We start from the raw sequence: 115,343 nt of genomic DNA, 5'->3' as shown, positions 1-115,343 counted from the left end.
TTTCTTAAGCTAATTACAGTTTTACAACGTTCTCAGCTTGTGGTCCGCGGTTGCCTTGAACAACGTTGAACTCAACGCGTTGGCCTTCGTCCAAAGTTTTGAAGCCGTCGCCTTGGATTGCGCTGAAGTGTACGAATACATCGTTACCGCCTTCAACTTCGATGAAACCGAAACCTTTTTCTGCGTTAAACCATTTAACTGTACCTGTTTGCATGGAAAATACCTCCAAATAATTATTAACATGTTGATTTATTTCTTTGGAAAGAAAAAAAATTCACACATTGCACAAGGTTCCATCACACAAATGTTAACCCTGTACAATATGTGAATTCAGGTACTTTGTCGATTGATTTGATCTTAACATATCGGTTTTGAAAACGCAAACTAATCCCTTAGGGAAAATTAGGTTTTTTTAAAAAAATACGGAATGCACCCTTTTTTACCGTTCCATCCAATCTGCTACAAATATCTGAAACGCCTGCAGCTTCTCCATTGGCAGTAAATGGCCAGCCCCGTCGAGTACGGCAAATGCTGCTTGCATGGACGCTTGAAGCAGCACTTCCAGCTGCGCCTGGAAGCCGCATATCGCGTCTTGCCGGCCAGTCAGAAACTAGTCCAGCGCCGTGCACAATTTTCCAAAGTTATACAACAAAAATCACTTCCACTCAATTGACAATCGCATAGTTTCCGTTTACGCTATGGATGAATTGAATACCCCTTTTCGTATAACCTTAATGATCGGATTAAGGGTCTCTACTTAGAAACCGTAAATTTCTAGCTACGAAAAATGTGCATTTCAGGCATATTTTTTATAGCTAGTTTTTTTATGCCTGGAGAACCATATACCAAATAAGGAAGAAGTAAAGGAGGTTTCACGCGATGGCGAACTTGTTGATCCGACATGCTGAAATCATCACGATGAACGGAAACGGTGATATCCTCACGGGTGACATTTACATTGAAAACGACCGGATTGCCGCGATTGGCCCCGATTTGAATCCCCCACAAGTGGATAAAGTGATTGATGCCCGCAACCGGACGATCATCCCGGGCTTCGTCCAAACCCACATTCATTTGTGTCAGACCTTGTTCCGCGGAAAAGGTGACGATCTAGAGCTGATGGACTGGCTGAGAACACGGATCTGGCCGCTGGAGGCTTCGCATGACGAAGAGTCCATCTACTATTCAGCCATGCTCGGCATCGGCGAATTGATTCAAAGCGGAACGACGACGATTGTCGATATGGAGACGGTGCATCATACGGACTTCGCCTTCCAGGCGATCGCGGAAAGCGGCATTCGCGCCTTATCCGGCAAGGTGATGATGGATAAAGGGAATGAGGTCCCTTTTGAACTGCAAGAAAAAACGTCGGAGTCGCTGCAGATGAGCGTCGATTTGCTGGAGAAATGGAACGGGCATGATGGCGGCCGCATTCAGTATGCGTTCTCTCCACGCTTTGTCGTCTCTTGTACCGAGGAGCTGCTGCGCGAAGTTCAAGCCCTGTCGGCAACGTACAATGTGAAGGTGCATACGCACGCTTCCGAGAACCGCGGGGAAATTGAGATCGTACAAGCGGAAACAGGCATGCGCAACATTGTTTACCTCGACCATCTCGGCCTTGCGAATGATCGCCTCATTCTCGCGCATTGCATCTGGCTGGATGAGGAGGAGAAGCGCATCATCCACGACCGCGGCGTCCACGTGAGCCATTGCCCGGGCTCCAATATGAAGCTGGCATCGGGCATTGCCGAGACGCCGGAGATGATCAAGATGGACATCTCGGTTAGCTTGGGCGCAGACGGTGCGCCGTGCAACAACAATCTCGATATGTTCAATGAGATGCGTTTGGCTGCGCTGATGCAAAAGCCCGTTCATGGCCCAACAGCCATGGACGCGGGAACGGTGTTCCGCATGGCGACAATCGGCGGCGCCAAAGCCGTGGGCATGGAGAAAGAGATCGGCAGTCTGGAAGTCGGCAAAAAAGCCGACCTGGCCATCCTCGATCTGAACAACTTCCACGTCTACCCGTCTTTCGATGTTGATCCGATTTCACGTATCGTCTACTCCGCGACGCGGGCGGACGTCGAAACCACAATTATCAACGGGAAAATTGTGATGGAGAACCGGATTATGCGCACGGTCGATAAAGATATTGTGCTGCCGGAAGCGAACCGCTCCATCCAGCGGCTGTTAAAACGCGCAAACTTGCGTTGAAATAAAAGCTTAGTCCTCCATGGCGATATGGGGACTAAGCTTTTTTGCCGCTTTACGCGCAGCGCTGGGGCTGTAGTCCAAGAAAACACAGCTATTGAGGGCGGCGGAGGATACACAGGCTCTGGATCGTGGCTGAGCGGCAGCAAACACAGGCATGCCAGTTGGTATGGGCTGCAGGTGGAGTCGCCCTTAGCTGGCCTAATACGGCGCTTAGAGATGCGTAACCGCTGGCTTATGCAGCAGCGGCTGGTTGTATCAGCGTCACGCCCAGCCGGGACACGCGAGTGCTACCGGAGCTCATCGCGAGCACCAAAAGAGTGAGTTAAGTCTACGCAAAGCGGGCTAACGTCCATGCCAAATCGCGATGCTCCCCATATAATGTATTACTTTCTGTGAAAGGAGCGAAGGAAAATGTCAGGGCTCCAGTATACAAATACAGCAATTGTTCTGGTGCTTTTTATCCTGCTAGTCATTGTACTTCGCGCTATTTCCCCCTTTTGACCTGATAATGGGCACTAAGGAGATACTCTATGGAAGGGGTGAAGACCATGTCAGGAGTAGTAGGAGTTAACAATACTGCAGCTGTTCTCGTCCTCTTTATTCTTCTTGTTATCATCACTATGACTTTTGCTTGGTAATCGGAGCTCATCATAACGAAAGAGGGTGTACCACAAGCCAAAATATTGGCTGTGGGACACCTTCATTTTTTTGTGGCGGGGCATTTGTCGCCTCAACTCGAGCCACAAGTTGCTCTAGTTGGATTATGCCCACTTACAGCGGTCATCTCGGCAGCTTAGGCGTCTCTAGTCCGAAATTACCCACTTACAGACACATTTTCTCCTCGCCACTACCTTTCACCCCGCTCTAATTGGGTAAAATCGAACTGCAGCGCGCTCACTACAAGTCAGCCACTCTCCAATTGGGCAAAAGCGGTCTGCGGCACCTTATACGCATGCGCCCATTCAACACTCCCGCAGCGACCCTGCCCCATGAGAAACGTTTGTCGTAAGAGGAACCCTTGCTTACTCGGAAGGCGTATGCCCCGCCAACTGGAGCAGCGCCCCTTTGTCATCCACCCGCAGCGCCGCAGCGATCGCCAAAACAACATCAGCCGTCGGCTGGATTCTTCCGTTCTCAATGCCATTCAAGATGGAGTAGCTCACTCCCGCCTTCTCCCCCAGCTTACGAAGCGTGAGATCTTGCTGCTGCCGAAGCTCTTTCAATATATGTCTGAATTCCACGGACGGCACTCCCTTCCGACGATTAGTATCATCTCTATCATAGCTTGCCAAGTGTGGATGGACAACCAACCAACCACCATAACGAAAGAGACCCCTCACCGAAGCGAAGGGCCTCACTAGCTCGTCCTATAAACGACGCGCCGTAATATACCGATTTTTCCAGTAACCGGAATTCATTTCATTGATGACAACACCGGAACTGGTTGTATTGCTAATAAACTTGCCATTCCCTACATAAATCCCTACGTGGTCAATACGTCCAGGAGTGCCCACGCTAAACATAACCAGGTCCCCTTTTCTCAGGTTCGACTTGCTGACGTAATTGCCCACTTTCGCTTGCGCTTTGGAACCCCATGGAATGGAAATACCGTTTTTCTGAAAAACAAGCTGTGTAAAAGCAGAGCAGTCCAGCCTCAGCCGGCTCACATCTCTGACACCATAGGCATATTTCACCTTGCCTATATAGGATTTAGCGGTGCTGATGATTTTGTCAGCTTTGCTCGTGCTTATGCTTGTGGCGCTATAAGTTGCAGTCGCATCGGCGGTTATCGTGCTGGCTTGTGCAGATGGCGCATACAGCAGCAAGCTCCCGGATGTCAATAAGGACAAACTCAGGCTTATCCCCACTAACGATTTGCCAAGGCGGCTCTTCTTCATAACATGCATGATTAGTTCCTCCTTATGGATCGTGTTGTTAGGCAGTACGCCTGTTATTACCATAGCACAATCATGACAACCTAATATTTCCCAACAAATCCATAAATCCAAGCCCTGCAAGGGTTTGAAAGCGTTTCTTAAAATTTGCTGAGAATTGGATGAGAACCAAATCCTTGACAAAATACGCAAAAAAAGCCCCGGACACCTATGTCCATGGGCTCACTCCATATCTCATTTATTGAACTTTATCCGTCTTTCCCGTCAAGTTCTCTTGCCTGTACTCCGACGGTGTTGTGCCGTACTTCTTCCGGAACACTTGCGTGAAATGGCGCATGTCCTGGTAGCCGATCCGTTCCGCGATTTCCGCAAGCTTCAGCTTCGGGTTCATGAGCAGTTGTTTGGCTTGCTCCAGCCGCAGGTGGATGACATACTCCTTAAAACCGAAGCCGGTCTTCTGCTTGAACAGCTGGCTGAAATAGACCGGATTCAGATAGACGATCGCGGCTACTTTCTCCAAAGACAGGTCCGCATGGTAATGTGTGCGAATGTACTGCTGCGCAACTTCGACAGTACGGTCGCTGCCGTTGGCGTAATGCTCGTAAACTTGCGTAGACGACGCCTGACGCATCCGCTGCACTTCCGACGGCACGTTGTTAAAGTGCTCGATCAACTCGGTGTGCATAATCTGAAAGGGCACCTTGAGGTACTTGATCAGATGGCTGCGCAGCTCATCCACGAGGGCCGGCAAGCCGGAACCACCTTCTGCCAGCGTGACTAGACCGAGCAAGCTTTTGCTGTCGTACACGGTGACAAAACCACGGCCGCATTGCTCAATTAACTCAAGGAGCACATTTTCGATAATAAAGTTCTCAATACGAACAGCTTTATCGCTCTCCATTTTGACCATAATCAAATAAAATTGAGGATACTGCTCGATAAAAGACTGCATGTCAAAGCGTCCCGTATCAAGCCCTAGCGCCCAGCGCTGGAAGACCGCCTCCTGCAAATATTTGCGGTTCAGCTTCAACAGTTGAGTCTCTTCCGTCTGCTCCGTCTCGCGGGCAACTTCCTCGCCAAGCTTCTCAATCATCTCTGTCAGCATGTCTTTGCCGATCGGCTTCAACAGATAGTCCTTCGCCCCCAACCGCACCGCTTCTTGCGCATAGGAAAATTCCGAATAAGCGGAGATAACCACCCATTTCACCTGGGGATGGCGGTTGCGGGATATATGCATCAGCTCAAGCCCTGTCATACTTGGCATGAGGATATCTGTCAAGACAATATGAATATGGTGGTCGCGCAGCTGCGTCAGCGCTTGCTCGGCATTCGCCGCCAGATGCACTTGATGCTGGGGAAACCGATTCAGCAGCGTTCGCCGAATCCCCTCCCGGATCACGGTTTCATCGTCTACGATAAGAATCTCCATGAACTAGCCTCCTTTTCGCGGGAGCGGCAGCGTGATGGTAACCGTCGTTCCTATATTTTGTTTACTCTCAATGTTTAATCCGTAACCGTCCCCGTACATTAGCACCAGACGACGATGAACATTCGTCAGCCCGATCCCGCGGCGCCCCTTCTTCTTCCATATTTCTTCCGATTCACGGGCGTTGAGCGATTGACGCATCGCTTCAGCCGCTTCCAGACTCATGCCAACGCCGTTATCTTCGATAACCACATGCAACTCCTGATCATCTGCTACCGTATACAGCCGCAGCAATCCGGGGCGGTCGAGCGGCTCCAGCCCGTATTTGACAGCATTCTCGATAATCGGCTGAATGGTCATCTTGGGCAGTACGGCGTCCAGCCACTCCGGGCTGACCGTGATTTCCGCTTGCACCCTGCCGACCAAGCGGCTCTCGATAATCGTCATATAATGACGCATTTGGTCAAGCTCCTGCCGCAGTGTCGTCTTGGACGCTTCTTCCCAGTCGCTGCTATACCTAAACATATGCGATAAAGCAAGAATTACGCGGCCCAAGCGGTCATTCTCCCGCTCATCCAGCATCCAGTAAATCATATCCAGCGTGTTATAGAGAAAATGCGGGTTAACTTGCGACTGCAGCGCTTGCAGCTCAGCATTTTTCTCACTGATGGAGGCCATTGTAATCCGCTCAATCAACTCATCCATGCGATGCACCATGCGGTTGAACGAGGATACGAGCGAGTTGATCTCCTCAAACGACTTGACCGTTACGGAACCGGTGAAATTCCCCATCTCGACTTGCTTCATCTCGCGGATCAACAGCTTCAGCGGCGATGACATGCTGCGGGAGATCAGGCTGGCCAATACCGTGGACAAAATAATCAGGACAACGATGACAATGTACAAGTACTCCCTGGCCTTCACAATCTCGGCATTAATATCCCCTTTGGGCGTTAAACCAAGCACCGTCCAGTCCGACATCTTGGCCTTCGCTGCGACGACCAACTGATCGGTCCGATTGTCTACAATAATCTGATCCGCTTCCGGTCGCGGCAGCCCGCTGAAAGCAGGCGGTTTGGCTTGATCATGTGCCGTAGAAGCGATAACGTTGTCCTGGCGGTCTACGATGTACACGCGGCTGTTTGGGCTAATGGTAACATTCGAGAGCGCATTTAGGATCGGCTGCGGATCCGTTTCAATCAGCATGACGCCCAGCTCGCGGTGATCTGTGAGATCGTAGAGCTTGCGGCCGAATACGAATAAGGGCTCCTCATTGAACCGATTGATCACTGACGTTGGGAACAAGCCGAGCCAGACCATCTCCCCCGAGGAATCGAGCAGCTTCTGGTACCATTCGGACGAGGAATAATTCGCATCGATAACCCCGGCAAACCGCCGCTCAAAGTTATAATTTTTGCCGCCGGTCGTGATGACGTGAATGCCGACAATATCGTCGCGGGAGTAATAGATGGCTCCCAAAATATTGGTAATCATCCGCTCGTTGATAACATTCACCGCGGGATCTTTATTCGCATCGCGGTCTTCAATCAGCCGGAGCAGCTCATAGTTGCTGTTCAAAGCTTTGGTGACACTATCATAGCCTTGCAGCAGCAAATTAAACAGGCCTACGGTTTGGGAAATATTTTTCTCCGCTAAATCACTGATCTTGCTATGAATGATCTGCGTCGTCTTCTGGTAATACAGGAAGCTAACAATCAGCAAAAGGACCAGCATACTGGAGAGGAACAGCAAGAAAAGCCGGTTATGAATAGAATGAAAGCTCCTCTTCAAGTGCGTCGATCCCCTTTCATGAACGTGTTTTTTCCTATCTTACCATAGGAACAAAAAAGAGAGAGAGGTGAAATTAACCTTTCACCGCTCCCGCTACCATACCTTTTGTAATTTTATCCGCCAGCAAGAAATAGATCAGAATGACCGGCAGTGCCCCCAGGACGAGGAATGCGCCGATAGCGCCATAGTTGACCGAATACTGGCTGACGAAGCTGTTCACGCCGAATGGAAGTGTTTTTAACCGCTCCGACGAGATGAACGTCGCCGCCATAATGTATTCGTTCCAGATGTTAATAAATGTAAGGATACATACTGTCATCATCGGCGGAATGGAGATCGGAAGAATGATGCTCCGGAAGATCCGCATAATGCTCGCTCCATCCATGACGGCTGATTCTTCAATCTCGTTCGGAATCGATTTCATAAAGCCGCTTAAGATAAAGACGGCAATAGGCGTCTGAAAAGCGATGTACGGCAAAATGATCGACAAATGCGTATTCAGGATGCTCAAGTTTTTGAAAATGATCATTAACGGCAGCAGCGTCGCCTGCATCGGAATCATCATCCCGATCAGGAAAATAACCATGACCGCCGACCCGTATTTCCAGCGGAACCGACTGATCGCGAACGCCGCCAGTGAGCTTAGCAAGAGAACGCCTATCATCGTCACCGTTGTTACGAACAAGCTATTTTTTAAATACTGGAAATAGTGTCCAGCTTGGATCGCATCTGTAAAATTCTTCCACTGAGGGGAAGCCGGCAGCGCGAAAAACCTGCCTGACAAAATCTCTTCGTTATTTTTCAAGGAATAAATGAGCAGCCAGAGGAGTGGGTACACCTGCGTGACTACCAGAACGGACAACAGGATCAGCACGAGCGCTTTGACAACGGAGAACCTTTTGCGGCTTTTCGCTGCAGTTGCAGGCCTCACCGAGGCTACACCTAGCGTAGAACTCATCGTCACACTCCCCCTTTACGTAAATTTCTTCTCTAGTCGGTTGAAGATCAAATTAATGATGACTGTGGCAATCAGGCACAGCACAACCAGGAACGCGGCAATCGCACTGCCGTAGCCGTATTTCATGGATAGGAACGACATATTGTACATGTGTGTGGAGATCACGTCCGTCGCATGCGCGGGGCCGCCGGCTGTCATGACCATAATCATGTCAAAGGCCTGCAAGGAGCCGATAAAAGCAAGGACAATCGATATTTTAAAGATCGGAATATTCATAGGGAAGGTAATATGCCAGTCCGCTTTCAGCCCTTCTGCACCGTCAATACGCGCCGCTTCATAGATATCGGAAGGGATGTTCTGAATGCCTGTGAACTGGATCAAAGTGTGATAGCCCAGGTACTGCCACAGGGCAACAAAATAAAGGGCGTACATCGCAATCTTCGGATCTGTAAGCCATGATTTCGTCCAGCTGTGCAAATTCAGCATATCGAGCACTTGGTTGAGCATGCCCCCCATAGCCGCTGGGTTATAGATGGTTTTCCACAATTGGCCTACAATAACAACGGATAAGATAACAGGAAGGAAATAGGTCGATACGAGAAAGTTAGGTCGTTTAATAAAACGGTTCAGCAAAATAGCTATGAATAAAGCAATCGGAATTTCCGCCATGGAAAACACGGCAAACATTAACGTTCTCTTCACAGATGGCCAAAAAACCGGGTCATCGAACAGCAGTGTTTTAAAATTTTGCAAGCCGATGAACTTAGATTCCCCAATTCCGTTCCAATCCAGCAAACCGCTGTAGAGCGAAACGAGAATCGGGATAAACACGAGACCCACGTAGAGCAGCAAACACGGCAGCACAAAAGCGGCTATCGTCCATTTGGAGACTCTTAATACATTCACGCCCTCTCGCCCCCTCTATCAGAATGTGCCAATCGGAATTTACCCTCCACTCCGCTGTGAGAGCAGAAGATAAATTCCGATTCGGCCGTTATTTCAGCTTATTTCTTGTTGTTCGTGTCATAGGCAGTTTGGTGCTCTTTAGCAACTTCCGCCGCATCTTTCTTCTGTACGAACAAGTTTTGGATGCTAGTCAAGTGGCCTTGTGCTGTACCTGGGTTCATCGTGTTATCGAACGCCAAGTCGCCGCCCTTAACGGATTTGAACAGATCCAGAACTTGCATAGCCATGTCGGAGTAACCGGCAGCTTTGAAGTCGCCGTCTACTTTTTGTGCGATACCTACAGCGCCTTTAACCGCGAATGCTTCTTTCGGGAAGTTCAGCATGAAGTAGTTCAAGAAATCTTTGGTTTCTTTCAAGTGCTTGCTGTTAGCAGAGATCGCAAATGCGGATCCTGGAGCCAGCATGAACTCATCCGGGTTACCTTTGCCTTTGACCGTTGGAAACTTGAATACGCCTACTTTACCGTTTACAGAGGAAGTTTCGATTCCGCCTGTTGCCCAGCTGCCCATGAAGTACATAGCCGCTTTGCCGGTTTTGAACAAGTTCTCGCCTGCGTTGTAATCGAAGGATGTTGCGCCGTCTTGGAATGCGCCTGCTTGAATCAGATCTTGGAAGCTGCTTACAGCGTCAGTGAAAGCTGGATCTGCGAACGTTTTCTTACCGCTGACAACATCGTTCAGGAAGCCTGGGCCGTTGTTCGTACGCAGCAGGACGTTCATGAATAAGAAGGAACCTGTCCATGTATCTTTTTCACCGATTGCCATTGGTTGAATGCCTTTGGATTTCAGCGTTTTCACAGCTGCAACCATATCTTCAAACGTTTTTGGCACTTCCACGCCAGCTTGACTGAATAAATCTTTGTTGTAGTAAACAACTGCGATGTTGTTGCCGTCAGGCAGCGCGTAAATGTTGTTGTTGAATGTATACCAGTCCAGGATTCCGCTTTGGAATGTATCCTTCAGACCGTTTTGTTGCACCATGTCGTTCAGCGGAGCGAACAGGCCGGCATCAACGAATGGCTTCATTTGTGCGGATGGATTCACGATAGTGATATCCGGTACTTCTTTGGAAGCTGCTTGTGTTTTCAGCTTTAATTTTTGCTGATCCGTATTCAGGGAATCCAACTCAATTTTGATGTTTGGATTTTTAGTTTGGTAGTCGTTGACGATTTTCTTCATCATTCCGTTTTTCGGGTCTGTTGGATCCGGATATATGTTTTGGAACGTGATGGTGATGTTCTCTGCCTTCTTCACGTCTGTTGTTGCTGCGGCTGTTGCTGCTGCAGTTGCTTGGGACTTGTTACCGCTGTCTGCTGTGTTGCTTCCTGCGCTGCCGCAAGCTGTCAAACTGATTGCCAGCGTACCTGCCATCGCCATTTTCAAAGCATTAGACTTAACTGCCATGAATGAATCCCCCTCGTTTATGTGATGTGTTTATTATCGCTCGAAAATGGGAGCACTTACAATGTGCGAACTTAAGGGAAAAGGTTTGCTTTTTATAGATTGTATTCTTAAATTTACAACCATACAGGTGCCGCTTAGCTCCGGATCTCCGCCTTACGCTCTCTATAATTTGAGCCTCAACCTATGATTATAGTCCTTCATGACCACCCTCAGGAAGCACAAAAAGGCCCCCAAAGCCTCTTGCATGGCTTCGGGCGGCCTCGTCTCTAATAGGCCTTAGGCACTTCTACGCGGTGGGTAATACCGTTCTCGGTGAAGTAAATATGTGTGTCAAAGCCCTGGTCATCCATAAAATACGACACATATCTCGGCTCGCCATGCTTAACCGGGACGAGCAGCGTCGCGATCCGGTGACTGCGCGCCGGCTTGGTCGTCGCCTTCAAGTGCCAGTGCGGCGGCAAGCCCTCGATCTCGGACTGGTCAATGTCCGCGAAGCTCTGGTGCTGCGTGAGCGCCAGCTCGCCGGAAGAGCAATAGACAAACCGGCCGTCCATATCGGCCTTGCGCCCTTGAACCTTGAACGTCTGGCCGTTCAGCTTCATCTCATACAGCGTCTGGAACAGCCAATCGATCGTACCCGCTTGCGACAGATCTACGTGATCGACAACGACCACGTAGGTGCCGAAAAAATACAGCTCACGCACATAGCGCTCCAAATAAGGCACGTATTCCTTATACGCGGCGGTTGCATTGGCGCGGGAATAACCGTAGCCTTTGCGCTGCTCGGCAGCTTCTATGAAGCCGGATGCCGCCATATTCAGCACTTTGTTCTTCTCTGCGTATTGGCCCAGCCCGTCGATGAGGATGTTGTTCGTCGAGCGGGTCTGTCTGCGCCAGTTCATATGCATCGTGCTGCCAAAAGCGACATAATACCCGCTCTCGATGGCCAGCGGCTCTCCGTAGGCGTGCAGCAGGAAGCCGTTCTGGTCGCCGTGGCTGTGGCTGATGGAGCCGTATTTGCTGCTCTTGGTCAGCAGCATAATGTGGCGCTCAGGATCCGCCATATTGGAGTGGAACGCAACCCAGCCGATGTCGCGAAACCATTTGACCGGTTCAATGCGGTCATTCGAAGGCACGATCGCTTCCACCTGCGGATAATCGTGGCGGTACACCATCTCATCAAAGCGGAAATCCCACCAACCATAGTTGTAAAATTTCATTTCCGAATCTGTATCCGTTTCGCGGACCCGTTCAAAGTACCATTGATACAGGCCGTTCCCCGTGACGCCGGCGAATTGGCGAATGTTAAAGCCGGTTTTCAAGCTAACCGGATCGCCCAGCGTAGATTGATCGCCGAAGCTGGCGCGCAGCGTATCCGGGCTGAACGCATACAACGGGAAATCCCCGGTCTTAGCGAAAAACGGGCGCTGATAAAAGTTGATTCCGGTGTATTTGAGCAGCAGATTCATTGCTTCGGTCACAAAGGCCATGCCGGTCGTCCAGTACATCGGGCCTTCCGCCCAGCCGCCGTCCGCGCCGCCCCAAGGGGAGTAGAGGGCCGAATAGTATTCCAGCGTGTAATCGAGCCACTCGCGGGCTTCGGGCTCTTCGCCGAGCATCGCCATGCAGCAAGGCACCAGGACGCTGGATAAGGAGCGGACCGCGTGACTGTCGAACGGCACATGATGAATCTTCGAATGTTCGATAACATGCTGGGCGACCTGGCGGGTGCGTGCCAGCAGCACGCGGCGCACTTCAGCGCGCTCCTCTTCAGTCAGCAAGCTGTATAACCAATCGTAGCCCCAAGCAATGGCGCCGGCTGTCCGGAAGGAGGCTTCGTCGTTGTAGTCACGGCTGGTCGGGCCTTCGACATCCCAGCAACACACATGCAGCAGCCATGTCCGCGCCCGCTCCAGCAGCGCTTGGTCTTCAAGAAGCACGCCGGCGACAGCCAGATGGCGAACCGCATAGAGCGCCTCTTGCGTATCCATATACATTTGGCGCCACAGACTCGCCACACGCTTATGGTTCGGGTATGGCTGCGGCTCAGGGATCAGCTCGCGATCGATCCAAGGCTGCACAGACTTCGCGTAGAAGACGTCCCAGCCGCAGTATGCGGGGTCACATGCCAGCTCACGACGGAACGCGTCTAACTCGCTCTCCTGCAGCCAAAGCCGCGGATGCGCCGAAGTCGCGCTTGCATAACGATGAGCCCGGCTCGGCAGCGGAGTCTCCGGCAAGCCTTCCGCCACTTCAAAGCGGCGCACGGTGCTCCATGCCGTTTGCCCGCCTTCTTCGGTGAGCAGCGCGTAACGCCAATAGTACGTTCCCGGCGCCAGCGCCTCATCAGGCGTATACAAGTTATAGGGAATCGGCCCAATCGTTCGTGTCACTGCTTCGTCAAACGCCCCGGAGCTTGAGATTTGCAGCACGTAGCTATCATTCTCCAGCTGTGCGGGAATCCAAGTAAAACGCGGCGGATTTTCCAATAGTACACTTTGCTCATGCGGTTCGTATTGCACAGTCAATACGCCGCTTTGCGGCTCATATAGCGGTAATAACGCGGTCATATCCATTCTCCTCCCCCACCCTTACCTTTATATAAAAAGCAGTCCTTGCTCTTGTGAAAGTTGAATACGCGCACTGCCTGCAGGCAGGCCTGGCACTGAGATGCCGATTTCATTCCCGCCAAGCCAATTCAGATGTGCCGGACCTCCTGCACGATAGATATGGATGAAATCCGCTTTCCTTCCGCTGCGCCGATGCAGCAGCGCCGTAAGCGGCTCGCTTGGATCGATGGAATCGCCGGGCGTCTGCACAGCGAGCAGTTCGTCGCCAGGTAGAACCAGCGCCGTGTGGAACACTTCATCCTTGCCTAACGAATAAGACAGATGTGCCGATCCGTCAGATGAGGGCAAGGAGCCGATAACCGGCAGCTCCCGCTCCAGAATGAGCAACGGAGGCATAGGCCCAAGCTCAGTCCGCAGCTCTGCCCGAGGTTCAACCGCCGGATGCATCCACCATTCGATGCACGCTTCCCGTCCTTCTTCGAGCTCGACATGGAACCAGTCCAGCAGCCACTCTCCATTCAGCAACAGGTGACGATCGAACGTGCAGCCTTCATAAGCTTCCGTCGACTGCAGCCAAACGTACACTTGCGAGTCTGTCTCCTCGTAGTGGACACAACGCCCTGCGTGCGGCGCTTGCGAACGGCCGCTGAGCGAGACGGTGTTGTGGCTGGCCGTTTCGGCGAACCAAGTCTTGCGCAGGGTGGAGCCATACGGCACCATGCCCTGGTCGGGCGTAAGCGTCAGCTCCGGATGCATCAGCGTCAGATGCAGCTTGTCATAGTGGCCGTGGGAACCGCCGTGCTCGCCGAAATCAGCGAGGAACGAGAGCGGGTTCCCCGGCACGCGGCCGACGACGAAGCCGGTGTCGGCGAATAAGCGGGCGCCGCGCGGCATCAGCGCGGCTGGCGTTGGATCGGCGGCTGTGCCACCGGCGCCGTACAGCAGTGCTTCCAGCTGGTGCGCGCCGCCCAGCTGGCGATACGCCTCGCGCGCCACCGGCGCGAGGCCGGCAATGCCGTAGATCGCCAGCCCTTGCTCGGCGATCTCAGCGATCTCGCGGGCGTACGGCTCGCGCGCCAGCGGCCCGTCATGGAGCGCTGGCAGCGCACCGCGCTCGTCGGCGAGTTCGGCCAGCGCAGTGAGCATGCCGCGGATGGATTGGCCTGCGGTGCCTTCGCAGGCATAGAGGTCGATGCCGAAGCGCTGAGCCATCTCGGCAGCGATCAAATACGCGCGAAGCACGAAGACGTGGTAATATGTGCTTCCTTCGAACTCCATCTGATCGGGCTTTACACCGATCGATAGATGATGCTTGAAGCCGCCTTCGCCTTCAATCAGCGTCTCCAGCGCCGCCCGTTCTCCCCGTGCGGCATAGACACAAGATAGGCTTGCATTGAGCCAAGCCGTGTAATTGTTTTCTGCATTTTTCCGTTCATGAATGAGGATATGTCTGTACTCCTCCATGCTGCCGGCAAGCAGCTTCAAGAAGACGTCAACCGCTTTTTGCTCCTCGCTATTGAACGTAACGCCAGCATCCCGCAATAACAAATACGCACGAATCAATGTCGTCGACCAAATCGCTTCCGTCAAGGCTTGATGGAACGCTCTTCCCTTCAGCATCCAGCTTTGTGCCTCCGGATGCACAGGGTACTGGGGAAATTGCGCTGCGTATTCTACAATTAATCGTTTGCCCAGCTGGGCATAAGTCTCGTCTTTAACGGCTGCATAGACGGCAGCATTCTGCAGAGCTATGCGAGCCAGGGATTGATGTTTAAACACCAACCACGCTCCGTGGTAAGCCTCACCTTCAATTCGGCAGCCGTGCGGACAGTGAAACTCAGAGGCGTCGACCTCCAGATGATCGAACATCAGTTCGGTGTGGTGGTGCGGACATACGTACTGGTGCCACCAACCACCAGGCTGTTGCGGAATCGACAAGCTGCCTGCATCCCGCAGCTTGTCGATCTCCTGTTTCAAATGCTCTACAGCGTCATTCGCCCAAGCGAACCGCGCCCGTTTTTCCCCGATCGCCGGCATCGTACTCATCGCATCATCATCCCGCCGTTAATCTCAATCGTCTCCCCTGTGAGATAAGCGGCCAAATCAGATACCAAGTAAAGCACAGCGCCAGCTACATCATCCGGCGTACCCTCACGCTGCAAAGGAATGCCGCTAATTGTTGCTGTTCTTGCCGCATCGCTGGTGAAAGTCGCGTGGAACATCGTGTTGCCGATGAAGCCCGGCGATACGTTGTTCACCGTAATACCGCTCGCAGCCACTTCTTTGGCCAGGCCTTTGGAGTATGTAAGCACCGCCGCTTTGCTCGCAGCATAGATGCTCGAACCCGGACCGCCGCCATTGTGCGCGGCTACAGATGTCATATTCACGATTCGGCCGGAGCCCTTGGCTTTCATGCCGTTCAGCACTCTTTTACACATGAACACCGTGCTCTTCAGATTGACATTCATAATGCGCTCGTACATGTCTTCCGTCATGTCCGCATTAGGCACACGCTGCACGAGGTGTCCCGCGTTGTTGACAAGAATATCGATGGTGCCGCCAAGCGCCGCTTCGACTTCGTTTACCAATCGATCGATTTGTTCCACATTCGTAACGTCGGCTTGAACCAGCACGGCTTCACCGCCTGCCGCTTGAATGGCAGCTACGACTTCCTGGCCTTGCGCCACATTATTTAAGCAGTTCACGCCAACCTTGGCTCCATTGCTTGCCAGCGCTAGTGCGATTGCGCGTCCAATGCCTGCATTGGATCCTGTTACAAGTGCGATTTTGCCTGTTAAATCGATGTTCATGGTAATTCCTCCCCAAATTTGAATGGATACAGCATGAATTGATATTTAAGAACCCGTTATAAACGGGAAAATCAGCCTTAGTAAAATCCCCCGTCAAGTGCCTTGCTGTTCTCTGCCCCGCAGCTTCGGCTTAACCGTCTGCGGCATCGTCATCGTCATACGCGTGCCCTGCCCAGGCTTGCTGTCGATGGACAAGCCGTAAGCTTCACCGAAGACCATCTGGATGCGGCGGTGGACATTCATGAGGCCGATGCCGCCACGCCTTGCCCCCTTCATCTCATCCTTCTCGGCCAGCCGGTTTTGCTCCAGCTTCATGCGCAGCTCCTCCAGCTTCGCCGGCTTCATCCCTACACCGTTGTCCTCAATAAAAACTTGGAACAACCCGTTTTCTTTGCGAGCATCGATGCGGATGTAGTGATGCGGTTCAACGCCATCCGGGAAGGCATGTTGGAAAATATTCTCGATTAACGGCTGCAAGGTCAGCCGGACCATATTTTCAAGCAGCAGGCTCGGCGGCACTGCAACATCAATCTCAAAATCGCTTCCGGTCCGATGCTGCAAAATGATCATGTAGTTCCGTACATGGTTCAATTCGTTGGCCACCGTGATCTCTTCGAGGTTTGTTTGCACCGAATAGCGCAGCATGAACGCCATGGCCTCGACGATTTCATTAATTTCGCGCGAGTCCTGCACGATCGCGTAGCAGTTGATCGTCTCTAGTGTGTTATATAGAAAATGCGGGTTAATTTGCAGCTGCAGGGTCTGGAACTCAGCTCGCTGGCGCTCCAGCTCGGACTGGCCAAGCTCCAACGCATTTTTTTGCTGCTCCAGCTCCACCTGATAGACTCTCTCGATCATATCGGACAGACGCGTCACCATGAGGTTATAACTGTGAATCAACCCTCCGATCTCGTCGGTCCGGTTGTTCTCATCATCGATATACTGCCAATTCCCCTTCTCCGTCTCCCGCATGCTGTCTTTGAGCCCGCGAATCGGTGCGACAATCGACCGGCCGAAGCGGAACGCAAGGTACAAAGCAATCGCCAATGTGACAATACCTACAATTAACGTTGTGGTGCGGATCGTGTTGGCCGGGCGGCGCAGCTCCTCCACCGGCATGGAAGCGACAAGGTTCCAGTCGGAATAGCTCGACTTCCGCGAGACAAACATACGTTCCTCATTTTCGAATTTGTGAATAAACGTGTGATTGCCGCTTCCCAGAACAAGCGCCGAAAGCTCATCCCCGGCCTGCCGGTTGCTCATCGAAGACGGATATATATATTTGCCGGTATCATCGACGATAAAGAAGAAGCCTTCTTTGCCCAAACTGACGCGATCCCACGCTTTCGCCAGCTCTGCCAGCTTGATTTCGATCGCGACGATGCCCCGATTGGCATCACCGTAAGAAGGACCTCTTACTTTACGTGCCATCGTAACGACCGATCCCTGGTCAACCTTGCTGATGCTCATATTGAACAAGGCAATACGCCCGTTGCCCGGCGTCATTTTCATCAAATAATCAAACGTATTCTTATCCAACACAGGCTCAAAATTGAAAAAGTTCTGGTTCTCATAAATGACCGAGCGGCCGTGCTGACCGACGACATAGATCATGTTCAACTGCTTATATAAGGTGACCACCGATTGAACGGAAGCCTCGGCAAATTTCTTGATGGTGGTCGAGTAGTTGTAGTACTCGTACGCATCGTCAGGTTTGATCTCCATGAATGCCCGCACGTCAGAGTTGGAAGAGAAGGCATTGCTCAGCAGCTCATAGGACTGCAGGTACAGATCGGTCTGATAGTTAGCGCTATCAATCATTTGTTCCATATACTGCCTTACCTGACTGTCGAGTGCTTGAGACGACTGTACGTAGGAGAATGTCCCAATGGAGACGAGCGAGAGCACAATCACAATCAGGAAATACATATAGATTTGCTTGGATAACGTCTTTCTTCTCATGAACGGATGCCCATTTGCTGCCGGTATTCGGAAGGCAAGCAGCCCGCATATTTCTTAAAGGTTTTCGTAAAATGCGGATGATCCGCATACCCCACTTCACCGGAAATGTCAGTGATACGCCACTGCGGCTGCTCCAGCAGCTTCTTCGCCTTCTCCATCCGGCGGCGCGTGCGGTACTGAACGAACGTTTCTTGGGTTGATTGCTTGAAAAGTTGACTGAAATACGACGGGTTGAGCCCGATATGCTCAGCAACCTCTTCCAAAGATACTTCTTCGGCCAAATGCTGCTCGATATACTGCTTAGATTCCTCAACCGGGTCTTTGACCCTGCCTTTGCGCTTGGCTTTCAGTTCTTCCAGGCGGCGGCGCACCGCGGATGCGAATTGCTCCCAGGCCATCTCCTCGCTCGCAGCGCTGGCCAGAGCCAGCTCACCCTGCAGCAGGTAGATGTCGCGGATATTTAACCGGTGCTGAAGAAGCGTATGGATCTCTTCTAAAACATCGCATACCCGGTTCAGCTTCAGCTTGTAATCGCTTAACTCATGCCGAATCTCTCCTAGCAAACGATCCAGCTCCGTCTCCTGCAGCATCCACACAGCCTGCTCCATCCGGTTAGCCCACTGCTCCAGCTTGGTGACGGCCACGAACGTTTCCGAGCTGACTTTGCTTTTATGGCGAACCAGCTTCTCCAAAATGCTTTGAAATCCTTTGATATTAACCGGTTTCAATAAATACTCTTTTACGCCGTAGGATAAACATTTTTGTGCATACTCAAAATCGTTATATCCCGATACGACGACAATTTGAATATCGGCATCCAGCTCAGCCACTTGCCGGCATAGTTCCAAGCCGTCCATCTTCGGCATCCGAATATCCGTGAACAAAAAATCCGGCCGCTCCTCTTGAATTCGCTGCAGGGCCGCTGCGCCATTCTCGGCTGTTCGCAAGCTTTCGATCGGAAGCTCCGATTGTTCCACGAGTTTTTGCAAACCTTTGCGAATCATCGGCTCGTCGTCGACTATGAGTATGCGGTACATGCGGAAATGCCCCTTCCTTCGTTAGGCTGAGAAAAGCCTGCTCCCCACGGCTCAAGAGCACGTGAGGAGACGGTGAGGGCTCTTCGCCCCGGCTTATCTTTTTATTTGCGCGGCATGGAAATCGTTACGCTCGGATCTTTACTGTTGAACTTATCCGTAGCTTCCTTAATCACGTCGTTTCCGCCTTTGGATTTCCACTCCTCCAGCACTTTCGGCCAGTCGGAGATGGGCTCCTTGCCATAAACCATCTTCACCATGTGCTGCAAAATCACTGGAGGTGCCTGGTCGGAAAGCGGCGAAATGTCCGGATTTTTCATCAACGATTCCAAGCGCGGCTCGAAGGTAATGCCGTCACGACCCTCGTTCTTCAACGTGGTGTCGTACACGTTCATCAGCTTCTTGCCATCTTCGGTCAAGCTCAATGTACCTTTATTATAAGTTGTGTCTTGAACGAGCCACAAGAAGGATTGGCGGTAGCGCTCTTCATCCACGCCTGCCGGATCTGTCGGGCTCTTATAGTCGATTTTGCCGTCAACGGTTTTGTACGTATCGCCTTCAATGCCGAAAGTGAAGAACTTCTCTGCTTCATCGGACATCATCCAGTCGAAGAACTTGATGATTTGTGCGGCATTTTTCACATTCTTGTTAATGAAGTATCCGCGTGTGACAGGACCGTACAAGTAATGTCCGCCTTTGCCGTCCGGTCCTATCGGGGACCCGATAATTTCGATATCGCCGCTAGGTACGGTTGCTTTCAACTGAGACTCCCATTGCAGCAATTCGTTGGCATTCATCGACCACATGCCCGCTTTGCCTGCGAGGATCGTGTTTTTGAATACAGTCGCATTGATCGTTGCAAACTCTTTGTTAATCAAACCTTCGTCGAACATCGTTTTGTACGTTTGCAGCGCTTTCGTCATATTCTCCGTATCGAAGAACTTAGGCACGATTTGGTTGCCTTGCTGTTCGAACATGGAGAGGTATGGATACACGTCATAGGCGCCAAAGAAGGAATCCGCATACTTGAAGTTCTCGCGGCCCATGTACGGGTTCTCAACACCCATTTCCTTGAACTTGCGGAGTACAGCCAGAAACTCATCGACCGTTTTTGGTACGCCCAAGCCTGCTTTATCCAGCAAATCTTTACGTATAAAAATCGCACGGCGCGAAGGGTTGGAGAGGAACTCCGGAATCGCGTAAATCTTGCCTTGGTAGGACACATTATCCCAAGCATCCTTCGGAATCTTTTTCAACAAATTCGGTCCATATTGTTTCAACAGATCGTCCAGCGGCATGAATACGCCCGCTTTCACAGAGCCGGCCATCTCTTTGCCGTTGACGCCGCCGCTGCCTTGTACGACATCCGGGATGTCGTTGGTCGCGAACATTTGGATCATCTTCTGCTCGTATTCCTTATGCGGTACCAACACAATGTTCATATCGGTGTTTGTTAGCTCTTCAAGCTTTTTTACCCATTTATCTTCGTTGATGTTCGGTGATTTTTCGACGTGACCGAACGCCAGTGTACGCAAGGAAATGGAGAACTTTGTTTTCTCAGCAGGCTTAGCCGCTGCAGATGATGCTGGACTTGCAGCACTTGACGCGCCTTGTTGCTCAGCTGGCTTCGCCGAGCAGGCGGCGAGTACGCTTGCCATTAAAACGGTTGCCATCGTTGCAGGAATCCACTTTTTCATTTTACCCCTCTTTTCGTTACACGAGTACGTATTTTAGTAGCGCTTACATGTCCCATTGTAAGAGCGGTTTCATAATGAGACTATAGAATGATTTTAGTTTGATTTGTCATTTCTTTAGTTTTTCTGTAATTTTTCTAGTTTTTTGTCATTTCCCGGTGTTTTATGACTTCACAGACCCGACCATCATCCCTTTAACGAAATGACGCTGCAGGAATGGATAAATCAGCACGATCGGGAGCGTCGCGATAATAATGGTCGCCATCTTAATACCTTCGGGATCCATATGGGCAAGCCCGCTGAACTGGGTCGCGGAGGGATCGATACTGATATCTTCCGACACGATTAATTGGCGCAGCTTTACCTGCAGCGGCCAATAGGCCGGATTGTTGATGTAGTACAACGCGTTCATGTAAGTGTTCCAGTGGCCGACTGCATAGAAAATCCCAAGGGAAGCCATCACCGGCTTGGACAAAGGAAGTACGATGCTCCAAATCATACGCAGCTCGGAGCAGCCGTCCATGCGCCCGGAATCGATCAGTTCATTAGGCAGCTGCATGAAGAAGGAGCGCATCACGAAGAAGTTAAAGGCACTGATTGCGCCTGGGATAAGGAGCGCCCACAGGGAGTTCACGAGATGCAAATTTTTCATCAAAATAAAGTTCGGAATAAGCGGCGCACTAAAGACCATCGTGATGAGCACCATAACTACAATTACTTTGCGTCCCGCGTATTCTGGCCGAGATACTGGATAAGCCAAGGAAGCTGTCGCCACCAGGTTAATTAGTGTACCTACAATTGTAATGTATACGGTAACTCCGAAGGAACGCCAAATTGCAGCATCGCTAAACACATACTGATAGTTGATCGTCGTAAATTCTACAGGCAGGAAAAAGACTCTGCCGTTCACGATCGCTTCCGAAGAGCTGAACGATTGCGCCAGCACGTTTAAGAACGGCAGGAACATCGCGAGTGCCAAAAGCGTGAGAAAGATGATATTGAATATGTTGAAAGTTTGCCAACTGGCTGTCGGCTTGCGGTTCATATCGCGTGCACCTCCGTCTAATACAAGCTTTCGCCGGTTGTTTTCTTACTTAATACGTTACCAATCACAATGAGGACAAGCCCTACTAGAGATTTGAAAAGTCCGATAGCTGTTGTATAGCTATATTGTTGGCCAAGCAGGCCCGAGGTGTAAATATACGTATCTAGAATTTCGCCGTGCTCCTTGTTGAGCGGGTTCAAGAACACGTATACACGTTCAAAGCCGAAGTCCAGGAATTTCCCGATATGCAAAAGGAACAAAATCATAATCGTCGGCAGCAATGCCGGTAATGTAATGGATAGTGTCTGCCGCCAGCGGCTCGCGCCGTCGACTTCGGAAGCTTCATATAAGTCGGGGTTAATCCCCGCGAGCGCTGCCAAATAAATGATTGTGCCGTAACCCGAATCCCGCCAAATGCCGGAGGAAATGAGTACGGTGCGAATCCAGGACTCCTCGCCTAAGAAGTAGATCGGCTCAAAGCCCAGCCATGCGATGAAATGGTTAACCGCCCCTGTGGAGGGAGACAAGATGCCGAGCGCAATCCCGCTGACAATAACCCACGACAAGAAGTGGGGCATGTACACGACCGTCTGCAGCACACGCTTGTATAAGACGATACGCAGTTCGTTCAAGAGCAGTGCCAGAAGGATTGGCGCCGGAAATGCCAACACCAGATCGTACAACCCGATTAAGAGCGTATTATTCAAAATTTTGAGAAAGTCATAATGCGCGAACATCCGCTGGAAGTTCTCCATGCCGATCCATTTGCTTCCCGTGAAGCCGTCAAAAATGTTATAGTCCTGAAAAGCAATCACCGAGCCAAGCAGCGGCACGTATTTGAATACGATAAAATATAAAATCCCCGGCAGTGAGATCAAATAGAGCGCTTTATATTTCCAAAGCGTTCGCAGAAAGCTTCTGCCTCTGCTGACCTGTACGCGTTGATGAGCTTGATTCACTGTTTGTGCGTTGACCGCCATCCTCATAGGCCCCCTTCACTTCTTCCTTCTTTGATGTTATACCTCCATCCTACCTTGATTAGCCGCTTACAGCTATGGATTCACTTTTCACCTTCTTGTGTTTTTTTTAGATTTTTGCCGCAGGTACCCATAAAAGAAAGCCCCTACTTTGGCGGACTTCCCGCCTAAGTAAGGGCTTCAAGATTCATTTACCGGTGCTCGCGAATAAAATCAATCGCCTTTGCGATATCTTCTTCCGGCTTTTCTCCCACTTCACGTTCAATCGTTAAATAGCCGGTGTACCCAATGTCCTTCAACGCTTGGAAATAGCGGGCAAAATCGACATGACCCTCACCCAGCGCAAGCTCGCGGTACGTCGGTCCGTTAGTCGCCGCTTCCGCAATTCGCTCATGGCTCATCGGCTCGTAGCCTAGCGCGCCGTATACCTCGCGCGGGTCCACCTGACGCAAGCGGATGCCGTCCTTCACGTGCGTATGCACGATATAATCCTTCAAGGTGTGAACACCTTGAACCGGATCATCGCCTGTCACCATGACCATGTTGGCAGGGTCGAAATTGACGGAAACCCCGTCCGTGCTGAGTGAGTCGAGGAACTGCTTCAGATGTGCAGCCGTTTCCGGTCCAGTTTCTACGGCGAAGTAGGCGCCCATCTGCTTCGCGTACACGCCGAGCTCTTCGCAGGCGCGCTGCATCTCGGCGTAGATTGGGTCTTGCACGTCGTTCGGGACGACACCGATATGGGTTGTCACAACGTTCGTGCCAAGCTCGACCGCCAAATCGAGGATGCGCTTCGATTTCTCGATCTTGAACGCATTCTCCTGCTTATCTTGGAAGCCATGGCCGCCGAGATCGCCGCATAAAGCGGAGATTTGCAGCCCGAGCGAATCGATGTACGCTTTGAGCTCTTTACGTGCAGCTGGCGATAGATTCGCCGGGTCCATTTCCCCTTTCACGGCATAGATCTGTACACCGTCCGCGCCCATCTCTTTGGCTTTTTTTAGCCCGTCCCGCAAGTTCAGCCTTAACGAATCTACCATAATTCCGATTGGATTAATAATCGTTGTCAAGAACAACGCCTCCTAATGGCATGATATATGTTGGGTTTAAGAAGGATTAAACTTCGTTCCATATTCTGCGGATATTGGCGAGTCCGATTTTGGTCCCGTTCTTGCACTCTTCCATCCCTTCAAACTCCAGGGACAGATAGCCATCATAACCCGATTGCTTGACTGTGCGCAGCACTTCCCGGATGTCAACGTCGCCATGGCCGACAATCGCTCCGCGCAAGTAGCTGCCGCTTGTCGAGCGGAACCAGCCCTCGCCTGGATTCAGATAGCTGGGCCGGCGGTAAAAATCTTTGATATGCACCATGGACGCATAGGGCAAATTGTTTTTCACCGCGGCGACTGGATCCTCATCAGCACAAAGGAAGTTGCCGATATCCAGCGTAGTGCGGAAGTTGGACCGGTTCACTGCGTGAATCAGCGCCTGTACCCGGTCGCTAGCTTGGACAAAGAACCCGTGGTTCTCGACACTCGTCACAATGTCGTACTGGGCGGCATAATCGGCAATCTCCCTGCATGCCGCTGCCATGCGTTCCAGCTCGCGGTTAAAATGGCCGATCGAGTTATCTTGGCTGCGCGCCACATCATGCCGCATCCGCTTCACACCGAGTCTTGCCGCGGTGTCGACTTCCTTTTTAACCCGGGCAATCTCCTGCGCATAGGCTTCTTCCGAATCCGTCAAGAAATTGGCCCCGATCGCATAATTGGAAATGTCCAGCTCGCGCGACTGTGCTTTCTCCCGAATGCTGTCTGCCAGCTCCGGCTGGCTTTCCAGCGGAAAACCGAGCGGCACGATCTCCACGTGCTCGACGCCTTGATCCGCGACCCAATCGATGACACCAAGAATATCCATCTCCCCAGACTGCAATGCCCGGTACAAACTATATGTACTAACGCCTAGCTTCATTCTGCTCACCCTCGCTTTCGGCTGCTCTCGTTACAGCTTTATTTCCGTTCCCTTGGCTGCGGACTCATAAATGCCGCACAGCATCTTCATCATCTCAAGCCCGTCGGCCACTGGACTAATCGGTTGGTTGTCTGAACGAACGCAGGAAAGGAAGTGTTGAATTTCGTTATAAAATGCTTCATGAACATTCAGCGACTTGGCGTCCGTCTGTGGCGTCATATTTAAAATTGTATCATGTTTCTCTGTCACAAAGCTCACTTCCGGCTCCAGTTCGACGCCGCCCTTATCCCCGTACAGCTTGACGGAGATCTCGTCCTTCTTGGCATGGAGCGTAAAGCTGACATCGACGAACAGCGAAGCGCCATTGTCAAAACGGATCAACGCGTTGGCCATATCCTCTACACCGTTCACGGTTGGATCATAGTCAGCTGCTTTATAAAAAGATAAATTGCGGACATTGGCGCGGTTGCCTAATTTCTTGTAGGTGTTGGCGCTGATGGATACAGGCTTCGGCCGCCCCATCATGTACCAGCACAAGTCGATGACGTGTACGCCGATGTCAATGACAGGCCCCCCGCCGGAACGGTCCGGATCGGCGAACCAGCCGCCGGGATTTCCGAGCCTGCGAATGCAAGATGCTTTGGCATAGTACACTTCGCCCAGCTCTTCTTGATCGATGAAGCGTTTGACCAATTGAGCATTGCTGTCGTAGCGGCGGACAAAGCCTACCATTAGCTTTTTGCCCGTTTCACGCACGGCTGCTTGGACTTGAAGCGCTTCCTCGACTGTGCGGCACAATGGCTTCTCCACCAGCACATGTTTGCCCGCGCGCAAGGCAGCGATGCTGATCTCGGCATGTGAGTTGTTCCACGTGCAGATACTGACGGCTTCGATGTCCGGATTCGCCAGCAGCTCCTTATAATCCGTATATACATGCGGAATTCCGTATTTTGCGGCCTTTTCTTCAGCCCGCCCCCCGTTCATATCGCAGGCGGCATACAGCTCCGCTTCTTCCGATCGATGATACGACTGCAAATGTAAATCCGAAATCGAGCCTAACCCGATAACGCCAATTTTGGTTTTCGTTACGCTCATACGTGGCTACGCCTCCCAGGAATGTTTGCTTATTTGCATATTCGCAATATACAATCAGAATAACATGACCAATACCGGGGGTTGAATGCCTGTCATGACCACCTACATGGACTATACGATCAGTTCCAAACCGATTCGTATTATCGACCGTTCTACCGATAGCAGCAAGCTGAACGTGAAATCCCTCTCCATCGTCTCTGTCGGTCATCTGCCCAACCGCACGTTGTACCGGCGTAACGCCCGTTTTAAGCATCATGCGATTGTTTATATTGCCGGCGGCACGGGCACGTATCGTGTTCAAGGTGCGGAGAAGCAGCAGGTGCGCAAAGGAAGTCTGTTTCTCTTCTTTCCGGGCGCTGCTTTCGATTATGGGCCGGCTCCCGACGAGACTTGGGATGAGTTCTACTTCACCCTGGAAGGCTCGCGTATTCAAGAGTGGCTCGACACTTGGTTGACCGCGCCGGAACTCGTCCGACAGGTTGGAACCGACGATGCGCAGCAAAGCAAAATCGACCGGATTTTTGCGCTGATGGAAAGCGGTGAGCCCGGCAATCTGGATCGTGCCGCATTGCTGCTGGAGTCTCTGCTGTACGAGTTCTTCCTGAGCAGCGAGCCGCGGTTGAAGGCGCCTTCCCCCGATCCGCTGGCCAAGCTGTTGGATGATATTTCGGCCTCCATCAACCAGCCGTTCGAAGCCGCTGAGTTTTGCGAGCGACACCATATTTCGCTATCTACGCTGCGCCGTATGATCCATCGCGCCACAGGCTATTCGCTCCATGAATACATCCATCGTCTCAAAGTGTCAGAAGCCAAGAACATGCTGCTCAACACGCATCAAACCGTGAAAGAGACGGCGGCCTCGCTTGGTTTTAAAGACGTCTTCTACTTCTCTCGTTTGTTCAAAAAATATGTCGGCGTCTCGCCTCAGCATTATCGGTCTAATATTTAAGCGAAAAAAATGGCGGTAGCAAGGTTACTCTCCTCGCACCGCCATTGCTTCTTTCATTCAAAATGCTCTTTATACCAAGCAGCCGCCGCGCCCACTTCCGTATGCGTCAGCTGATGGCCGGCACGCTCCCAATGGACAGCGACCGCTGCGCCAGCAGCGCTTAGCAGCTGTTCCAGCTCCTCGGTCTCCTGCGGCGAACAGATCGGATCATTCTGTCCGGCGCCGATGAAGATCGGCACGCCCGACAGATCCGGCAATTGCACGCCGCGCCGCGGCACCATCGGATGGTGCAGGATTGCCCCCCTCAGCGCTCCAGGGTGATGGAACAGCAGGCTGCCGGCAATATTGGCGCCGTTCGAGTACCCGACAGCGACCAGGTTATCCCGCTGGAATCCGTGCTCTACAGCCGCTTGATCGAGGAAGTCATGCAGCTCCTGCGTGCGGAAGATTAAATCTTCCTCATCGAAGACGCCTTCCGCCAGCCGGCGGAAAAACCGCGGCATGCCATTCTCCAGCACATTGCCCCTTACGCTCAATACCGAAGAAGCAGGCGCAATCGCCCTAGCAAGCGGCAGCAGATCGTTCTCTGTCCCCCCTGTACCGTGAAAAAGAACGAGTACCGGTGCACTTAGATCCGAGCCTTTCTGAAAAATATGTCTCATTGTTCGTCCCCCTCCAATACCCGCACTTGAATCGGCGGCAAATTCGCTTCTATTTGCTGACGGTGCTCTTCATACCACGATGGCAGCATCAGTTTCTCTCCCAGCGCACCCGGTTGCTCATCCCGTGCAAAGCCTGGAGGATCTGTAGCAATCTCAAACAGAATACCGCCCTCTTCACGGAAGTAGATCGCGTTAAAATACTGGCGATCGACGATCGGTGTTGGATGATAGCCGCTTTGCTCGACATGGCTTCTCCACAGTGCATGTTCCGCGTCGTCTTTGGCCCGCCATGCGATATGATGCACGGTGCCTGCACCTCCCGCGCCATATGCCATAGGCGTCACATTCACGTCGATCACGTTGCCGATATCGGCTGTCGATCTATAACGGGCATAAGCGCCTTCTTGCCCGATGCGAGCCAGACCCATGACATGTTCCAGCAAATGGGCAGTTTTGGTAGGTGCAGTGCTGTACAGAACAGCCCCGCCGAAGCCTTTGATCGCTTTATCCACCGGCACACCGCCAAACGCCCATGTGCTTAGTTTGCCTTCTTCGCGCTCGACAATTTCAAGCTGAAGACCGTCGCGGTCCTCGAATTGAAGGTACGTTTCGCCAAATCGCTCCACTTTCGTAAATGGCACGGCAAATTTGGTTAGGCGTTCTTCCCAGAAGCTACGGCTGCCTACAGGAACGACGTAAGAAGTAATCCCGACCTGACCGCCGCCAATGCGCCCTTTGCGGGAATTGGCCCATGGGAAGAACGTAATGATGGTGCCCGGGCTGCCCATTTCATCACCAAAATATAAGTGGTACACTTCCGGCGCATCGAAGTTAATTGTTTTTTTCACCAAACGAAGACCGAGCACGCCTGCATAAAAATCTACGTTCGCCTGAGCATCTCTTACGAATGCGGTAATATGATGAATTCCTGCTGTTTGTTGAGTCATTTTGACCATCTCCCTTGGGCATATTTGCCTAATTTTTTGAGCAGTTGACTGGCAACCGCCATCTCTTCCTTCGTTAAGCCCGCAACCGATTCGCAAATCACATTGGCATGCTGCGGAAAAACTTCTTCTATAAACGTCTTGCCCTTATCTGTAATCTCTGCATAGATGAGTCTTCTATCTTCGGATGAAACCCGACGCTTCACGAACTCCCGCTTTTCCAGCTTATCGACAACATAGGTAATATTGCCGCTGCTCATAAGCACCTTGCCGCCAATTTGCTGAATAGGCTGAGCACCCTTGTGGTAAAGTAATTCGAGAACACCGAATTCGGTCCGGTTCAATCCGTGCCGCCGAATATCGCGGTCGGCATGGGCGTTGACCCATTGGCTTGCCCGGGATAGGGCAATGTATAAATCTAGCGCGGCCTCATTGGAATTTCCCTTGGGATCATTCATTGGCATCGCCTCGCTTTCTAAAAATCTTAAATTTGAATATCTTAAATTTAAGATAATACATCGGAGACGATATGTCAAGTGGGTCTCCTTATAAATTCAACGCCTAATTTTCCGGCGGGTTATACCGGTACTTCTCCAGCTCGATTCGCCCCTCGCTGTCAACTTCTACACCTTCGCTGCTAAGATAGAGCATTTGCTTAAAACGGGACTCCTCTTCCTGAATCGCGATTTCCCCCTTCGCGTTCACGACGCGATGCCAAGGCAGCTTATGCATGCCGCTTAATGTATGAAGAATCCGCACGACCTGTCTGGCGCCGCGTGGGCTGCCGGCTAGAGCTGCAATCTGTCCATAAGTCATGACATAGCCTTCAGGTATAGATTGAATGATCTCCACGACCTGCTTCGTATAAGGAAGCATCCAATTTCCTCTCCTCTTACTGGGGATTTCTTTCTACCATCATAAGCGTCATTTTCAGCAAATTCAACGTCTGCTCGGGCTGACCCCATTATGATGGAGCAGGAAGCGCTGTAGTCCGATCTAGCCGAATTGCAGAGGTGAATCTCTTACTGAAAGCGGCTCTAGTCCGAATTAGCCGACTTAGAGGCGGGTTTTGCTGGAGGACAGAGTCTAAATGCGCCAAATAATTGGGTTAATTCGGACTAGAGCTACGTAATGAGCAAGTTTTGATGAAATAGTTGGGCGGAATCGGGCTGCAGCGATTGGGGATCTGGATTGAGTATATGGATTGGTATCTGGGAATTTGGTGGGCCAGTTCCTTTATATATAAAAAAGGCACCCTTCTGGGCGCCTCTCCTAGCCTGCCTTGCCTCTTATTTACCAGCAGCCGCTTCAAGCTCCGCTGTAACTTCATAGGCGGAAGATACATACGTAACCGCCTTCGGCTGTGTGATGACCGTCGCGTTGATCGCGTCCGGTGCCGGATCCAGTAGCTTATACGTAACTACGGACCGGCCACCGTCTTCAAAACGGATCCCCGTAATGATAATGTCATATCCGGACGTAGGCTTGGATTCACGGGTTAGCGTCACTTTGTTGACGTCGTCGTTCACTTTGTCAACTTGCACCGTTACAGTCTCAGCCGGCGCCGGCTTCACCATATGTGCATCGAGCACCTTCGTTGCATTGTGCACCCATGTCGCAGCCTCGCCACGCGTCAGCGCCGCCTTCGGATTCAGCTTGCCGTCCTGATCCAGCTGCGTGATTTTGTACAAGAGCAGGCGCTGCAGTGCGCCTTGGTACTCAGGCGTGATTTGATCCGCATCTTTGATGATCACAAACATTTTGACCAGTGGAAAATTCCCGTTCTTCTCCAAAGCGCGAACCAACAGATCCCCGAACTGTTCTCTTGTGATCACGGCATTCGGATTGACATCTTTGGGGATGTCCAGCCCGTTATAATGGGCAATAATGAACGCGTCCGCATACCAGGCATCGTTCGGAACATTCGTATACGAATCGGAAGCCAGCGGCTGTTTGAAGAACCGCAGGTTATCGATGTTCAACTTCATCGCTTTTACGATCATTTGCACGCTTTGGGCATAGGTGATTGTACCTTGCGGGACAAAATGATCCTGATCCACCCCGCTCACAATACCGCGGGCTTGCAGCGCTGCGACGGCTTCCGCCTGTGACCCGTCTACATCGCTAAAAGCAAAGGCCGTTTGCCACGTCAGGCTGCCCAGCAAAACAGATACCAAAGTAAGACTAGCTATTTTTTTCATAGTATTCTATCTCCATTCCTCAACTTTTTTTCCAGTCACTCTAGAGTACCCTTTAAACGTCTGGAATCTGGAGAAAGTTGCACCATCTGGCTTAGACTATAAAAAAACAGCAAAATTACCTCAAGGCATGCGTGCTGCGGAACAACTCTACATCCTGGACGGAAGATACGCGACCTACGCCTCCGATCGCTAGAGTCGCAAGCGCCCCGCAAGCATTGGCAAACTGCAGCAGCTCCGCATCGCGCATCCCCGCCATATAGCCATAGATTATGCCGGCGTTAAAAGAATCTCCTGCACCGGTTGTATCAATAGGCACAATATCGAACGCGTTGACGGCAAGGAGTTCCTTGCTTGGTCCAGACGACCATACGGCGCCTCTTGCTCCTCTTTTTACAGCCACGCCGAGGCGGTTGTCAGGGAGCAAGCCCCAAACCTGTTCCAGCGAGTCGACGTTATAGATGTGCAGCAGCTCGTCCTCGCTCGGGATGAATAAATCCGTGTCAGCGATCAGCGCATGAATCTGCTCGCGGTGCCACTGATTGCGGACATCCCAGCCCGTATCGAAGGACGTCGTCGCGCCATGCTGGCGCACAGCCTGAAAGACGCCGGACCAATGCTCTCGCATACCGTCCTGCAAATAGAACGAGCCGAAGTGCACGTGCCGGGCTTGGGCGAGCAGTTCTGCCGGGAGATGCTCCGGGGCCACCGCATTGATGCTCCCCATATAGGTGAGCAGGCCCCGGTCCTTCGGTGTGGAGAGAGACAGCGTAACGCCTGTCTGCAAGTTCGGATTGCGCGTAATGTAGTCGGTTTGCACTCCTTTGCTGCGTAATTGCTCCAGGCAGTAATCGCCGAACTGATCGGCGCCAACAACGCTGACCATCTGCACCTCGCAGCCTAACCCGGCAAGCGCGCAGGCGGTTATTGCGGAGGAGGAGCCTAAAGCTAAAGCAAAGGAATCAACCAGCTTTTCACGGTTCCACTCCGGCATGACATCAGTACCTGAAACGATCAAATCAACATTCAATTCTCCAATTACGACAATCATCTCTCCCAGCCCCCATTGTAAAAAAAGAATAACAGCTTCATGCAATTGCCGCGTGCGTGCCCGGCGCTTTACATGCGTTCCCGGTATGCCGTCGGTGTAACGCCAAACGTATCTTTGAACCGTTTAGTGAAATAAGCCGGATTGTTGTACCCTACGCCCAGCGCGATCGCCTCGATCGTCTCGTCCGTCGACAAAATCTTCGCAGCTGCGGCGTTCATGCGCTCCTTGGTGACGAAGTCGACAAAATTTTCACCAGCTGTCTGCTTGAATATTTTGCTTAAATACCGCGGACTGAGAAATACGACACTAGCCGCCACATCTAAGGACAGGTCATCAGACAAGTGACTGGCCACGTAGGCTTTAACCGTTTTCACAATTTCCGCGCTCTTGCTCGTATTCGTTGTCAACTCCATAAAACTGAACGTGGTTTCGACAACATTCATACTCCAGCGCTCGAATTCCTCGATGTTGCGGATGTTCTCGAATTCGGTGAAAAGCTGCTTCGACAAAATGTCGCGCGTGCTCAGATTCATATCTTTGACGAAGCGATAGTAGACGTAGACGAGCTCGCGCAGCATCTTATGGCTGTAATTCGCTGAAAAAGATCCGTTCTTCAAAGCGTTCATAAAGGCGAGAAGCCCTTCTTTAATTGCATCAGGCCGCTTCCCTTTGAGCGCACGCGTGAACTCTTCCAGCAGCTGCTCGTCCATTTCTGTCGTGCTGGTCTCCCTGCGCATAAGCGCTTCCATAAAGAGCACCGATTGGGAGGGATGGAAGTAGGTATACTTCAGCAGCGCACCGGATTGCTTGTAGCCGTGTTCAAGCTGCAGCGGGTCGCGCTCCCACGTTCCGATCAATGCGACCATCGTCACATAGAAGTCGGCGGCCAGCTTGGCAGCCAGCTCCTGAAAGAGGCGAGCCACAGCTTCGTAATCCGGTTGGTTAGCGCAGATCAAAACTTCGATGCGATACAGGGACGGAGATTCGCTAGCCAGCCCGAACATCGGCGAAGCCTTATGGCTGTCGATCTCATTAATAATGGAGTAAATGATGAGCTGCCTGTTTTTTAAGCTGATATGCCGCATTAACTCATAGTCCAGCTCCAGGGTGACAAAAGTGTAGTACTGGTCGGCCGGCAGCTTCATCTGCAGCAGCTCGAACCGTTCCTCCAGTTCCTGATAGCTGCTCATGTTCCCCTGGAACAGGTCGAGAATCAGCTTGCTCTTGATCACCGGAAGATTGGATTCCAGTGTCGTCTCCAAGCTGGCGACCTTCACTGACAAGTTATTGATCAAAGCGTTGATTTGCTCGTACTCGTTATTATCCGCAGCAAGAACGCTGGCATCATGCGGAGCGTCGCCGAACAGCCTTTTCGCTTTATCAACAATCGATTTGAGCGGATTGTACATGCGGGCGGTCAGCACACTCGAGATGGCATAGCCAATGAGTAAAGCAATAATTCCGATAAGAATAAGCATATTGCGCATATAACTGTTTTTCGCATAAAATTTTTCCACGGAAGTGACGCGAACGATTTTCCATCCAGTAGACTCTAAGGTATGAAACGAGACGATTGAATTCGTGCCGCCGATGTCAACAATAATGTGCCCGTCCGTCCCCGGGTAATTCCGGATCTGCTCGACAAACGACAGGTTCGCCGGTAGCTCCCGCCCGCTCCTGGATACGATTTCATGAGGCGTCAAAATAAATAGCTGGCTGGTATCCTGATTGACCGACTGCTTCAAAATGTTGGAGAGCGATAATTCATTGATTTGAATCGCAATGTAGCCTTTCGGGCCCGAAGTCGACTTCTCCGGGTAAGGTCCGATGTAGGTGATCGCATTAATTTGGCGGCCCTTGGGATCTAATGCTTTGGTGACAAACCATCGGGACTGATCTGTCACATGTCCGACTTCATTCACCCAAGAATCTTCAATATCATTCTGTACATGATGCAGGGCAAGTTCAGAAGACATAATGGCGTTGCTTTTCAAAAAATAAAAATCGACGGAATCGACGACGTTGTACTGGTTCTCCACGACTTCCTTCAAATACTGATGAGCGTCGTAGACATCCTGCATCCGATCCTCCAGATCGGTCTCGCCGAAAAATGACATCATATCAACCGTCTTGTAATGCGGCACGACCAGTTTTTGATAGAGCTTCTGAACTGTCGTAAACACACTGTGCTCGGACATGGTTTCTACGTAAGCCAGCAGCTCCTTATCATTTCGTTCTACTTCTTCATTTAAAGTTCTGGCAATAATGACATACGATGTAATGCCTACGAAAACAATGGTCACGAGCAGCAGTAAGCTGTAAGTAAACATCAGTTTGTAGAAAACGGTGTTAAATCGTTTTGGCCATTTCATCCGCTCAACCCCATCTACCAAATAGCTATTTCCAATAATTCCATGTAGCACAAAATGGATAGCCCGCGCAGCATCGCACGAACCTATCCATTAAGTATACTTTGGACTATGTTAATTTCAACCCTTCCATAAGGATCAAAAGCGCCAGCGCTTGGCCGTAAGTCATAGGACTTATCGGAATATCCTTATAGAATTGCGCGTCCCCGCCTACAGGTGTACCGTAGGAAACTTGCTGCACCACGCCATCCTCGTCGATCCGGCGGAGCGTCGCTTCCAGCGCCTTCAATCCGACCTCTTTATACTGCGTGTCGAGGTAACCTTTGCGGACTCCTTTGAGAATGCCGTAGCCGAAGGCCGATGTGCACGAGGTCTCTACATAAGAAGCAGGATCATCCAGCACCGTGTGCCACATGCCGTCAGCCGTCTGCAACTTCGCCAACGCTGCGACTTGAGCCCTCATGGTGTCGAGCAAGAATTGCTTCAGGCCGTCTTCCAGCGGCGCCATGTCGATAAAGTCAACGATGCCGCATGTATACCAGCCATTGCCGCGTCCCCAATGAACGGCACCGTAATTGTGCATTTCATTGAAGTCCCACCCATGGAAGAACAAACCGTTGTTTTTATCATATAAGTACTTGATATGAATGAGATACTGCCGTTTGGCTTCCTCGACATACTCTGGACGGTTGAAGTATACCCCTGCTTTGGTCAAGAACAGGACGGTCATAAACAAAGTGTCGATCAAAATCTGGCCGTCGTTCGGATCGCCTGTAATCATGTGCTGGAAGGCGCCGTCTCCGGTACGCAGCATCCCATCCATCACCCAGCGGCTCCACTCGTCGCACACGCGAATGTAATCCTCTTTGCCAGTCAACTCGCAAAGTGACATTAACGTAATCAGCGGCGAACAGGTGTTCACATTCTTTTCCGGCAGCCCCTCGCGGATTCTGGCGTCATACCAATCGATAAGGAATTGGAGTGCCTTCTCATCCTTTGTTTCCTCATAATATTGATAAAAGCCATACAAGCCCACTCCTTGCGGCCATTCCCAAAGATGAATATCAATCAGGCCGATCGGATATTTCTCCTGCATACTGCTGTTTTTCATCGATCTCATAGCATCTGATACGCCGTGAATGGCAGCTAAAATCGTCTCTCGGTTCATGCTTCCGTCTCCCCCTTATAGAACGCTTCGTTCAATACGACCTTCGACACCGGCAAAATCCTCCGACTGCTCCACACCATTCACCGACAGCAGCCCGTCCCAAGCCATATGCAAGGTTCCATACTTGCTGTCTTCAACCGTGACTTCGCTTGGTGAAACCTGCAGCCCCATACGGCTGACTTCGTCCATAAATTGTCCGAAGGAGCCGCTTTCCTTTTGACTGGATACACGCAAAATCCACACATTGTCATAGCCAGGCGATACGAGCTCCCGGCCTAGATTCGGGCCGAACGTTTGCAGTTCAAGTCCGTTTTGTGCATACACGGCGGCATAAGCGCCCTCTTTTTCGACAAAATACCAGTTGCCAGCTTGCATGCTGCGATCGAACGCCATCGTCGGGAAGTAGGCGTGCGTGTAGTCCACGTTATGATTGCGGTCATTTTGATATATAAGGACGCAAAGCCCTTTGTGCTGAGCCACCTTTGGCAAGCAGCCGTTGCCCGCCCAGAAGCTGGGGCGGCCCGAACCGAAGCAGTTGCGCTCGCCCGGATGATTCACCCATAGCTGCGCCTCCGGCGTAAAAAATACTTCCGCCACATGCTCCTGATACCCTCTATAGCCGGGACGGAAATTATAAATAGACGTCAGCGAGTAATCGGCAGTCTTATAGCCATGAAGCTTGGCGTAACCGTCTTTTCCTTGCTCGTACTTGAATGTCAGCGCCTGGCCGGCTTCCGGCTGCAAATAATCCGCATATGCCGCAGGCGGCTCGTAGTCCGTCAGGCACAAAATGACATTGCTGATGGCATAACTGTTTATATTGCCAACGCCGTATCCGATCCAGCACATGGACGTTGTGCCCGCTGTGTAGTGGCCTTTGAGTTCTTTTTCGTAAGAGCGGCCGAACGTGCTGGCGACATACCCGTTCCGCGCGTTTAGCGTAATGTAGTAATAAAGCAAATCCATCGCCTTTTTCGCTTGCGCGCGTAAGAACTCGGACTCCACCAAATCATAAATGTGCAGCAATCCGACTGCATCAATCGGAATATAAGCGCTGGAATTCCACTCTGCCAGCCCTTCGGCGAAGAAGCGCTCGAACCATTGCGCCAGCCGCTGCTCCCCCTTGGCTCTATGCACGGCGCCGGTCTCCCCGATGTTCGTGAACACTTCATCCGGGAACAGCTGCGCGCCAAGCAGCTCGCAAGTGTGGAAGAGCAGCGAATGGTTCTCGCTGAAGAACCACATGACATCGTCGCCGGGCTCATCAATCCAATAGCGGAAATTCAGCACGCAGCTCTTGATTTCTTCCCATAGGGCCGGATCCAGCAGATCCGTATGGCGGTATTCTTTCCACAGCTTGAACAGGCCGACCAGGTAGAAATCCGAGCAGTCTTTGCGCTCGTTAATGAAGGCGATGCCGTCCCGAATTAGCTGGGTGGCAGCCGCCACGTCATACCCGGACTGAATCCGTGCAAGTGCCGTGTGAATATTCGGCTTACCCTGCTGTGCGATGCAGTGCAGAGCTTGCTGCTTGCGCTCCTGAATCGTATCCGCTTGAACTTCGGCGAATTTCCCTGGATATATCTGCAAAGCTGCCATTTTATTGATCTGCACGCTGCCAATCTTCGTCTCGAAGCGCATCGCAGAGAAGTCCATCACATAGTCGTCGACATGGCCAAAGTTTAACTCCGCCGCTCCCTGCTCCAGCACGGAAGTGCGGCGTTTCAGATTGCCGTCGAATTCACTGCCGTACACCATTGCGAAGGCGAGCTGCTGGTGCAGCGGATTAGCGAGTGTCAGCTTCACGTCGCCGGAGGTGACGACGTCCTGCGGAAAGCTCGCCCCGAGCAGAGCCTGCTCAACAGCTTGGACGTCTTGCGCGGAGGTCTCTTCGTCGAGCGGAACCGCAACGCGGATCTGCTGCTCGCCGATATATTCCATGCTGAAGTAATACTGGGTATCCCGCTCCGCGAGATCCTCCAAACAAACCATCAGCTCGTTATGACCCGCTTGCAGGTCGATCCAAACTTCCGTTTCCTGCTCCATATTGCGGGTAAACGGCGCGAAATCCAGTGCCAAGCTGCCGTTCACCCACAGCGTCAAGCCGCCGCAGGTCTTGATGTTCAGCTTTGCGCGGTGTGCCGACGGTGCGATGACGCCAGTGACGCCATACGTGCACAGATACGTCGGCACAAACCAAAAGCCGGACCACTCCACGCGCGGATTGCCCCAAGGGAAGTACACGTTCCACGGCTTCGCTTGCTCCAACAGCGTGAGTGAAACGCCCGGCAGCGCGCTGTCTGTAGCGATCCGCTCAGGCACGCGGCTTCTGCGCTCTGTCACAAACTCCTTGCGGCATGGATTCTCGTGAATGGAGAACCCTTTTAACAGCCAATCGTTCACATCGCCTTCCATTGTGGTTGGCACAAAAGTCATCTTCTTCTCGAAGATGCCGCTCGTTAACCATCGGTTAATTACCTGATTTTTTAGCTGCAACGGCTCATACACCAATGAATTTGTCATGATTGCTTATCCTTTCATTCCTGAAGTGGCCATACCTTGGACAAAATAACGCTGGAACACGAGGAACACCGTGAGCACGGGCACCATCGTTACGACGGACATCGCCAGCAGGCTGCCCCAGTCCACATTGTATTCGCCGATAAAATTGGAAAGCGCGAGCTGTATCGTATATTTTTTCGGATCCGTAATCACGATGAGCGGCCACAGAAAGTCGTCCCATCTCCACATGAAAGAGAAGATTGCCAGCACGGATAACACCGGCTTAGCCATAGGCACGATGATCTTCCAGTAAATCTTCCATTCGCCTGCGCCGTCCATCCGGGCGGCTTCGAGCAGCTCATCAGGTATAGAGAGCAAATACTGACGAATCAGAAATACACCTGTTGGCGTGGCCGCAGGAGGAATAATGAGCCCCCACAGGCTGTTAAATAAGCCAAGCGCACTAATGACCTTAAAAATGGGAATCATGATCACTTCAAGCGGAATCATCAAGGTTGAGATAAAGCCCACCAGAATCAGATTGTCACCTTTGAACTTATACTTCGCGAGCGCAAACCCCGCCATGGAGTTAAACAGCAGCAAAAGCAAGGTCGACGTAACCGTGACAAATATGCTGTTCAGGAAATACGTGCCGAAATTTCCTTTATTGAATGCCGTCGTGAAGTTCTCCAATGTAAAATGGCTCGGTAAAATGCTTGGCGGCCATTGATACAGATCGGTTTTGTCCTTGAAGGAGGAAAGAACGACCCAGATCACCGGGAACATGAACAACAAAGCCAGGACAATCAGAATGACAAATAAGAGCGGTTGGTTTCTGGTCTTCATTACGATTCCCCTCCCTTGGTCAACTTCAACTGCAGCACGCTGAGCCCTGCAATGATCACTAACAATACCACTGACATCGCACTGGCCAGACCCAAGTCTTGTTTATCAAAGCCAATCTGGTAAATATATTGCACGACGTAGGTCGTCTCTTTACCCGGCCCTCCGCCAGTCAACGCCTTCATCAGCGGATAAGCCTTGAACGCCTCGATCACGCTCAGCATGGCCACGAGCACGCTCGTCGGTTTCAGCAATGGCAGTGTAATGCTCCAGAATGATCTGGCCTTGGAGGCGCCGTCCAGCGTTGCCGCTTCATAGTAGTCCTGCGGAATCGCCTGTAAGCCGGCAATAAAAATAACCATATAGAAACCGAGCCTGGACCAAACGGTGGCTACGATAATTGTCATTTTTGCGTGAAAGGGGTCAGTCAACCACTGCACCGGATCGATCCCAGCCAAGCCGAGTAAGTAGTTCATAATGCCGAAGCTGTCGCTGAAGATCCATTTCCACGTCAAACCTACGATGATGTAGGAGATCAAGGTAGGCCAATAAAATACCGAACGGAAGAACCCTTTGCCAGCAAGTTCCCGGCTTAAGATCAAGGCGATCGCCAAGGAGCATACATAGATGAGCGGCACGGAAATAACGACATATTCCACGCTTTTGCCGAAAGCGTTCCAAAAGTCAGGCGTTGTAAACACTTTGGTATAGTTGCGGAGTCCTATGAACTTCATAGGGTTCAAACCGTCATATTTGGCAAATGAGTACATCAAGCCGAAAATGGCCGGAACCACAATAAATACGGTGAAGATGAGCAAGTTAGGCAAAACAAATAAGTAAGGAGCAACGGCTCTCTTCCACTTGCCTGTCGTCAACTCAGAAGACGGCTTGCGGCCAGATTTTACAGTCCCTTCCATGTCCCGATCTCCTTCACGTGTTATAAAAAAGGGGCTGAACGCTCAGCCCCCATCCATCCAAGATTACTTACTCTCACTGATAATCGTATCAACGGTTTTATTCATCTTGTCGAGCATCGCTTTGCTTGTCGTCTTGCCGCTCAGCACTTCCACGATTCCCGTCTTGAGGTCAGCCTGGAACTTGTTCGCCAGCTCGCTGGACCAGTCTGCGCCTGCTTCTGCAGGCGTCGCCGCCAGCTCGTTCGCGAATACTTCGAACATCTCTTTGCCGTACGCATAATCCAGCTTCGCATTATCTTTGCGCGGGCTCATGAACAGCGAGTCAGTCGCATACTTGGCATTCGCCTCTTTGGAGGACAAGAACTTGATCAGATCCGCGGTTTCTTTCTCCACTTTAGTGTTCTTGAAGCCCATCAAGAACTTGGAGCCTGGTACGGAAGAACGTGTAACCTCTTTCGGCAGGTAAGTAACGCCCCACTCGAAGTTGTCGATCGTCTTGTAATTGCTGAGCATCCAGTTACCAGCTAGATGTGCGGCAACCGTTCCCGAGCGGAACAAGTTGTTCGGGTTGTCGCCACCGAGCCATACCGACGTCGGCATCACGCCATCTTTATGAAGCTTGACGAAGAAATCAAGCGCCTTCACTGCATTATCCGTATTTAATGTAGCTTTCGTGCCGTCTACGGACATCATACTGCCGCCAAATTCGTAGAGCAGCGTCGACCATCTGTGCGTGGAGAAGTCCCAAACCAGACCGTACTTCGCTCCGCCTTTGTCCATCACTTGTTTCAGAGCCGCTTCGAATTCCGTCCACGTCCACACTTTGTCCGGAGATGTCGGAACCTCGACGCCCGCTTTCTTAAATAACGTTTTATTATAAATCAATCCGTTCGCCGTCACATCCAGCGGAACTGCGATGATCTTCTTATCTTTTGTCACATAATACGACTTCAACGTATCCATGAATTGACCGGCGAACGCGTTCGGATCACCGACATAAGGTGTCAAATCCAATGCTTGATTAAAAAATGTCGACGTGTCGGAAACGCGAGCTAGCGCTGGAGGATTGCCCCCAGAAATCATCGTTTTCAACTTCGTGTTCATATCTGCATAAGCGACTTCCACCAAGTTCACTTTGATGTTCGGATTTTTTTCTTCATATTGCTTCAGCAAACCCTTCATGACTTCGCCTTCGTTGCCGTCAGAGAACCATACGAAATCCAGATTCGTTTTTTTCTGAGTGTCTTTGGAAGCTTCTGCATTCGGCGAACTGGCGCTTGTCCCGCTCCCCTTGGATGGCTCGGCTGATTGACCGCATCCTGCCAAACCAAATGCGAGTGTCAAGGTTAGCGCCGCGCTTAACCACTTGCTCTTTGTCTTCATCGATACCCAACTCCCTTTTTTTCTGTCGGTGTTTCGAACCCCGCCAATCAACTATAGCTTGGGCATCAGCTTGGAGACAATGCAACAAAATCCGCTTTATCGCAAAAAGCGCATTTGTGATAGCTGCAGCCGGGATGCGTAGAAATGTCAATATTTCGTCTTCCGTGCGCAAGCGGAAAAAATGATATCGCCATGACAAGCCCCTGAAATTTTAGTAGAATGGGTAGTATTGCTCTCAAGAGGACACCATACATAAGGATTAAGGAGGTTATTACATGTTGGAATCTAAAAAACAGGAAATTGTTGCGAGCGTTCCCCAAACCGGATTTTTTGGACATCCTAAAGGGTTGTTCACGCTGTTTTTCACCGAGTTCTGGGAGCGGTTCTCCTACTATGGCATGCGTGCCATTCTTGTTTTCTATATGTACTACGAGGTAACAAAAGGCGGCCTCGGCATCGATCAGAGCCTTGCATTATCGATCATGTCGATATATGGTTCACTGGTGTACATGTCCGGGATTATCGGGGGCTGGTTGGCCGACCGGATCTTCGGAACATCGCGTGCCGTCTTCTACGGCGGTATTCTGATTATGCTCGGACATATTGTGCTGGCCGTGCCTGGCAGTGTGCCGATGTTTTTCATTTCAATGGTGCTGATTGTCCTCGGCACAGGCTTGCTCAAGCCGAATGTCTCCAGCATTGTAGGGGAGATTTATAGCCCCGAAGACAATCGCCGCGATGCAGGCTTCAGCATTTTCTACATGGGCATCAATCTTGGCGGCTTCCTGGCTCCGCTGGTTGTCGGCACGATCGGCATGCAATACAACTTTCACCTCGGCTTCGCGTTGGCTGCAGTCGGGATGTTCCTGGGCCTTACCGTGTTTGTAACGACGAAAAAGGGGAACCTTGGCCTAGCCGGCACGCTCGTTACCAATCCGATGGCGCCTGAGCAAAAGAAAAAAGGTTACACACTGATTCTCGTAGCCGCGATTGTGGTTATCATTTTACTCGTCATCGCCATAACGACCGGGCTCCTGACTTTCAAACGATTCATTTCGTTAGTAGGCATCTTGGGGGTTCTCATCCCGACACTGTACTTCATCGTGATGTATAACAGCTCCAAGACGACTGCTACGGAGCGTTCCCGAATTATCGCGTACATTCCTTTGTTCATCGCAGCGGTGATGTTCTGGGCGATTGAAGAGCAAGGCTCGACGATTCTGGCAAATTATGCGGATCAGCGCACGCAGTTGGATTTTGCTGGGATCCATATATCACCAGCCTGGTTCCAATCATTGAACCCGCTGTTTATTATTTGCTTTGCGCCTGTCTTTGCCTGGATTTGGGTCAAGCTAGGCAACCGCCAGCCGACAATTCCGACCAAGTTTGCTATAGGCTTATTCTTGGCCGGTCTCTCATTCTTGGTCATTCTGTTGCCCGCTTATTTCGGTGGCAGCCAATCTCTGGTCAACCCGTTGTGGCTCGTCCTCAGCTACTTCATTGTCGTGATCGGTGAACTGTGCTTATCGCCTGTCGGCCTATCCGCAACGACCAAACTGGCGCCGGCCGCCTTCTCCGCGCAAACAATGAGCTTATGGTTCCTCTCCAACGCGGCGGCCCAAGCCTTGAATGCGCAGATCGTCAAATTCTATACGCCTGAAACAGAGATGCAATACTTTGGCGTCATCGGCGTTGCGGCGCTCGTTCTAAGTTTCATCCTGTTCATGCTATCTCGGAAGATTCAGGGATTCATGAAAGGCATTCGCTAAACAAAAAGCACGAGTAAGAGGTTCCTTTCCTCTAACACTCGTGCTTTCTTTATTACCGGTTCAAAATACTATCTTCCAATACAGCGTTTTTATCGCCGTATTTATTAATGATATGCTGTTCTCCCCACATACATAAGGAATCGAGAATCGGCCCCAAGCTTAAACCGTACTCGGTTAGATGATATTCAACTTTTGGCGGCACTTGATTATAGACGATCCGCGTTACAATGCCGTCCTCTTCCAGTTCCCTTAGCTGCTGCGTCAACATTTTCTGCGTGATGTTCGGCATCTGCCGCTTCAGATCACTCGTCCGCATCGTTCCGCAGCGCAAATGGCAGAGGATCACGCATTTCCATTTTCCCCCAATGACTTCAAGAGTTGCCTCTACGGAAATATTGTACTTCTTCTGATAGTTCATATCGTCCCTCCTCATCTATAGGTACTTTTAGGTACCTATATTACTTTTCAGTTACTATATCACTTAGAAGTACGTACTATTCATTTGTACCATCTTCGTTCATAATAGCATTTGCCGGCCGGCGATGACTAGTAGGTAAGGAGTGAACATGATGGAGAGAGATAAACAGAAGAGCACTTTGGCTCTGCTGGCACTTGCGATCAGTGCTTTTGCCATTGGTACGACAGAATTCATCAGTGTTGGGCTGCTTCCGCTTATTGCTGACGATTTCCATATATCCGTTACAACTTCCGGGCTTACCGTTACGCTATATGCTTTGGGCGTTACATTCGGCGCCCCTATCTTAACATCCCTGACATCCGGCATGTCCCGCAAAACGCTGCTGCTATGGATCATGATCATCTTCATTGCCGGCAATACGCTGGCCGCTACAGCAACCGGCATTGGCTTTCTGCTGGCGGCTCGAGTCGTCTCGGCGCTAGCACACGGCGTGTTCATGTCCATCGGCTCCACCATCGCGGCGGACCTCGTCCCCGAGCATCGGAGAGCCAGCGCGATTTCGATTATGTTCTCCGGACTTACCGTCGCAACCGTGACCGGCGTGCCCATAGGAACTTTTCTTGGACAACAACTGGGATGGCGAGCTGCCTTTATGGCTATAGTAGCTGTAGGCATCCTAGCTTTCATAGCCAATCTAACATTGATCACTTCCAACTTGCGTAAAGGTTCGACGACACCGCTGAGCGAGCAAGTGAAGCTCGTGACCAACAAACGGCTGCTGCTTTCTTTTATCATCACCGCTTTAGGGTACGGCGGAACATTTGTAGTCTTCACTTATTTAGCTCCGCTGCTGCATGACATTACCGGTTTCAAAGAGAGTACAGTCGCTATACTCCTGCTTGTCTATGGGGTAGCCATTGCCATCGGCAATGTAATTGGCGGCAAAGCGGCGAACCACAAACCATTGTCAGCCTTGTTCTATATGTTTGTCATTCAGGCAGCCGTCCTATTCTTATTGATGTTTACAGCCCCTCATCCTGTCATAGGTCTAATCACAGTATTTTTCATGGGCTTGTTAGCCTTTATGAACGTGCCGGGTTTACAGGTCTATGTCGTTATGTTAGCCGAGCGGTTTGCGCCAAAAGCAAAAGACGTTGCATCCGCAATGAATATTGCCGCCTTTAACGCGGGCATTGCCCTTGGAGCCTACTTAGGCGGAATCGTGACCGATTCCATCGGGCTGATCCACACCACATGGGTAGGCGCGCTCATGGTTCTCGGCGCTGTCCTCTTAACGGGCTGGGCACGAAGATTAGAAGCAAAAGATACAGCACAACAAACTACAATTTCAGGAGGCTATTCCCAAGATGAAACATTTACAAGACACAACCAAGCTACACAATGATGTTACGATGCCTTGGCTTGGACTCGGCGTGTTCAAAGTAGAGGAAGGTCCTGGATTGGTGAACGCCGTCAAACATGCGATTCGCCACGGTTACCGCAGCATTGATACAGCGGCCATCTATGGCAATGAAACCAGCGTAGGCCAAGCGATTCATGAAGCTATGCAGGAGAACGGAATTGCACGAGAAGAGCTGTTTATTACATCTAAAGTATGGAACGCTGACCTGGGTTATGAATCCACATTAGCAGCTTATCAAACCAGCCTGGATAAACTGGGTTTGGACTATTTGGACTTGTATCTGATCCACTGGCCGGTAAAAGGCAAGTATAAAGAAGCTTGGAGAGCGCTTGAAACTTTGTACCGCGAAGGCCGTGTCAGAGCGATCGGGGTGAGCAACTTCCAAATCCATCATCTTGAAGATGTTATGAAAGACGCGGAAATCAAGCCGATGGTGAATCAGGTAGAATTCCATCCGCTGCTCACGCAACAAGATCTGCTTTCCTTTACGAAGGAGCACCACATCCAACTGGAAGCCTGGTCCCCTCTTATGCAAGGCCAGCTTTTAGATAACCCTGTGCTCACCGCGATCGCGGCGAAGTATCGCAAGTCTGTCGCACAGATCATCCTGCGCTGGGATTTACAACACGGCGTTGTTACGATTCCAAAATCCACAAAAGAACATCGGATTAATGAGAATGCAGACGTATTTGATTTTGAACTATCCGCTGAAGATATGGCGCAAATCGATGGACTGAACCAGAATTTGCGCGTCGGCCCGGATCCGGATAACTTTGATTTTTAATTTTTGATATACTGGAGTAAAATAATAAAAAGCGAAATGCCGAATTTTTGATTCGGCCTTCGCTTTTTTCTTGTTGGAAGGTGCTGTTCATTATGATTTTGCATAAAGGCGAGACGTTATTCCGCCAGGGGGAATCCGGACCTCTGTATCACCTGAAGAGCGGCTTATTAAAAATCGTCCGCGTCCATCAGGACGGCTCACAGATTCTGGTTAATGTCATTGTACCCGGGGAGACGATTCCGCATCACTCGCTGATCAGCCCCAATCCCTATTACGGAACGGCTGTCTCGCTCACGACCTGCGAAGTGGAGCTGCTTTCGCCAGAGGCCTGGTATGGCGAACTGGAACGCAACCCTGAGCAGTACCGCGACATCGCGCTGCAGCTGCAGGATAAGCTGCGCATGATGCAGCGCAGGATCGACCAGCTCACAGAGGTTGCGCCCTCGGAGAAGCTCCGCAAGCTGGAAGCATGGTTTCACGCTTATTTTCCCTCCGTGCGGTTGAACGAGCTGTTGACCCAAGATGAGATCGGCCAATTTATCGGCCTGCGCCGCGAAACTGTCAACCGGCTTCTTCGCCAACAAGCAGGCGCGAATAAGCAGTCTTAATCAGCTCCTGAAACTCGTTACCGTACTCCTGCCGGTTCAGCCGGTTCAGCCTGCTCCAAGCTTCCTGCCGGTCCAAAGAATTCATAGTGGATGTCAGAATCGCTAACGCCCAGTTCTTTCAGCAGTCGATTGACGGTGCTCATGAATTTCACCGGACCGCAGAAGTAGAAGCTTGCATCTGTAGTCGCTATGATTTGCTGCAGCCATGGCAGGTCGATATAACCTTCCTTGTCGAATTGACCCAGCTCTCGATCAGCATCTGTTGGTCTCTCATAGCACCATTTGACATTGACTTGCGGTGAGCGGCTCGCCAGATCCGTCACCTGCTGTTTCAGCGCATGTACGTTCCCGTTCTGAGCTGCGTGAATGAAGGTGACTTTGCGGTCTGGGTTCGTATGTGCCAGGGTCTCCAGCATGCTCACCATCGGCGTTAAGCCAACCCCTCCGCTGATCAGCACCACAGGACGCGCATCCTGCTGATCCAAGGTGAAGGTTCCTGCCGGCACTGAGAGCATCAAGGTGTCGCCTTGCTTAATCTCGTTGTGCAGATAGTTGGACACTTTACCTGCCGGCTTGTCTTGATATACATCCTCCCGCTTGACGGAGATGCGGTAATACGGTTTATCCGGGGAATCCGATAAGCTATATTGGCGAATATGCGTATTTGCCTCTTCGGGAATCTCCAATTTCACACTAATGTATTGCCCCGGCTCAAACGACGCCACGGCTCCTCCATCCTCCGGCACCAGATAAAAAGAGGTAATTACATCGCTTTCCTGCACTTTACGCGCCACACGAAATGCCCGATCGCCCGACCATCCGCCGGTTTGCTGCTCCGCTTGCGCGTACATGTCGGCTTCCACGCCGATAAACGCATCGGCAATTACGCCGTAGGCTTCCGCCCATGCCTGGATGATTTCGTCTGTCGCCGCGTCGCCGAGCACGTCCTTGATCGCAGCAAGAAGATTCTCACCGACAATCGGGTAATGCTCCGGCTTCACGCCGAGACTGCGGTGTTTATGCGCAATCTGCTTTACAACTGGGAGGATCGACTCCAGCTTTTCAATATTCACCGCAGCTGCATACACAGCATTGGCTAGAGCCGTCTGCTGCCGGCCTTGGTGTTGATTCGCGTGATTAAATATATTCAGCAATTCTGGATGAGCTGTAAACATCATTTGATAAAATCGTTTCGTAATCGCGGTGCCATGGATTTCTAAAACCGGTACGGTCGATTTGATGACTTGTATTGTTTTCTCACTTAGCATCAGGATCTCCTCGTTTCTCTCTTGGGATGATCCCAGTATATAAAAAGCGGCGCCCCCACTTTGTGATTTCAATCACATTAAATCGTAACGATGTGTGAATCGGCTTCCAACATGCTGCACAACAAAAAACCCTCCACACAGAGGGTCCGTCTAGCCGCACATTCATTCCTTTTTATGAAGCCATCTTTTGAAACCTTCTCACAATGTCTATCACATACTTGAGTATAATCGATAATCCGCCTATGAAATAAACCACAATAACAATCCATCCCGTAGGATCAATCGCCACCATGGACAACAGAAAATTCAGCGGTATCACGTAGAACATAATATCTTTTAAATAACCAAGGAATGTTGTGTCGAAGGACCCAGCCCAGAACGATCCGAATAGGGCGATCATAAAGTCAAGCATCATAAATCCGAAAATAGCCCAAAGCGTATAAGTTAGCCAATCTGCCAGTGTCATTTGTATCACCACCTTTTTACACAGTATGCTTGGAAGAAGGACTGGTGAGGGAGAAATGGAAATTTCGTTGTTTTGGATATGATAAACAGACAGTAGATCAATGAAGGAGATTCTTCCATGGTTTTCCTGCTTGATATGATTCTGAATCTAGCTGTTCTCTTTTTATTTTTGAAACTAAAGATGAGACTGCACATCCTGGAAATATTTATCTATTGGCTAACTGCATCTTATTTCTTTCAAAATTATTCCGCCCTGTGCGTGATGAACCTCAAAACGTTACTTATTCCTGATCAACTTAGCCTCGCTTATACGCATTTTTAGATCGAATCCTACTTTTTCCACTTCTGATGGTCCTATTTCTCCGCTATTTCTTCATACTCAACACGCGCTATAAAAACATGGGCCTCGTCGCCACGATCGATTACTTTTTTATTACCTCACCCTATAAGCTTTATTATTTCGGTGATAATACGAGCTACGAGCTCTCTGCGGCTCTTTACCACTTTTTTGTGTACCCTTGTTCATCCGCCGTCTTTTTATTCATTTATGATAAATGGAAGCTGTATGGCCGGAAAACCGCCTGGTACATTTTCATCTGGACCTGTTTCTCGCTGTTTTTGTGGCTCAATGTCATCAACCACACCTTAACGTACACCGGCTGGAAACTTTATTATTCCATTCCCGTCTATCCCATTGCCGCGGTTATGTTAATCATCGTATATCGGATTTCAAAAAAGAAGCTGCACGAGCTGTCGCTGCTTAGGCTTTATATGCATCGGCGTGGAGAGAAATAAAAAAGAAGGTATCCCTCAGCCAATATCCTGGCTTAGGGGACACCTTCTTCCTAGTGATTTTACTGCACTTGATCCGGGAGCTGATCCGTAAAATGTTCCACGCCAGCGCTATCCCACTTGGATTTGTGCGATACGGAAGACTCCTCGATATGCCCGAAACCCCAATACTTGGCTGGCACGTCTGGGAACGTCGGTTTGATATCGGCAAGCAGTCCGCGATACAGCATTTGATTAATCAACACGACCGCCTCTACCCGGCGAATCGGGCTGTTCGGCTTCACAGTGCCGTCTTCATAGCCACTTAGCATATGATTGCGATACAAAGCTTCCATATCAGCCATCGCCCAGTTGCCTTTAATATCTTTAAAATGGAGGTTAACCGGTGTTCCTTTATTCACCTTCAGAAACTTAACCATAACCGCTGCAAGCTCTGCGCGGGTAACCGGCTGATCCGGCTTGAAGCTGTGATCATCGTAGCCCGCGAACAAGCCTTCAGCTGTAACAGCCTTAATGTAGCCATAAGCCCAATGCTTCTTGCTTACATCTTTATAACCAGGATCAGCGCCGTCATACTTGCCAATCAAGCGTGCCATAATGGCGGCAAGCTCTGCGCGGGTCAAGCTGCGATCCGTTTTGAAAGTTTGATCCGGATAGCCTGTAATATAACGGTAATGTTCATGATCACCGAAGCGGTTGGAAACGACGTCCAATTTCACAGAGGACTTCGCCAAATCCCGATTTTTCAGAGTTCCATCGTAAATGAAAAATGTGGTCAGTTCCATTTGCTGCTCTTTTCCGTTGATCTGCGGCAACTGGAGGATTGGTTTAAACGTTACTGTCGGTTTGGAAGCCTGCAGCGGAACTTCCCAAGTAATCGTCGAGCCATCCACCTTACCCCCGTTGGCATCTACCACTTGAACACCTGTCGGAAGCTCCAGCTTCACTGTTCCAGTTCCTTCATTCGTACCGGATAAATTGCCGAACTCTACCGTCACTGGAACTTTACTGCCTTCTTCATAAACACTTTGTCCGATTAGAATATTCGTTGCTGCGTCCACGACTGGCTTAGTCGTCCCCTGAGGAGTCGAAGACACTGAGACACTGCCGCCGCCACCGCCGGAGCTGCTTTCCTTAGGCGACATTGTAAAATCGTGGCGAACAATTGCTGTTTCTACTGAGATTGTCGGACTTGTATAAGTATTAAAACCTTCTTTAGTAGCAACCAGATAATAATCGGTTTGCGGGTACACCATGTAAGCGTAGTTACCGAAGCTATCGCTATTCTGCGGGTTGGCATTATTATTCGGAGCAAAGCCTGGCATCGCCGGCAGTGTTACACTCGAATTCGGTGCAATGCCCTTGCCGTGGTTACGCGCAGTATCGGCATAATACAAGACAACGTGTACGCCATCAATAGGTTGATTCGTAGATGCATTTGTAATTGTACCGTACGGGTCAATCAGCTCTTCGTCAATATTCAATTGACCGTCGTCCGTCACGCTGACAACCGGCAGTGTGCCATCTGCGCGCTGGTTGATAATGATTTCTTTGCCGTCTGCATGCTTATAACGAACTTCCAGCGTATATATGCCTTGGTTGACGTTCGAGGCGCTAAATACGCCGTCCGCTCCGACTGGGAAGCCCTTCGGCTCCCCAGTTACCACATCCACAATATAGTGGCCGGCTGTATCCTTGAAGTACACCAGCAGATTGCTCTCAACCGGCGGCGCCAGCTTCGTCAAACCGCTGGAATCTTTGCTGTTCACGATACCGCTAATCGTTTTGATGGATTGGAAGTTTTCCCTACCCAAACCCGTAACAACGCCTACATGGGCCGTCTGAGCAAACGTTACTTCTTTGCTCTGCCCGTCTAGTGTGACCGTCTTCGTAATGGCAATATTGTAATCCGAGTCACCACGCGGAATAGCAATGGAATAGCTGCCGTCAGGTCCGGTTACCGCTTCCCCTGTGAAATCAATAATGCCATCGCCATCAAAATCTTTGGTTACTTTCACAATCGCCCCTACAACGGGATCAGGCTTGCCGTTGCCATCCGCATCCTGGTTCGTTGTCACGATGCCCTTCAAGCTCGCAGGCTGGAAGGTGACAATAAGTTGTTCAGTTGCGTACAAGTTATGTGTTGAATCGTCCACTTTTGCTGTAATTGGAACGTTTTGCGATATAATGCCTTCGATTTTTTCTGAACGGTATGTCACCGTTGCTTCCCCTTGAGCATTCGTGACTGCAATTTGCGTAAGGTGCGGCGCATTGGCTGCATCCAGGAGAGCACCTCGCGGTGCCGAGAATTCAACTTCAACACCAGGGATTGGCAGTCCGTCTTTATCTGTCAGAACTGCTTTCAATGTTGACGTGGAGACACCGTCCCCTACCATTGCCGTAGGATTAGCCGAAAGCGCCAGATTGAATTTCACCAGCTCGTAGTCGCGTACGATTTCCGTGCTTGTGAGGTCCGTCGGCAGTGCCGAAATAACACTTTTCTTCGTTCCATAGCCATCGCGTTTAATGACGATCAAATAATTTTTCGTTTTAATGTGGTCAAAATGGTACTTGCCATCCACTCCGGTTGTGTATGTCTCACCGATCTTATTCGTTCCCGTAGGATCGTACAAAGTAACCAGCGCATTCGCTATCGGCTGCTTCGTAGCCTGATCGGTAATGGTGCCTCGCAAATTAATTTCAGTGCGAATGTGATATGCGTTATCTTCCAGAACACGCCGCTCATCCTCTTGCTGTGTAACCTGATTGTTGCCATCATAAGCGGTGAAAACTGCTTTCAGATCACCTGCGGCCATGTTATCGGACAACCGATAGTTTGTAGTGCTCCAAATCTTTTTCCCGTCTGCAGCTGCGGTTTCCCCATTCATTAAGAGGAGAGAAACTTGATCCTGCCCGACCGTTGCAACGACTTTCTCCGCTGTCACGGCGCTTGCCGCGGACAACTTCAACGGGTCGCCAGGCGCTGCTATGACATATGGCAAGGTTTCATGCTGCGCACGGTTACCGACCCAGCCATCCAGCGGTGTAAACGCATTGACCTGGATTTGAACAGTGCCAGGCTCGCTGTCCGAATTACCGTCATTAACTACGTAAGTAAATGTATCTGAGCCGACATAATTAAAGTCCGGCGTATAAGTCAAGGAACTGCCACTGCCTGTTAGCGTGCCGTGTGCCGGATTTGTTTGTACTTGATAAACCAACTGCTCTGCCGGTGTATCCACATCGGAGCCTGTCAGAGTAATACCTACGGAGGTCTCCTGGTTGGTAGTTACGGTTTGCGGGTTACCGACAGGTTTGTCGTTCACCGGTGTCACCGTAATGTTTACCGTTGCCGGGTCACTTGTTGCTTTGCCATCCGTTACCGTTAAGGTAAAGCTGTCCGCACCGTTATAGTTCGGAGCCGGTGTATACGTCGCCACATTATCTTGGATTGTCACTGTGCCATGTGCAGGTGGAGTAGCGATCGCGTAAGTGAGTTGATCGTTGTCCACATCTGCCCCAAGCAAGGTGATGTCCGTGCTCTGATCTTCCGCTGTCGTTGCATCTTTGCCGCTGGCTGTAGGCGCATCGTTCACCGGTGTCACCGTAATGTTTACCGTTGCCGGGGTGCTTGTCGCTTTGCCATCCGTTACCGTAAAGGTAAAGCTGTCCGCACCGTTATAGTTCGGAGCCGGTGTATACGTAACGTTTGCGCCGCTGATTGGACCTAGTGTTCCATGTGCAGGCCCGGTGACAATGGCATAGGTCAGATTATTTTCATCTGGATCCGTGCCGCTCAACGTGATCGTCTTACTTTGATCTTCATCCGTTGTCACCGCTTGTCCATCAGCCACTGGCGCATGATTGATCGCCGTTACGGTAATCGTAACTGCTGCCGGGGCGCTTGTAAGCTTGCCGTCCGACGCGGTATAAGTGAAGCTGTCTGGTCCGCTATAGCCAGCAGTCGGTGTATATGTCACATTCGTGCCATTCACTGCGCTAAGCGTACCATGCGCAGGTCCGGTGCCAATGGCGTAGGTCAGATTATCTCCATCCGCATCAGAGCCAGCCAGTGTAATCTGTTTGGCTTGATTCTCATCTGTCGTGACGGCTTGCGGCGCCACGACAGGCGCGCGATTGCTCTGTATGACGTTAATACTGACCATCGCGGGTGCACTTGTCGCCTTGCCATCCGCTGCAGTAAAGGTAAAACTATCTGGACCTGCGTAATCTTCCTCAGGTGTATATGTCACATTCGCACCGTTCACTGCGCTAAGCGTACCATGCGCAGGTCCGGTGCCAATGGCGTAGGTCAGATTATCTCCATCCGCATCTGTGCCGGCCAGCGTAATCAGCTTGCTCTGATTCACTCCCGTATCGACGGACTGCGATGCCGCCACCGGCGCACGGTTGCCCTGTGTGACGGTAATGCTGACCACAGCTGGTGCACTTGTCGCCTTGCCATCCCCTGCAGTAAAGGTAAAACTATCTGGACCTGCGTAATCTTCCTCAGGTGTATATGTCACATTCGCACCGTTCACTGCGCTAAGCGTACCATGCGCAGGTCCGGTGCCAATTGCGTAGGTCAGATTATCTCCATCCGCATCAGTGCCGGCCAACGTAATCAGCTTGCTCTGATTCACTCCCGTATCGACGGACTGCGATGCCGCCACCGGCGCGCGGTTGCCCTGTGTGACGGTAATGCTGACCACAGCTGGTGCACTTGTCGCCTTGCCATCCGCTGCAGTAAAGGTAAAACTATCTGAACCTGCATAACCTTCCGCAGGTGTATATGTCACATTCGTGCCGCTCACTGCACTAAGCGTACCATGGGCAGGTCCGGTGCCAATGGCGTAGGTCAGATTATCTCCATCCGCATCAGTGCCGGCCAGCGTAATCAGCTTGCTCTGATTCACTCCCGTATCGACGGACTGCGATGCCGCCACCGGCGTACGGTTGCCCTGTGTGACGGTAATGCTGACCACAGCCGGATCACTGGCTACAGTCCCATTTGTCGCGATAAATGTAAAACTATCCGTTCCTAGATAACCTGGCGCGGGCGTGTACGTTACTGTACTACCGCTCACTGGTCCTAAAGTGCCATGCGCAGGTCCAGTTTGAACGCTGTAGACCAGTGTTCCATTATCCGCAGTAGCCCCTGTCAACGTAATACTTTGAGGTGTATCTTGCGCGGTTGTTACGCTCTGCGAGTTAACCACCGGCTTCGTTGGAGCTACAGGCGTATCTTTGGTTACTCCATTTGTAAATACAGATTTCGTTACACCGCCGGAAGCACCGAAGTCGTAAGAGAATTGCCTTTGCGATGTGCTTCCTTGCGAACCAAGAGGCCCCGTGTTCCCGCCTACCAAACTAATCGAACTAATCGGATTCTTATAATAGACTATCGCAGAATCGCTTTTGTCGAACACCAGTCCATTAATAGAGGTAGAAATCCCTCTAAACTGAACGCGCCCGCCTGTCGTCTCTTTGACTGATAATTGCGTACTTGCATCTACTTGATAGCTTTGGAAACCAGAAGCCTCAACATACTCCGTGAGTGCACTCGAATTTCCATCAATATCGATGACTGTCATATAAAAGTCTTTAAGCTGTACGACATCTGCCGTACCCAGCGTGCCTAAGCTTAAATTCGCCGAATGCTTATAAAAGTTAACGGTAAAAGTGACTCCACGGTCTCCCTGACCGTTTGTACCATCCGTATAAATGACAGGGTTAAAGCGGCCATCATACGTGCTATCAGGCAAATCGAACACATTGATATGGGCGTTTGCATCAATCTTGCTGATCGTAACAACCGCGTCAACCGTGAGGGCTTGCCCATTTGTATCCGGACCCGTAAATACGTTGGTATACAAACATTGATCGCCAACGCTCCAGTTTGTCGAGGCCGAGTATGTAGAAGGATTCTTGGAGTTTGTACATGCCCCTGTCGCAGGCGTGTTAAAATTCATCTGAGTATGATTAACATTTACTTCAAATGTAGAAGCTGCTTGAGCCGGCTGTACAAAACCTGAAAATAGTGAATAACCAAATATGACAACTGCCAATAACACGCTTACAGTTGAACGAAATATTTTAAGCTGCAAAAATCTCAATCCTTTCCTCTCTCATCGTAGAATCAAACAATTAATGTAAATTTATGTAGTTTATTGTTGAATTACGCCCCCTATTCTGATCCAAATCATTACTTTTATCCTAAATATAATAAAGACTAACAACCTACTACTGGGTACTTAGAACTATATTTGTTTATTATTCCACGTTCCTCCTTTTAAATCAACGACAATCTTTTACAAGTGCAGATTAAATATGACATCAAACTCGCTTCTTGGGGGTTTTACTGAAACGTTATCTATTTGACTATTTATTGTTGTACCTTTAAGCAGCAATTCTCGCATATCTTATAGTAATCCACTATTCATAGAGAGAGGGGAATTGCATGAAAGTTGTTATTTTGGCCGGGGGGATGGGCACGTGAATCAGTGAAGAAACGCGCATAGTACCTAAACCAATGATTGAAATCGGCGGGCGACCCATTCTCTGGCATATTATGAAAATATATTCCTATTATGGGTTCAATGAGTTTATAGTTTGCCTGGGTTATAAAGGTCACGTCATTAAGGAGTACTTCGCCAATTACGAACTGCACGCTTCTGATGTCACCTTTGACTTTCGCAAACCAAGCAGACAATACCTGTCACCGCAAGTAGACCAATGGTCTGTCACACTGGCTGACACAGGCAGTGACACCATGACAGGAGGGCGAGTGAAGCACATCCGCAAATACATTGGCGACGAACCGTTCCTTCTAACATATGGAGACGGAGTTATCAACGCCAACATTCTTGATATCGTTAGCTATCATCAGTCGCATGGCAAACTGGCTACTGTAACGGCAATCCAGCCTTTTGGCAGATTTGGCTCTCTCACTATCGGCGAAGATAATCAAGTTTCCAGATTTAATGAAAAGCCGATGGGTGACGGTGGATGGGTCAATGGAGGTTTTTTTGTTTTACAGCCGAAGGTCTTGGATTACATTGATGGAGATGCAACTGCATTTGAAAAGGAGCCCTTGGAACAGCTGGCAGCAGCCAACATGACGGGTGAAATCCAATTTCAACTGGGCTCATTCCGGCTCAGCGACCGTGTCACTAACGATCTCCTTATGGGCGGAGTTGGATCTACGGTCATTCAAGAAAGCAAAGTCAAAAATCTTCTCGACTCACTTAGGCAAAGCCAAGAGGGCTTGGTTGACGCTAACCAAGACCCAGCCTTGACAGCTGCGAATATCGCCGTGATTCGCCAGCTCTTCAGCCAAGCGGAGACAATGATTATCACTGCAATGGACGCACTGAAACAGGAAGACAAAGCGGTTATGAGCCTTCTGCAAAAATTGAAACTCAAAGGGCTAATAATAAATAAAAGGATAGTTGGACTGCTGAAGTTATGCAGTCCAACTATCCTTTTGTTCGTCTAAGCCGTCAATCTCAGCAACTCAGCACATCCGCGGCGCCATTGCTTCCAACAATGACGGTTTGTGCGACCTTCAAAAATAAGCCATGTTCAACCACGCCTGTCATGGCATTCAATGTATCATTGAGCTCAGAGGGGCGTTCAATCTTACCTATATGCAAGTCGATGATATAATTGCCGCTGTCTGTCAGATAGGGTTGTCCATCCACCTTCCTTACTGCCGGATTGAGCCCTAGTGCCGCCAATCGCGACAGGACATGCGTATGCCCAAATTTCGTAACTTCAACTGGCAAAGGAAATTGACCCAACTGCTCAACTCTCTTCCGCGAGTCGACGACCCAGATCACCTGCTTGGATGCTAGCGCCACAACCTTTTCAAAAAATAATGCCCCGCCGCCGCCCTTAATCGCGTTAAACTGCTTATCGACTTCATCGGCGCCGTCAATGGTGAGATCAATGCTTTCCACCTCATTAATGGAAACAAGCGGGATCCCCAACGACTCCGCCAAATGCGTCGTAGCCGCGGAAGTCGAAACTGCCTTTATTTGCAGGCCGTTCTTAACCAACTCTCCTATTTTTACAATGGTAAAATACACCGTTGACCCTGTTCCTAGACCAAGGATCATTCCGCTCTTTACGAACTCCACGGCCTTCTCGCCGGCCAGCTGCTTCTCATTCACTCCGGCACACGCTCCACATAGGCCTCATCGGGTCTGCCACTCGTATACGTAATGTTGCGGCTCGCCATATCGACCAAGTAATATTGTACTCCCGCTTCCGCCATCGTTTTCAAAAAGTCCGTGTAGGTTGTACGATGCTCCTGGTGATGCCTCAGCCCTTTTTGCACCTCATCGGCTTGAAATCTGTCCGCAATCTCCAGCCTCTCCGCCATAGTGGAGTGCCGGTCCTCATAGCTGTCAGCATCTCCATCATAAATAGTGACATTATCCGTCAGATCCGTCCGGTAAGAAGTTACCCCTGCTGCGGCTAATGCTTGGAAAGTTTGGGGATAAGGCCACTTCTCCTGTTTAGAAACCTCAATAATTCGCTTTACTTCCGAAATATCCATAGCCATCTCTCCTTTTATAGCTAGTATACCCCTGAATTTGGCAAGTAAAAAGCATCCGTTTATGGCGGATGCTTCATTGCTTATACATTTTATATGGCCAGCCGTTTCCAAGCTGGATATTCCTCCAAATAACCGCAATCGCTTAGCTCTTTTAAAGATTTCCGTATACTTTGATGATCCTCACCGGATTCACAGGCCATTTCCAGCAGCTCTTCCAAATCAATATTTGGATTGTCCTTGCAGAACAAGAATAAGCCCTTGGCCGCCCATGAGAGGCGGTCATCCATGAAATCGCCAACCATGCGCCGATAAAATTTATTGGACAAAATCTTGAGCTCCACAAGGTTTTGCAACGCCTTTATCATCTGTTTGTCACTCATTCGGCCAAGCTTGGAGATGTTCTTTAACTCAGGAATATGCGTTTCTGAAGTCGTGCTTTTGAGTACGATATAAGCCATTTGCGTATAAATATCCAGATCGGGCTGGCGAAAAATTTCCTCATAATGCGTATAACCGCGTGTACTTTCGTTTACCTGTTCAGATGACATTCGATGTCCCCCTTTGCCTATAATCGGAGTTCACCCGCCTGCTTATTGCTCTACCCCTCAATTACGTTGGTCAAACAGTTTGCCGGCATTCCGGCTGGCTTGACGAAAAATGTCTTCCAGACTGTAGCTTATCTGGCTGCTGGCAACCGGTTCGTCCGTGGGTCCCATTTGATCCTCGTCCCCAACGGGTTCTTCTATGAAATCAGCATCATCTGAGAAGGGCTCATAGACGCTAGATAAGTTTTTCTCGCTAGATGGTATCGTCAACGAGGGCTCTGCGAGAATATGTTTGATGAGGATTTCCATGATTCCCTGGCTGAACGTCCCTTCTGTTTTCAACTGATTCATATAGTGGATGACCTGAGGTGGCGTGTCTGACGGAATATAGAGCGTCACATCCTTACCTGGCGTAACCAGAACCGTTGATCTCCGTTTCTTCAATCCGAACCGCTCCCGCTCTCAGTTCCTCTCTCAGATTCGATGCTTGCCGCCACTTCAACAGTTCGTTTCAAGGCATGCTCCAATAAAAAGAACGTACCACGAGCGTTGCGGAATTGGCTGAAATCCGAATGGTCGAAGCGAATCGGCAGACCGAGCTCCGCGTTGAGCTTCTCAATCCAAGGCTGGAGGACGACAGCTCCGCCGCCAATAAACCAAAATTCATTGGCATAACGTACATGCTTCCAAGAATTGCGAGCGTATTTCAGCACTTTTTCCGCCAATATTCGCATGTGGCGATTGACCAGATGGGTCATGTCAAAAGCAACTTTACCCTCTGCGTAGATTTCATACTCCTTGTTCACCAGCATCAGCGTTAATTCCGCCGTACTTGAAATTAACTCCTCGCCTTGCGCGTTGATCTCATTGCGAATGCTTTCCAAGGCGTCGTTCAAATAAATTTTGGCGCCGGTGGAATACCGCTGGTCCAAATCAAGCCCTGGTCTGAAAAACGCGATGTCCATATCGACGCCGCCTACGTCCGCGATGCCGAAGCCCTTATGGGACAATTGCGTCTTAGACGTTGCCTCCATGTCATAGACACCGGACACATCATCAATACTGATATCTGTCGGCAGCATAAACTCCATCTCGATGGAGACTCCCTTGAAAATTGGTGTCGTCACAAACGTCACGGAGTGTACGCCGCCAATAATCTTTTGCGCAAATTCGTCTCTGAATTTCGTAATTTCTCTAATCGGGAGCCCTGTCCCAAGGTTAACAGCGGCTTTGATTCTATTTTTACCGCGTTTAATTGCCTCTTCGTGCTTCTTAGCAATCGCGTAGGCTGCCGCTGTAAGGAGAGTGACCATCGTTTCAGGTCTTTGCGCCTTCTTTTGTACGGCTTTATCCCCAACGATTTCATGAACGATACCTTCGTCGCCAATCGCTAGATTGCCAACATACACATGGCGGTACTGCTCCGTATCAATCGCATGGGACGTGATCTGAACGTCCAGGAAGTCCAAGGGATCCCCCTGTTCCATCAGCAAATAACGCTCCCCAAAAGGCTGAGCCACCACATTCGGAAAAATAAACGTGTTATTCAAATTGTCATATATGCCTTTAATGTGACTGCTGCCATTATCAATGGATAAATCAATGGTTGTGGTAAGAATATCGGGTCTAGCCATGTCTATTTCCTCTCCCAACCTCATTTGATAGTAAATAGGTTCGAAGTAGGGACAGCGTTTTAGTGGGTTATTAGGAATTTTTAACAGTTTTGATTTGGCTATGGAATGAAGTTTAACGTTTAAGATTTGAGGTTTAACGTTTGAAGTTTAAAGTTTAAAAGTTAAAGTTTAAAGGTTAACGTTTGAGGTTTAAACTTGATGGATGTTTCCACGTGGAACAATGCAAAGAAGGTCATCCCTAAGGGATGGCCTTCTTATTGGGGGATCAAGCGTATGCTTGCCTCGCCATGTTTATTTCAAATCATAACGGTCTGCGTTCATAACTTTCACCCAAGCCGCGATGAAATCACGCACGAATTTTTCTTTGTTATCGTCTTGCGCATAAACCTCTGCTGCAGCACGAAGGACAGAGTTTGAACCGAACACAAGATCAACAATCGTCGCTGTACGTACGATTTCACCTGTTTTACGGTCACGTCCTTCGTATACACCGCCGTCTACAGGCTTCCATTGAACGCCCATATCCAACAGGTTAACAAAGAAATCGTTCGTAAGCGTGCCTACACGATCGGTGAATACGCCGTGTTTCGTGTTGTTGTAGTTTGCGCCTAGTACACGCAGGCCGCCAACGAGCACGGTCATTTCCGGTGCAGTAAGCTTCATGAGCTGCGCCTTGTCGACGAGAAGCTCTGCTGGACTTACGCTATACTGCTTCTTCTGATAGTTGCGGAAACCGTCAGCGACTGGCTCAAGCACTGCAAAGCTTTCTACATCGGTTTGCTCCTGCGTTGCATCACCGCGACCGGCAGCAAACGGAACAGTAACCTCAAAGCCTGCATCCTTTGCAGCTTTTTCTACAGCAGCGCTGCCGCCTAGTACAATCAAGTCCGCCAAGCTAACTGGCTTATCGAGTTCTTTTTGGATGGTTTCCAAAATCGCAATGACTTTCGCAAGTTGTTGCGGCTGGTTCACTTCCCAATCCTTCTGTGGAGCGAGACGGATGCGGGAACCGTTAGCGCCGCCACGCATGTCGGAGCCACGGAAAGTGCTGGCCGAAGCCCAAGCCGTTGTTACCAGCTCACTGACTGTAAGTCCGGAGGCCAAAACTCTAGTTTTAAGCTCTTCAACTTCTTGATTTGTTAATTCATAATCGACAGCCGGTACAGGATCTTGCCAGATCAGAACTTCTTCAGGAACTTCCGGACCTAAGTATCTTGCACGAGGACCCATATCACGGTGTGTAAGTTTGAACCATGCCCGTGCGAATGTATCCGCAAACTCTTCCGGATTCTCATAGAAACGGCGGGAAATCTTTTCGTACGCCGGATCCACGCGCAGCGCCATATCCGCTGTAGTCATGATCGTCTTCACCCGAATGGAAGCATCTTCTGCGTCTGGGGCGAGATGTTCTGCGACTGGATTAATAGGTGCCCATTGATGTGCGCCTGCCGGGCTCTTCGTAAGCTCCCATTCGTATCCAAAAAGCATTTCGAAGAAGCCATTATCCCACTGCGTCGGATTGGCTGTCCAAGCCCCTTCGATACCGCTGGTGATGGTATCGCGGCCTTTGCCGGATCCGTGCGTGCTAAGCCAGCCTAGACCTTGAGCTTCAATAGAAGCGCCCTCCGGCTCTGCACCAACATGTGCTGCATCTCCCGCTCCATGCGCCTTACCAAACGTATGTCCGCCGGCCACAAGCGCGACGGTCTCTTCATCGTTCATTCCCATCCGTTTGAACGTTTCGCGGATGTCACGCGCACTGGCAAGCGGATCTGGTTTGCCATTCGGACCTTCCGGATTCACATAGATAAGACCCATTTGAACATTCGCAAGCGGGTTCTCCAGCTCACGATCGCCTGTATAACGCTTATCGCCTAGCCATTCCGTTTCAACACCCCAGTAGATGTCTTCTTCTGGATGCCAAACATCCTCACGTCCGCCGCCAAATCCAAATGTCTTGCCGCCCATGGATTCAATAGCGACATTACCTGTAAGCACGAATAAGTCAGCCCAGGAAAGCTTGTTACCGTACTTCTGCTTAATCGGCCAAAGCAATCGACGAGCCTTGTCGAGGTTGCCGTTGTCAGGCCAGCTATTCAGCGGTGCAAAGCGCTGTGTGCCTGTACCTGCTCCACCGCGGCCGTCTCCGATACGATATGTACCAGCAGAGTGCCAAGCCATACGGATAAAGAATGGACCATAATGACCGTAGTCAGCCGGCCACCAATCTTGACTGCTGGTCATTAGATCACGAAGGTCCTGCTTCAGGGCCTGATAGTCTAACTTGGCAAATTCCTCTGCATAATTAAACGCTTCGCCCATCGGGTTCGTTTTTCGGTCATGCTGATGAAGAATGTTTAAGTTCAACTGGTTTGGCCACCAGTTTCTATTTGTCGTACCGCTAGTTGTGTGACTAGTTGCGCTGCCGTGGTGGAATGGGCATTTGCCTGCGTTAGCATTTGTATGATCCATGTCGATCCCTCCAAAATTTATAATTAATATTAAATAATAATTATTCTAATTATATTTATAAGACTATTTATAGCAAAAAGCAACTTTTTTTTAAAGTTCACAATAAACATGTTCAAGCTAATATATGTCCACTCCTGCCAAATATGTCCACAAAAAGTGATGTGAGCGCTATGAGCGGCTTAAGTGAAACGCAAAAAAGGGCTAGAACGTCGTTTGAGTTCTATACCCGATTTGATTCGCTTCCTTTGCTTACCTCCTCTAATAATCGCTTTGACCGGCACTCCAATATGCGGGCCGCTAGACACGCTATCCTTCCGTTTCACCGCCTCTTTCATAGCCATGTCCGTCCCAGTTACACTTGGCTGGATCAAGCTCGCGTACCGCGGCAAGCCTTGTATAAAGTCCAGTTGCTGGCCGCCATACACCCGCTTAGTTTTTTCACGCAGCAAACGTTCGGCTTCAGCATCCCACATCGGCGGGTGAGGCATTCTATATACATTCACTCCAGTTATGACGATGGTCGTCGCTGCCCTGCTTTTGAAAAAAACGACGAGAGTGTCGTGGAGCGCATCAGTAGCAGCGGAAAAAAGCGGCGAGAAAAAAATGACTGCTAACACTATGTGCTCATATCCCTTTATAGGCGAAAAAAAGGCCATCCTGGGGGATGGCCTGACTGTATGATCTAATGCCTAACGTGTTGAAGCTCCATCCACTTTTCCTTTAAAGACTTCAAATCCTCAATGAAGAACCTTAGTAAATTAGGTCTCCTTCGTACTGCAAGTGGGTGATAGGAGAAACTAATGGGTGTACTTTGAAACTCGTGCCAACTGCCTCGTAATTCCTTGACACTAACATTCTCCATATCAGGGAATAAGGCCTCCGCTACAACGTTACCAAATCCAAATAATATAAGCGGTTGTTTCTGCAAGAGCTGCATCTGCAGATGAGAAAGACATGCTGCTCTAGCCTCAGGCTTATTGTAAGCACGTCTGGGTCGGCATTTAAGCAAGTAAGTGACATAGACGCCGTTTGTATCTATTCCCGCCTCTCTCATGCCAAGTTGAAGCGTTTCTCGGGTACCGCACAAAAATGAGTTGCCTTGTTGATCATCCCGCGCTCCTGGGTTATCCAGGATCATCACAAGTTGACGCACTCTGATTTCCTTCACCCCAGATGACACGAGTCCGCTGCTTGGAAAGTTCGCAAAGCTCACAATGCTCTACACCCTCCGGTGCTTGTTCTTCAGTCAAAATTACAAAGGGATGATTCATTTCCGTGTCATGCAGCTCCTTCCTTTCGATAGCAACATATCCATTATGCCCACCCAAAAGAAAACTTGCATGATTGTTAGGGACAAACGTTTACTTCCGAGCATCCAGAACAAACATAGATGCATCTTGTCCCATAAATATTTTACTTCCCGTATGAAAAGTTTCGGAGCTAATCCCCCTATAGCCTATTTGGGTCATCCTGTCAGCCAGCTCATCTTGGTTGAATCCGTTATGAACGAAATCTGACGCTACCTTTTCATTTTTATCAAAATCTACAATTAGTAAATGCCCGCCTTCATTCAGAACATCAAAAAGCCTTGCTAACACGAATTCAATATCCTTGATATGCAGCAGAACTTGAGCCATAAATATATAGTCCGCTCGAAGATTCGATAGGTCATCCGCTTCAAAATCAAAGCATAACGTATCTGCATTCTGAATTTGAAGATCAGAAACTTTCTGTTTGATTTGGTTAATCATATTCGCTGATGTATCCAGAAAAAGTATCGACTTAAATTCGTCTATCAAGTTCAAACCGACAAGACCTGTTCCGCAGCCAAAATCAATCGCTTGCTTACTTTTAGCATCAACTAAATAATTACGAATGGCGTCTGATGATACCTTGGCAATCTGGACCCTTTCAGGCGTGTCATATATATTAGCGATCATTTCAAACTTATCGGTATTTCCCATTCGTATCTCTCCCTCATTTTTTGCTCCAAGAATCCTTTAGCGAGACAATTCGGTTAGCCGTATCGGAAGAATTGGGCGAATCACCATTTTTCCCCACGTACTTAATAGAATGGATATGTGTTTTCGTAAGGTCGATGACTTCTTTAATAAATTCCTCTAACGACTCCTTAAAGTCATTCTTGATCCACATCAGAATCAGTCCATAAAAACCAAAAGCCGTATAGCGTTTAAAATAGTCCATATTGACTTGCGCGTGGTTTAAGGTTTCAAAAATAAATTGTTCCTTATAGATCTTCAAGATAGTTTGTGGAAATTCCGTATGCAGCCCCGGTAATGTATCGTCATATTTAATAAGCTCAAAGAAATCGCGGTTTTCATAAATGTAACTAATAATAGCAAACGAAGGTGCGTTTAGCTTATTTGCATATATCTGCTGTCCAGGGTAATACGGTTGGCCAACGGAATCCTCCAGGCCCTGAATCATAGAAGCAAGCATGTCCTCAGCCAATAGTATTTTATCCTGATAATGCACATAGAAGGTGCTCCGATTATAAGCGGCGCAATCCACGATGTCTTTTACGGAAACGTTATGATAGCCCTTCTCTTTAATGAGTTTAATAAAAGCGGATTTCAAATGCTCTTTTGTCCGATTTCGTTGTCGATCATTCATGAATAAACCTCCTCCCAAAAAGACATTTCATATTAAAGTGTCTACTGCTTGAACATCAGCCAGAACCTTGATGATTGTTATATGTGAACAGAATAGTACAATTAACTTGTACCGCAAAATAGTAATTTTAAAGCTTAATTTTATATTTCTAATCATTATACTAGGAGGATCAACCATGGGTAAACTGCATAACAAAGTAGCCGTGATTACTGGTGGAGCATCTGGTATCGGTGCCGCGACAGCGCGTCTGTTTGTATCAGAAGGGGCCAAAGTGGTTCTAGTTGATTTAAATGAAGAAAAAGGGCTGGCATTCGAGAAGGAGCTAAAAGCGCTCCATGCCGATGCATTATTTTTAAAAGCAAATATCACAATCGAAGAAGAAGTTGCTGATATTTTCAAACGAGCCGTTGAAGCTTTCGGAAAAGTGGATGTCGTCTTTAATAATGCGGGGATCGGGCGTGTTCATTCTTCGCATGATCTTGAATATTCCGAGTGGCGCAATACCGTAAATGTCGACTTGGATGGTGTATTCTTGGTAGCGCGAGAAGCTATCCGTGAAATGTTGAAGCAAGGCGGGGGCACGATTGTCAATACCGCCTCGATGTACGGATGGGTCGGATCACCCGGTTCGGCTGCCTATAACGCGGCGAAAGGCGGCGTTATTAACCTGACCCGTTCGCTTGCGCTTGAATACGCGGAACGCAATATTCGCATAAATTCATTATGCCCAGGTTTTATTGATACTCCGATTATTCCTGAGGAAAGTAAGCGAGATTTGGCGCAGATGACTCCAATGAAACGTCTTGGCAAGGCGGAAGAAATGGCGAAAGCCGTACTATTCATGGCTTCTGACGACTCTTCGTTCATGACCGGAAATAGCCTAATTGTCGATGGCGGGTATACGGCTCAATAATTCTTCCATCATCTAAAGGAGGTAATCAATCATGACAAAATTCGAGGGAAAAGTGGTTATCATTACAGGCGCGGCGGGCGGAATCGGGAAAGCGACGGCCAAAAAACTAGCAGAGCAAGGAGCTAAGCTGGCTTTGGTGGATTTGAATCTTGATGCCGTTCAACAGGCCGTATCTGAACTGGGACTAAGTGATGCAAATTCGATTGCCATTCAAGCCAATGTGGCAAACGAAGAAGACGTCAAAGCCTATGTCAAGGCAACCGTTGATAAATTCGGTAAAATAGATGGCTTCTTCAACAATGCAGGGATCGAAGGCATTACTGCGAACGTTGAGGATTATCCAACCGAGACGTTCGATCTGGTGCTCAACGTCAATGTCAAGGGTGCGTTCCTTGGCTTGAAATACGTGGTACCTGTGATGAAGAAACAGGGGTACGGCAGCATTGTAAATACTTCCTCCGGTGCAGGATTAATCGGAGCACCTGGTTTTGTTGGCTACAATAGCTCCAAGCATGCCGTCATCGGAATGACCAAAGTCGTTGCATTGGAAGTGGCCCCGTTTGGCGTTAGAGTGAATGCCGTGGCGCCTGGGGTCATTAATACCCGCATGATGCGTCAGATTGAGAAGAATACGGTTCCTGCGGACGCTGAAGGAGCAAGAAAAGCATTTGGCGCCGCTGTACCAATGGGAAGATACGGAGAAGCGGAAGAGGTTGCTAATGTAGCTGTCTTCTTGCTATCCGAAGACGCTTCCTATGTATCCCAATCCATTTACACGGTGGATGGCGGACAAATCAGCCAATAACACGGTAAGAGCAAGCATTGTAGCCCTCTCCGCTTCCTCGTAGGAAGCGGAGAGGGCGTTTTTGTGTGCTAATCTCGAATTCATATTGCACGTCATTCCTATTGAGCGGTCCAGCCTCCGTCAACCATAAGAATGCTCCCCGTCACCATGTCGCTTGCCGGAGATGCAAGATAAATGACAGCACCCGCAACATCCTTGATACTTGCTACCTTTTCTGCCGGAATTCGCTTAAGCACGCTTTGCAAGTATTGAGGATTATCAAGCCGTTCAGCGGTTCCCGGCGTATATGTAAACGTAGGTCCAACTGCATTAACATTCACTCCACGTGCTGACCACTCGAGTGCAAGGACACGCGTTAATTGGTTTACTCCACCCTTAGTCGTGCAGTAGACGGCATGGTCGCGAATTCCGACCACACTTGCTTGCGAACTCATGTTAACAATACGCCCATAACCTTGTTCGAGCATAATTTTACCGGCAGATTGACAGCAAAAAAACAAGCCCTTCAGGTTTACATCCATCATTCTATCCCAATCCGCTTCCGTTACTTCTGTCGCGGGATGATTGTCGCCGAGCCCCGCATTATTCACGAGAATATCGATGCGTCCATGTTCTTGTGCAATTTGGTTCATAACGGACTCAATCTGGGAGACATTGGTGACATCTAATGACACTGCAAATGCGTTGCCGCCCTCTTGACGAATTTCCTCGCATAGCTGCTGAAGCTGTATTTGATTGCGTGCTGCTGCTACAACAGTCGCTCCGGCATGAGCTAACGCTTTTGTAAGTCCATAGCCGATTCCCATACTAGCACCAGTAATAACAGCAATCTTTCCGGTTAAATCAAAGCTTGGATACATGCAATACCACTCCTTCTAATCATATTTTCACTTCCTATCGCAAGCGTCATACTCGTCCTAGGATAAAAGTACTAAATTTTAATTATGACAAAATAATAGAGATCGTCCCTCAGCATCAAAAGGCAAGGCACTCTACACTTGGGTGCCCTACCTTTCTCATTTAATACGCATACTCTACCATAGTTTTAGCCCTACGGCATTATTCCTATACGTTTGATTCATGACTGGGACAAGCTTGCCCGGCTTCTCCTCAAGGCCTCTACCGCGCATATCGCCTAAAGCCATATCGACAGCTAAGGGTTACTTCTGAGCCTCTTGCTGACTGTGACAAGCGTAGCGTTACGCTTTCATTTCTGCGCGTTTTGCATCAAGTTGTTTATTGATGCTGTCAACGTCTTTATCCGACAATGGATAGAGTTGCATCACAATCATAGAAACAACAGCAAGAACAGCAGGTATCCAAATAGCAGTCATATTAATCCCTGAAAGGGCGCTAGCCGGTTGGTGCTCAGCATTTCCATCAAATCCATAAGCGGCAAGGAACCAAAGTGGAACGGCACCCCCAAGCGTAAAGCCGATCTTGAAGAAAAGCCCCATTATAGCGTTGATAATAGCAGCATTACGTTTACCAGACTTCAGTTCGCCATAAGAGACCACTTCAGGAACAAGTGCCCACATGAAACCAGTCGCTGAGCTCAAGCCCCATTGTTTGATGAAAGTTGAAACATAAGCCAACCAAAGCTGATCGTGCATACCATCAAGACTCCAAATCCAAGTCAGGATTTCGCCGACAACAAACATACCGAGAAACAGATGGAAGAAGCCTTTCTTACCGAAGATTCTCTTGAGTTTTGGCCAGAAGACTGTAAAAGCGATACCAGGTATTGAGGCAATCAGACCCACTGCACCCATCCAGTCCGAGTGATTGACAGTATACTGGTAAAAGAACCCATTAACCGTATTCATAAAAAACATAAATGTAAATGCCAGCATGAAGAATATTCCTAAAATGACCAATGGTTTATTATTCTTAAATTCAACAAAGAAATCATAGACTTTAACTTGTGCCGATTGTTCAGCATTAGCGACAACGCGTTCTTTCGTGAGCTTGTAGCAAAGGAAAAGCGCAACGGCTCCTATAATCATATAAACGGCATAAACGCTAAACCAAGCATGACCTGCAGAAGGGTCCGTATAAGTCCCCATATTAAGTTTTAATCCAAACAGACCGGTATCTTTGAGTGAACGGTCTTTAGATGCAACCATTTGAACAAACATGGGGAACAATGTATAAACGAGAAGATTGGCACCGTTTGCAAGCATCATACGAGTCGTTGTGATTTGATCAACGGAATCAGGGTCACGGGTCAATGAAGCGTTCAGCGAGCCATAAGGAATATTGACGACGGAATAAACCAAATCAAGCAACAAATAAGTGATGAAGATAAAGGGCACAGAGCCGCGGACACCAGGAATGGGTGCAAATAGCAGCGCAGCCAAGATAACCAGCGGAATACCTGCACGAAGTAACCAAGGACGATATTTACCTGCTCTTGATGAGCGTTTATCGATAAAAGTCCCGACCATTGGATCCCAGATAACATTGATGATACGGACAAAGAGGAAAATAAAACCTGCTGTTGCTGTACCGATAGCATTGACAGTCGTCATATAAAGGGCAAGAAAGCCTCCAACTGTACCAAAGACAAGGTTTTGAGCAAAGTCTCCAAAACCGTAGCCAATACGTTCACCAAGATTGAGCTTGCGATACTCATCCTGCTGTACATTTTGTGTGTTATCTCTCATAATGAGTACTCCTCTCAAGATAAAATTCCGCTAAAATATTAGGTTTATTTCCTTTCTATTACATTAAACGACTTCCGCACCCCTAGAAGTCCAATGGACTTTTGGGCCGCTAAATTCGTCTTAATTCCGACTACTGGGAGCTTGTACAGTCCGATGGAGTGTACAAGGCTGCCTATCAAAGAAGACTCATTAGATGACCCTTACCCTAATCCCAAACCTAATTTTCAGTAAATTCGATCTTAGCTGGCTTTCTAGCTGACATTTCTAAATTCCCATTAAATCAGATCAAAGCAAAAGTAAATTTACATAATAAAACCCTTACATTTTTGCAAACTTGTTTATAGTCTTTTCAAATAGAATAAAAAAACTGCCTGAATCCCTTATAGAAAGATTGCGCAAAATAATTCATTATATCCCTCCTCCAAAAATTTATTTGAAAATATTTACTTTCTTTGTTTATTAAACAAACGAAGATTAGAATATTAAATAAGATAACATAATAATTATCAATCTTCAACCTACAAAGCTTGGGTTTGACATCATGAGTCCCCTTGATTCGGGGAGCATATTGGGGCCTAAAACTTGTGATTATTTGTGATATAGATCTCCGCGCTGTCTGTAACGGCAAGCTTTTTTCTTAAGGCATCCGCGGGTTTCCAATTCTCAAGGCTCGTCTCTTGACTTAAATCAATGCACGCAAACATCCCCCTAGTTAGAATGTAATCATTACTTAAACTTAGGGGGTTTTTACATGGTACTAATGGGGTTATCGGGTCAGGGAAGGTCTGTGTAGATTCTCTTCTTAATTCTGCTTAGTGACTCCGGCGTCATGCCGAGATAACTGGCCAATTGATGCTGGGGCACCCGGTCGATGAGAGATGGACGTTTCATTAGCAGCGTCTTGAACCGTTTTTCAGGCGAAGAAGCGATAAAAACAGCGAATTCCTCTTGAACCTGACCGAGATTCTCCTCGATCATCCTGCGGGTCATCGACTCCAATTGAGGATGTTTGTTGTACATGTCCTTTTCCGCATCCAAGTCGCCAACGACCATTACCGAATCCTCCATGCATATGAAGGTGTAATCGGACGACTTGTCTGGTTTGTGATGATTGAAAATGGCGATGGCTTGCTCTTCAGTGTAGAAGTTGGAGGTAACCTCTCTTCCCTCTTCATCGATCGCATACTGCCTTACGCAACCTCTCAGGATGAAATAACATTTGGTAGGGGCTTCTCCTTGTTTAAAAAGAAAGGTCCCCTTTTTAAATTCTTCTATACGGATTTCACTCACAATAGCTTGCTGATCTTCTTCGTTAAGGGAAGTCCATCTAGACATATACTTATATAAAATGTCCTTCATTACCGCTTTCCTTCATCTCCTTTTCTTCAACTCTTTCTACTATCCATTTTCTAACTTTAAGGAGCCGATTGTAAAGGATCATTGAATGGATCAAAAAAGGAGGGAAAACCCATGAGAGCCATGGTTCAAATCTCGTATGGTTCACCGGAAGTGATTGTCCCGCAAGAAGTCGCGAAACCGTCGCCTAAAGACAAGGAATTTCTTATTCGTATCCAGGCTGCCAAAGTAGGGCCGTCAGACTGCGCTTTTCGCAAGGGCGATCCATCTATGATTAGATTGATCTACGGATGGTCCAGACCAAAATATGCAATTGGAGGATGCGAATTAGCCGGAGAGATCGAAGCGGTCGGTAAAGAAGTAACCCGTTTTCAAGCAGGGGATCGCGTATTGGCGATGAGCGTCAAAACCTTCGGTGCACATGCCGATTACAAGTGCCTTTCAGAAGAAAGCCCCCTGGCGTTAATACCGGATAACATCACCTTTGAAGAAGCCGTCGCCGTCTGTGATGGCGGTGCAACCGCATTGACGTTTCTGAGAGATAAGGCCAAGCTGCAGAAGGGTCAGAAAGTGCTGATCAATGGCGCCTCTGGCGCTGTAGGCATTTATGCGGTGCAACTTGCCAAATACTATGGCACGGAAGTCACCGCTGTTTGCTCCGCTGGCAACGGAGATTTGGTCCAAAAAGCAGGGGCAGACTTCATTATTGATTATACCCGGGAGGATTTCACAAAGGCGAACAAAGCCTACGATGTCGTTTTTGATACAGTAGGCAAACGATCCTTCTCGGCATGCAAGCGTGTACTTACATCCAAGGGAATTTATCTGACTACCGCGTTCAAGCTGTCTATCCTCTTACAAATGATGTGGACTTCCTTGTTTAAAGGCAAACGGGCTGTTTTTGCAACAGCCGGCCTTATGCAAAACAAAGGAAATTTGGCGTTTCTCATGGAACTCGCAAGCAATGGAACGCTGAACGCTGTGATCGATCGTCGATATCCTCTGGAGCTTCTGCCCGATGCCCACAAATATGTAGAGACCGAACGTAAAAAAGGTAACGTGATAATTAAGTTCTAGGCCAGCCATGACCCTTTCGCACAAAAACTTGCCGTTACTTATGATACGGCTCCCCCCGATTTATCCGCATAGCGCGATAAATCTGCTCCACCAGCACCAGCCGCATCAGCTGGTGCGGTAGCGTCATGCGGCCAAACGACAGCCGCATGTCCGCACGGCGCAGCAGCTCGCCAGAGAGCCCCAGCGAGCCGCCAATGACGAAGGCCACCGTGCTCCGCCCGTAGGTGGCCAGCTTGTCGAGCGACGCAGCCAGCTGCTCGCTCGACCACATCTCACCGTCGATAGCCAGCGCCACGACGTAAGCGTCTGCGGCGAGCTTGGCTAACAGCCGCTCACCTTCCTTGACCTTGACCTGCTGCTCCTCAGCAGGGCTCATGTTCTCCGGTGCCTTCTCGTCCGGCACCTCCACCATCGTTACCTTGGCATACGGCCCAAGGCGCTTCACATACTCCGCAATCCCGTCAACGAGATAGCGCTCTTTCAACTTCCCAACCGTAAGTATCTGTATATGCAAGGACATGTTCCCCTCTCAGCTATTCATCACAAATAAAACAAAAAGGAAGGCTCGCGCCTCCCTCATACGACTAGAAATCGTGCTGACGCCTGACAGTGCTCACAATGCGCCGGCGGCTCCCAATTGGCAAAATGGGTCTTCTCCAGGTCCACAATGTCCGGTGCTTCCTCATAAACGTCAACAAAATCATCAATAGCGATTTCCACATGATCTTTACATACTACGTACATGCAAGTACCTCTCTCATCTGCGTTGTATCTCATTGGTTGATTATTTGTCGCTGGCTTCCGCAAGAGTGACCGTTGTGGTCAATTTTTTGCCGCCGCGATAATAAACTACGGACACTTTATCTCCGATCTTCTTTTCATTATACAAATATTTACGAAGGGAGATTGTGCTGTCGATTTTGCGGTCATCCAATTGAACAATGACGTCCTGCGCCTTAAGACCGGCATCTTTGGCAGGCCCGGAGACATCGAAGACGATAACTCCAGTTTTCACATCAGCAGGCAGCTTTAATACATCCGTCCCGCTAAAAGCTTGCAGTTCCTGCGTCGACACCCCGATCAGCGGACGCTTTATTTTATGATCCTTAATCAACGTCTCCATCACCGGTTTTACGCTATTGATCGGAATGGCAAAACCTAGCCCTTCCACCCCGGTATCGGAAATCTTCATCGAGTTGATCCCGATCACTTTGCCTTCGATATTCACGAGTGGGCCGCCGCTGTTGCCCTGGTTGATCGCCGCATCCGTCTGGATGACATCCATCTCCCAGTCGTAATCGCCGCCATCGCGCGTCAACGAGACCGGGATCGTGCGTTTAGGCGAGGATATGATGCCCTGTGTCACCGTTGGCGAGAAGCCAAGGCCGAGCGGATTGCCAACGGCAATCGCCGTCTCACCGGTCCGCAGTTGGTCGGAGTCGCCAAACTCAGCAATCACCTTAATATCTTTCCCATCCGCCTCCAAGACAGCCAAATCGGTAATCCGATCACGTCCGACGAGCGTTGCCGGACGGTGTTCGCCTTGGAAATTAACAATCTCAAATTGGTTCCCATTCTCTACCACGTGGCTGTTAGTCGCGATACGCACCTTATCGCCATTGCGGCCAAAAATGACACCGGATCCGATGCCCATGCCGGTTTCTTGCCCTTTATCATCCTTCTTGGTCGAGATCACACTGACCACAGCAGGCTTGATTTTTTCCGTAGCCGTAATAACACTGTCATTGTTCAGCGGACGTACATCCGTAATGGCGGCAGCCGGCATCGCAACGGTTCCAACTTGGCTTCCGTGACGAACTAATCCGATAATCCACATCAGAAATAGCATCAATAAAGCCCCGATAATCGCGGCGGCAATGGCTACATTCCGTCTGCGATCGGCGAAGGCCATGATGTCAAACGAACTCTTTGGCCGCCAATTACGCGGCTTCGGTTGCCGTTGTCTTGTCGTTTTCGTTGAATAGAAATCATCATCAAACAAGCTCATACCGGGATCCCCCTCAATGGCAGAGGCTATCAATAAACAAGCAATAAAAGTCCTCGCTGCTTGATCAACAACCTTGGCGGTTACGCTTTTCATTTTTATAAAAAATAGGAATGTTTCGCCCTCGAATTGCCTACAATAATAGTAAACCAAATCTTGCAGCTAAATACTAGAGTTACCTGAAATCTTTGATCCTAAACCTAAAGGAGAATGACCGATGAACCGAATCCATTCCCATTTTGACGAAATCAACATGATCGGCAAGCTGGCAGATCTGAAAGAAAGCCACTACAACCAATCTCTCGTGCTCTCATCTCTCATTCAAGTTTTAATAGAGAAGGGCATTGTGACGGCGCAAGAGCTTCAAACCAAATCCAAAGAACTGGATGCCGCGCTTACTCCGAATCCAACTCATCCCATTTCGTAGGCCGGTCAAAATAAGTATCCATCAAGCGCAGCTGTTTAGCCTCAGGGGCACGCTCTTGTAAAATATTATTCACGGTTAGCCTAGCCAAGTCCATTAAATTATGATCGCGGCTCAAATGAGCCATGTAGACGGACTTCGTCTTGCTGGTCATCACTTCACAGAGCGCTTCCCCTGCGGCCTCATTGGACAAGTGACCCTTATCCCCGAGAATCCGCCGCTTAATGCTCCAAGGATAGTGCCCCATGCGCAGCATCTCCACATCATGGTTGGTCTCCAGCACCAGGGCGTCGGAATCCGTGATTTTCTCTTTGACTTTCGAGCTCATATAACCAAGATCGGTGACCACGCTGAGCTTCTGCTCGCCTTCATAGAAGCAGTAGCCGACAGGCTCGGCAGCATCGTGCGAAATGCCGAACGACTCCACCTTCAACGTGCCGAACTCCTCCATCGCGCCTGTGTCCATAACCCGCTTCTTGTCTTCAGCAATCTCGCCAATCTGCCGATTAAGCTCTTCCCATGTCTTCTCATTCGCATAAATAGGCAGGTCATACTTGCGGGCAAATGCGCCTAACCCTTTGATATGGTCGGAATGCTCATGCGTGACCAGAATAGCATCAATGCTGCTGGCTGCCAGCTCGCGCTCCTTCATTAACTGCTCCATCTTCTTGGCGCTGAAGCCTACATCCACCAGCACCTTGACTTCGCCATTATCTACGACAGTCGCATTCCCCGTCGACCCGCTTGACAGCACCGTAAATCTTACTCCCATGTAACCTGCTCCTCTATGTCATGCTAGCTTCCAAACACGTTATTTCTTACTCGCTTCAGGCGTCGAAAAAGGCGGCTGATCGTTCCCTCGTTGCGGAGGCTCTACCGCGCCATTGAACGCCTGCAGATAATAAATGTCACCATTATCAATCGTTACCCGCCAATGCGGGAACATCGGCTGTGTCGGCGAATTATACAACTGCCCGTGATATCCCAGCCGTACATCCGTAATAATGGAGCCCTCACTCAAATAATTTTCAACCAGACTTCGCACCGCGAGCTGAGCTGGGATCAGCTTTTGCTCCGTTTGTTCCACTCCTGATTCTACTTCAACATAAGCTTGTCGGTAACTGGTAATTTCTCCATTATGCTCATACAGTTCAACCTTGACATCAAACAGCGGCAGCTTATTGTACGTCTGATTGAAAAGGTAAACGCCATTCTTACTCGTGGCTGAATCAAATTGATACATCTCAAAATAAGGAATCTCCGATCGGGCCTGGACTTCTTTGCTGACGCCTTTGCCCAGAATCGTGGTCATCGTCATCGGCTGCTTCAACGGCTTCTCTTCATCCAGCTTCATATTCTCATCGAACTTTACCGTAATAACCTTCATCTTCGGCAAATCCGTCGGCAGATCCTCTGTAATCCGAATGTTTTTGCTGCGCAGGACGCGGTTCAGCTCTTCTACAGTGCCGGACGCGTCAGCCGCGATTTCCGTCTGGTTGGAGCGTTTGGCCGACCACATCTGAAAGCCGAGAATCATATTCAATATCAAAAAGGAGAGGATCAAAATCGTTTTTGCCCGACCCCAGTTCATGGTCTAATCTGCCTCCGCTTCACATCAACTTTATTCAATGAAATCGACCGAGCCGTCCCGCAGCTCAAGCGCCCAGGTTGGAGCTAACGTAACCGATTTATCCGAGACAATTGGCCGATAGGCCGGAAAAATCGAAATGATGCTCGTCCGCCTTTGATAATACTGCAGCCGTTCCTCCAGAGCGTCTCCCGATATCAGCTCACCGTCTCTGCGCTGCCCCGTCTTAAAGTCAGGTATAATCATGGAACGCTCAAACCCGGAGACAATCCCTTTCTGTACCTGCAGCTTCAGTAAGCCAAATCCGTCAGCCTGGGTTGTAATAATAGGCAAAGACTCAAAATACTGACGGAAAGAGAACGTATTATTGTCATACAATTGCTTCACCGGCGTATGCGTTACCGCATATTTGCCATCCCAGCCGATGTGCTGGTTAATAAACTTAATTCCCGCCAGCAAGTCTTCCTTCACATCACTCTTCGTCCCTACAGGCGCGACAGGGTCGGAATACGTCACCCATCGCTGATCGCGGTTAATCTGAAATCCTCGTTTACTGTCCGTATAAATTTCCGAACCGTCCCGCTCCTTCAAATTTCGCGTAATGCCCGGATCGACAAACAGGCTCTGCTTTAACTGATCCGCAGTCAACAGATTGTAGCTGAACGAGTAAATAGGCACTCGCAGCGGTTTGATCGGCAAGTAATAATCACCGTTGTTCGTCGTTTTATAGAGATTCGTCAAATCGCCATAGGCGGCGAAGTTTTCAATATCTTTGCTCGTAAAATCCGCCCGCACCACTTCATAGCCCACACTAGGCGAGTCTGTGAAAAAGAATGCACGAACATCCTCATTCGTCCCCTTCGTAAAAATCCAGATGCGCGTTATTTTGTCGTTCTCTACAGGCATCTCGCCTTCCAGACGAAGCAGCTGCTGCATAACTGAGAACGGGATGCCGTCGCGGAAGCGAATCTCTACACCCTGCTGCTTGGTGCGAACGTCTTCCCAGTTCACGTTGGCCAAATACATCGTCGTTTTGCGAAAGCCGTCAAAACTGCGTTGTTTAATATTTTCCAACAATCGCGTGTAATAGTAGTTGTTCGGATAGAGGACCGAATACTGCTGATTGCCCAGATGCACAATAATTTGATCCGGGAACAGCATGTCCTGCAGCTCCGAAGGCTTGCCGAGCGTTTCTGTCTGCACATAGTTGCTTTGCTGAATCGGCTCACTCTTGGGCGGGCTGTATGAGGACAGCAGAAAGCTCTGATATAAGCTGAGTCCAATCAAAATGACAAGAACGACTGATTTCAAGCTCTCCATCATTGCTTGTCCTCCTCCACATTGCGAATCGGCAACGTAAACGTGACGCGTGTCCCTTGGCCGAATTCAGAGTCGAGGGCAATCGTACCGCCGTGCGCCTTTACTATTTCCCGGGCAATAGACAGCCCGAGCCCTGTGCCGCCCATATTGCGCGACCGAGCTTTATCCACGCGATAAAATCTATCAAAAATACGTGATAAATCTTTTTTTGGAATCCCGATTCCGTTATCTTGAACGGTTATTTCCAGCATATCCTTATCTATATTTCTTGCACTCAGGCGGATAGCCCCTTCATCACCTGTATATTTAATGGCATTAGAGACGAGGTTATCGAGGACCTGGTCGATTTTGTCGCGGTCCAGCAGCAGCTGTTGCACCCCCGCCTCCACTTGAATGGAGATGCGGATCTTCCGCTGCCTGAGCTGAAAGGAGAAGCGGTCCGCCACCTCTTCCAGCATCTCGCTGACTGACGTCGATGATTTGCTGATCATCGACTGCTTCGAATCGAGACGCGACAGATGCAGCAGATCCGTAACCAACCGGATCATCCGCTCCGTCTCGCTGCGGGTCACACTGATGAAGCGCGATGCTAACTGGGGCTCCTCAATGGCCCCGTCATCCAACGCTTCCAAGTAACTCTTTATCGTCGTCAGCGGCGTCCGCAGCTCATGCGACACATTCGCCACGAACTCCCGCCTCGCCTGCTCCAGCTTCTCTTGATCCGTGACGTCCTGCAGCACGGCAATAATCCCATTAAGCCCCTCCCCTCTGCGGTGAATCGGTGTAAACGTAATTCTTACAGACAGCTGTTCCTCATCATCGGGAAGCTCAATATCTAGCAGCGTCGTATTGACCTGCCCGTTAATAAACTCGCGTATCGTCTCCATCGGGATGCCGAGCACTTCGGATATTTCCCGGCCGAGCGTAGCCTCTTCCTCCGTCTGAAGAATCTGCTTCGCGCGCCGATTTAGGACAATGACGTGGCCCCGATCGTCCGTTGCAATGACACCGTCGTTCATATTCGTCAGAACCGAAGCCAGCTTCTCCTTCTCTTCTTCATTGAGTGTGAGCGCCTCTTTGAGCCGGTTCATCATGAAATTAAACGTCTGCCCCAGCTGGCCGATTTCATCCGTCCCCTGCACCTTCACTTGCTGGTCGAAGTTCCCCTCAGCCACAGCCGTAGCCTGTTTCGTAATCTCTTTAATCGGGTTCGTAATCGTACTCGACAGAATGACCCCGAGAATAGCTGTGAGCCCCAAGGCGATCAACGTCCCCGAGATCAGAATGCGGTTAATGGAACTAATGGTTTTATAGACGTCCTCCATAGAGGCAATAATATAAACTGCGCCTAGCACGCGTACGCCGCTTCCTACCGGCTTCGCAATAATAACCTTACGATAACCATCGACATCCGTAAAAATCCGCTGATTGTCCTTAATGCCCTGCAGGGCGCGAATGACTTCGGGCTGCGTATTGCGTTGTTTCAAATGGCTGGGCACCGACGTGCTGATGACATTGCCGTTGGCATCAATAATTTGAATTTCCGCATTATTAATCGAAAATAAATTGCTGACAAACTCGTTCAGGTCCGCATACGTCTTCTTGCCTTCGGCGTTTTTGCTATCCTGGTCACCTGTCAAATAAGACCCGACGAAACCTGCCATCAGCGTCACTTGATTATTGCGCGAAGCCAAAAAGTCATTTTTAAAGTACGTCTCAACCGTCTTATAAAAGTAAACGCCAATGAGCTGCATCGCAATCAGAATGAGCAGAACATAGATAATAATCAGCTTGGATTGAATCGATTGTAAGAAACGGATCCCTTTCATTCTCAGAAGCCACCGGCCTTCGGACTCCGCATCATATAGCCGAGACCCCGGCGCGTCATAATATACTCAGGCCGGCTCGGATCGGTCTCCAGTTTCTCGCGCAAACGGCGAATCGTCACATCCACTGTGCGGACATCGCCGAAATATTCGAAACCCCACACGGCTTGCAGCAAGTGTTCCCGTGTCATGACCTTGCCAGAGTTTTTGGCCAAGTATTGAATTAACTCGAACTCGCGATGCGTCAGATCGAGCGGCACATCGTCCTTATAGACCATATACATGTCATTATCGATAAAAAGCCCATGGATCCGCGTCCCATTACGCTGCGCGTCCAGCTCGGGCGGCGCCGTTTGTGCCTTGTTTTGTCTGCGCAGGTGCGCCTTCACGCGAGCCAGCAGCTCGCGGGTCCCGAACGGCTTGGTCACATAATCGTCCGCGCCCATTTCCAGGCCAAGCACTTTATCCAGTTCTGTGTCTTTGGCCGTCAGCATAATTATAGGTGTATTCAGCTTCGAGCGAACCTCCCGGCATACATCCATGCCATCCTTCACAGGCAGCATAAGATCCAGCAGGATCAAGTCCGGCTGCTCTGAAAAAGCAAGCTCCACCGCGCTCCCGCCATCGTAGGCGCAGATTACTTGATAGCCCTCTTTTTCCAGATTGAATTTCAAAATATCTGCAATCGGTTGTTCGTCATCTACAACGAGAATCTTGCCAAACAAACGTACCACCGCCTATAAAATAAAGTCTTGCAACTACTTATTGCTTTCCGTCTATTTTACCATATTTTTATGTAAAAAGAGACAAGGCCCCCGTGTTGTCCACTTGGTAACCCTGCCTCTTCAATTCCTTAACGATTTAAATAACTCAAAGGATTTTGCAGCTCTCCGCTCTTGTGCACTTCGAAGTGCAAATGCACGCCAGTCGAATCGCCTGTGCTTCCCATAATGCCGATCTTATCGCCTTTCTCCACGATCGTGCCTGAAGAAACGGAGATTTTGCTTAAGTGGCCATACAGCGTCTCGTAACCGTTCAGATGATTAATAATAATATAATTGCCGTAATCTGACTTATATCCGGTTTCTACGATCTTGCCGTTATCGGCCGCCATAATGTTTCTGTTGCCGGTAATATCGATTCCTTTGTGCAGCTTGCCCCAACGATATCCGAATGTACTGGAGATGCTCGGTGACATGACAGGCCAAGCGAACTTGCCGCTACCTTCACCTTGAATGACCTTCGTGCCTTTTTTCACCTTAGCGGTCACAGGCTGATCTATGATATCTTCGTTGACTACATTCTCACTCTGCATTAAGCCGTTAACTTTCGTCACTTCAATGGTGACTTTCTTCAGCCCGTTCTTACCGGACGAAATCGGCTGCGTGACGCCAACTCGCATCGAGTCGTCCTTTACATATTCCGTATCGTACTGAATCTCTTGATTTTGGACAACCTTCTCCGTTGTTTTGACCGAGAGCGTCGGTTGCAGCACGGTAACATCAAGCTGGTTGCCAATCTTCAGCTTATCATCTTGAATGCCCGGATTGTTATCATAAATAAACTGCTTGGATATGCCCAGCTTCTTAGCGATACAGGAGACGCAATCTCCTTCAACAACCGTATACTTGGCTGGCTGCACGTCGCCGGTCTGCAGCTTCTTCACGACGTCCTCCGGCTTGGCAATGTCCTTCGGATCAACCGGCACCTCGGCCTTCTCAACCTTCTCGACGAACTCTGCCTTCTCAAGTTCTGATGGCGCCGTGCTAATATCATCCGCAGCGCCTGCCGATAAAACGGCTACCTTACCGGAATCCTTGGCTTTAGGCATGAACGGTGACTTCACTTGTTCCAATATGCTATCTGCCGTTTGTTGATCCTTAACGACAGCTATGACTTTATCGTTGACCTTCAGCTCGACGCCAGTCGGCTTCGGGACGAGAAGTGTGTTTAATGAAGCGATGACGGCCATGTCATTCGTCTTTGGATTGTAAGCCCTTTCAGTCCAGTAGGTAACTCTGCTCGTATCCACAACTACATGAACATCTGGGAAATTTTTCTGTACTTCTTCATGTCTGTTCTGCTTATATTCATCAATGATCTTATTGTCTGTTACGATTCCGACTTCTTCGTTATTCAGCATGACATGGTACACATTGACCATACCAGCTTCCACATATTGATGCCCAGCAAGCGTAATAGTTCCCGTAAGAGCAATAGCGCCTACACCAAGAACAACCGGCCACTTATGACGTCGAAGAACAGTCAGTGTCGATGTTGTCGTCGCTGCTTCTAGCTGCTTGTCTGATTCATTTCCGGTCAAGCTTTCTCGCTTAGCCTTGAACCTCTCGATGAGATTCATGACAAAGCGCATTCCCCTGAAACCTGTCATGATCTTCTCCCTTGTTTAACGGTTTTGCATCCACAGATACATAAATCAACCTTGATTAGACATAATATCCATTGAGGATACCTTCCTTTTGTTAAATTTACCACACTTTCTCTGCTTATTTCAACATTTGCGAAATAGCCATGTGATATATTCGTGTCGAATGCACACAAGATGACGCAAAATTGCAGTTTATTTGTTACAAAACCCTACACCGACATCTGCAATAAGGCCAATATTGGCGAATACGATCAGGAGGAAATCCCTCATGGAAAAAAATCTAACGGCCACTTTTCATAACGTGGACAACCTGGAGCAAGCAGCGGAGCAGCTTAGAAAACAGGGTATAATTGATATGAAGTTTCCAAATTTAAGTGCTGCATTAATTGACTATCAATCCGATATGATGATTCAAAGCATTGAAAGCTCGGCTCTTGCTCCCTCCTATGAACTTGAAGTTTGCGTGCAGCAATCACGCTATCGGGAAGCGGAGGATACGATTCTCAAGTTCGGTGGAGATCTCCATGAACTACGCTCCTTTTAGTACTTGTTGATGATATCCATCAACTGCTTATATTCTTGCTCGTTTAAATACTTTTTCAGCGTTTGGTCCACCTCCTTTAACTCGTCTGCCGTAATTCCGTCCTCGAGGATCGCAGAGAAATGCTGGACTTCACTTTGCGGGAGCTTTGAGTAGATTAGCGAAAAAATTTTCATTTTATCATCGCTCGAAAGCGCGTCTTTCTTTTTGGCAAAGTCCTCCGTCGATATCACAATGTCCTTCTTCTGTGCATCTGCATCGGTTTGTGCACGTCCCATAACCGCCACAGCATCCTCTTCCGCCTGGTTCGAAGCGCCGGTTGCGGAATTCGCGCCGGATCCGCTTGGCTGCACGCCACCGATAGTGCCAACTGAAGTTGGCGAAGGACTTGCTCCCTGGCTGGGCGCAGGGGTTGGCGTTGGCTTCGGCGTGGCGTTCGCTTGTTCTCCCCCCTCTCTTGGCTTAACTATATTCAGCTCTGCCGCCATTCTTGCCGCAAACTCAGAAAATTGCACCTTTTTACCCATAGCAGGCAGGTTAAATTGTCGGAAAATATCTTCAACCGCCATATTCACCACGTACCATGTCGTAAATATCGTTAACGTTGTAACGAGGACCGTTCCAACCGCAATTTTGACTAACCATCTGACAATTTTCATTATGAATATCACTCCTGCCGTATAATCATCTCTCACCTCCCAGTATTGACGAAATCACTCCCATTAAGTCCCTTATTAAAAAAGAAATCCCCTAAGCTGATAGACAGCCTAGAGGATTTTTGTATTTATGCATAAATAGGTCGAACGATATTGGTCTGCTCCCGGTTGCGGCCTACGGAGAAGATGGCAATCGGAATGCCTGTCAGCTGAGACACACGCTCCACGTAATGTCTTGCGTTCTCAGGCAGATCGCTCAACGAGCGGGCACCGGATACGTCTTCGCTCCAGCCTGGCAGCTCTTCATAGACAGCCTCGCACTCGGAGATCGCTTTTAAGCTCGCTGGATAGTGCTCAATGAGCTCACCGCGGTACATGTAGCCTGTGCAGATTTTGACCGTCTCCAGCCCTGTCAGAACATCGATAGAGTTCAGAGACAGACCTGTAATGCCGCTGACACGGCGCGCGTGGCGAACTACGACGCTGTCGAACCAACCGACACGGCGCGGACGGCCTGTAACTGTACCGTATTCAAAGCCTTTTTCACGAATCCAGTCGCCGATTTCATTGTTCAGTTCCGTAGGGAACGGGCCATCGCCCACACGTGTTGTATACGCTTTGGCTACGCCGATAATATTGTGGATCTTTGTCGGACCGACGCCGGAACCGATACATACGCCACCGGCTGTAGGGTTGGAAGATGTTACATACGGATACGTGCCTTGGTCGATATCCAGCATCACGCCTTGAGCGCCTTCGAACAGCACGCGGCGGCCTTCATCGATGTAGTTGTTCAGCACGACCGATGTGTCCGTCACGTAAGGACGAAGAACTTCAGCGTAGGCCAAGTATTCTTTGAGAATAGGTTCAACGTCAAGACCCTGGGAACCGTATACTTGCTCAATCAATACGTTCTTCTCAGCAACGATGCGTCTGAGCTTCAGCTCAAACTCTTCTGGATCCATCAGATCGGCAATCCGAATGCCGTTGCGTGCTGCTTTATCCATATAGCAAGGACCGATCCCTTTGCGGGTCGTGCCAATTTTGCTATCGCCTTTACGGTCTTCTTCCAGTCCGTCCAAAACCAGGTGGTACGGCATAATGACATGTGCGCGATCACTGATTTTAAGATTTGTCGTTGTAAAATCATTATCATGAATGTAGTTAATTTCTTCAATAAGTGCCGCGGGATTGATGACCATTCCGTTTCCGATGACACAAGCTTTATCCTTATAAAAAATACCGGAAGGAACCATGGTCAGCTTATATTTCTTGTCGCCAATCAGGATTGTGTGCCCCGCGTTGTTACCGCCTTGATAACGAGCAACAACCTCTGCGGACTCAGCCAAGAAATCCGTGATTTTCCCTTTCCCTTCATCTCCCCATTGCGTACCGACAACAACAACTGTTGACATGTTCACTTACCTCCGTACGGTGACGAATCACCCATAATGAGCCGCTATGGCTTTTTGTACCCAAAGGAAAGTTGGACTTCGTTAAAGCACTAAAGCGTGCAGTCCGTGCGAGATGCCCCTTTCACTGTCTGAACCTCAGAACTGAAGAAGGACTTACTCCGTGCAAAGGAACTCTCCTTTCGGCATGAAAAACGACCCTAACTCGATTCTCCTCTGGTACTGAGAAATCTTCATCAAGGTTTTTTTCAACGTCTTTAGTGTAGCAGTCCCCACCTGCAAAGTCAATGAAAAACGAACAATTCTAAATGGGTATGTATAATTGTTCGGAAATTGATCATAATAATAATTTATGTCCCTAAAAAAAAGAAGCAGCTGCCGTCAATACTGCCCGGCTGCTACTTCCTGATGACTTCGATCCATATTCACGAACTTATTGAATTGCTTTAAAAAAGCGAGTTCTACAGTACCTACGGGACCATTACGCTGTTTAGCAATAATAATCTCGATAATGTTCTTCTTCTCGGATTCTTTATCGTAGTAATCGTCCCGGTACAGGAACGCTACGATGTCGGCATCCTGCTCGATCGATCCGGATTCCCGAAGGTCAGACATCATCGGACGCTTGTCCTGACGCTGCTCAACGCCCCGGCTTAGCTGCGAGAGCGCAATAACCGGCACGTTCAATTCACGGGCGATCTGCTTCAGTGTACGCGAGATCTCGGAGACTTCCTGTTGACGGTTGTCGCCTTTACCACGGCCGGCAATCAGCTGCAGGTAGTCGATCAGAATCATGCCGAGGCCCTTCTCTTGCTGAAGCCGGCGGCACTTGGCGCGAATATCGGCAACGGTAATCGTCGGCGTATCATCGATGAAGATGTTCGCCTCGGACAGCGCGCCGATCGCCATCGTCAGCTTCTCCCAGTCGTCGCCTTCGAGATAGCCCGTCCGCATGCGGTTCGCATCGACGTTGGCCTCGGCGCAGATCATACGCGTAACGAGCTGCGCCGCGCCCATCTCGAGCGAGAAGATGGCGACGGTTTCCTTCGCGCGTACGCCCACGTTCTGGGCGACATTCAGCGCGAAGGCCGTCTTCCCTACGGAAGGACGGGCGGCCAAGATAACTAAGTCCGAGCGCTGAAAGCCGGACGTCATCTTGTCCAAATCCACGAAGCCCGACGGGATACCGGTGGATCCTCCCTTATGGGAGTAGAGATGCTCGACGCGTTCGAATACTTCCATGAGCACGTCGCGGATGCCGATGAAGCCGCTGGATGTCCGGCGCTGCGAAATCTCCAGGATGCGCGCCTCCGCGTCGCTGAGCATAGCGCCGACGTCCTCGGAGTTGGCATAGCCGTCGGAGACGATCTGCGTTGCCGTACGGATCAAGCGGCGAAGCATCGACTTCTCTTCGACAATTGCTGCGTAATAGTCGATATTCGCGGCCGTCGGCACCGCATTGGCCAGCTGGGAGAGGTAGGTTACGCCGCCGACCTCTTCAAGCTGCTGTTTATCCTGCAAACGTGCCGTCAGCGTAATTAAATCGACCGGCTCCTGCTCCTCCGCAAGCTCGACAATCGCTTCAAAGATACGCTGATGCGAGCCCCGGTAGAAGTCATCGCTTGTGACCCGCTCCATCGCTGTGATCAGCGCCTCGCTTTGGATCAAAATAGCGCCGAGCACAGCCTGTTCCGCTTCTATATTTTGGGGCGGTACGCGATCCATAAACATATTTTCACCGCTCATTTCAAGGTACCCGCCTTTCTGTGTTTTGTCTCGCTGTCATCATATAGATAAGCTGAATGGATTACTTCTCTTCCAACACTTGTACGCTTAAAGTAGCCGTAACATCCGTGTGCAATTTGACCGGCACTTTAGTTACGCCCAGTGTACGAATCGGATCGTCCAAAACGATTTTTCGCTTGTCGATCTTGATTTTTTGCTTATCCAGCACTTCCGCGATTTGCTTGCTCGTAATTGCGCCGAACAAACGGCCGCCTTCACCGGCTTTCGCTTTGATCGTTACCATCATTTCGCCTAGCTTCTCGCCTAGAGCCTGTGCTTCCGCTTTTTCTTCTTCCTTGCGGCGCTGCTCAGCTTTCTTCTGGTTATCCAAAGTTTTAACAGCGCCTTGCGTAGCAGGAGCCGCTAATCCTTGGGCAAATAAGAAGTTTTGTGCGTAGCCTTCCGATACTTCTTTGATTTCACCTTTTTTACCTTGACCTTTAACGTCCTTCAATAAAATGACTTTCATTCGAAAAGTCCCTCCTCTTCCTGCATCTCTTCAAGTGTTTGTTTCAATCGTCTCGTTGCTTCTTCTAAGGTGCCTTCCAGTTGCGTTGCGGCGTTGGTCAAATGTCCCCCTCCGCCAAGCCGTTCCATTACGAGCTGGACATTCATTTGCCCAAGCGACCTGGCGCTAATGCCAATCAAGCCGTCGAGCCGCTCACAGATTACAAACGATGCCATGATATTCGTCATATTCAACAATGTATCAGCTACTTGGGCAATCATCAACTGAGAATATTTACGATTTGGCTCAGCAACTGCCAATGCAATATGCTCGTAAAGCGTCTCGGTATGCTTCATAATATCTGCTCTCTCCAGATACGTATCCAGATCTTCCTTCAACAGCTGTTGAATGAGGCTGGAGTCCGCTCCGTTGCGGCGTAAGTAGGAGGCTGCTTCGAACGTCCTCGCGCCAGTCCGGAGGCTGAAGCTCTTCGTATCGACGACGATCCCAGCGAGTAAGACCGTCGCTTCAAGAACTTCCATCGTGAGCTTCTCATTGATGTATTGCAGCAGCTCGGTGACAAGCTCGCACGTAGACGATGCGTACGGCTCCATGTAGACCAGGATAGCGTCTTGCAGGAACTCCTCGCTGCGGCGGTGGTGATCGACGACAACGACTCTGTGCGTCAACGTCAGCAGCTTAGGCTCTGCTACCATGGACGCCTTATGCGTATCGACGACGACGGCCAGCGTACGCTGCGTGGTGATCTGCATCGCCTGCTCCGGCGTCACGAACCAGCGGTATAGGCGCTCATCGGCCGAGATCGTCTCCATAAGCTTCTGGATCGACGGGTTCACGCCCTCCAGCACGATATATCCTTCTTTGCCGATCACTTGGACGGCCTTCAGGACACCGACAGCCGCGCCGATCGAATCCATATCCGGGAAGCGATGCCCCATAATGATGACTTTGTCGCTGTCCTTCATCAAGTCGCGCAACGCATGAGAGATAACACGAGCGCGAACACGCGTCCGCTTCTCCACCGCATTCGTACGGCCACCGTAGAACGACAGGCGCTGTCCGACCTTCACCGTGACCTGATCGCCGCCGCGGCCGAGCGACATATCGAGACCCATCTGGGCCATTTGTCCAAGCTCCATCAGCTGCTCGGCGCCTGAGGCAATCCCGATGCTCAAGGTCAGCGGCAGCTTGTTTTCAATCGTAATTTCCCGAACATCATCCAAAATTTCAAAACGCGTTTGCTCTAATCGACGCAGAGCTCTCTGATCCAACAAAATCAAGAAGCGGTCCGATGCCGTACGCCGCAAGTAAATATGATGCTTTTGGGCCCACTCCGTGATTTCACCCGTCACTTTCGCCAGCATAATACTGCGCGTCTGATCATCCATCCCTTGCGTGGCCTCGTCCAGATTATCCAGCATGACGATACCTATCGCTGTCTTCTCATCTTCATATTTCTTGGCCAGCAGCGCTTGCTCCGTGATTTCACGGAAATAGAGCAACCGCTCCTCTTGGCGCGTCCAGACCTGATAAATGTTCTTGCCGATCGTTAGCTCGAACTTATCGGTTTTTTCTTTCTTATTTTTCAGGTCAGGAAAATACTCATATATCGAATCCCCTATGACGGATTCTTGATCGAGCATCTTTGCCACGAACGGGTTGTGCCATTCAATTCGTTTCTCATCATTATATAAAATAATGCCGATCGGGAAGCCGCTCATAACTTCGTTGCCCGCTTTTTTCACCCGATGTGTAATGGTTCCGATGTAGGTATTCAGCTCTCTGCGAAATGCTGTCTCTGCCTGCATGGTGAAGTAGACCAGCACACCGCACAGCACTAAGCAGATCAGGCCGAGTACCCATTGGAACGAAAAGATGATCAAGGTCATAATGATGAGCAAAACGAAAATCCACACGATGTGTTGGCCATGCCATCGCTTTAAAAGGAACCTCGGCATTCGTACTAGCTCCTAATCCTATAAATTTTTCTTAAACCGTTCTCGGATTGGAAACGCAACATCAAATACCCCTAATAAGCTGTAGATGAACAAAAATGGAGGCATAAAGCAAAGTATAACAATCGCAACAATCGGCAGAATAGGCTTCCATTTGTTCGCATGAGCTATATAAAACAAAAAGCAAAGAGCTTGAATGGCAAATGCCAATACCAGAATCGGCAGCAAATTCATCAGCAAAGTGGCAATTAATGAGTTTGACGCCGGGTCAATAAACAGATCCAAGACGAATGCAATCAGATAGATCCAAACGAACGATTTGGGGAGCATCCGCTCTCTCATCGGACGAAGCCCTGGAATCCCTTCTCCGCTTTTATTCAGAAACCAACGTGTAATTCCATGTGAGACGAATGCATAGAACAAAGCGAACAGGATGAGATATAAAGGAATGACCTGCACCATCAAATTTACATACCAGTCATGGTCATTAGGCAGCAGTTCCCTTAGTCCTGGAGGCATCGTTGTTGTCACATAGTCACTCATAAACTGTTTAAACTTCGAGATCGGATCAAAACCAAGCAAATAACCGATTACAAGGCTAAGCAAAGATTCCGCTAATAAGGTAACTGTACCTGATGTAATTACTGTACGGGCTGCAGCTTTGCGTTTATATAAATTCCCCATGACCAGTACAGGCGGCAGAAAAAATAGCGATACCGAGAGGAGAAACATCCCATGCAATCCCGTGAGTGCATATACGATCAGCAAGCTTAACACATACATAATGACGAATCGCTTCGTGCTCGATTTCACGTATAACATGAGAACTGGAACCATTAGAAAACTAACTGTGAAAATAATGAATGGAGTCATCATGGATAACAGCAACGCAATCGTCACTATAGCCCAAATGATGCCCTGCCAACTTCGATTCCCCAAACGGGATCACCTCTTACGTAAATGTTCTTCCAAAGCCGAGATGTCGCCATACCAGTCTTCGAGCTGATGACCGTCTTGGCGATGCTTTTTCATTTTATCCACAATAGCTTCGTCCAAGCTGCGGTACGAGATTCCCAGTCTTCTACCCAAAATATATCCACAGGAAATTAAGCTGGCTAATCCGTCCACAATTTTCACTTGGCTTCCTTCCCATATGCCCTTCAATAAATGGGCAACATGGTCAACGACTTCCGTCTTGAGCCATTCGATCACTTTGGCTCGCCTAGCGAGGTCTACTTCCCTTTCCCTATTTGGCAACTGTCATCTCTCCCAACCCCAAAAAAGGCTATGCATACAATTATACCACAAAAGAGGGTGAGAAAAGAAAGCCTCTACAGGACTTGACGATCACAACTGGTTGGGGCTGTGGGTAATTACTGATAATACGTTATCCACATGTGAATTGTTTCAATATCAGCAAAAACTGTTATCCACAAAGTGCCGCGATCTTATATCTATATTCAAATTTCATTCGAATTGGAATTGTCTGCAGCCATCCACCAGATCTGTTTTTACAGCTTTACGGATAAAGAAAAGCAGCCGGTTTCCCGACTGCTCTCTTTGGAAGACTATTCCGTTGTGTAAGGCAAAAGTGCGATTGTACGAGCGCGTTTGATTGCGATAGTCAAAGCGCGTTGGTATTTCGCAGAAGTACCAGTTACACGGCGAGGAAGGATTTTTCCACGCTCGCTGATGAACTTCTTCAGCGTCTCGATATCTTTATAATCAATGTGCTTGATTTTGTTTACTGTGAAGTAACAAACTTTACGGCGCTTGCCTTTGCCGCCTTTACCACGAGGAGCGAATTTGCGATCGCCGCGGTCTTCGCCATTGTTATCTCTTTTTTGGAAAGCCATTGTACTTTTCAGTCCTTTCTACTTTAGAATGGCAAATCATCATCCGATATGTCGATCGGTTTCCCGTCATCGATGAAAGGATCCTGCTGCTCGCGCGATCCACCGTAACGATTGCCCCCGCCTCCACCGCCACTACCTTGGCTAGCGTTAGCATTGTAAGAACCTGCACCTGAACCCTCTTCTCGATTGCCGCTGTTGCTGGACTCCAGGAAGCGAACATTATCGGCAACAATTTCAGTGACATAAACTTTCTTGCCCTCATTATTGTCGTAATTACGCACTTGAATGCGACCTTCCACTGCTGTCAGACGACCTTTACGCAAATAATTGGCACACGTTTCAGCAAGCTGTCTCCATGTTACAATATTGATAAAGTCAGCTTCGCGTTCTCTTGTTTGAGAGTTCGAAAACGGACGGTCTACAGCAAGTGTAAATTGGGTTACAGCTACTCCAGCTGGAGTATAACGAAGTTCTGGATCTCGGGTCAACCTACCGATAAGAATGACACGGTTCAACAAGGTAATTCCCCCCTGACGAAAATTCTAGCATGCATTAAGCTACGTCGTTAACGATTAAGTGACGAATAACTTCGTCCGAAATCTTCATTACGCGATCAAGTTCAGCTACGACAGCTGGCTCTGCGTTGAAGTGTACCAACACATAGTGACCGTCACGGAACTTATTGATCTCATACGCAAGGCGACGTTTACCCATCAGATCATGCTTGGAGATTTCGCCTCCACCGTTCGTGATGATGCCTTGGAACTTTTCTACAGTAGATTGAACTACTTCTTGTTCAACGTCAGTACGAATGATGTACATCAATTCATATTTGCGCATGTATTTCACCTCCTTTTGGACTAAGCGGCCCCCTAGTAAAGCTTGTATTAGCTTTAGGAGCAAGGAGCGAGAATTCTTTTTCAAAACTCGCACTCAAATACTATAGCAAATCTGTAGGCAGATTACAAGTCGATTTCACAAACATAAAAGGATGAAGCTGGTATTGGCATTTGCACATGCTGAGCTTTAATTTGGGCAATCTAATTTCGAGTGAAGATGAATGATTTAGAAAGGTGGATGACTATGGGCGAGTGGACACACTTTAATGCCGGAGATCATGTTCCCAATGACGGGGAGTACATTGAAATCGGCGAAAATGCGTTTCACATGGGCATTAGCAATCCAAAACGGGTTGTATTAAAAAAAGGGGATACGTTTCCGGAAAACAGTAACCATAACCGCAAATGGAAACGTAAAGACATGAAGCAGTAACTTGGAAAGCAAGGTGGAATCCGTATGAGAACTACCTTTACTTGGATGTTTACTTGCATTGGCGCTGCATTGTGTTTCATTCATTATGTCTTCCATGATCACGATGCCATTTATATGCTCTTCTATGCGCTGAGCATCCCTGCTTGGTTCGCATCGATCTCTACGAACATTTATGAAATATCGATGACCAAAATGCTGGTTATTTATGTTCTGACAATCGCTACTTGGGCGCTGGTCGGTTATATAATTGACCGTATTGCTTTTGGAGTTCGCAGAAGAAGCAGACAGTAAATTGTAATACCCCTAAACATTGTGCTTAGGGGTTTTTTCTTTTATATAAGATAACCAAAGCCACAGGTTCGTCGTTTCGGGTTTCGGTTTGTCCATCTGCGATCGGATACCTTGAGACTCTGGCCACCATTTATTTTTTGAATACTTTCTTTTCGGACATTTTTCCATCGCTGAAATATACAAAATCCACGTAATATCCCGGCTGATCCGATATGGCATATTCATATGTTTTTTTACCATTACTGTCGTTAACCAGCTTTCCTTTAGATCCTGTTAATTTTACAAGATCGTCATACGTGCTGGTAGCAGGCAGCTTCTCTTCCTGCGCTTTCGTTATGTTTGGCGGTGGCTCCGGATTCGCGGTCGCGGTCGTACCACCACCTGTGCCAGGCGATGCTGTTGCCGTCCCTCCCGCCGTTCCTCCACCAGTCGTGCCTGCAGTTGCTGTGGCGCCTGGAGAGGGCTGTACAGACGCTGTAGGGGCTGGACTCGCTGCTGGGCTCGTCCCCTCTTTCTTGGCGCAGCCTGTGGCGGTCATGGCCAGTACAAGCGCTATTGATATCCATACCTTCATTTCTGTTTACCTCCATTACGTTTTACATAGCAACGTTTATTCTCGGTTAATTTCATCTATTTTATCCCAAAAGAATTTTTCGTAATTGCAAGCTCTTTTTAGACACAGAAAAATGTTTCACGTGGAACTTAAAAAACAAAAAAACCTTCTAGCGTTAAACAAACGCAGAAGGTTTTCTTTTGTTACGGAAAGAGTGGGATTCGAACCCACGCACGCCTCGCGACGCCTAGCTGATTTCGAGTCAGCCCCCTTGGGCCTCTTGGGTACCTTTCCACAAAAGCGAGAACAGGACTTATTGTATCAAAAAAGTCATGCCCCCGCAAGTCCCTTTTTTAATTTTTTTAAACTGAGTTATCTTCCTTCATATCCGGGTTTGATCTCAGCACTTTTTTCAACTTGCTTTCGAATTTTGCCCTGGGGACTAAGACACTATGCTTGCAGCCTACACATTTGATGCGGATGTCCATACCCATGCGGATGATTTCCATTTCATTCGTACCGCAAGGATGCGGTTTCTTCATCTGCACAATATCCCCGAGCTGGTACTCCTTCTTTTCCATCTCAGTCCATTACCGCCCTTTCCGATTTTACAAATGTGACAACCTTCGGATACGGGATCTCAATACCGCTCGCATCCAATTGCTTCTTAATCTCAGCATTCATCCTTCTCGCTACTTCGGCGTGCGTATTCGGCTTGCACTCAGCAATAATTCGCAGCTTTAACTCCGAATTTCCGATCATTTGAACGCCGAGCACTTCGGGTTCTTTCACAATGTTACCCATCTGCTCGTGCACTTGCTTAACTGTTTCCTTTAACACCTCAATAGCTCGATCCAGATCAGCCTCATAGGAAATGGCAACATCAACGACAGCCAATGAGTTATATGTAGAAAAGTTCGTAACCTGCTTGATATTGCCGTTCGGTATGATGTGTACTTCACCTGTCCAACTTTTGACCCGTGTTACCCGAATGCCTATTTCTTCAACCGTGCCTTTGAATTGATCAATCTGAATGACATCGCCAACTCCGAATTGATCCTCGAAAATAATAAAGAAACCCGTAATCACATCTTTCACAAGACTCTGCGCACCAAAACCAATCGCTAACCCCAGAACACCAGCTCCCGCCAATAGTGGTCCTAAATTGACGCCTACCTGTCCGAGAATCAGTAGTATACATATGAGATTAACCGTATACGAGATCAAATTATGTATTAATCTTCCGATCGTATTCGTTCGCCTTACATCAAATTTAAGCGGCGACTTCTCTCGTGCGCTCATCATATGATTAATCATTTTATCAGCGATTTTGATACATACTCTGGCTGCAAAGTAAATGATAATAATTTTTACAACAATCCAAAACCCATTCGCCAACATTTCCGGATTACTAAAATGATCTCTCATCCATTGAACGACTTTAGTCACATACGTCATCCTTTGGCCCTCCTATATGCCATCAATCGTAACATATTTATCATCTTTTATAAAATAAATCCCCCTGATCTCTACCTTTTCCGATTCTATGATTTCTCTCACTACGGATAGATGTTCACCAGGGAATTCAATAGATAAAGCGCATCCAGCAGTAACTTCCTTTGGCGTCGGTCGAATGTCAATTTCGATATCCGCGTACTCTAGTAACATTTCTGCCCGCAGTGCTTGCTGTGTTGAATCAAAGGCAAGAAGCATGATTGAATTATTCAGGGAAAATCCTCCTCCCCTACGTATAAATGTCTCTATCTCTCCATATACTAGTAAAAAAAAAGTCGCAGCACTTGGAGGGATAAGATGAAATTCCAATTTGGTTTTGAATCGTCCAAAGATAAAGGAATTGAGCCGCTGAAAATTCAGCATACTGACGCTGATACGCCTGCTCTTCTCTCTAAACACTTACAAACTATTTTTAGTAAACTACCAACCTATCAACCTATCGTTATTATTTGCGTAGGTACAGATCGATCTACAGGCGATTCATTAGGCCCTCTTGTCGGCACTCATCTGCATAAAACCAACTTACGCCATCTCCATCTATTCGGCACCTTGGACGAGCCTGTCCATGCAATGAACTTAGCTGAAACGGTTGATAGCGTGCATAAGCAGTTCCAGAACCCTTTCATCGTCGCAGTCGATGCCTGCCTAGGGCAAGTATCCAGCGTAGGCTGTATCCAAGTTGCCGACGGCCCGCTCAAACCAGGTGCAGGCGTCAATAAAGATCTTCCACCTGTCGGCGATATTCACGTAACCGGTATTGTCAATGTAGGCGGCTTTATGGAATATTTCGTCTTGCAAAATACTCGGCTTAGTTTAGTTATGAATATGGCTAACGTGATTGGTGATGCGATTCATAGTGCACTCCGACGCGCTCAACCCTACTCTTCCAATGCTACGGCTGCTTTGAAGTTTGACTAATTGCCTGTTTTTCTTCCGGGCTTAGCGTATAGGTGGATTGCCCTTTTTGGACCGGCTTTGCATATAGATATGTTTGTTCGCGGCTGTGTATGCCCGTCATGATAACTCCATCCTGATGCTCATCCAACATCGCGATGGTAAAGCTCATATCGCTACCGCCCTCTGCAAAAGCGTTGTAACGGTGAATCCCTACTTTCGATTTCATCGACTTCATCGCTTCACGCATGTTTTCAACCTTGGCTGAAATCGTCGCCGATTCGGCCTTTTGTTGATTCAACTGCTCCTGAATACCTATGATCAAGTTCTCCATATTATCGGCCTGTGAGCCGTTGATCATTTTCAAGTACTGCTTTCTTAGTTTGGATAATTTGGACATAAGTACGATGACCATTACAAACAACACGATAATTAACGCCGCACATCCTACAATAACAAAATCACTATTCGAACCAAACAGTTCCCCCATGAACTATCCCTCTTTCTAATTATGCATACTGGAAGCTAATCTCTCTAACGGCATCAATCAGAGCATTAACTTCCTCATCTTTGGTGAAATAACCAATACTCGAGCGGACAGCGCCGGTCGCTAAAGTACCGGCTGTTTCATGCGCTAGAGGCGTGCAATGATAACCTGAACGCACTGCGATCTGAAACGATTGATCTAGAATGAAGGCTACTTCCGAAGAGTCCACTTGGTTAATATTGAACGAAACGATCCCTGTCTTATTTTGTCCAATGCCAGGACCCAGAATCGTCACTCCTTCAATTCCCAGCAATCCCTCCATCAGCATCTGGGTCTGACGCCATTCCTTTGCATGTATTTTTTCAACCGTTTCCGCTAAGACGAATTTTATTCCTTCGTTGAGCCCGGCGATACCAACCGTATTTTGGGTCCCCGCTTCATACCGATCTGGCCTTACTGTCGGTTGCAAAACAGCCTCAGACTGGCTACCTGTTCCACCATACATCAGAGGATCTAAATCAACATCTGGATGAATGTAGAGCCCCCCCGTCCCTTGAGGCCCTAGAAGCCCTTTATGACCCGGGAAAGCTAGCATATCTATATCCATATCTCCAACATGAATCGGGAGGACTCCAGCGCTTTGTGCGGCGTCTACAAGCAGCTTCACTCCACGTCCTTTGCAGATCCCTCCAATCTCTCCTACAGGCATGATCGTACCTAATAGATTTGAACTGTGATTTACAACTACAAGCTTCGTATTCGGCCTGAATGACCTTTCTAATTCACTTAATTCTATATAGCCTTCTGCGTTATGGCTTAAATATGTAATTTCAACGTTAGCGGTTGCTTTCAAATGTTCCAAAGGCCTCCGCACTGAATTGTGCTCTACATTTGTACATATTACATGATCGCCTGGCTTCACGAATCCTTTGATCGCCAGATTCAATGCATGCGTTGTGTTCAACGTAAAGCTTATATCGTTTGGATTTTTAATGCCGAATAATTTAGCTGCGTGCTTCCTTGTATCAAATAATACTCTGCTCGCCTGCACAGCCATCTGATGACTGCCTCTACCCGGGTTGGCCGCGTACTCTTGCATGCACTTCATCATGGCATCCATCACTGCAGGTGGTTTCGGCCAAGAGGAAGCTGCCTGATCAAAATAAATGATTTCACTCATCATTTCTCACCTCAAAAATATAGCATACCTTAGTTTAATCTTTCACTTAGAAAGAAAACCATCGGTATGCCATGTGAATTTTAAGAGATTTTACCTTGAAGCAGTTCTAACAGTCGGTTCAAATCATCTTTGGAATAATACAACAACTCAATCTTACCTTTATCTTGTTGGCTCTTAATTTTTACCGTTGTTCTGTAAATATCTCTTAGCTGGTCTTCAGCTTGGTGAATATAAGGATCCCTATTCTTCTCTTTTTGTTTAGGTTTTTCTTTTTCTTGTCCTGGCTGATCTTCAAGTCGTTTCACAGCTTCTTCAAGCTCGCGAACACTCCATTGCTTACTAATTGTTGCTTCAGCCAGTTCTTTCTTCACTTTATCGTCCTTCACGCCTACGATTGCCCTAGCATGCCCCATCGATAATGTTCCACGTGAAACATACTGTTTAATCGATTCAGGAAGTTGCAGCAACCGCAAAAAGTTTGCAATGTGGGAACGGCTCTTCCCTACTTTTGCGGAAAGCTCCTCCTGCGTCAATGAGAATTGATCAATGATTGCTTGGTAAGCTACAGCAATTTCAAGAGCATTTAAATCTTCACGCTGCACATTTTCAATAAGAGCAATTTCCATAACTTGTTGATCTGAAAAACTGCGTTCTACCGCAGGAATCGTCGGCAACCCGCATAGCTGAGATGCCCGGAAACGGCGTTCACCAGCAATAATCTCAAACCCTTTTAAAACCTTGCGAACAATGATGGGCTGAATGACACCGTGCTCTTTAATCGAATCAGATAATTCCTTGATGCTATCTTCATTGAAATTTTTTCGCGGCTGGTATGGATTCGCTCTTAGTTGTGCCAAAGGGATTTGAACCACTTTATCTGACTCATCAATATGTAAGGATGTAATTAATGCATCTAACCCTTTGCCTAAACCTTTACCCATTCCTTTTGTCATACAGAGATCACTTCCTTCGCAAGCTCCAGATACACTTCTGCTCCCTTGGATCTCGGATCATAGGTGATAATGGACTGCCCATGGCTCGGCGCCTCACTCAAGCGAACATTGCGTGGGATAATGGTTTGATATACTTTAGTCTGGAAATACTTCTTAACTTCCTCAATTACCTGAATACCAAGGTTTGTTCTGGCATCGAACATCGTCAGCAAGACACCTTCGATTTGAAGACCTGTATTAAGATGCTTCTGAACCAATCTTACTGTGTTCAACAGTTGACTAAGTCCTTCGAGCGCATAATATTCGCATTGAATTGGGATAATGACAGAATCAGCGGCAGTTAATGAGTTAATTGTTAAAATACCAAGCGACGGTGGACAATCAATGAGGATGTAATCATACATATGTTTCACTAATTGAAGAGATTTTTTTAGGCGAACCTCTCTTGAAATCGTTGGAACAAGCTCAATCTCTGCACCAGCGAGCTGAATCGTTGCTGGAATAATTTTGAGATTCTCAATATTTGTATCACATGTCGCATCTTTCGGATGAACATCATTTATTAGCACATCATAGATGCAGTTTGTGACATCAGCTTTATTAACACCGATCCCGCTGGTCGTATTCCCTTGCGGATCGATATCTACTAGCAGCACTCTCTTTCCTAACGAGGCCAGAGATGCTCCCAGGTTTACAGAAGTCGTTGTCTTTCCGACGCCACCCTTCTGATTCGTAATTGCTATTATTTTAGACAAAACCTAGTCACCTCAATCGCTTTTGTTCCAGAACTAAATTTAAAGAGTACTATTATCTTACCATATCTTCCATCTCGTTACCTTATTAAAATTTACTAGATTAAAAATAAAGAAACAAAAAAACGGCTTGCGCCGTTAAAGGAAGCAATAATTGCCTTATCTTTTAGGAATTTTAATAATGATTTCGTAATGATCCTCATGATCTTGTTCATGGGTATTAATATTTAAACCTGAGTTCGTTACCATCTCTACAGATTGACGAATTGTATTTAGAGCCAAACGCACATCTTTTGTAAAGGAAACTCGTTTGGATTTTTTAATCTTCGAAGCTTCTCTGAGGAAACTAATTCGCGCCTCGGTTTGCTTTACGTTCAATTCTTTCGTGATGATTTCCTCTAAAACCTTCAATTGCAGCTCTTCCTGATCCAAGGAAAGCAATGCACGAGCATGTCGTTCAGTAATCTTTCTTTCCATTAAAGCTAGTTTCACAGGTTCACTTAGATGAAGCAAACGAATTTTATTTGCGATCGTAGACTGACTTTTTCCAAGACGCTGAGCAAGACTCTCTTGGGTTAGATCATGCATTTCGATCAACTGCTGATACGCAGCAGCTTCTTCAATTGCAGTGAGTCCTTCCCGCTGCAGGTTCTCAATCAGTGCAATAGAAGCAGCTTGAGAATCATTGAACTCGCGAATAATTGCCGGGATCGTGTCTAAACCGAGCTTTCTAACAGCCCTAAGTCTGCGCTCTCCAGCAATCAACTCAAATGTATTGTTTTTCACCCTTACAACAATAGGTTGAATTACACCGTGCGTACGAATGGTCTGACAGAGTTCATCGATACGATCGTCATCAAAAACCGTTCTCGGTTGATAAGGACTCGGGATTATACTATTAACAGGAATGTTTTTCACTTCGTCCGAGGCATTAGAACGGTCAGCCAGGCCAAATAGTCTTGAAATTTGCTCTTTCATAGGAAAACTTACCACCAACTCTTCCCGTAGTTTAACTTCCAATACAAGCTGAAGAAGCTGTACCGGTAAAGGATGACGAGAATACTTATACAATAAATAATTCTCCGCTAATAGAGAATATCCTGCTTAAAAGGTTTGAACGTTTTTTGTATTGTTTCACGTGAAACATTTTCAAAATTTTATCAGCGGGTTTTTCAAAGGCGTACCCGCTTTACGCGGATATTTCCCGGGTGTGTTAGCAAGTTTCTCAATACGCACAAAGTGTCTAACAGAATCCTCAATTGGTAAACTCATTCTATCCACCTGCACTAAACGAGCTTTCAACTCAGATAAACTGAAAGAGGCTTCCTTCAATTCTTCTTCAATCTCAGAACCTTTCATTGCCACAAAGGTCCCTCCTTTTTTCACAAAGGGCAGGCAAAATTCATTCAGAACAGTGAGGCGGGCGACCGCACGAGCTGTCACCAAATCAAAGTGATCCCTGTATGCAGGCATCCGAGAAATATCCTCCGCTCTACCATGAACACATTCCACACCATTCAAACCTAACTGAGAGACTAGCTCACGCAAGAAGGAAATGCGTTTATTCAGAGAGTCAATAATAGTGACTTGAAGATGAGGAAAAGCAATTTTCAGAGGTACACTAGGGAACCCTGCACCAGAACCAATGTCTGCGAGTAGAGAGGCTTCGCCAATTGGAAAATAAAAAGAAAGAGAGAGAGAATCATAAAAATGCTTCATATAGACTTGTTCTCTCTCCGTGATTGCTGTCAAATTCATCTTTTCATTCCACTCGACTAGCGTCTTGTAATAGAGTTCGAATTGCTCCAATTGATCTGATGTTAATTGAATATTATGTTGCTGTAGTAGTTGAACGAACTGTTGTTGTATAGCATCCATATATGTTGGTTATCCTCTAGCCGCAGTAACGCGGTTGTAATGTTCGAGATATACGAGCAGGATGGAAATGTCGGCAGGCGTAACTCCCGAAATACGGGAAGCCTGACCGATGGAGACTGGGCGAATTTTGGCAAGCTTTTGCTTCGCTTCTGTAGCAATACCGTGGATATCACTATACTCGATATCATCAGGAATTTTCTTCTTCTCCATTTTCCGAAGTCGATCTACCTGAGCGAGCTGCTTCTCGATGTAACCCGCATACTTCACTTGAATCTCAACCTGCTCCTTCATTTCATCCGTCAGTTCCAAAGGTGACGCCGACATTTGTTCAACATGACGATATTCCACTTCCGGTCTGCGCAGCAAAGAAAGCACATCCACAGCATTATTCAGTTGAACACTCCCGACACTTTCAAGAATCTGCTGGACTTCCGGTTCAGGTCTTACTTTCGTCGTTTTCAAGCGTTCAATCTCTTGCTCAACCAAGTTCTTCTTATTTAAAAACGTTTCATAACGCTCATCGGTAATGAGCCCGATTTCGTGACCAATCGGCGTAAGACGAAGATCCGCATTGTCATGGCGAAGCAATAATCGATATTCCGCACGCGAAGTAAGCAGACGATAAGGCTCATTCGTACCTTTTGTTACAAGATCATCAATGAGAACACCGATATAGCCTTCAGAACGGTCTAAAATAACAGCTTCCTTTTCTTGCACTTTGCGCGCAGCGTTAATCCCAGCCATAATGCCTTGGCCCGCTGCTTCTTCATAACCAGACGTACCATTAATTTGGCCAGCCGTAAACAAGCCGCTCACCAGCTTCGTCTCCAAAGATGGTTTCAATTGCGTTGGAACTACAGCATCATATTCGATCGCGTAGCCGGTACGCATCATCTCCACTCGTTCCAATCCTGGAATCGAACGCAGAATGTTCAGCTGCACATCTTCCGGCATACTTGTGGAAAGACCCTGAACATAATATTCAGAAGTATTACGGCCTTCCGGCTCCAAGAAAATTTGATGTTTTGGCTTATCCGCAAAGCGAACAATTTTATCTTCAATTGAAGGGCAGTATCTTGGGCCTGTTCCTTCAATTGCGCCTGAGAACATTGGAGCACGATGGAGATTCGAATTAATAATGTCATGCGTCTGTTCCGACGTGTAGGTTAACCAACAAGGGAGTTGATCCGGTACGCCCTCTTTCGTTTCATAAGAGAAAAATTTAGGTTCAGCATCTCCGGGTTGAATTTCGGTCTTGTCAAAATCAATCGTATCTTTATGAACGCGCGGCGGCGTTCCTGTTTTAAAGCGAACGAGTTCCAAACCGAGCTTGCGCAGAGACTCCGACAACTTAACGGAAGGCTGTTGGTTATTCGGTCCGCTCTCATACATAAGTTCGCCCATAATCACTTTGCCGCGCAAATAAGTGCCTGTCGTTAAAACAACGGCCTTCGCATAATATTCGGCGCCTGTTTTCGTAATAACCCCTTTGCACACGTCGTCTTCAACGATAAGCTCCTCGGCCATACCTTGACGTAAAGTCAGGTTATCCGTTGCCTCGATCGTTTCTTTCATTTTATGCTGATATGAAAATTTATCCGCTTGCGCACGAAGCGCGTGCACAGCAGGACCTTTCCCTGTATTCAACATTCTCATTTGAATATAAGTTTTATCGATGTTGCGCCCCATTTCACCGCCAAGCGCATCGATCTCCCGAACAACGTGACCTTTAGCAGGCCCGCCGATTGACGGGTTGCAAGGCATGAATGCAACCATATCCAAATTGATGGTCAGCAGCAACGTGCTGCAGCCCATGCGCGCGGAAGCTAAAGCAGCTTCGCAGCCGGCATGGCCCGCGCCGATGACGATAACGTCATAATCTCCGGCATGATATCCCATTTAATTTGTTCCTCCCTCTTTTATGAAAACTCATTTTCATTATTATTTACCTAAACAGAATTGTGTAAAAATCTGATCAATCAAAGACTCGCCCACAGAGTCACCGATAATTTCACCCAACTGCTCCCATGCAGCGCGAATATCAATTTGTATCATATCTATAGGAATGTACTGTTCATTCGCTTCCAAAGCATCCACTAGCGATTGCTTCGCTTGCTTCAATAAGGCAATATGTCGAACATTGCTCACATAAGTAATATCGCTTGCTTCTAGTTTACCCTCAAAGAAGATCCCTGATATAGCTTTTTCCAAATCAGCGATTCCTTTGCCTTCTAACAACGACAACTCCACCACGCGTTCAGGCGCGAAGTAGTGATATACCGTTTCAACATCAATTCGGCGTTCCAAATCGATTTTATTTAAAATGACGATCGCTTGCCGCTTAGCAAGCTGCTGCATCAAAGCAAGCTCATCCAGCTGCAGCTCTTCACTGCTGTTGAGAACAAGCAGGATCAAATCCGCTTCTGCCAAAGCGGTTTTCGAACGCTCCACACCGATTTGTTCCACAATATCAGTCGTTTCGCGAATTCCCGCAGTATCCAGCAGCTTCAGCGGAATCCCGCCGACATTGACGAACTCCTCGATCACGTCTCTCGTCGTTCCAGGAATATCGGTCACAATCGCGCGATTCTCTTGTGCCAGCTCATTGAGCAGCGAGGATTTGCCGACATTGGGTCTCCCCACAATCGCCGTCTCGATGCCCTCGCGCAAAATTTTCCCTTGCTGAGCCGTATGCAGCAAGCGCTCAATTTCGGCCATGACGGTGTCACATTTATTCCGAATGAAAGCATTCGTCATCTCTTCCACGTCATGCTCCGGATAATCGATGTTCACTTCTACGTGTGCCATCAACTCAACCAATTGGTGGCGTAGAAGCTTGATCTGGCTCGACAACTTGCCCTCCACTTGCTTCAACGCCACCTTGAACGCCCGGTCGGACTTGGCCCGAATCAAATCGATGACCGCTTCCGCCTGAGTCAAATCAATCCGACCGTTCAAGAAAGCCCGCTTCGTGAACTCACCGGGCTCAGCCAAGCGGATCCCTTGCTGAAGCAGGAGATCCAGCACTTTCTTCACGGAAACAATGCCCCCGTGACAGCTCACTTCAACAACATCCTCCATCGTGAAAGAACGTGGAGCTTTCATAATCGTAACGAGAACCTCCTCCAACCTTTCGGAAGTAGCAGGCTCAACAATGTATCCATAATGTACAGTATGCGTCTGTGCAGCTGACAATTTCGTTTTGGAGCGGAAAACGCGTTCCACCAGAGGAACCGCATCATCACCACTCACACGAATAACCGATATTCCGCCTTCACCCAGCGGAGTCGAAATAGCGGCAATCGTATCCTTTAACATAACATTAACACCTCAAATAGGACTCATAGTGAGAAAACCTCTATTACAATCACATGCTTGAGAAGTGACCGCGAATAGAGGTTGGCTTTATAAAGAAAAAGCAATGACATGTACCGAAGTCATTGCGGACAACCATTATTTCAAGGCGATAACGACCCGACGATTCGGCTCTTCACCTTTGCTGTAAGTTTTAATGACGGGATGACCTTGAAGCTCGGCATGAATGATCTTGCGTTCCTGCGAGTTCATAGGTTCAAGAATGACCTCTTTTTTAGATTTCAACACGCGGTTAGCCAAGCGCACAGCCAGCTCTTCCAACGTCTTTTTCCGACGCTCACGGAATTGCTCGGCATCCAAAATAATACGGAAATGCGAATTCGCATACCGATTAGCAACAATATTGACCAAATACTGCAGCGCGTCCAGAGTTTGTCCTCTTTTACCGATAAGAATGCCTAACTCAGGGCCACTCAGGTTCAAAAGAATACCTTCTCGACTTTTCTGCTGATCTATGGTGATGGAAATTTGCATCGTCTTGAAGATATCTTGTAAAAAAAGTATCGCTTCCTCAAGCGGATCCGGAATCAATTCGAGCTCGACTTTGGCCTCTTTCGAACCAAAAATACCGAACAGCCCTCTTGAAGGTTGCTCCAAGATGTGAACATGAACACGGTCCTCAGATACCTGCCATTGGGAAAGTCCGGATTTTACCGCATCCTCAATGGTTTTTCCAGTCACCACGATTTTTTTCATTTGGACAGGCCACCCTTATTATTTTGAGATCCTTGAGAACCTTGAGATCCAGGAGCACCATAAATAAAGTAAGACTGAACTATGGTGAAGATGTTACCGTATATCCAATACAGCGGTAGTGCTGCTGCAAAATTCATCGACATGACGAAAATCATAACCGGGAAAATAAAGAGCAAGCTCTTCATTTGCTGGTTCATCTGTGAAGACATGAACTTCTGTTGAACGAACGTTGTGATCGCGGCCAAAATCGGAAGAATGTAATAATGATCCGGTTGACCAAGGTTCATCCATAAGAACGAATGCTCACGAATGTGATCATTGCGCATAATCGCTTGATAGAGAGCAATCAGAATCGGCATTTGCACGATAATCGGGAAACAACCAGCCAGAGGATTTACACCATTTTGCTGGAACAGTTTCATCGTCTCTTCTTGCTGCTTTTTCGCATCATCTTTATATTTCTCTTTAACCTTCTTCATTTCCGGCTGCAATTCCTGCATGCGCTTGGAGCTCTTATACTGCTTCAGCGTCAATGGAAGAATGATAAGACGGATAATCATCGTTACAACCAAAATCGATAATCCGTATTGTCCCCATAGATGAGCTGCGAACCAGTCTAGGGTCCAGGAAAGCGGAAACACAAAGTATTTGGTGAAAAAACCAGCGGTAGCCGGATCAATCGGTGCCGTTGTGCTGGAGTGTGTGCTACAACCGGTCAGTAACAGGAACAAGGCTGCTACAGATGCGAGCATATAGAGTCGTCGACGAGTCAAAATGAGATCCTCCTAAGTATCTTTTCCAACTTAAACTATACCACAACTTTACCATGCAAGGAAATAACAAGCTATCTTTTTGTGGACTCGTTTCTTTTATATAAAGAAGCTTTTCGAATGACATGAAAAATGCTCTTTTCCATCTGTGCATAATCCATGTCGGCAGCAGGTTTCCTGACAATCAGAATATAGTCGTATTGGACGGCCAGCTGCTCTTTATTCAGCCTGACAATTTCTTTAATCATCCGCCGCAGGCGATTTCTAACGACAGCGTTGCCCACCTTTTTGCTAACCGAGATGCCCAGTCGAAACTGCTCGATCTTAGGCTGCGGCAAATAATATAGTACAAACTGATGATTCGCCATCGATTTTCCGTATCGATATACTTTATTGAAGTCTTCCCTTTTCGCCAATCGATAAGTTTTTTCCACAGATATGTCGCTCCAGACAGATTACTTCTTTAATAAAATTGCGAACCGCTCATCTTAACAGCATTCACAGAAAATGAAAGGTTCAAACGCCCTCCATCCTCCAAAGAGCACAAAAAAAAGCCCCTTTCGGAGCCTCTTCTTACGCGCTTAGTACTTTTCTGCCTTTTAGACGACGAGCGCTCAGCACTTTACGGCCGTTCTTCGTGCTCATTCTTTTACGGAAGCCGTGGTTCTTCTTGCGCTTTCTCGTATTAGGGTTAAACGTTGGACCCATCTATAGCACCTCCTTGCCGACGAGGATATATCCATCCTACTAAATTTCTTTATTCATTAAATCATTTTCGTGCTTGAAAGTCAACCTGCCCGAGTGTTTAGGGGAAGTAATCATTTTTGGAAATTCGACAGCCGCAGAACAACCTGTGAATAATTTATTCATCCACAATCGAGAATATTGTCGAAAGTTAACAACCTATCAACAATATCTTGTGGTGTGAATAAAACCTATGCACAACTTATGGAGATTGTGGATAATATCAAAGAATCCGTTGATTATCAAGTAATCTTTTGATAAGATGATTATGTTTCTGTTGTGGATAGACCTCAACCACCCTCTATTTTATCAACAACCTGTGGATAACATTGTGAACAATTTTCCCTCTTATTGAATAAGTCATTTCGACCAATCCTTATTAATGTGGATAAATCGACAAAAGCTGATCTCGTTAGACACCAGCTTTTTTTCTCTCTGGCCTTATATGCCACACGTTTTGAATTTCAAAGGAGTGAGTTACTGTGGAAGGCCATACTACTGACCTATGGCAGCAAGTCCTGACAATCATCCAAACCAAACTCAGTAAACCCAGCTTCGATACCTGGTTGAAATCCACCAAAGCGACGGTATTTAACGATACGACTGTCGTCATCTGTGCACCTAACAATTTCGCGCGTGAATGGCTGGAAAGCCGCTACACCAAGCTTATTGAAGGAACGATCTACGATTTTACCGGCAAGCATGTCGAAGTGAAATTTACGATCGAAACCGACGAGCACAAGTCTCAGCCTGCCGCAGCTGCCCAAGCTGTGATTCCGCCGAAAGGTCCGGCAATTGTGTCGACGGAAGAAAATTTCACGAATATGATGAATGCCAGGTATACCTTTGATACGTTCGTCATCGGATCCGGCAACCGTTTTGCGCATGCAGCCTCACTCGCTGTCGCGGAAGCGCCGGCCAAAGCTTATAATCCCCTATTTCTCTACGGAGGAGTCGGATTAGGAAAAACGCATTTAATGCACGCCATCGGCCATTATGTTTTGGAACATAATCCGGAAGCGCGTGTTTTATATATTTCATCCGAGAAATTTACGAATGAATTCATTAATGCTGTCCGCGATAACCGCGGCGAAGGCTTTCGTAATAAATACAGGACGATTGATGTGCTGCTGATTGACGATATTCAATTCCTCGCGGGGAAAGAAGGTACGCAGGAGGAATTTTTCCATACATTCAATGCGCTACATGAGGAAGGTAAACAAATTATTATCTCAAGTGACCGACCGCCCAAAGAAATTCCAACATTGGAAGACCGCTTACGCTCCAGGTTCGAATGGGGGCTCATAACCGATATTCAACCGCCAGATTTAGAGACGCGGATTGCCATTTTACGCAAAAAAGCCAAGGCCGAGAACCTCGAAATCCCGAATGAAGCGATGATTTATATCGCCAATCAGATCGATACCAACATTCGTGAGCTGGAAGGCGCGCTCATCCGCGTTGTGGCTTATTCCTCGCTCATTAATCAAGATATAACGGTACATCTGACAGCCGAAGCATTGAAGGATATTATTCCTTCGAGCAGGCCCAAAGTCATTACCATTCAAGATATTCAGCAGCGCGTCGGTGAGTTCTACGGGTTAAAGCTGGAGGATTTCAAAGCGCGGAAACGTACGAAGGCTGTTGCTTTCCCGCGGCAAGTCGCCATGTACCTGGCTCGCGAGCTGACTGATTTCTCATTGCCCAAAATCGGCGAAAATTTCGGCGGGCGCGACCATACGACCGTCATTCACGCCCATGAGAAAATCTCCGAATCGCTCAAAAACGATCAGGAGCTTTACAAGGTCATACAAAATCTAATCGAGCGGATCAAAAACCCTTCTTGATAACTAACCGATTACACAAAGCCTATGCACAATCTATACACATGTGGATAGGCTTGATTTATGAAGGGGTTCGTCCACATATCCACATATCCAGGCCCCCTACTGCTATTACTAATAAAAAATGTTATTATAAAATGAATATGCTAACGCACCGATAAAAAGAACCACAGGAGTGAAAATATGAAATTAACCATACTCAAAGACCATTTGATCGAATCCATCGGTCATGTTTCTAAGGCGATTTCCAGCCGTACAACTATTCCTATTCTTACAGGGATCAAAATAGATGCTACTTTAAGCGGTGTTACCTTAACGGCAAGCGATACGGATATTTCTATTCAAAGCTTCACGCCTACGGAAAATGGGAATATTAAAATTATCGATCTCTTCCAAGCTGGCAGCGTTGTTCTCCCTGCTAAGTTTTTTGTGGAGATCATTCGTAAACTACCTTCGCAAAATATTGAGATCGAAGTCGGTCAGCATTTTCAAACAACAATTCGTTCAGGCTCTTCCGAAATTCAAATTATGGGACTTGATCCGGATGAATATCCGCTGCTCCCTGAAATTGAAGAGAACAAAATGATTCGTCTTCCAAGCGATCTGCTTAAAACGATGATCAAACAGACATCCTATGCCGTCTCGACCAATGAATCGACACCGATTCTGACAGGTGTTCTTTGGAACATTTCAGGCAATAAGCTGAAATTTATCGGCTGCGACCGCCACCGCCTGGCCAGCAGAGAAGTAACGATAGACAACGATGCCGCGGCTAACCTGCAGAATATTGTTATCTCCGGGCGTACGCTGAACGAGCTTAGCAAAATTTTGCCGGATCAAAACTCTCTTATAGATATCGTTATTTCGGACAATCAAGTTTTATTCAAGATTCATTCAATTCTTTTTTATACTCGTATATTGGACGGTACTTATCCGGATACATCCAAGTTGATTCCGCAATCGTACCAGACGGAGCTCGTCGTTCCGACCAAAGAGCTTGCTGAAGCGATTGACCGGGCGTACCTATTGTCCAAAGAAGACAAAACGAATATCGTCAAAATGATTATGCGCGAGGATCAAACGATCGAGATTTCTTCCAGCTCTTCCGAGCTCGGCAAAGTCACGGAGCAAATTGAGCTGCAGAGCATCAAAGGTGACCTGCTGCGTATTTCGTTTAACTCCAAATACATGCTCGACGCCTTGAAAGTTCTGGATTCGGACTATATCCACATCGGCTTTACCGGTGCGATGCAGCCAATCATTATGAAACCTGAAGATTCAACCAATATCATTCAGTTAATCTTGCCATACCGCACGACGAACTAAAGGAGCATACAACGTTGAAACAAATCGCGATCCGCACCGACTATATCACCCTAGGTCAGTTTCTAAAGCTTGCTGACTGTATATCCACAGGTGGACAAGCTAAATTTTTTGCGCTGGAAACGAAAATTGAAGTGAACGGGCAAGCTGAAAACCGCAGAGGACGGAAACTGGTTCCGCGTGATGTTGTTAGCGTAGAGGGTTTCGGGCAGTTTGAAGTCATAAGCTCCTGATCGCTTACGCGTTCTGGCACCCGGGAGGACCATTATGTTTTTAACCAAGCTGGCGCTCAGCCACTACCGGAACTATGAGCAAATCGAGCTGACAACGGACAGTAACGTCAATATATTCGTGGGTCCTAATGCACAAGGGAAAACAAACCTGTTGGAATCGATCTATGTGCTGGCGATGACCAAGTCACACCGGACCCACCAGGATAAGGAATTGATCGGCTGGAATAAAGAGCACACACAGCTGCATGCAGAAGTTACCAAAAGGTACGGCAGCTGCAAGTTGGACCTCGCTATTTCGACCAAAGGTAAAAAAGCCAAGATCAATGGGCTCGAACAAAAAAAGCTGAGTAATTTCATCGGTGCCTTGAACGTCGTTATGTTTGCCCCGGAAGACCTTGAGATCGTCAAAGGTACGCCAGGTGTGCGCCGCCGGTTTTTGGATATGGAGATCGGACAAGTACAGCCCTCATATCTCTATGATCTATCTCAGTATCAAAAAATTCTGCTTCAGCGAAACAATTATTTAAAGCAGGCATTCCCGGGAAAAAGCTCTCCAGATGCCATGCTGGACATTTGGAACGAACAATTAGCCCAGTATGGTGTTAAAATTATGAAAAAACGTCAAAGCTTTATTAAGAAGCTTCAACAGTGGGCGGAAACGATCCATAGAGGGATAACGAATGACAGTGAGGAACTCACAATCCGCTATGCCCCCTCTTTTGATATGCAGCATTTTGAAGATGAATCTGTTTTATTAGAGCAATTTATGATAAAGTTAACACAGGTTAAAGATCAGGAACTTCGAAGAGGTGTCTCGCTAGTAGGCCCTCATCGCGACGATCTTCTTTTTTTCATCAATGGTAAAGAGGTACAGACGTTTGGTTCGCAAGGGCAGCAGCGCACGACAGCGCTATCCCTGAAGTTGGCGGAAATCGAGCTGATTCATGAGGAAGTCGGCGAGTATCCGCTCCTTTTGCTGGACGATGTATTGTCGGAGCTAGATGAATATAGGCAGACGCAACTGATCCGTACGTTCCAACAAAAAGTCCAAACGTTTATTACGACGACAGGTCTGGAAAGTGTCCATTTGGACCAACTGGATCATGCTTCGGTGTTCCATGTTTTGAAAGGAAATGTAAACGGTAGGAGCTGAAAACATGTTTATTCATTTGGGCGGCGAAAAAATTATAAGAGCTTCCGAACTGATTGCTATATTTGATCTCTCTGTAGAGAAGTCTTCCAAAATATCCAAACAGTTTATTCAGCAGGCTGAAAAAGATAAGAAAATCGAGCACATCGGAGAAGAAGAGTGCAAATCGCTCGTCGTTACGCAGAGCAAGGTGTACTACTCGCCCATTTCCTCGATGACTTTGAAAAAGAGAGCTCATCAATTGTTAACGAACTAACTTTTTTGACTATAAAAAAGCAGGTGGAGATTAGCATGTCTGTGAATCAAAATACGTATGATGAGAATCAGATTCAGGTACTGGAAGGATTAGAGGCTGTCCGTAAACGCCCAGGTATGTATATCGGTTCGACCGGCTCCCGAGGTCTTCATCATCTCGTGTGGGAGGTTGTCGATAACAGTATCGACGAGGCTTTGGCCGGTTTTTGTACGAAGATCGACATCATCGTTCACAAGGATAATAGTATTACAGTGATTGATAACGGTCGGGGTATCCCTGTCGGTATGAACGCGAAGTTGCAGCGCCCAACCCTTGAGGTCGTTCTTACGGTCCTTCATGCCGGCGGTAAATTTGGCGGCGAAGAGTCCGGATATAAGGTGTCAGGGGGCTTGCACGGTGTAGGTATCTCTGTCGTGAACGCGTTATCCGAACTAGTGACGGTAACCGTCAAGCGTGATGGCATCATTCATCAGCAAGAGTACCGCCGCGGCACGCCGCAGTACGATGTGAAGGCTATCGGCGAGACGGAAGAGACCGGTACGACGGTTTCGTTCAAGCCGGATCCGGAAATTTTCAAAGAAACAACGGAATACGATTACGATATCCTCCAATCTAGAATCCGCGAGCTCGCCTTCTTGAATAAAGGCATTGAGATCAACTTGCTGGATGAACGTACGGATACGGCGAATACATTCCTGTATGAAGGCGGTATCGTTTCCTTCGTTGAGTACCTGAACCGGAATCGGGAAGCGGTTAACCAAACGCCGATCTATGTCGAAGGTTCCAAGGATAATATTTCGATCGAGATCGCGCTGCAATATAACGATAGCTATACGGAGAACATTTATTCGTTTGCGAACAACATCAACACTCATGAAGGCGGAACGCACGAGTCCGGCTTCAAAAGCGCGTTAACGCGGATTTTGAACGATTATGCTCGTAAATCGAACTCGATTAAAGACAGCGATGCGAATCTTTCCGGCGATGATGTCCGTGAAGGTCTTGCAGCCATTATCTCTGTGAAAATTCCGGAGCCGCAGTTCGAAGGACAGACGAAGACCAAGCTCGGAAACAGTGAAGTTCGCGGAATTGTGGAGTCGTTGTTTGCTGAGAAGCTCCAAGAGTTCTTGGAGGAGAACCCGGCCGTTGCCAAGCGAATTATTGAAAAAGGGGTTCAAGCAGCGCGAGCTCGTGAAGCTGCGCGTAAAGCCAGAGAACTGACCCGCCGCAAAAGCGCATTGGAAGTCAGCTCACTGCCAGGTAAACTGGCGGACTGCTCCTCCAAAGATGCGTCGATCAGCGAAATCTATATCGTAGAGGGTGACTCTGCGGGCGGATCTGCTAAGCAAGGACGGGATCGCCATTTCCAGGCGATTTTGCCGCTCCGCGGTAAGATTCTGAACGTGGAGAAAGCCAGACTGGATAAAATTTTATCCAACACTGAGATTCGCGCGATGATTACAGCTTTCGGCACCGGGATCAGCGATGATTTTGATATTGCCAAAGCGCGTTATCACAAAATCATCATCATGACTGACGCGGACGTGGACGGCGCGCACATTCGTACCCTGCTGCTTACCTTTTTCTACAGATACATGAAAAACTTGATTGAATACGGTTATGTCTATATTGCCCAACCTCCACTTTATAAATTGGAGCGCAACAAAACGGTTCGCTATGCTTATAACGATAAGCAAAGAGAAGCGATTATGCAGGAATTCGGCGATAGCGTGAAAGTCAATGTACAACGTTACAAAGGTTTGGGCGAGATGAATCCGGAACAGCTGTGGGAAACAACCATGGATCCGGAGAGCCGTACCCTCCTTCAAGTGACGATTGAGGATGCGATTGAAGCTGACGCGATATTTGATACGCTGATGGGCGACAATGTGGAACCGCGCAGAGATTTTATCGAGGAACATGCGAAATACGTGAAGAATTTGGATTTCTAATTTCGACGTCTTAGGCGTTGCAATCGATGTAAGCTTTCAGGAGGAACATTCATGAGCGAAGAATTACATTCGCAAGTCAAAGAGATCGATATTGGCACGGAGATGCGCACGTCCTTTATGGACTACGCGATGAGCATTATCGTAAGCCGGGCGCTGCCTGATGTAAGAGACGGGCTCAAGCCTGTTCATAGACGTATTTTATTTGCGATGTCCGAACTGGGGATGTCACCCGACAAGCCTTACAAGAAATCGGCAAGGATCGTCGGCGAAGTTATCGGTAAGTACCATCCGCACGGTGACAGCGCCGTTTATGAAACGATGGTCCGTATGGCCCAAGACTTCTCCCTGCGCTACATGCTGGTTGACGGCCACGGGAACTTCGGTTCCATTGACGGTGACTCCGCCGCGGCGATGCGTTATACGGAAGCGCGCTTGTCCAAGATCGCCATGGAGCTTTTGCGCGATATCAACAAAGAAACGATTGATTATGCGCCTAACTATGACGGCGAAGAGCAAGAGCCTGTCGTATTGCCTTCGCGTTTTCCAAACTTGCTGGTTAACGGCAGCTCCGGAATCGCTGTAGGTATGGCGACCAACATCCCTCCGCATAACTTGCGCGAGGTCATTGAAGGCATTCAGATGCTCATTGAGCATCCGGACGTCACGCCTCTAGAACTTATGGCAGCGATTAAAGGACCGGACTTCCCAACCGGTGGATACATTCTTGGCCGGGAAGGCATTCGTCAAGCGTATAGCACGGGCAGAGGCTCTGTCACGATGCGCGCTAAGACGCTAATTGAAGAGAATAACAATAAAGCTAGAATTATTGTTAACGAGCTTCCCTACCAAGTGAACAAAGCTAGATTAATTGAGAAGATTGCAGAACTTGTTCGCGAGAAAAAAATCGAGGGCATCACGGATCTCCGCGATGAGTCCGACCGCAACGGGATGCGAATTGTTATTGAACTGCGCCGCGACGTCAATCCTAGCGTAGTTCTGAACAATTTGTTCAAACAGACGGCGATGCAATCGAACTTCGGTATCATCATGTTGGCCCTGGTCAACGGCGAGCCGAAAGTATTGAACTTGCGTGACATGCTTTACTATTACCTGAAGCATCAGCAGGAAGTTATTCGCCGCAGAACCGAGTATGATCTGCGCAAAGCTGAAGCGCGCGCTCATATCCTGGAAGGCTTGCGCATTGCGCTGGATCATTTGGATCAAGTCATTGCGCTCATCCGTTCTTCCCGAACGACGGAAGAAGCTAGAGATGGCCTCATGAGCACGTTCCAGCTAAGCCTGGAGCAAGCGCAAGCCATTCTCGATATGCGCCTGCAGCGCTTGACTGGATTAGAGCGCGAGAAGATTGAAGCGGAGTACGCGGAGTTGATGAAGAAAATCGCCGAGTACAAAGCTATTCTCGCGGACGAGCAGCTGATCCTGGCGATCATCAGCGAAGAGCTGAAAGAGATCAAAGAGAAATTCGGCGATGAACGACGTTCAGAAATCACAATCGGTGAGGAAAGCATCGAAGATGAAGACCTTATCCCGCGTGAAGATGTCGTTATTACCATTACCCATACAGGTTACATCAAGCGTTTGCCAGTTACGACGTATCGCAGCCAAAAGCGCGGCGGACGGGGTGTCGTTGGCATGGATACCAAAGATGATGACTTTGTGGAACATTTGTTCGTGACGAACTCACATCACTTCCTGATGTTCTTCACAAACAAAGGTAAAGTGTACCGCTTGAAAGCTTATGAGATTCCAGATCTCAGCAGAACGGCGCGTGGTACGCCAATCATCAACTTGATTCAAATCGAACAGGGCGAAACCATTAATGCGGTGATTCCGGTAGAAAGCTTCGAGACCGAGCAATACCTCTTCTTCGCGACGAAGCAAGGTATCGTGAAGAAAACACCTATTGATGATTACTCCAACATTCGTAAAGGCGGCTTAATTGCGATTAACTTGCGCGATGACGACGATCTTATCGGCGTTAAGCTGACAGACGGCAATCAGGGAATCATTATGGGTACCAGACTTGGTATGTCCATTCACTTCCCAGAACAAGATGTCCGCCCAATGGGCCGATCTGCGACAGGGGTAAAAGGTATTCACCTCGACAATGACGATTCCGTTATTGATATGGACGTTGTGCATGAGGATAACAGTGTACTTATCGTAACGACCAAAGGTTTCGGTAAACGTACGCCTGTCTCTGAGTATCGTATCCAAACACGCGGCGGTAAAGGTATTAAGACCTTGAATGTCACCGATAAGAATGGTCCGATTGTTGGACTTAAAGTGGTTCAGAATGATGAGGACCTGATGATTATTACAGCATCGGGTACAATTATCCGGACGAGCATGGACGGCATTTCCATGATGGGACGTAATACTCAGGGTGTTAGACTGATTAATATTCGTGAAGACGATGAAGTGGGAACACTCGCTCGCGTGCAAAAAAACGAAGAGCAAAACGAGAATCAGGAAGACGAAGACGGCCTATCTGAGGAAAACGGCAGCGAAGAGTAATGAAATGTTGGGATGGGGGCTTACAAACCCATCCCTTTTAATTTACAATATAACCTATACGAATAAGTAAGGTGAGTGAAAAATGTGCCGACGGTAGCTGTTACACAAGTGAGGACTGGGGAAAAACTAGGCGATAATGTAACGACAAAGCTGGGCAACACGCTCTTTCATAAAGGTAAGATACTGACAGATAGAGATATTGAAGTGTTAAAAGCTTTTCTGATTTCTTCTGTTTATATCGAATCCAGGTCATCTGCCGAAGCTGAAGTAGGGACGGAAGAAGTGAAAACGGCAGAAGGGTCAGCCCCCCCACCATTCCTTGCCGAGTATCAAAACATGTTGACTTTATTAAAACGCCTCTTCCATTTAGCTAATGGAGGACAACCCCTCCCGATCTTTGATATCCGTACAAGACTAGAGGCGCTGATTCAGCATATAGATGCATACAAAGTGCTTACTTTTGTTCCTAAGAACTCATTGCTTCAGGATTTCGTCTATCACAACAGCATCATGGTCAGTTTAACCTCCTACTTGCTGGCTAAATGGCATGGCCTCCCACAGAAGGATTTGATGCAAATTGCGCTAGCCGGGCTTCTGCACGATATCGGAATGGCTAAGGTGGATTACGCTATTGTCGAAAAGAAAAACAAGCTGACCGTCCAAGAAATGGATGAGGTTAAGCAGCATACATTGATGGGTTATCAAATATTAAAAAATATTACAGCTATTAACGACGGCGTAAAATTAAGCGCCTTACAGCACCATGAACGTGAAGATGGGTCCGGGTATCCCTTAGCTGTTAAAGGCGACAAAATCCACATATACGCCAAAATAGTGATGATTGCCGATATCTATCACGCCATGACAAGTGACAGGTTCTATCGTACTGGGCAATCCCCATATCTAGCATTAGAGCAGCTCTTTACTGAGTCATTCGGCAAGGTAGATCCGACACTTGTGCAAGTGCTAATTAATAAATTGACACAGATCAGCAATGGAACGCTTGTTAAGCTGAGCGATGACCGGATCGGTGAAATTGTATTCTCAGACCGTTCCAATCCTACCCGACCTTGGGTGAATGTGAATGGCCAAATCGTGAATTTAGCTGTTGATAGAAGGCTCTGGATTCAGGATGTATTAGGTGTAATATAAAGTTTAAAATGCTTCGCTAATCCCCTTTGTTGGCTTAAATGCAGCAAAGGGGAATTTTTTTTTAAAAAAGCTTGCATTCTTTTTCTGGGTTTGGTATATTACTCCTTGTCGCTTCGGAAGCCCGATCGAGAAAAAGAATTTGAAAAGAAATTAAAAAAGTTCTTGCAATCGAGTAGGCAGATGTGATATATTAATCAAGTCGCTTTTGAAGGCGATGTGATTATGAAAGCAATTGTTCTTTGAAAACTGAACAACGAGTGAGAAGCAAGTCGAGCAATCGACTCTAAACTTTAAAAGAGATTAACAATCTCGTCAGC

General features: G+C 48.4%; 106 protein-coding genes, 1 tRNA gene, 1 pseudogene and 1 riboswitch. Of the genes and pseudogenes, 24 read left to right on the top strand and 84 right to left on the bottom strand.

Annotated features, from left to right (window positions below):
- Window positions 1-13: 13 nt before the first annotated feature.
- Window positions 14-214, bottom strand: coding sequence for a cold-shock protein (locus O9139_RS29200; RefSeq protein ID WP_054817005.1), 201 nt, complete (start codon window positions 212-214; stop codon window positions 14-16).
- 487 nt (window positions 215-701) lie between these two features.
- A riboswitch (purine riboswitch) is annotated at window positions 702-801 on the top strand.
- A 78-nt stretch (window positions 802-879) separates the two neighbouring features.
- Here O9139_RS29200 and O9139_RS29195 point away from each other — a divergent pair.
- Window positions 880-2,214, top strand: a complete 1,335-nt coding sequence (locus O9139_RS29195; protein ID WP_270885257.1) for a 5'-deoxyadenosine deaminase — start codon at window positions 880-882, stop codon at window positions 2,212-2,214.
- Window positions 2,215-3,236: 1,022 nt separating this feature from the next.
- On the opposite strand, the gene O9139_RS29190 is transcribed toward O9139_RS29195, so the two are convergent.
- The 18 genes from O9139_RS29190 to O9139_RS29105 form a co-directional block, all read right to left on the bottom strand.
- On the bottom strand, window positions 3,237-3,455 hold the full coding sequence (locus O9139_RS29190) for a helix-turn-helix domain-containing protein (RefSeq protein WP_270885256.1): 219 nt from the start codon (window positions 3,453-3,455) through the stop codon (window positions 3,237-3,239).
- A gap of 126 nt (window positions 3,456-3,581) precedes the next feature.
- Entirely contained in the window at window positions 3,582-4,121 is a 540-nt protein-coding gene (locus O9139_RS29185) for a C40 family peptidase (protein ID WP_270885255.1), read from the bottom strand.
- Between the two features lie 226 nt (window positions 4,122-4,347).
- Entirely contained in the window at window positions 4,348-5,538 is a 1,191-nt protein-coding gene (locus O9139_RS29180) for a response regulator (RefSeq protein ID WP_270885254.1), read from the bottom strand.
- Window positions 5,539-5,541: 3 nt separating this feature from the next.
- Window positions 5,542-7,326, bottom strand: a complete 1,785-nt coding sequence (locus O9139_RS29175; RefSeq protein ID WP_270885253.1) for a sensor histidine kinase — start codon at window positions 7,324-7,326, stop codon at window positions 5,542-5,544.
- A 73-nt stretch (window positions 7,327-7,399) separates the two neighbouring features.
- A complete protein-coding gene (locus tag O9139_RS29170; protein WP_270885252.1) occupies window positions 7,400-8,284 on the bottom strand; it encodes a carbohydrate ABC transporter permease in 885 nt (294 codons plus the stop codon).
- Between the two features lie 15 nt (window positions 8,285-8,299).
- Window positions 8,300-9,190 carry a carbohydrate ABC transporter permease gene (locus tag O9139_RS29165; protein ID WP_270885251.1) on the bottom strand — a complete coding sequence of 297 codons (891 nt, stop codon included), beginning with the start codon at window positions 9,188-9,190 and terminating at the stop codon, window positions 8,300-8,302.
- A 98-nt stretch (window positions 9,191-9,288) separates the two neighbouring features.
- Window positions 9,289-10,653, bottom strand: coding sequence for an extracellular solute-binding protein (locus O9139_RS29160; protein WP_270885250.1), 1,365 nt, complete (start codon window positions 10,651-10,653; stop codon window positions 9,289-9,291).
- A 266-nt stretch (window positions 10,654-10,919) separates the two neighbouring features.
- Complete coding sequence (locus O9139_RS29155) at window positions 10,920-13,223, bottom strand: DUF4962 domain-containing protein (RefSeq protein WP_270885249.1); 2,304 nt, start codon at window positions 13,221-13,223, stop codon at window positions 10,920-10,922.
- Window positions 13,224-13,250: 27 nt separating this feature from the next.
- Entirely contained in the window at window positions 13,251-15,269 is a 2,019-nt protein-coding gene (locus tag O9139_RS29150; RefSeq protein WP_270885248.1) for a heparinase II/III domain-containing protein, read from the bottom strand.
- Window positions 15,266-16,033: an SDR family NAD(P)-dependent oxidoreductase gene (locus tag O9139_RS29145; RefSeq protein ID WP_270885247.1), complete on the bottom strand. Its 768-nt coding sequence runs from the start codon at window positions 16,031-16,033 to the stop codon at window positions 15,266-15,268. Before O9139_RS29145 ends, O9139_RS29150 begins: the two co-directional genes overlap by 4 nt.
- Window positions 16,034-16,126: 93 nt before the next feature.
- Entirely contained in the window at window positions 16,127-17,995 is a 1,869-nt protein-coding gene (locus tag O9139_RS29140) for a cache domain-containing sensor histidine kinase (protein WP_270885246.1), read from the bottom strand.
- Complete coding sequence (locus tag O9139_RS29135) at window positions 17,992-19,032, bottom strand: response regulator transcription factor (protein ID WP_270885245.1); 1,041 nt, start codon at window positions 19,030-19,032, stop codon at window positions 17,992-17,994. The genes O9139_RS29140 and O9139_RS29135 overlap by 4 nt, the downstream gene beginning before the upstream one ends.
- Before the next feature lie 101 nt (window positions 19,033-19,133).
- On the bottom strand, window positions 19,134-20,726 hold the full coding sequence (locus tag O9139_RS29130; protein ID WP_270885244.1) for an extracellular solute-binding protein: 1,593 nt from the start codon (window positions 20,724-20,726) through the stop codon (window positions 19,134-19,136).
- 160 nt (window positions 20,727-20,886) lie between these two features.
- A complete protein-coding gene (locus O9139_RS29125; RefSeq protein WP_270885243.1) occupies window positions 20,887-21,768 on the bottom strand; it encodes a carbohydrate ABC transporter permease in 882 nt (293 codons plus the stop codon).
- Between the two features lie 17 nt (window positions 21,769-21,785).
- Window positions 21,786-22,748: an ABC transporter permease gene (locus O9139_RS29120; RefSeq protein WP_270885242.1), complete on the bottom strand. Its 963-nt coding sequence runs from the start codon at window positions 22,746-22,748 to the stop codon at window positions 21,786-21,788.
- A 188-nt stretch (window positions 22,749-22,936) separates the two neighbouring features.
- Window positions 22,937-23,785: a sugar phosphate isomerase/epimerase family protein gene (locus O9139_RS29115; RefSeq protein WP_377525709.1), complete on the bottom strand. Its 849-nt coding sequence runs from the start codon at window positions 23,783-23,785 to the stop codon at window positions 22,937-22,939.
- Between the two features lie 76 nt (window positions 23,786-23,861).
- Window positions 23,862-24,719, bottom strand: coding sequence for a sugar phosphate isomerase/epimerase family protein (locus O9139_RS29110; protein WP_270885240.1), 858 nt, complete (start codon window positions 24,717-24,719; stop codon window positions 23,862-23,864).
- Window positions 24,720-24,749: 30 nt separating this feature from the next.
- Window positions 24,750-25,814 carry a Gfo/Idh/MocA family protein gene (locus O9139_RS29105; protein ID WP_270885239.1) on the bottom strand — a complete coding sequence of 355 codons (1,065 nt, stop codon included), beginning with the start codon at window positions 25,812-25,814 and terminating at the stop codon, window positions 24,750-24,752.
- Window positions 25,815-25,899: 85 nt separating this feature from the next.
- Between O9139_RS29105 and O9139_RS29100 the strand changes: the two genes are divergently transcribed.
- The gene (locus tag O9139_RS29100) at window positions 25,900-26,763 is read left to right on the top strand and encodes an AraC family transcriptional regulator (protein WP_270885238.1); all 864 of its coding nucleotides are present in this window, start codon (window positions 25,900-25,902) and stop codon (window positions 26,761-26,763) included.
- 53 nt (window positions 26,764-26,816) lie between these two features.
- Here the strand turns inward: O9139_RS29100 and O9139_RS29095 are convergent, their stop codons facing one another.
- The 12 genes from O9139_RS29095 to O9139_RS29040 all read right to left on the bottom strand — a co-directional run bounded on the left by O9139_RS29095 (window position 26,817) and on the right by O9139_RS29040 (window position 40,800).
- A complete protein-coding gene (locus tag O9139_RS29095) occupies window positions 26,817-27,425 on the bottom strand; it encodes an alpha/beta hydrolase (RefSeq protein ID WP_270885237.1) in 609 nt (202 codons plus the stop codon).
- Window positions 27,422-28,372: a ring-cleaving dioxygenase gene (locus O9139_RS29090; protein ID WP_270885236.1), complete on the bottom strand. Its 951-nt coding sequence runs from the start codon at window positions 28,370-28,372 to the stop codon at window positions 27,422-27,424. Before O9139_RS29090 ends, O9139_RS29095 begins: the two co-directional genes overlap by 4 nt.
- Complete coding sequence (locus tag O9139_RS29085; protein ID WP_270885235.1) at window positions 28,369-28,827, bottom strand: MarR family winged helix-turn-helix transcriptional regulator; 459 nt, start codon at window positions 28,825-28,827, stop codon at window positions 28,369-28,371. Before O9139_RS29085 ends, O9139_RS29090 begins: the two co-directional genes overlap by 4 nt.
- A gap of 103 nt (window positions 28,828-28,930) precedes the next feature.
- The gene (locus O9139_RS29080) at window positions 28,931-29,245 is read right to left on the bottom strand and encodes an MGMT family protein (protein ID WP_270885234.1); all 315 of its coding nucleotides are present in this window, start codon (window positions 29,243-29,245) and stop codon (window positions 28,931-28,933) included.
- 413 nt (window positions 29,246-29,658) lie between these two features.
- Window positions 29,659-30,570 (bottom strand): S-layer homology domain-containing protein, encoded by a 912-nt coding sequence (locus O9139_RS29075; protein WP_270885233.1) that lies wholly within the window; start codon window positions 30,568-30,570, stop codon window positions 29,659-29,661.
- Between the two features lie 115 nt (window positions 30,571-30,685).
- Window positions 30,686-31,618, bottom strand: coding sequence for a carbohydrate kinase family protein (locus O9139_RS29070; protein ID WP_270885232.1), 933 nt, complete (start codon window positions 31,616-31,618; stop codon window positions 30,686-30,688).
- Window positions 31,619-31,686: 68 nt separating this feature from the next.
- Window positions 31,687-33,990 carry an AraC family transcriptional regulator gene (locus O9139_RS29065; protein WP_270885231.1) on the bottom strand — a complete coding sequence of 768 codons (2,304 nt, stop codon included), beginning with the start codon at window positions 33,988-33,990 and terminating at the stop codon, window positions 31,687-31,689.
- A gap of 106 nt (window positions 33,991-34,096) precedes the next feature.
- Window positions 34,097-35,155: a beta-galactosidase BglB gene (gene bglB / locus O9139_RS29060; protein ID WP_270885230.1), complete on the bottom strand. Its 1,059-nt coding sequence runs from the start codon at window positions 35,153-35,155 to the stop codon at window positions 34,097-34,099.
- Window positions 35,156-35,170: 15 nt separating this feature from the next.
- On the bottom strand, window positions 35,171-37,678 hold the full coding sequence (locus tag O9139_RS29055; RefSeq protein WP_270885229.1) for a hypothetical protein: 2,508 nt from the start codon (window positions 37,676-37,678) through the stop codon (window positions 35,171-35,173).
- A 6-nt stretch (window positions 37,679-37,684) separates the two neighbouring features.
- A complete protein-coding gene (locus O9139_RS29050; RefSeq protein WP_270885228.1) occupies window positions 37,685-38,503 on the bottom strand; it encodes a carbohydrate ABC transporter permease in 819 nt (272 codons plus the stop codon).
- Entirely contained in the window at window positions 38,503-39,417 is a 915-nt protein-coding gene (locus O9139_RS29045) for a carbohydrate ABC transporter permease (protein ID WP_270885227.1), read from the bottom strand. Before O9139_RS29045 ends, O9139_RS29050 begins: the two co-directional genes overlap by 1 nt.
- A gap of 63 nt (window positions 39,418-39,480) precedes the next feature.
- Window positions 39,481-40,800, bottom strand: a complete 1,320-nt coding sequence (locus O9139_RS29040) for an ABC transporter substrate-binding protein (RefSeq protein WP_270885226.1) — start codon at window positions 40,798-40,800, stop codon at window positions 39,481-39,483.
- A 275-nt stretch (window positions 40,801-41,075) separates the two neighbouring features.
- Here O9139_RS29040 and O9139_RS29035 point away from each other — a divergent pair, with 275 nt between their 5' ends.
- Window positions 41,076-42,569, top strand: a complete 1,494-nt coding sequence (locus O9139_RS29035; protein ID WP_270885225.1) for a peptide MFS transporter — start codon at window positions 41,076-41,078, stop codon at window positions 42,567-42,569.
- Between the two features lie 52 nt (window positions 42,570-42,621).
- Here O9139_RS29035 and O9139_RS29030 read toward each other — a convergent pair whose 3' ends face one another.
- The gene (locus tag O9139_RS29030; protein ID WP_270885224.1) at window positions 42,622-42,987 is read right to left on the bottom strand and encodes a winged helix-turn-helix transcriptional regulator; all 366 of its coding nucleotides are present in this window, start codon (window positions 42,985-42,987) and stop codon (window positions 42,622-42,624) included.
- Between the two features lie 151 nt (window positions 42,988-43,138).
- On the opposite strand from O9139_RS29030, the gene O9139_RS29025 reads away from it, so the two are divergent.
- The 3 genes from O9139_RS29025 to O9139_RS29015 all read left to right on the top strand — a co-directional run bounded on the left by O9139_RS29025 (window position 43,139) and on the right by O9139_RS29015 (window position 45,802).
- Window positions 43,139-44,392, top strand: coding sequence for an MFS transporter (locus tag O9139_RS29025; protein ID WP_270885374.1), 1,254 nt, complete (start codon window positions 43,139-43,141; stop codon window positions 44,390-44,392).
- On the top strand, window positions 44,355-45,194 hold the full coding sequence (locus O9139_RS29020) for an aldo/keto reductase (protein ID WP_270885223.1): 840 nt from the start codon (window positions 44,355-44,357) through the stop codon (window positions 45,192-45,194). Before O9139_RS29025 ends, O9139_RS29020 begins: the two co-directional genes overlap by 38 nt.
- Window positions 45,195-45,286: 92 nt before the next feature.
- Complete coding sequence (locus tag O9139_RS29015) at window positions 45,287-45,802, top strand: Crp/Fnr family transcriptional regulator (protein WP_270885222.1); 516 nt, start codon at window positions 45,287-45,289, stop codon at window positions 45,800-45,802.
- Window positions 45,803-45,819: 17 nt separating this feature from the next.
- Here O9139_RS29015 and hmpA read toward each other — a convergent pair whose 3' ends face one another.
- On the bottom strand, window positions 45,820-47,070 hold the full coding sequence (gene hmpA, locus O9139_RS29010; RefSeq protein WP_270885221.1) for an NO-inducible flavohemoprotein: 1,251 nt from the start codon (window positions 47,068-47,070) through the stop codon (window positions 45,820-45,822).
- 172 nt (window positions 47,071-47,242) lie between these two features.
- Window positions 47,243-47,536 carry a hypothetical protein gene (locus O9139_RS29005; RefSeq protein ID WP_270885220.1) on the bottom strand — a complete coding sequence of 98 codons (294 nt, stop codon included), beginning with the start codon at window positions 47,534-47,536 and terminating at the stop codon, window positions 47,243-47,245.
- 398 nt (window positions 47,537-47,934) lie between these two features.
- Between O9139_RS29005 and O9139_RS29000 the strand changes: the two genes are divergently transcribed.
- A complete protein-coding gene (locus O9139_RS29000) occupies window positions 47,935-48,330 on the top strand; it encodes a hypothetical protein (protein WP_270885219.1) in 396 nt (131 codons plus the stop codon).
- Window positions 48,331-48,389: 59 nt separating this feature from the next.
- Here O9139_RS29000 and O9139_RS28995 read toward each other — a convergent pair whose 3' ends face one another.
- Window positions 48,390-54,203, bottom strand: coding sequence for an Ig-like domain-containing protein (locus O9139_RS28995; protein WP_270885218.1), 5,814 nt, complete (start codon window positions 54,201-54,203; stop codon window positions 48,390-48,392).
- Between the two features lie 623 nt (window positions 54,204-54,826).
- On the opposite strand from O9139_RS28995, the gene rfbF reads away from it, so the two are divergent.
- Complete coding sequence (gene rfbF, locus O9139_RS33230; RefSeq protein WP_333743057.1) at window positions 54,827-55,825, top strand: glucose-1-phosphate cytidylyltransferase; 999 nt, start codon at window positions 54,827-54,829, stop codon at window positions 55,823-55,825.
- A 10-nt stretch (window positions 55,826-55,835) separates the two neighbouring features.
- On the opposite strand, the gene rpiA is transcribed toward rfbF, so the two are convergent.
- From rpiA to O9139_RS28940, 10 genes and pseudogenes are all read right to left on the bottom strand, one after another.
- A complete protein-coding gene (rpiA, locus tag O9139_RS28985) occupies window positions 55,836-56,501 on the bottom strand; it encodes a ribose-5-phosphate isomerase RpiA (RefSeq protein ID WP_270885217.1) in 666 nt (221 codons plus the stop codon).
- Window positions 56,498-56,890: a DUF1398 family protein gene (locus O9139_RS28980; protein WP_270885216.1), complete on the bottom strand. Its 393-nt coding sequence runs from the start codon at window positions 56,888-56,890 to the stop codon at window positions 56,498-56,500. The genes rpiA and O9139_RS28980 overlap by 4 nt, the downstream gene beginning before the upstream one ends.
- Before the next feature lie 89 nt (window positions 56,891-56,979).
- Window positions 56,980-57,438, bottom strand: coding sequence for a hypothetical protein (locus tag O9139_RS28975; RefSeq protein ID WP_270885215.1), 459 nt, complete (start codon window positions 57,436-57,438; stop codon window positions 56,980-56,982).
- A gap of 57 nt (window positions 57,439-57,495) precedes the next feature.
- Complete coding sequence (locus O9139_RS28970) at window positions 57,496-57,879, bottom strand: hypothetical protein (protein WP_270885214.1); 384 nt, start codon at window positions 57,877-57,879, stop codon at window positions 57,496-57,498.
- Window positions 57,876-59,069 (bottom strand): ParM/StbA family protein, encoded by a 1,194-nt coding sequence (locus O9139_RS28965; RefSeq protein WP_270885213.1) that lies wholly within the window; start codon window positions 59,067-59,069, stop codon window positions 57,876-57,878. Before O9139_RS28965 ends, O9139_RS28970 begins: the two co-directional genes overlap by 4 nt.
- A gap of 291 nt (window positions 59,070-59,360) precedes the next feature.
- Window positions 59,361-61,541 carry a catalase/peroxidase HPI gene (gene katG / locus O9139_RS28960; protein ID WP_270885212.1) on the bottom strand — a complete coding sequence of 727 codons (2,181 nt, stop codon included), beginning with the start codon at window positions 61,539-61,541 and terminating at the stop codon, window positions 59,361-59,363.
- A gap of 179 nt (window positions 61,542-61,720) precedes the next feature.
- The gene (locus O9139_RS28955; protein WP_270885211.1) at window positions 61,721-62,158 is read right to left on the bottom strand and encodes a hypothetical protein; all 438 of its coding nucleotides are present in this window, start codon (window positions 62,156-62,158) and stop codon (window positions 61,721-61,723) included.
- 65 nt (window positions 62,159-62,223) lie between these two features.
- Window positions 62,224-62,812, bottom strand: a pseudogene (locus O9139_RS28950) (uracil-DNA glycosylase).
- A 90-nt stretch (window positions 62,813-62,902) separates the two neighbouring features.
- Window positions 62,903-63,505 carry a class I SAM-dependent methyltransferase gene (locus O9139_RS28945; protein WP_270885210.1) on the bottom strand — a complete coding sequence of 201 codons (603 nt, stop codon included), beginning with the start codon at window positions 63,503-63,505 and terminating at the stop codon, window positions 62,903-62,905.
- Between the two features lie 13 nt (window positions 63,506-63,518).
- A complete protein-coding gene (locus O9139_RS28940) occupies window positions 63,519-64,175 on the bottom strand; it encodes a TetR/AcrR family transcriptional regulator (protein ID WP_270885209.1) in 657 nt (218 codons plus the stop codon).
- Between the two features lie 175 nt (window positions 64,176-64,350).
- Here O9139_RS28940 and O9139_RS28935 point away from each other — a divergent pair, with 175 nt between their 5' ends.
- Together O9139_RS28935 and O9139_RS28930 are read left to right on the top strand one after the other, a co-directional pair.
- Window positions 64,351-65,088: an SDR family NAD(P)-dependent oxidoreductase gene (locus tag O9139_RS28935; RefSeq protein ID WP_270885208.1), complete on the top strand. Its 738-nt coding sequence runs from the start codon at window positions 64,351-64,353 to the stop codon at window positions 65,086-65,088.
- A 31-nt stretch (window positions 65,089-65,119) separates the two neighbouring features.
- A complete protein-coding gene (locus tag O9139_RS28930; protein ID WP_270885207.1) occupies window positions 65,120-65,893 on the top strand; it encodes an SDR family NAD(P)-dependent oxidoreductase in 774 nt (257 codons plus the stop codon).
- A 98-nt stretch (window positions 65,894-65,991) separates the two neighbouring features.
- On the opposite strand, the gene O9139_RS28925 is transcribed toward O9139_RS28930, so the two are convergent.
- The 3 genes from O9139_RS28925 to O9139_RS28915 all read right to left on the bottom strand — a co-directional run bounded on the left by O9139_RS28925 (window position 65,992) and on the right by O9139_RS28915 (window position 69,918).
- Window positions 65,992-66,753, bottom strand: a complete 762-nt coding sequence (locus O9139_RS28925) for an SDR family NAD(P)-dependent oxidoreductase (protein WP_270885206.1) — start codon at window positions 66,751-66,753, stop codon at window positions 65,992-65,994.
- 339 nt (window positions 66,754-67,092) lie between these two features.
- Window positions 67,093-68,559, bottom strand: a complete 1,467-nt coding sequence (locus O9139_RS28920; protein ID WP_270885205.1) for an MFS transporter — start codon at window positions 68,557-68,559, stop codon at window positions 67,093-67,095.
- Window positions 68,560-69,333: 774 nt separating this feature from the next.
- Window positions 69,334-69,918 (bottom strand): Crp/Fnr family transcriptional regulator, encoded by a 585-nt coding sequence (locus tag O9139_RS28915; RefSeq protein ID WP_270885204.1) that lies wholly within the window; start codon window positions 69,916-69,918, stop codon window positions 69,334-69,336.
- Window positions 69,919-70,029: 111 nt separating this feature from the next.
- Between O9139_RS28915 and O9139_RS28910 the strand changes: the two genes are divergently transcribed.
- Window positions 70,030-70,992, top strand: coding sequence for an NAD(P)-dependent alcohol dehydrogenase (locus tag O9139_RS28910; RefSeq protein WP_270885203.1), 963 nt, complete (start codon window positions 70,030-70,032; stop codon window positions 70,990-70,992).
- A gap of 34 nt (window positions 70,993-71,026) precedes the next feature.
- On the opposite strand, the gene rlmH is transcribed toward O9139_RS28910, so the two are convergent.
- The 3 genes from rlmH to O9139_RS28895 form a co-directional block, all read right to left on the bottom strand.
- Window positions 71,027-71,506 (bottom strand): 23S rRNA (pseudouridine(1915)-N(3))-methyltransferase RlmH, encoded by a 480-nt coding sequence (rlmH, locus tag O9139_RS28905; protein WP_270885202.1) that lies wholly within the window; start codon window positions 71,504-71,506, stop codon window positions 71,027-71,029.
- Window positions 71,507-71,568: 62 nt separating this feature from the next.
- Window positions 71,569-71,736 carry a CxxH/CxxC protein gene (locus O9139_RS28900; RefSeq protein WP_270885201.1) on the bottom strand — a complete coding sequence of 56 codons (168 nt, stop codon included), beginning with the start codon at window positions 71,734-71,736 and terminating at the stop codon, window positions 71,569-71,571.
- A gap of 40 nt (window positions 71,737-71,776) precedes the next feature.
- Window positions 71,777-73,000, bottom strand: a complete 1,224-nt coding sequence (locus O9139_RS28895; RefSeq protein ID WP_270885200.1) for a S1C family serine protease — start codon at window positions 72,998-73,000, stop codon at window positions 71,777-71,779.
- A 214-nt stretch (window positions 73,001-73,214) separates the two neighbouring features.
- Between O9139_RS28895 and O9139_RS28890 the strand changes: the two genes are divergently transcribed.
- Entirely contained in the window at window positions 73,215-73,424 is a 210-nt protein-coding gene (locus tag O9139_RS28890) for a hypothetical protein (protein ID WP_270885199.1), read from the top strand.
- Here the strand turns inward: O9139_RS28890 and O9139_RS28885 are convergent.
- From O9139_RS28885 to O9139_RS28860, 6 genes are all read right to left on the bottom strand, one after another.
- On the bottom strand, window positions 73,393-74,193 hold the full coding sequence (locus tag O9139_RS28885; RefSeq protein ID WP_270885198.1) for an MBL fold metallo-hydrolase: 801 nt from the start codon (window positions 74,191-74,193) through the stop codon (window positions 73,393-73,395). The genes O9139_RS28890 and O9139_RS28885 overlap by 32 nt on opposite strands.
- Before the next feature lie 39 nt (window positions 74,194-74,232).
- Window positions 74,233-75,012 carry a two-component system regulatory protein YycI gene (gene yycI, locus O9139_RS28880; protein WP_270885197.1) on the bottom strand — a complete coding sequence of 260 codons (780 nt, stop codon included), beginning with the start codon at window positions 75,010-75,012 and terminating at the stop codon, window positions 74,233-74,235.
- A 30-nt stretch (window positions 75,013-75,042) separates the two neighbouring features.
- The gene (locus O9139_RS28875; protein ID WP_270885196.1) at window positions 75,043-76,332 is read right to left on the bottom strand and encodes a YycH family regulatory protein; all 1,290 of its coding nucleotides are present in this window, start codon (window positions 76,330-76,332) and stop codon (window positions 75,043-75,045) included.
- On the bottom strand, window positions 76,329-78,158 hold the full coding sequence (walK, locus tag O9139_RS28870) for a cell wall metabolism sensor histidine kinase WalK (protein ID WP_270885195.1): 1,830 nt from the start codon (window positions 78,156-78,158) through the stop codon (window positions 76,329-76,331). The genes O9139_RS28875 and walK overlap by 4 nt, the downstream gene beginning before the upstream one ends.
- A 2-nt stretch (window positions 78,159-78,160) precedes the next feature.
- Window positions 78,161-78,880, bottom strand: a complete 720-nt coding sequence (gene yycF / locus O9139_RS28865; RefSeq protein ID WP_270885194.1) for a response regulator YycF — start codon at window positions 78,878-78,880, stop codon at window positions 78,161-78,163.
- A gap of 128 nt (window positions 78,881-79,008) precedes the next feature.
- Window positions 79,009-80,547: a M23 family metallopeptidase gene (locus O9139_RS28860; protein ID WP_270885193.1), complete on the bottom strand. Its 1,539-nt coding sequence runs from the start codon at window positions 80,545-80,547 to the stop codon at window positions 79,009-79,011.
- A 265-nt stretch (window positions 80,548-80,812) separates the two neighbouring features.
- Here O9139_RS28860 and O9139_RS28855 point away from each other — a divergent pair, with 265 nt between their 5' ends.
- Window positions 80,813-81,088, top strand: coding sequence for a hypothetical protein (locus O9139_RS28855; RefSeq protein WP_270885192.1), 276 nt, complete (start codon window positions 80,813-80,815; stop codon window positions 81,086-81,088).
- Here the strand turns inward: O9139_RS28855 and O9139_RS28850 are convergent.
- From O9139_RS28850 to rpsF, 10 genes are all read right to left on the bottom strand, one after another.
- Window positions 81,085-81,744 (bottom strand): hypothetical protein, encoded by a 660-nt coding sequence (locus O9139_RS28850; RefSeq protein WP_270885191.1) that lies wholly within the window; start codon window positions 81,742-81,744, stop codon window positions 81,085-81,087. The genes O9139_RS28855 and O9139_RS28850 overlap by 4 nt on opposite strands.
- A gap of 125 nt (window positions 81,745-81,869) precedes the next feature.
- Window positions 81,870-83,156 carry an adenylosuccinate synthase gene (locus tag O9139_RS28845; RefSeq protein WP_270885190.1) on the bottom strand — a complete coding sequence of 429 codons (1,287 nt, stop codon included), beginning with the start codon at window positions 83,154-83,156 and terminating at the stop codon, window positions 81,870-81,872.
- A gap of 378 nt (window positions 83,157-83,534) precedes the next feature.
- A complete protein-coding gene (gene dnaB, locus O9139_RS28840; RefSeq protein WP_270885189.1) occupies window positions 83,535-84,899 on the bottom strand; it encodes a replicative DNA helicase in 1,365 nt (454 codons plus the stop codon).
- 61 nt (window positions 84,900-84,960) lie between these two features.
- Window positions 84,961-85,407 (bottom strand): 50S ribosomal protein L9, encoded by a 447-nt coding sequence (gene rplI, locus O9139_RS28835; RefSeq protein WP_270885188.1) that lies wholly within the window; start codon window positions 85,405-85,407, stop codon window positions 84,961-84,963.
- On the bottom strand, window positions 85,404-87,365 hold the full coding sequence (locus tag O9139_RS28830; protein WP_270885187.1) for a DHH family phosphoesterase: 1,962 nt from the start codon (window positions 87,363-87,365) through the stop codon (window positions 85,404-85,406). Before O9139_RS28830 ends, rplI begins: the two co-directional genes overlap by 4 nt.
- A gap of 18 nt (window positions 87,366-87,383) precedes the next feature.
- Window positions 87,384-88,301, bottom strand: coding sequence for a DUF2232 domain-containing protein (locus tag O9139_RS28825; protein ID WP_270885186.1), 918 nt, complete (start codon window positions 88,299-88,301; stop codon window positions 87,384-87,386).
- A 6-nt stretch (window positions 88,302-88,307) separates the two neighbouring features.
- Complete coding sequence (locus O9139_RS28820) at window positions 88,308-88,619, bottom strand: MazG-like family protein (RefSeq protein ID WP_270885185.1); 312 nt, start codon at window positions 88,617-88,619, stop codon at window positions 88,308-88,310.
- Window positions 88,620-88,930: 311 nt separating this feature from the next.
- Window positions 88,931-89,218 (bottom strand): 30S ribosomal protein S18, encoded by a 288-nt coding sequence (gene rpsR, locus O9139_RS28815; protein WP_270885184.1) that lies wholly within the window; start codon window positions 89,216-89,218, stop codon window positions 88,931-88,933.
- A 23-nt stretch (window positions 89,219-89,241) separates the two neighbouring features.
- A complete protein-coding gene (gene ssb / locus O9139_RS28810; protein WP_270885183.1) occupies window positions 89,242-89,736 on the bottom strand; it encodes a single-stranded DNA-binding protein in 495 nt (164 codons plus the stop codon).
- 34 nt (window positions 89,737-89,770) lie between these two features.
- Complete coding sequence (gene rpsF / locus O9139_RS28805; protein ID WP_270885182.1) at window positions 89,771-90,058, bottom strand: 30S ribosomal protein S6; 288 nt, start codon at window positions 90,056-90,058, stop codon at window positions 89,771-89,773.
- A gap of 243 nt (window positions 90,059-90,301) precedes the next feature.
- Between rpsF and O9139_RS28800 the strand changes: the two genes are divergently transcribed.
- Both O9139_RS28800 and O9139_RS28795 read left to right on the top strand, forming a co-directional pair.
- Window positions 90,302-90,490 carry a YjzC family protein gene (locus O9139_RS28800; protein ID WP_270885181.1) on the top strand — a complete coding sequence of 63 codons (189 nt, stop codon included), beginning with the start codon at window positions 90,302-90,304 and terminating at the stop codon, window positions 90,488-90,490.
- A gap of 24 nt (window positions 90,491-90,514) precedes the next feature.
- Entirely contained in the window at window positions 90,515-90,781 is a 267-nt protein-coding gene (locus tag O9139_RS28795) for a hypothetical protein (RefSeq protein WP_270885180.1), read from the top strand.
- Window positions 90,782-90,911: 130 nt separating this feature from the next.
- Here the strand turns inward: O9139_RS28795 and O9139_RS28790 are convergent, their stop codons facing one another.
- The 5 genes from O9139_RS28790 to O9139_RS28770 all read right to left on the bottom strand — a co-directional run bounded on the left by O9139_RS28790 (window position 90,912) and on the right by O9139_RS28770 (window position 93,047).
- Window positions 90,912-91,355 (bottom strand): hypothetical protein, encoded by a 444-nt coding sequence (locus O9139_RS28790; protein WP_270885179.1) that lies wholly within the window; start codon window positions 91,353-91,355, stop codon window positions 90,912-90,914.
- A 185-nt stretch (window positions 91,356-91,540) separates the two neighbouring features.
- Window positions 91,541-91,628, bottom strand: a tRNA-Ser gene (locus tag O9139_RS28785).
- 68 nt (window positions 91,629-91,696) lie between these two features.
- Complete coding sequence (locus O9139_RS28780; RefSeq protein ID WP_270885178.1) at window positions 91,697-91,915, bottom strand: DUF951 domain-containing protein; 219 nt, start codon at window positions 91,913-91,915, stop codon at window positions 91,697-91,699.
- Window position 91,916: 1 nt separating this feature from the next.
- On the bottom strand, window positions 91,917-92,792 hold the full coding sequence (locus tag O9139_RS28775) for a mechanosensitive ion channel family protein (RefSeq protein ID WP_270885177.1): 876 nt from the start codon (window positions 92,790-92,792) through the stop codon (window positions 91,917-91,919).
- Between the two features lie 12 nt (window positions 92,793-92,804).
- Window positions 92,805-93,047, bottom strand: coding sequence for a DUF3343 domain-containing protein (locus O9139_RS28770; RefSeq protein ID WP_270885373.1), 243 nt, complete (start codon window positions 93,045-93,047; stop codon window positions 92,805-92,807).
- A 99-nt stretch (window positions 93,048-93,146) separates the two neighbouring features.
- On the opposite strand from O9139_RS28770, the gene yyaC reads away from it, so the two are divergent.
- On the top strand, window positions 93,147-93,767 hold the full coding sequence (gene yyaC / locus O9139_RS28765) for a spore protease YyaC (protein ID WP_270885176.1): 621 nt from the start codon (window positions 93,147-93,149) through the stop codon (window positions 93,765-93,767).
- On the opposite strand, the gene O9139_RS28760 is transcribed toward yyaC, so the two are convergent.
- The 12 genes from O9139_RS28760 to rpmH all read right to left on the bottom strand — a co-directional run bounded on the left by O9139_RS28760 (window position 93,742) and on the right by rpmH (window position 104,542).
- Window positions 93,742-94,233 (bottom strand): DUF4446 family protein, encoded by a 492-nt coding sequence (locus tag O9139_RS28760; protein WP_270885175.1) that lies wholly within the window; start codon window positions 94,231-94,233, stop codon window positions 93,742-93,744. The two genes, yyaC and O9139_RS28760, sit on opposite strands and share 26 nt — an antisense overlap.
- 19 nt (window positions 94,234-94,252) lie before the next feature.
- A complete protein-coding gene (locus O9139_RS28755; RefSeq protein ID WP_377525686.1) occupies window positions 94,253-95,413 on the bottom strand; it encodes an aminotransferase class V-fold PLP-dependent enzyme in 1,161 nt (386 codons plus the stop codon).
- A 77-nt stretch (window positions 95,414-95,490) separates the two neighbouring features.
- Window positions 95,491-96,351: a ParB/RepB/Spo0J family partition protein gene (locus O9139_RS28750; protein WP_270885372.1), complete on the bottom strand. Its 861-nt coding sequence runs from the start codon at window positions 96,349-96,351 to the stop codon at window positions 95,491-95,493.
- Between the two features lie 8 nt (window positions 96,352-96,359).
- Window positions 96,360-97,118, bottom strand: coding sequence for a ParA family protein (locus tag O9139_RS28745; RefSeq protein ID WP_270885173.1), 759 nt, complete (start codon window positions 97,116-97,118; stop codon window positions 96,360-96,362).
- A gap of 156 nt (window positions 97,119-97,274) precedes the next feature.
- Window positions 97,275-98,093 (bottom strand): nucleoid occlusion protein, encoded by an 819-nt coding sequence (gene noc, locus O9139_RS28740; RefSeq protein ID WP_270885172.1) that lies wholly within the window; start codon window positions 98,091-98,093, stop codon window positions 97,275-97,277.
- 171 nt (window positions 98,094-98,264) lie between these two features.
- The gene (rsmG, locus tag O9139_RS28735; RefSeq protein ID WP_270885171.1) at window positions 98,265-98,993 is read right to left on the bottom strand and encodes a 16S rRNA (guanine(527)-N(7))-methyltransferase RsmG; all 729 of its coding nucleotides are present in this window, start codon (window positions 98,991-98,993) and stop codon (window positions 98,265-98,267) included.
- A gap of 9 nt (window positions 98,994-99,002) precedes the next feature.
- Window positions 99,003-100,892, bottom strand: a complete 1,890-nt coding sequence (mnmG, locus tag O9139_RS28730; RefSeq protein ID WP_270885170.1) for a tRNA uridine-5-carboxymethylaminomethyl(34) synthesis enzyme MnmG — start codon at window positions 100,890-100,892, stop codon at window positions 99,003-99,005.
- 42 nt (window positions 100,893-100,934) lie between these two features.
- Entirely contained in the window at window positions 100,935-102,311 is a 1,377-nt protein-coding gene (mnmE, locus tag O9139_RS28725; protein ID WP_270885169.1) for a tRNA uridine-5-carboxymethylaminomethyl(34) synthesis GTPase MnmE, read from the bottom strand.
- 135 nt (window positions 102,312-102,446) lie between these two features.
- The gene (gene jag, locus O9139_RS28720) at window positions 102,447-103,064 is read right to left on the bottom strand and encodes an RNA-binding cell elongation regulator Jag/EloR (protein ID WP_270885168.1); all 618 of its coding nucleotides are present in this window, start codon (window positions 103,062-103,064) and stop codon (window positions 102,447-102,449) included.
- Window positions 103,061-103,837: a membrane protein insertase YidC gene (gene yidC, locus O9139_RS28715; protein WP_377525692.1), complete on the bottom strand. Its 777-nt coding sequence runs from the start codon at window positions 103,835-103,837 to the stop codon at window positions 103,061-103,063. Before yidC ends, jag begins: the two co-directional genes overlap by 4 nt.
- A 71-nt stretch (window positions 103,838-103,908) precedes the next feature.
- Complete coding sequence (rnpA, locus tag O9139_RS28710) at window positions 103,909-104,268, bottom strand: ribonuclease P protein component (RefSeq protein ID WP_270885167.1); 360 nt, start codon at window positions 104,266-104,268, stop codon at window positions 103,909-103,911.
- Between the two features lie 139 nt (window positions 104,269-104,407).
- Complete coding sequence (gene rpmH, locus O9139_RS28705; protein WP_163947939.1) at window positions 104,408-104,542, bottom strand: 50S ribosomal protein L34; 135 nt, start codon at window positions 104,540-104,542, stop codon at window positions 104,408-104,410.
- 518 nt (window positions 104,543-105,060) lie between these two features.
- On the opposite strand from rpmH, the gene dnaA reads away from it, so the two are divergent.
- The 8 genes from dnaA (at window position 105,061) to O9139_RS28665 (ending at window position 115,026) form a co-directional block, all read left to right on the top strand.
- Window positions 105,061-106,425 (top strand): chromosomal replication initiator protein DnaA, encoded by a 1,365-nt coding sequence (gene dnaA, locus O9139_RS28700; protein WP_270885166.1) that lies wholly within the window; start codon window positions 105,061-105,063, stop codon window positions 106,423-106,425.
- 180 nt (window positions 106,426-106,605) lie between these two features.
- Window positions 106,606-107,748 carry a DNA polymerase III subunit beta gene (gene dnaN / locus O9139_RS28695; RefSeq protein ID WP_270885165.1) on the top strand — a complete coding sequence of 381 codons (1,143 nt, stop codon included), beginning with the start codon at window positions 106,606-106,608 and terminating at the stop codon, window positions 107,746-107,748.
- A gap of 14 nt (window positions 107,749-107,762) precedes the next feature.
- On the top strand, window positions 107,763-107,978 hold the full coding sequence (gene yaaA / locus O9139_RS28690; RefSeq protein ID WP_270885164.1) for a S4 domain-containing protein YaaA: 216 nt from the start codon (window positions 107,763-107,765) through the stop codon (window positions 107,976-107,978).
- 34 nt (window positions 107,979-108,012) lie between these two features.
- Window positions 108,013-109,131 (top strand): DNA replication/repair protein RecF, encoded by a 1,119-nt coding sequence (gene recF / locus O9139_RS28685; RefSeq protein ID WP_270885163.1) that lies wholly within the window; start codon window positions 108,013-108,015, stop codon window positions 109,129-109,131.
- A 4-nt stretch (window positions 109,132-109,135) separates the two neighbouring features.
- Window positions 109,136-109,384, top strand: a complete 249-nt coding sequence (remB, locus tag O9139_RS28680) for an extracellular matrix regulator RemB (RefSeq protein ID WP_270885162.1) — start codon at window positions 109,136-109,138, stop codon at window positions 109,382-109,384.
- A 35-nt stretch (window positions 109,385-109,419) separates the two neighbouring features.
- Complete coding sequence (gene gyrB, locus O9139_RS28675; protein WP_270885161.1) at window positions 109,420-111,336, top strand: DNA topoisomerase (ATP-hydrolyzing) subunit B; 1,917 nt, start codon at window positions 109,420-109,422, stop codon at window positions 111,334-111,336.
- 51 nt (window positions 111,337-111,387) lie between these two features.
- Window positions 111,388-113,874: a DNA gyrase subunit A gene (gene gyrA / locus O9139_RS28670; RefSeq protein WP_270885160.1), complete on the top strand. Its 2,487-nt coding sequence runs from the start codon at window positions 111,388-111,390 to the stop codon at window positions 113,872-113,874.
- Window positions 113,875-113,958: 84 nt separating this feature from the next.
- Window positions 113,959-115,026 (top strand): HD-GYP domain-containing protein, encoded by a 1,068-nt coding sequence (locus O9139_RS28665; protein WP_270885159.1) that lies wholly within the window; start codon window positions 113,959-113,961, stop codon window positions 115,024-115,026.
- Window positions 115,027-115,343 lie beyond the last annotated feature (317 nt).

This window comes from Paenibacillus aestuarii (assembly GCF_027789125.1).
GTDB lineage: Bacteria > Bacillota > Bacilli > Paenibacillales > NBRC-103111 > Paenibacillus_E > Paenibacillus_E aestuarii.
This window is presented reverse-complemented; position numbering and strand designations above follow the sequence as displayed.

Coding starts and splice junctions, on each gene's coding strand:
- O9139_RS29200 (WP_054817005.1), bottom strand. CDS start 214: ATGCAAACAGGTACAGTTAAATGGTTTAACGCAGAAAAAGGTTTCGGT.
- O9139_RS29195 (WP_270885257.1), top strand. CDS start 880: ATGGCGAACTTGTTGATCCGACATGCTGAAATCATCACGATGAACGGA.
- O9139_RS29185 (WP_270885255.1), bottom strand. CDS start 4,121: ATGCATGTTATGAAGAAGAGCCGCCTTGGCAAATCGTTAGTGGGGATA.
- O9139_RS29180 (WP_270885254.1), bottom strand. CDS start 5,538: ATGGAGATTCTTATCGTAGACGATGAAACCGTGATCCGGGAGGGGATT.
- O9139_RS29170 (WP_270885252.1), bottom strand. CDS start 8,284: ATGAGTTCTACGCTAGGTGTAGCCTCGGTGAGGCCTGCAACTGCAGCG.
- O9139_RS29160 (WP_270885250.1), bottom strand. CDS start 10,653: ATGGCAGTTAAGTCTAATGCTTTGAAAATGGCGATGGCAGGTACGCTG.
- O9139_RS29155 (WP_270885249.1), bottom strand. CDS start 13,223: ATGACCGCGTTATTACCGCTATATGAGCCGCAAAGCGGCGTATTGACT.
- O9139_RS29150 (WP_270885248.1), bottom strand. CDS start 15,269: ATGAGTACGATGCCGGCGATCGGGGAAAAACGGGCGCGGTTCGCTTGG.
- O9139_RS29145 (WP_270885247.1), bottom strand. CDS start 16,033: ATGAACATCGATTTAACAGGCAAAATCGCACTTGTAACAGGATCCAAT.
- O9139_RS29140 (WP_270885246.1), bottom strand. CDS start 17,995: ATGAGAAGAAAGACGTTATCCAAGCAAATCTATATGTATTTCCTGATT.
- O9139_RS29135 (WP_270885245.1), bottom strand. CDS start 19,032: ATGTACCGCATACTCATAGTCGACGACGAGCCGATGATTCGCAAAGGT.
- O9139_RS29130 (WP_270885244.1), bottom strand. CDS start 20,726: ATGAAAAAGTGGATTCCTGCAACGATGGCAACCGTTTTAATGGCAAGC.
- O9139_RS29125 (WP_270885243.1), bottom strand. CDS start 21,768: ATGAACCGCAAGCCGACAGCCAGTTGGCAAACTTTCAACATATTCAAT.
- O9139_RS29120 (WP_270885242.1), bottom strand. CDS start 22,748: ATGGCGGTCAACGCACAAACAGTGAATCAAGCTCATCAACGCGTACAG.
- O9139_RS29115 (WP_377525709.1), bottom strand. CDS start 23,785: ATGGTAGATTCGTTAAGGCTGAACTTGCGGGACGGGCTAAAAAAAGCC.
- O9139_RS29110 (WP_270885240.1), bottom strand. CDS start 24,719: ATGAAGCTAGGCGTTAGTACATATAGTTTGTACCGGGCATTGCAGTCT.
- O9139_RS29105 (WP_270885239.1), bottom strand. CDS start 25,814: ATGAGCGTAACGAAAACCAAAATTGGCGTTATCGGGTTAGGCTCGATT.
- O9139_RS29100 (WP_270885238.1), top strand. CDS start 25,900: ATGCCTGTCATGACCACCTACATGGACTATACGATCAGTTCCAAACCG.
- O9139_RS29095 (WP_270885237.1), bottom strand. CDS start 27,425: ATGAGACATATTTTTCAGAAAGGCTCGGATCTAAGTGCACCGGTACTC.
- O9139_RS29090 (WP_270885236.1), bottom strand. CDS start 28,372: ATGACTCAACAAACAGCAGGAATTCATCATATTACCGCATTCGTAAGA.
- O9139_RS29085 (WP_270885235.1), bottom strand. CDS start 28,827: ATGAATGATCCCAAGGGAAATTCCAATGAGGCCGCGCTAGATTTATAC.
- O9139_RS29080 (WP_270885234.1), bottom strand. CDS start 29,245: ATGCTTCCTTATACGAAGCAGGTCGTGGAGATCATTCAATCTATACCT.
- O9139_RS29075 (WP_270885233.1), bottom strand. CDS start 30,570: ATGAAAAAAATAGCTAGTCTTACTTTGGTATCTGTTTTGCTGGGCAGC.
- O9139_RS29070 (WP_270885232.1), bottom strand. CDS start 31,618: ATGATTGTCGTAATTGGAGAATTGAATGTTGATTTGATCGTTTCAGGT.
- O9139_RS29065 (WP_270885231.1), bottom strand. CDS start 33,990: ATGAAATGGCCAAAACGATTTAACACCGTTTTCTACAAACTGATGTTT.
- bglB (WP_270885230.1), bottom strand. CDS start 35,155: ATGAACCGAGAGACGATTTTAGCTGCCATTCACGGCGTATCAGATGCT.
- O9139_RS29055 (WP_270885229.1), bottom strand. CDS start 37,678: ATGACAAATTCATTGGTGTATGAGCCGTTGCAGCTAAAAAATCAGGTA.
- O9139_RS29050 (WP_270885228.1), bottom strand. CDS start 38,503: ATGAAGACCAGAAACCAACCGCTCTTATTTGTCATTCTGATTGTCCTG.
- O9139_RS29045 (WP_270885227.1), bottom strand. CDS start 39,417: ATGGAAGGGACTGTAAAATCTGGCCGCAAGCCGTCTTCTGAGTTGACG.
- O9139_RS29040 (WP_270885226.1), bottom strand. CDS start 40,800: ATGAAGACAAAGAGCAAGTGGTTAAGCGCGGCGCTAACCTTGACACTC.
- O9139_RS29035 (WP_270885225.1), top strand. CDS start 41,076: ATGTTGGAATCTAAAAAACAGGAAATTGTTGCGAGCGTTCCCCAAACC.
- O9139_RS29030 (WP_270885224.1), bottom strand. CDS start 42,987: ATGAACTATCAGAAGAAGTACAATATTTCCGTAGAGGCAACTCTTGAA.
- O9139_RS29025 (WP_270885374.1), top strand. CDS start 43,139: ATGGAGAGAGATAAACAGAAGAGCACTTTGGCTCTGCTGGCACTTGCG.
- O9139_RS29020 (WP_270885223.1), top strand. CDS start 44,355: ATGAAACATTTACAAGACACAACCAAGCTACACAATGATGTTACGATG.
- O9139_RS29015 (WP_270885222.1), top strand. CDS start 45,287: ATGATTTTGCATAAAGGCGAGACGTTATTCCGCCAGGGGGAATCCGGA.
- hmpA (WP_270885221.1), bottom strand. CDS start 47,070: ATGCTAAGTGAGAAAACAATACAAGTCATCAAATCGACCGTACCGGTT.
- O9139_RS29005 (WP_270885220.1), bottom strand. CDS start 47,536: ATGACACTGGCAGATTGGCTAACTTATACGCTTTGGGCTATTTTCGGA.
- O9139_RS29000 (WP_270885219.1), top strand. CDS start 47,935: ATGGGCCTCGTCGCCACGATCGATTACTTTTTTATTACCTCACCCTAT.
- O9139_RS28980 (WP_270885216.1), bottom strand. CDS start 56,890: ATGGATATTTCGGAAGTAAAGCGAATTATTGAGGTTTCTAAACAGGAG.
- O9139_RS28975 (WP_270885215.1), bottom strand. CDS start 57,438: ATGTCATCTGAACAGGTAAACGAAAGTACACGCGGTTATACGCATTAT.
- O9139_RS28965 (WP_270885213.1), bottom strand. CDS start 59,069: ATGGCTAGACCCGATATTCTTACCACAACCATTGATTTATCCATTGAT.
- katG (WP_270885212.1), bottom strand. CDS start 61,541: ATGGATCATACAAATGCTAACGCAGGCAAATGCCCATTCCACCACGGC.
- O9139_RS28945 (WP_270885210.1), bottom strand. CDS start 63,505: ATGGGAAATACCGATAAGTTTGAAATGATCGCTAATATATATGACACG.
- O9139_RS28940 (WP_270885209.1), bottom strand. CDS start 64,175: ATGAATGATCGACAACGAAATCGGACAAAAGAGCATTTGAAATCCGCT.
- O9139_RS28935 (WP_270885208.1), top strand. CDS start 64,351: ATGGGTAAACTGCATAACAAAGTAGCCGTGATTACTGGTGGAGCATCT.
- O9139_RS28930 (WP_270885207.1), top strand. CDS start 65,120: ATGACAAAATTCGAGGGAAAAGTGGTTATCATTACAGGCGCGGCGGGC.
- O9139_RS28925 (WP_270885206.1), bottom strand. CDS start 66,753: ATGTATCCAAGCTTTGATTTAACCGGAAAGATTGCTGTTATTACTGGT.
- O9139_RS28920 (WP_270885205.1), bottom strand. CDS start 68,559: ATGAGAGATAACACACAAAATGTACAGCAGGATGAGTATCGCAAGCTC.
- O9139_RS28915 (WP_270885204.1), bottom strand. CDS start 69,918: ATGAAGGACATTTTATATAAGTATATGTCTAGATGGACTTCCCTTAAC.
- O9139_RS28910 (WP_270885203.1), top strand. CDS start 70,030: ATGAGAGCCATGGTTCAAATCTCGTATGGTTCACCGGAAGTGATTGTC.
- O9139_RS28900 (WP_270885201.1), bottom strand. CDS start 71,736: ATGTACGTAGTATGTAAAGATCATGTGGAAATCGCTATTGATGATTTT.
- O9139_RS28895 (WP_270885200.1), bottom strand. CDS start 73,000: ATGAGCTTGTTTGATGATGATTTCTATTCAACGAAAACGACAAGACAA.
- O9139_RS28890 (WP_270885199.1), top strand. CDS start 73,215: ATGAACCGAATCCATTCCCATTTTGACGAAATCAACATGATCGGCAAG.
- O9139_RS28885 (WP_270885198.1), bottom strand. CDS start 74,193: ATGGGAGTAAGATTTACGGTGCTGTCAAGCGGGTCGACGGGGAATGCG.
- yycI (WP_270885197.1), bottom strand. CDS start 75,012: ATGAACTGGGGTCGGGCAAAAACGATTTTGATCCTCTCCTTTTTGATA.
- O9139_RS28875 (WP_270885196.1), bottom strand. CDS start 76,332: ATGATGGAGAGCTTGAAATCAGTCGTTCTTGTCATTTTGATTGGACTC.
- walK (WP_270885195.1), bottom strand. CDS start 78,158: ATGAAAGGGATCCGTTTCTTACAATCGATTCAATCCAAGCTGATTATT.
- O9139_RS28860 (WP_270885193.1), bottom strand. CDS start 80,547: ATGACAGGTTTCAGGGGAATGCGCTTTGTCATGAATCTCATCGAGAGG.
- O9139_RS28855 (WP_270885192.1), top strand. CDS start 80,813: ATGGAAAAAAATCTAACGGCCACTTTTCATAACGTGGACAACCTGGAG.
- O9139_RS28850 (WP_270885191.1), bottom strand. CDS start 81,744: ATGAAAATTGTCAGATGGTTAGTCAAAATTGCGGTTGGAACGGTCCTC.
- O9139_RS28845 (WP_270885190.1), bottom strand. CDS start 83,156: ATGTCAACAGTTGTTGTTGTCGGTACGCAATGGGGAGATGAAGGGAAA.
- dnaB (WP_270885189.1), bottom strand. CDS start 84,899: ATGAGCGGTGAAAATATGTTTATGGATCGCGTACCGCCCCAAAATATA.
- rplI (WP_270885188.1), bottom strand. CDS start 85,407: ATGAAAGTCATTTTATTGAAGGACGTTAAAGGTCAAGGTAAAAAAGGT.
- O9139_RS28830 (WP_270885187.1), bottom strand. CDS start 87,365: ATGCCGAGGTTCCTTTTAAAGCGATGGCATGGCCAACACATCGTGTGG.
- rpsR (WP_270885184.1), bottom strand. CDS start 89,218: ATGGCTTTCCAAAAAAGAGATAACAATGGCGAAGACCGCGGCGATCGC.
- rpsF (WP_270885182.1), bottom strand. CDS start 90,058: ATGCGCAAATATGAATTGATGTACATCATTCGTACTGACGTTGAACAA.
- O9139_RS28800 (WP_270885181.1), top strand. CDS start 90,302: ATGGGCGAGTGGACACACTTTAATGCCGGAGATCATGTTCCCAATGAC.
- O9139_RS28795 (WP_270885180.1), top strand. CDS start 90,515: ATGAGAACTACCTTTACTTGGATGTTTACTTGCATTGGCGCTGCATTG.
- O9139_RS28790 (WP_270885179.1), bottom strand. CDS start 91,355: ATGAAGGTATGGATATCAATAGCGCTTGTACTGGCCATGACCGCCACA.
- O9139_RS28780 (WP_270885178.1), bottom strand. CDS start 91,915: ATGGAAAAGAAGGAGTACCAGCTCGGGGATATTGTGCAGATGAAGAAA.
- O9139_RS28775 (WP_270885177.1), bottom strand. CDS start 92,792: ATGACGTATGTGACTAAAGTCGTTCAATGGATGAGAGATCATTTTAGT.
- O9139_RS28770 (WP_270885373.1), bottom strand. CDS start 93,047: ATGCTTCTTGCCTTTGATTCAACACAGCAAGCACTGCGGGCAGAAATG.
- yyaC (WP_270885176.1), top strand. CDS start 93,147: ATGAAATTCCAATTTGGTTTTGAATCGTCCAAAGATAAAGGAATTGAG.
- O9139_RS28760 (WP_270885175.1), bottom strand. CDS start 94,233: ATGGGGGAACTGTTTGGTTCGAATAGTGATTTTGTTATTGTAGGATGT.
- O9139_RS28755 (WP_377525686.1), bottom strand. CDS start 95,413: ATGATGAGTGAAATCATTTATTTTGATCAGGCAGCTTCCTCTTGGCCG.
- O9139_RS28750 (WP_270885372.1), bottom strand. CDS start 96,351: ATGGGTAAAGGTTTAGGCAAAGGGTTAGATGCATTAATTACATCCTTA.
- noc (WP_270885172.1), bottom strand. CDS start 98,093: ATGAAAGAGCAAATTTCAAGACTATTTGGCCTGGCTGACCGTTCTAAT.
- rsmG (WP_270885171.1), bottom strand. CDS start 98,993: ATGGATGCTATACAACAACAGTTCGTTCAACTACTACAGCAACATAAT.
- mnmG (WP_270885170.1), bottom strand. CDS start 100,892: ATGGGATATCATGCCGGAGATTATGACGTTATCGTCATCGGCGCGGGC.
- mnmE (WP_270885169.1), bottom strand. CDS start 102,311: ATGTTAAAGGATACGATTGCCGCTATTTCGACTCCGCTGGGTGAAGGC.
- jag (WP_270885168.1), bottom strand. CDS start 103,064: ATGAAAAAAATCGTGGTGACTGGAAAAACCATTGAGGATGCGGTAAAA.
- rpmH (WP_163947939.1), bottom strand. CDS start 104,542: ATGGGTCCAACGTTTAACCCTAATACGAGAAAGCGCAAGAAGAACCAC.
- dnaN (WP_270885165.1), top strand. CDS start 106,606: ATGAAATTAACCATACTCAAAGACCATTTGATCGAATCCATCGGTCAT.
- recF (WP_270885163.1), top strand. CDS start 108,013: ATGTTTTTAACCAAGCTGGCGCTCAGCCACTACCGGAACTATGAGCAA.
- remB (WP_270885162.1), top strand. CDS start 109,136: ATGTTTATTCATTTGGGCGGCGAAAAAATTATAAGAGCTTCCGAACTG.
- gyrB (WP_270885161.1), top strand. CDS start 109,420: ATGTCTGTGAATCAAAATACGTATGATGAGAATCAGATTCAGGTACTG.
- gyrA (WP_270885160.1), top strand. CDS start 111,388: ATGAGCGAAGAATTACATTCGCAAGTCAAAGAGATCGATATTGGCACG.